The sequence below is a fragment of the Rhizobium sp. SAFR-030 genome (assembly GCF_059415005.1).
In genome coordinates this window covers 54,805-165,357 of the sequence record NZ_JBPFDO010000004.1, presented here as the reverse complement: position 1 = coordinate 165,357, position 110,553 = coordinate 54,805, and the positions used below count along the sequence as shown (strand labels likewise).

At 63.3% G+C, this 110,553-nt stretch carries 119 protein-coding genes and 1 tRNA gene (2 of these 120 cut by a window edge); 77 read left to right on the top strand and 43 right to left on the bottom strand.

Annotation, left to right across the window (positions count from 1 at the left end; genetic code table 11):
• Together ACR65N_RS13750 and ACR65N_RS13745 are read right to left on the bottom strand one after the other, a co-directional pair.
• Positions 1-853 carry the 5' portion of an FAD/NAD(P)-binding protein gene (locus tag ACR65N_RS13750; protein ID WP_440457479.1) on the bottom strand. Its footprint begins 518 nt before the window's first position, so 853 of the gene's 1,371 nt are visible here — the first part of the coding sequence; it begins with the start codon at positions 851-853; its stop codon lies off the left edge, out of view.
• Positions 854-986: 133 nt separating this feature from the next.
• On the bottom strand, positions 987-1,148 hold the full coding sequence (locus ACR65N_RS13745; RefSeq protein WP_440457478.1) for a hypothetical protein: 162 nt from the start codon (positions 1,146-1,148) through the stop codon (positions 987-989).
• A gap of 245 nt (positions 1,149-1,393) precedes the next feature.
• On the opposite strand from ACR65N_RS13745, the gene ACR65N_RS13740 reads away from it, so the two are divergent.
• Both ACR65N_RS13740 and ACR65N_RS13735 read left to right on the top strand, forming a co-directional pair.
• Positions 1,394-2,644 (top strand): MFS transporter, encoded by a 1,251-nt coding sequence (locus tag ACR65N_RS13740; protein WP_430304482.1) that lies wholly within the window; start codon positions 1,394-1,396, stop codon positions 2,642-2,644.
• A gap of 127 nt (positions 2,645-2,771) precedes the next feature.
• Positions 2,772-3,596, top strand: coding sequence for an MBL fold metallo-hydrolase (locus tag ACR65N_RS13735; RefSeq protein ID WP_440457477.1), 825 nt, complete (start codon positions 2,772-2,774; stop codon positions 3,594-3,596).
• Positions 3,597-3,622: 26 nt separating this feature from the next.
• Here ACR65N_RS13735 and ACR65N_RS13730 read toward each other — a convergent pair whose 3' ends face one another.
• Positions 3,623-4,126 (bottom strand): pyridoxamine 5'-phosphate oxidase family protein, encoded by a 504-nt coding sequence (locus ACR65N_RS13730; protein WP_430304479.1) that lies wholly within the window; start codon positions 4,124-4,126, stop codon positions 3,623-3,625.
• Positions 4,127-4,332: 206 nt separating this feature from the next.
• Here ACR65N_RS13730 and ACR65N_RS13725 point away from each other — a divergent pair, with 206 nt between their 5' ends.
• The 3 genes from ACR65N_RS13725 to ACR65N_RS13715 all read left to right on the top strand — a co-directional run bounded on the left by ACR65N_RS13725 (position 4,333) and on the right by ACR65N_RS13715 (position 6,754).
• Positions 4,333-5,079, top strand: a complete 747-nt coding sequence (locus ACR65N_RS13725; protein ID WP_440457476.1) for a YebC/PmpR family DNA-binding transcriptional regulator — start codon at positions 4,333-4,335, stop codon at positions 5,077-5,079.
• 169 nt (positions 5,080-5,248) lie between these two features.
• Positions 5,249-5,995, top strand: a complete 747-nt coding sequence (locus ACR65N_RS13720) for a sulfite exporter TauE/SafE family protein (protein ID WP_440457475.1) — start codon at positions 5,249-5,251, stop codon at positions 5,993-5,995.
• 117 nt (positions 5,996-6,112) lie between these two features.
• The gene (locus ACR65N_RS13715; RefSeq protein WP_440457474.1) at positions 6,113-6,754 is read left to right on the top strand and encodes a hypothetical protein; all 642 of its coding nucleotides are present in this window, start codon (positions 6,113-6,115) and stop codon (positions 6,752-6,754) included.
• Between the two features lie 33 nt (positions 6,755-6,787).
• On the opposite strand, the gene ACR65N_RS13710 is transcribed toward ACR65N_RS13715, so the two are convergent.
• Both ACR65N_RS13710 and ACR65N_RS13705 read right to left on the bottom strand, forming a co-directional pair.
• Positions 6,788-7,786: an LLM class flavin-dependent oxidoreductase gene (locus tag ACR65N_RS13710; RefSeq protein WP_440457473.1), complete on the bottom strand. Its 999-nt coding sequence runs from the start codon at positions 7,784-7,786 to the stop codon at positions 6,788-6,790.
• Between the two features lie 112 nt (positions 7,787-7,898).
• A complete protein-coding gene (locus ACR65N_RS13705) occupies positions 7,899-9,200 on the bottom strand; it encodes a hypothetical protein (protein WP_440457472.1) in 1,302 nt (433 codons plus the stop codon).
• 189 nt (positions 9,201-9,389) lie between these two features.
• Between ACR65N_RS13705 and ruvC the strand changes: the two genes are divergently transcribed.
• From ruvC to ACR65N_RS13590, 23 genes are all read left to right on the top strand, one after another.
• Positions 9,390-9,899, top strand: a complete 510-nt coding sequence (gene ruvC / locus ACR65N_RS13700; protein ID WP_440457471.1) for a crossover junction endodeoxyribonuclease RuvC — start codon at positions 9,390-9,392, stop codon at positions 9,897-9,899.
• A 69-nt stretch (positions 9,900-9,968) separates the two neighbouring features.
• Complete coding sequence (locus ACR65N_RS13695; protein ID WP_440457470.1) at positions 9,969-10,229, top strand: AbrB/MazE/SpoVT family DNA-binding domain-containing protein; 261 nt, start codon at positions 9,969-9,971, stop codon at positions 10,227-10,229.
• The gene (locus ACR65N_RS13690) at positions 10,210-10,644 is read left to right on the top strand and encodes a type II toxin-antitoxin system VapC family toxin (protein WP_440457469.1); all 435 of its coding nucleotides are present in this window, start codon (positions 10,210-10,212) and stop codon (positions 10,642-10,644) included. The genes ACR65N_RS13695 and ACR65N_RS13690 overlap by 20 nt, the downstream gene beginning before the upstream one ends.
• Entirely contained in the window at positions 10,641-11,258 is a 618-nt protein-coding gene (gene ruvA, locus ACR65N_RS13685) for a Holliday junction branch migration protein RuvA (RefSeq protein ID WP_430304470.1), read from the top strand. The genes ACR65N_RS13690 and ruvA overlap by 4 nt, the downstream gene beginning before the upstream one ends.
• A 58-nt stretch (positions 11,259-11,316) precedes the next feature.
• Complete coding sequence (locus tag ACR65N_RS13680) at positions 11,317-11,601, top strand: AbrB/MazE/SpoVT family DNA-binding domain-containing protein (RefSeq protein ID WP_440457468.1); 285 nt, start codon at positions 11,317-11,319, stop codon at positions 11,599-11,601.
• Positions 11,598-12,005, top strand: a complete 408-nt coding sequence (locus ACR65N_RS13675) for a type II toxin-antitoxin system VapC family toxin (RefSeq protein ID WP_440457467.1) — start codon at positions 11,598-11,600, stop codon at positions 12,003-12,005. Before ACR65N_RS13680 ends, ACR65N_RS13675 begins: the two co-directional genes overlap by 4 nt.
• Positions 12,002-13,042, top strand: a complete 1,041-nt coding sequence (gene ruvB / locus ACR65N_RS13670) for a Holliday junction branch migration DNA helicase RuvB (RefSeq protein WP_440457466.1) — start codon at positions 12,002-12,004, stop codon at positions 13,040-13,042. Before ACR65N_RS13675 ends, ruvB begins: the two co-directional genes overlap by 4 nt.
• A 75-nt stretch (positions 13,043-13,117) precedes the next feature.
• On the top strand, positions 13,118-13,633 hold the full coding sequence (locus ACR65N_RS13665) for an NUDIX hydrolase (RefSeq protein WP_440457465.1): 516 nt from the start codon (positions 13,118-13,120) through the stop codon (positions 13,631-13,633).
• A gap of 51 nt (positions 13,634-13,684) precedes the next feature.
• Positions 13,685-13,903 (top strand): hypervirulence associated TUDOR domain-containing protein, encoded by a 219-nt coding sequence (locus ACR65N_RS13660; protein WP_440457464.1) that lies wholly within the window; start codon positions 13,685-13,687, stop codon positions 13,901-13,903.
• A gap of 155 nt (positions 13,904-14,058) precedes the next feature.
• The gene (gene ybgC, locus ACR65N_RS13655; protein ID WP_440457463.1) at positions 14,059-14,505 is read left to right on the top strand and encodes a tol-pal system-associated acyl-CoA thioesterase; all 447 of its coding nucleotides are present in this window, start codon (positions 14,059-14,061) and stop codon (positions 14,503-14,505) included.
• A 232-nt stretch (positions 14,506-14,737) separates the two neighbouring features.
• Positions 14,738-15,457 (top strand): protein TolQ, encoded by a 720-nt coding sequence (tolQ, locus tag ACR65N_RS13650; protein ID WP_440457462.1) that lies wholly within the window; start codon positions 14,738-14,740, stop codon positions 15,455-15,457.
• A gap of 27 nt (positions 15,458-15,484) precedes the next feature.
• Complete coding sequence (gene tolR, locus ACR65N_RS13645; RefSeq protein WP_430304460.1) at positions 15,485-15,943, top strand: protein TolR; 459 nt, start codon at positions 15,485-15,487, stop codon at positions 15,941-15,943.
• A gap of 9 nt (positions 15,944-15,952) precedes the next feature.
• Positions 15,953-17,083, top strand: coding sequence for a cell envelope integrity protein TolA (gene tolA, locus ACR65N_RS13640; RefSeq protein ID WP_440457461.1), 1,131 nt, complete (start codon positions 15,953-15,955; stop codon positions 17,081-17,083).
• Positions 17,084-17,165: 82 nt separating this feature from the next.
• Positions 17,166-18,485 (top strand): Tol-Pal system beta propeller repeat protein TolB, encoded by a 1,320-nt coding sequence (gene tolB / locus ACR65N_RS13635; RefSeq protein WP_440457460.1) that lies wholly within the window; start codon positions 17,166-17,168, stop codon positions 18,483-18,485.
• A 161-nt stretch (positions 18,486-18,646) separates the two neighbouring features.
• Positions 18,647-19,183, top strand: a complete 537-nt coding sequence (gene pal, locus ACR65N_RS13630) for a peptidoglycan-associated lipoprotein Pal (RefSeq protein ID WP_430304457.1) — start codon at positions 18,647-18,649, stop codon at positions 19,181-19,183.
• 172 nt (positions 19,184-19,355) lie between these two features.
• Complete coding sequence (gene ybgF / locus ACR65N_RS13625) at positions 19,356-20,351, top strand: tol-pal system protein YbgF (RefSeq protein WP_440457459.1); 996 nt, start codon at positions 19,356-19,358, stop codon at positions 20,349-20,351.
• Between the two features lie 2 nt (positions 20,352-20,353).
• Entirely contained in the window at positions 20,354-21,853 is a 1,500-nt protein-coding gene (tilS, locus tag ACR65N_RS13620; RefSeq protein WP_440457458.1) for a tRNA lysidine(34) synthetase TilS, read from the top strand.
• Between the two features lie 41 nt (positions 21,854-21,894).
• Entirely contained in the window at positions 21,895-23,829 is a 1,935-nt protein-coding gene (gene ftsH, locus ACR65N_RS13615) for an ATP-dependent zinc metalloprotease FtsH (protein ID WP_430304454.1), read from the top strand.
• 239 nt (positions 23,830-24,068) lie between these two features.
• Positions 24,069-25,421, top strand: coding sequence for a phosphoglucosamine mutase (gene glmM, locus ACR65N_RS13610; RefSeq protein ID WP_430304453.1), 1,353 nt, complete (start codon positions 24,069-24,071; stop codon positions 25,419-25,421).
• Between the two features lie 236 nt (positions 25,422-25,657).
• Positions 25,658-26,509 (top strand): outer membrane protein, encoded by an 852-nt coding sequence (locus ACR65N_RS13605; RefSeq protein ID WP_430304452.1) that lies wholly within the window; start codon positions 25,658-25,660, stop codon positions 26,507-26,509.
• 211 nt (positions 26,510-26,720) lie between these two features.
• A complete protein-coding gene (locus ACR65N_RS13600; protein WP_430304451.1) occupies positions 26,721-27,893 on the top strand; it encodes a phosphoserine transaminase in 1,173 nt (390 codons plus the stop codon).
• 96 nt (positions 27,894-27,989) lie between these two features.
• Positions 27,990-29,585: a phosphoglycerate dehydrogenase gene (gene serA / locus ACR65N_RS13595; RefSeq protein ID WP_440457457.1), complete on the top strand. Its 1,596-nt coding sequence runs from the start codon at positions 27,990-27,992 to the stop codon at positions 29,583-29,585.
• Positions 29,586-29,788: 203 nt separating this feature from the next.
• Positions 29,789-30,817, top strand: coding sequence for a Tim44 domain-containing protein (locus ACR65N_RS13590; protein ID WP_440457456.1), 1,029 nt, complete (start codon positions 29,789-29,791; stop codon positions 30,815-30,817).
• Positions 30,818-30,819: 2 nt separating this feature from the next.
• Here ACR65N_RS13590 and ACR65N_RS13585 read toward each other — a convergent pair whose 3' ends face one another.
• Entirely contained in the window at positions 30,820-31,260 is a 441-nt protein-coding gene (locus ACR65N_RS13585) for a DUF1810 domain-containing protein (RefSeq protein ID WP_440457455.1), read from the bottom strand.
• Between the two features lie 157 nt (positions 31,261-31,417).
• Between ACR65N_RS13585 and ACR65N_RS13580 the strand changes: the two genes are divergently transcribed.
• The 3 genes from ACR65N_RS13580 to ACR65N_RS13570 all read left to right on the top strand — a co-directional run bounded on the left by ACR65N_RS13580 (position 31,418) and on the right by ACR65N_RS13570 (position 34,140).
• Entirely contained in the window at positions 31,418-32,545 is a 1,128-nt protein-coding gene (locus ACR65N_RS13580; protein ID WP_430304446.1) for a mechanosensitive ion channel family protein, read from the top strand.
• Between the two features lie 184 nt (positions 32,546-32,729).
• Complete coding sequence (gene mnmA / locus ACR65N_RS13575; RefSeq protein WP_440457454.1) at positions 32,730-33,926, top strand: tRNA 2-thiouridine(34) synthase MnmA; 1,197 nt, start codon at positions 32,730-32,732, stop codon at positions 33,924-33,926.
• Positions 33,927-34,063: 137 nt separating this feature from the next.
• Positions 34,064-34,140, top strand: a tRNA-Met gene (locus ACR65N_RS13570).
• 101 nt (positions 34,141-34,241) lie between these two features.
• Here ACR65N_RS13570 and ACR65N_RS13565 read toward each other — a convergent pair.
• On the bottom strand, positions 34,242-34,433 hold the full coding sequence (locus ACR65N_RS13565; protein ID WP_440457453.1) for a hypothetical protein: 192 nt from the start codon (positions 34,431-34,433) through the stop codon (positions 34,242-34,244).
• Positions 34,434-34,744: 311 nt separating this feature from the next.
• On the opposite strand from ACR65N_RS13565, the gene ACR65N_RS13560 reads away from it, so the two are divergent.
• Positions 34,745-35,029, top strand: a complete 285-nt coding sequence (locus ACR65N_RS13560; RefSeq protein ID WP_440457452.1) for a hypothetical protein — start codon at positions 34,745-34,747, stop codon at positions 35,027-35,029.
• 214 nt (positions 35,030-35,243) lie between these two features.
• Here ACR65N_RS13560 and ACR65N_RS13555 read toward each other — a convergent pair whose 3' ends face one another.
• On the bottom strand, positions 35,244-35,465 hold the full coding sequence (locus ACR65N_RS13555) for a helix-turn-helix domain-containing protein (protein WP_430304441.1): 222 nt from the start codon (positions 35,463-35,465) through the stop codon (positions 35,244-35,246).
• A 383-nt stretch (positions 35,466-35,848) separates the two neighbouring features.
• Between ACR65N_RS13555 and ACR65N_RS13550 the strand changes: the two genes are divergently transcribed.
• Together ACR65N_RS13550 and ACR65N_RS13545 are read left to right on the top strand one after the other, a co-directional pair.
• Complete coding sequence (locus tag ACR65N_RS13550) at positions 35,849-36,037, top strand: hypothetical protein (RefSeq protein ID WP_440457451.1); 189 nt, start codon at positions 35,849-35,851, stop codon at positions 36,035-36,037.
• A 117-nt stretch (positions 36,038-36,154) separates the two neighbouring features.
• Positions 36,155-36,985, top strand: coding sequence for a universal stress protein (locus ACR65N_RS13545; RefSeq protein WP_440457450.1), 831 nt, complete (start codon positions 36,155-36,157; stop codon positions 36,983-36,985).
• An 11-nt stretch (positions 36,986-36,996) separates the two neighbouring features.
• On the opposite strand, the gene ACR65N_RS13540 is transcribed toward ACR65N_RS13545, so the two are convergent.
• From ACR65N_RS13540 to ACR65N_RS13515, 6 genes are all read right to left on the bottom strand, one after another.
• Entirely contained in the window at positions 36,997-37,836 is an 840-nt protein-coding gene (locus ACR65N_RS13540; RefSeq protein ID WP_440457449.1) for a GNAT family N-acetyltransferase, read from the bottom strand.
• Positions 37,833-38,576: an aspartate/glutamate racemase family protein gene (locus ACR65N_RS13535; RefSeq protein WP_440457448.1), complete on the bottom strand. Its 744-nt coding sequence runs from the start codon at positions 38,574-38,576 to the stop codon at positions 37,833-37,835. Before ACR65N_RS13535 ends, ACR65N_RS13540 begins: the two co-directional genes overlap by 4 nt.
• Entirely contained in the window at positions 38,576-39,394 is an 819-nt protein-coding gene (locus ACR65N_RS13530; RefSeq protein ID WP_440457447.1) for an ABC transporter permease, read from the bottom strand. Before ACR65N_RS13530 ends, ACR65N_RS13535 begins: the two co-directional genes overlap by 1 nt.
• A gap of 4 nt (positions 39,395-39,398) precedes the next feature.
• The gene (locus ACR65N_RS13525) at positions 39,399-40,304 is read right to left on the bottom strand and encodes an ABC transporter permease (RefSeq protein WP_430304435.1); all 906 of its coding nucleotides are present in this window, start codon (positions 40,302-40,304) and stop codon (positions 39,399-39,401) included.
• 246 nt (positions 40,305-40,550) lie between these two features.
• Entirely contained in the window at positions 40,551-41,840 is a 1,290-nt protein-coding gene (locus tag ACR65N_RS13520) for an ABC transporter substrate-binding protein (RefSeq protein WP_440457446.1), read from the bottom strand.
• 40 nt (positions 41,841-41,880) lie between these two features.
• Positions 41,881-42,966, bottom strand: coding sequence for an ABC transporter ATP-binding protein (locus ACR65N_RS13515; protein WP_440457445.1), 1,086 nt, complete (start codon positions 42,964-42,966; stop codon positions 41,881-41,883).
• Between the two features lie 244 nt (positions 42,967-43,210).
• Here ACR65N_RS13515 and ACR65N_RS13510 point away from each other — a divergent pair, with 244 nt between their 5' ends.
• From ACR65N_RS13510 to ACR65N_RS13495, 4 genes are all read left to right on the top strand, one after another.
• Complete coding sequence (locus ACR65N_RS13510) at positions 43,211-43,921, top strand: GntR family transcriptional regulator (RefSeq protein ID WP_440457444.1); 711 nt, start codon at positions 43,211-43,213, stop codon at positions 43,919-43,921.
• Positions 43,922-44,157: 236 nt separating this feature from the next.
• Complete coding sequence (locus ACR65N_RS13505; RefSeq protein WP_430304430.1) at positions 44,158-44,478, top strand: hypothetical protein; 321 nt, start codon at positions 44,158-44,160, stop codon at positions 44,476-44,478.
• A gap of 170 nt (positions 44,479-44,648) precedes the next feature.
• Positions 44,649-45,002 (top strand): DMT family protein, encoded by a 354-nt coding sequence (locus ACR65N_RS13500; protein WP_440457443.1) that lies wholly within the window; start codon positions 44,649-44,651, stop codon positions 45,000-45,002.
• 199 nt (positions 45,003-45,201) lie between these two features.
• The gene (locus ACR65N_RS13495) at positions 45,202-46,014 is read left to right on the top strand and encodes an SDR family oxidoreductase (RefSeq protein ID WP_430305000.1); all 813 of its coding nucleotides are present in this window, start codon (positions 45,202-45,204) and stop codon (positions 46,012-46,014) included.
• A 142-nt stretch (positions 46,015-46,156) separates the two neighbouring features.
• Here ACR65N_RS13495 and ACR65N_RS13490 read toward each other — a convergent pair whose 3' ends face one another.
• From ACR65N_RS13490 to ACR65N_RS13465, 6 genes are all read right to left on the bottom strand, one after another.
• Positions 46,157-46,441, bottom strand: a complete 285-nt coding sequence (locus ACR65N_RS13490; protein WP_440457442.1) for a hypothetical protein — start codon at positions 46,439-46,441, stop codon at positions 46,157-46,159.
• Entirely contained in the window at positions 46,438-47,799 is a 1,362-nt protein-coding gene (locus ACR65N_RS13485) for an NAD(P)/FAD-dependent oxidoreductase (RefSeq protein WP_440457441.1), read from the bottom strand. The genes ACR65N_RS13490 and ACR65N_RS13485 overlap by 4 nt, the downstream gene beginning before the upstream one ends.
• Before the next feature lie 462 nt (positions 47,800-48,261).
• Entirely contained in the window at positions 48,262-50,928 is a 2,667-nt protein-coding gene (gene treY, locus ACR65N_RS13480; RefSeq protein WP_440457440.1) for a malto-oligosyltrehalose synthase, read from the bottom strand.
• A gap of 95 nt (positions 50,929-51,023) precedes the next feature.
• Positions 51,024-51,734 (bottom strand): metallophosphoesterase family protein, encoded by a 711-nt coding sequence (locus ACR65N_RS13475; RefSeq protein ID WP_430304999.1) that lies wholly within the window; start codon positions 51,732-51,734, stop codon positions 51,024-51,026.
• 53 nt (positions 51,735-51,787) lie between these two features.
• A complete protein-coding gene (locus tag ACR65N_RS13470; RefSeq protein WP_430304998.1) occupies positions 51,788-52,567 on the bottom strand; it encodes a nucleotidyltransferase family protein in 780 nt (259 codons plus the stop codon).
• Between the two features lie 165 nt (positions 52,568-52,732).
• Positions 52,733-53,008, bottom strand: a complete 276-nt coding sequence (locus ACR65N_RS13465) for a hypothetical protein (RefSeq protein WP_430304423.1) — start codon at positions 53,006-53,008, stop codon at positions 52,733-52,735.
• Between the two features lie 171 nt (positions 53,009-53,179).
• On the opposite strand from ACR65N_RS13465, the gene ACR65N_RS13460 reads away from it, so the two are divergent.
• Together ACR65N_RS13460 and ACR65N_RS13455 are read left to right on the top strand one after the other, a co-directional pair.
• The gene (locus ACR65N_RS13460; protein WP_430304422.1) at positions 53,180-53,368 is read left to right on the top strand and encodes a DUF3008 family protein; all 189 of its coding nucleotides are present in this window, start codon (positions 53,180-53,182) and stop codon (positions 53,366-53,368) included.
• A gap of 183 nt (positions 53,369-53,551) precedes the next feature.
• Positions 53,552-53,863: a hypothetical protein gene (locus tag ACR65N_RS13455; protein WP_440457439.1), complete on the top strand. Its 312-nt coding sequence runs from the start codon at positions 53,552-53,554 to the stop codon at positions 53,861-53,863.
• Positions 53,864-53,907: 44 nt separating this feature from the next.
• On the opposite strand, the gene hmuQ is transcribed toward ACR65N_RS13455, so the two are convergent.
• A complete protein-coding gene (gene hmuQ / locus ACR65N_RS13450; RefSeq protein ID WP_440457438.1) occupies positions 53,908-54,249 on the bottom strand; it encodes a heme-degrading protein HmuQ in 342 nt (113 codons plus the stop codon).
• A 35-nt stretch (positions 54,250-54,284) separates the two neighbouring features.
• Positions 54,285-54,644 carry a YbaN family protein gene (locus ACR65N_RS13445; RefSeq protein ID WP_430304419.1) on the bottom strand — a complete coding sequence of 120 codons (360 nt, stop codon included), beginning with the start codon at positions 54,642-54,644 and terminating at the stop codon, positions 54,285-54,287.
• Positions 54,645-54,825: 181 nt separating this feature from the next.
• On the opposite strand from ACR65N_RS13445, the gene galE reads away from it, so the two are divergent.
• The 6 genes from galE (at position 54,826) to ACR65N_RS13415 (ending at position 59,237) form a co-directional block, all read left to right on the top strand.
• Complete coding sequence (gene galE, locus ACR65N_RS13440; protein WP_440457437.1) at positions 54,826-55,815, top strand: UDP-glucose 4-epimerase GalE; 990 nt, start codon at positions 54,826-54,828, stop codon at positions 55,813-55,815.
• A gap of 25 nt (positions 55,816-55,840) precedes the next feature.
• Positions 55,841-56,545 (top strand): uracil-DNA glycosylase, encoded by a 705-nt coding sequence (ung, locus tag ACR65N_RS13435; RefSeq protein ID WP_440457436.1) that lies wholly within the window; start codon positions 55,841-55,843, stop codon positions 56,543-56,545.
• A gap of 133 nt (positions 56,546-56,678) precedes the next feature.
• Positions 56,679-57,611: a VOC family protein gene (locus ACR65N_RS13430; protein ID WP_440457435.1), complete on the top strand. Its 933-nt coding sequence runs from the start codon at positions 56,679-56,681 to the stop codon at positions 57,609-57,611.
• Between the two features lie 11 nt (positions 57,612-57,622).
• Positions 57,623-58,231 (top strand): alpha/beta hydrolase, encoded by a 609-nt coding sequence (locus tag ACR65N_RS13425; protein ID WP_440457434.1) that lies wholly within the window; start codon positions 57,623-57,625, stop codon positions 58,229-58,231.
• 162 nt (positions 58,232-58,393) lie between these two features.
• A complete protein-coding gene (locus ACR65N_RS13420) occupies positions 58,394-58,708 on the top strand; it encodes a hypothetical protein (protein ID WP_440457433.1) in 315 nt (104 codons plus the stop codon).
• A 124-nt stretch (positions 58,709-58,832) separates the two neighbouring features.
• A complete protein-coding gene (locus ACR65N_RS13415; RefSeq protein WP_440457432.1) occupies positions 58,833-59,237 on the top strand; it encodes a RidA family protein in 405 nt (134 codons plus the stop codon).
• A 4-nt stretch (positions 59,238-59,241) separates the two neighbouring features.
• Here ACR65N_RS13415 and ACR65N_RS13410 read toward each other — a convergent pair whose 3' ends face one another.
• The 7 genes from ACR65N_RS13410 to ACR65N_RS13380 all read right to left on the bottom strand — a co-directional run bounded on the left by ACR65N_RS13410 (position 59,242) and on the right by ACR65N_RS13380 (position 66,482).
• Complete coding sequence (locus ACR65N_RS13410; protein ID WP_440457431.1) at positions 59,242-59,811, bottom strand: transglycosylase SLT domain-containing protein; 570 nt, start codon at positions 59,809-59,811, stop codon at positions 59,242-59,244.
• A 158-nt stretch (positions 59,812-59,969) separates the two neighbouring features.
• On the bottom strand, positions 59,970-60,551 hold the full coding sequence (locus tag ACR65N_RS13405) for an NAD(P)H-dependent oxidoreductase (protein ID WP_440457430.1): 582 nt from the start codon (positions 60,549-60,551) through the stop codon (positions 59,970-59,972).
• A gap of 321 nt (positions 60,552-60,872) precedes the next feature.
• On the bottom strand, positions 60,873-62,288 hold the full coding sequence (locus tag ACR65N_RS13400; protein ID WP_440457429.1) for an FAD-binding oxidoreductase: 1,416 nt from the start codon (positions 62,286-62,288) through the stop codon (positions 60,873-60,875).
• Between the two features lies 1 nt (position 62,289).
• Positions 62,290-63,597, bottom strand: coding sequence for a cytosine deaminase (locus ACR65N_RS13395; RefSeq protein ID WP_440457428.1), 1,308 nt, complete (start codon positions 63,595-63,597; stop codon positions 62,290-62,292).
• Positions 63,597-64,427: an ABC transporter permease gene (locus tag ACR65N_RS13390; protein WP_440457427.1), complete on the bottom strand. Its 831-nt coding sequence runs from the start codon at positions 64,425-64,427 to the stop codon at positions 63,597-63,599. The genes ACR65N_RS13395 and ACR65N_RS13390 overlap by 1 nt, the downstream gene beginning before the upstream one ends.
• Positions 64,427-65,269 carry an ABC transporter ATP-binding protein gene (locus tag ACR65N_RS13385; RefSeq protein ID WP_440457426.1) on the bottom strand — a complete coding sequence of 281 codons (843 nt, stop codon included), beginning with the start codon at positions 65,267-65,269 and terminating at the stop codon, positions 64,427-64,429. Before ACR65N_RS13385 ends, ACR65N_RS13390 begins: the two co-directional genes overlap by 1 nt.
• Positions 65,270-65,507: 238 nt before the next feature.
• A complete protein-coding gene (locus ACR65N_RS13380; RefSeq protein ID WP_440457762.1) occupies positions 65,508-66,482 on the bottom strand; it encodes an ABC transporter substrate-binding protein in 975 nt (324 codons plus the stop codon).
• 222 nt (positions 66,483-66,704) lie between these two features.
• Between ACR65N_RS13380 and ACR65N_RS13375 the strand changes: the two genes are divergently transcribed.
• A complete protein-coding gene (locus ACR65N_RS13375) occupies positions 66,705-67,667 on the top strand; it encodes a LysR family transcriptional regulator (RefSeq protein WP_440457425.1) in 963 nt (320 codons plus the stop codon).
• A 23-nt stretch (positions 67,668-67,690) separates the two neighbouring features.
• A complete protein-coding gene (locus tag ACR65N_RS13370) occupies positions 67,691-67,951 on the top strand; it encodes a hypothetical protein (protein ID WP_440457424.1) in 261 nt (86 codons plus the stop codon).
• 6 nt (positions 67,952-67,957) lie between these two features.
• Here ACR65N_RS13370 and ACR65N_RS13365 read toward each other — a convergent pair whose 3' ends face one another.
• Entirely contained in the window at positions 67,958-68,746 is a 789-nt protein-coding gene (locus ACR65N_RS13365; RefSeq protein ID WP_440457423.1) for a creatininase family protein, read from the bottom strand.
• Positions 68,747-68,841: 95 nt separating this feature from the next.
• Positions 68,842-69,726: a DMT family transporter gene (locus ACR65N_RS13360; RefSeq protein ID WP_430304401.1), complete on the bottom strand. Its 885-nt coding sequence runs from the start codon at positions 69,724-69,726 to the stop codon at positions 68,842-68,844.
• A 196-nt stretch (positions 69,727-69,922) separates the two neighbouring features.
• Here ACR65N_RS13360 and ACR65N_RS13355 point away from each other — a divergent pair, with 196 nt between their 5' ends.
• Together ACR65N_RS13355 and ACR65N_RS13350 are read left to right on the top strand one after the other, a co-directional pair.
• On the top strand, positions 69,923-71,221 hold the full coding sequence (locus ACR65N_RS13355) for an adenylosuccinate synthase (RefSeq protein WP_430304400.1): 1,299 nt from the start codon (positions 69,923-69,925) through the stop codon (positions 71,219-71,221).
• Positions 71,222-71,281: 60 nt separating this feature from the next.
• Positions 71,282-73,870, top strand: coding sequence for a hypothetical protein (locus ACR65N_RS13350; protein WP_440457422.1), 2,589 nt, complete (start codon positions 71,282-71,284; stop codon positions 73,868-73,870).
• A 194-nt stretch (positions 73,871-74,064) separates the two neighbouring features.
• Here ACR65N_RS13350 and rpoH read toward each other — a convergent pair whose 3' ends face one another.
• Both rpoH and ACR65N_RS13340 read right to left on the bottom strand, forming a co-directional pair.
• Entirely contained in the window at positions 74,065-74,973 is a 909-nt protein-coding gene (rpoH, locus tag ACR65N_RS13345) for an RNA polymerase sigma factor RpoH (RefSeq protein ID WP_440457421.1), read from the bottom strand.
• A gap of 299 nt (positions 74,974-75,272) precedes the next feature.
• On the bottom strand, positions 75,273-76,313 hold the full coding sequence (locus tag ACR65N_RS13340) for an RluA family pseudouridine synthase (protein WP_430304397.1): 1,041 nt from the start codon (positions 76,311-76,313) through the stop codon (positions 75,273-75,275).
• 40 nt (positions 76,314-76,353) lie between these two features.
• Here ACR65N_RS13340 and ACR65N_RS13335 point away from each other — a divergent pair, with 40 nt between their 5' ends.
• Together ACR65N_RS13335 and ACR65N_RS13330 are read left to right on the top strand one after the other, a co-directional pair.
• Complete coding sequence (locus tag ACR65N_RS13335) at positions 76,354-76,749, top strand: hypothetical protein (protein WP_440457420.1); 396 nt, start codon at positions 76,354-76,356, stop codon at positions 76,747-76,749.
• 2 nt (positions 76,750-76,751) lie between these two features.
• Positions 76,752-77,588, top strand: coding sequence for a TrmH family RNA methyltransferase (locus ACR65N_RS13330; RefSeq protein ID WP_440457419.1), 837 nt, complete (start codon positions 76,752-76,754; stop codon positions 77,586-77,588).
• A gap of 3 nt (positions 77,589-77,591) precedes the next feature.
• On the opposite strand, the gene ACR65N_RS13325 is transcribed toward ACR65N_RS13330, so the two are convergent.
• Positions 77,592-78,734 (bottom strand): coiled-coil domain-containing protein, encoded by a 1,143-nt coding sequence (locus ACR65N_RS13325; protein WP_440457418.1) that lies wholly within the window; start codon positions 78,732-78,734, stop codon positions 77,592-77,594.
• Between the two features lie 100 nt (positions 78,735-78,834).
• The gene (locus ACR65N_RS13320; RefSeq protein WP_440457417.1) at positions 78,835-79,425 is read right to left on the bottom strand and encodes a DUF1134 domain-containing protein; all 591 of its coding nucleotides are present in this window, start codon (positions 79,423-79,425) and stop codon (positions 78,835-78,837) included.
• 196 nt (positions 79,426-79,621) lie between these two features.
• On the opposite strand from ACR65N_RS13320, the gene chpT reads away from it, so the two are divergent.
• Together chpT and ACR65N_RS13310 are read left to right on the top strand one after the other, a co-directional pair.
• Entirely contained in the window at positions 79,622-80,269 is a 648-nt protein-coding gene (gene chpT / locus ACR65N_RS13315; protein ID WP_440457416.1) for a histidine phosphotransferase ChpT, read from the top strand.
• A gap of 96 nt (positions 80,270-80,365) precedes the next feature.
• Positions 80,366-80,728 carry a response regulator gene (locus ACR65N_RS13310; protein WP_430304391.1) on the top strand — a complete coding sequence of 121 codons (363 nt, stop codon included), beginning with the start codon at positions 80,366-80,368 and terminating at the stop codon, positions 80,726-80,728.
• A 181-nt stretch (positions 80,729-80,909) separates the two neighbouring features.
• Here ACR65N_RS13310 and ctrA read toward each other — a convergent pair whose 3' ends face one another.
• Complete coding sequence (gene ctrA, locus ACR65N_RS13305) at positions 80,910-81,611, bottom strand: response regulator transcription factor CtrA (RefSeq protein WP_430304389.1); 702 nt, start codon at positions 81,609-81,611, stop codon at positions 80,910-80,912.
• A gap of 437 nt (positions 81,612-82,048) precedes the next feature.
• Here ctrA and ACR65N_RS13300 point away from each other — a divergent pair, with 437 nt between their 5' ends.
• Positions 82,049-82,399, top strand: coding sequence for a flagellar export protein FliJ (locus tag ACR65N_RS13300; RefSeq protein WP_430304388.1), 351 nt, complete (start codon positions 82,049-82,051; stop codon positions 82,397-82,399).
• A 198-nt stretch (positions 82,400-82,597) separates the two neighbouring features.
• Here the strand turns inward: ACR65N_RS13300 and ACR65N_RS13295 are convergent, their stop codons facing one another.
• On the bottom strand, positions 82,598-82,906 hold the full coding sequence (locus tag ACR65N_RS13295) for a winged helix-turn-helix transcriptional regulator (protein ID WP_440457415.1): 309 nt from the start codon (positions 82,904-82,906) through the stop codon (positions 82,598-82,600).
• A gap of 169 nt (positions 82,907-83,075) precedes the next feature.
• Between ACR65N_RS13295 and ACR65N_RS13290 the strand changes: the two genes are divergently transcribed.
• Together ACR65N_RS13290 and ACR65N_RS13285 are read left to right on the top strand one after the other, a co-directional pair.
• On the top strand, positions 83,076-83,243 hold the full coding sequence (locus tag ACR65N_RS13290) for a hypothetical protein (RefSeq protein WP_440457414.1): 168 nt from the start codon (positions 83,076-83,078) through the stop codon (positions 83,241-83,243).
• Positions 83,213-83,491 carry a hypothetical protein gene (locus tag ACR65N_RS13285; protein WP_440457413.1) on the top strand — a complete coding sequence of 93 codons (279 nt, stop codon included), beginning with the start codon at positions 83,213-83,215 and terminating at the stop codon, positions 83,489-83,491. Before ACR65N_RS13290 ends, ACR65N_RS13285 begins: the two co-directional genes overlap by 31 nt.
• A 23-nt stretch (positions 83,492-83,514) precedes the next feature.
• Here ACR65N_RS13285 and ACR65N_RS13280 read toward each other — a convergent pair whose 3' ends face one another.
• Positions 83,515-83,796 carry a GNAT family N-acetyltransferase gene (locus ACR65N_RS13280; RefSeq protein ID WP_440457412.1) on the bottom strand — a complete coding sequence of 94 codons (282 nt, stop codon included), beginning with the start codon at positions 83,794-83,796 and terminating at the stop codon, positions 83,515-83,517.
• An 81-nt stretch (positions 83,797-83,877) separates the two neighbouring features.
• On the opposite strand from ACR65N_RS13280, the gene ACR65N_RS13275 reads away from it, so the two are divergent.
• Entirely contained in the window at positions 83,878-84,342 is a 465-nt protein-coding gene (locus ACR65N_RS13275; RefSeq protein ID WP_440457411.1) for a paraquat-inducible protein A, read from the top strand.
• Positions 84,343-84,411: 69 nt separating this feature from the next.
• On the opposite strand, the gene sciP is transcribed toward ACR65N_RS13275, so the two are convergent.
• Both sciP and ACR65N_RS13265 read right to left on the bottom strand, forming a co-directional pair.
• Entirely contained in the window at positions 84,412-84,687 is a 276-nt protein-coding gene (sciP, locus tag ACR65N_RS13270; RefSeq protein WP_018327815.1) for a CtrA inhibitor SciP, read from the bottom strand.
• 225 nt (positions 84,688-84,912) lie between these two features.
• Positions 84,913-85,944, bottom strand: coding sequence for a DUF2793 domain-containing protein (locus tag ACR65N_RS13265; RefSeq protein WP_440457410.1), 1,032 nt, complete (start codon positions 85,942-85,944; stop codon positions 84,913-84,915).
• Between the two features lie 471 nt (positions 85,945-86,415).
• Here ACR65N_RS13265 and ACR65N_RS13260 point away from each other — a divergent pair, with 471 nt between their 5' ends.
• From ACR65N_RS13260 to ACR65N_RS13235, 6 genes are all read left to right on the top strand, one after another.
• Positions 86,416-87,318, top strand: a complete 903-nt coding sequence (locus ACR65N_RS13260) for a branched-chain amino acid ABC transporter permease (protein ID WP_430304380.1) — start codon at positions 86,416-86,418, stop codon at positions 87,316-87,318.
• A 4-nt stretch (positions 87,319-87,322) separates the two neighbouring features.
• Entirely contained in the window at positions 87,323-88,720 is a 1,398-nt protein-coding gene (gene livM, locus ACR65N_RS13255; RefSeq protein ID WP_430304379.1) for a high-affinity branched-chain amino acid ABC transporter permease LivM, read from the top strand.
• Positions 88,720-89,586, top strand: coding sequence for an ABC transporter ATP-binding protein (locus tag ACR65N_RS13250; RefSeq protein WP_430304378.1), 867 nt, complete (start codon positions 88,720-88,722; stop codon positions 89,584-89,586). Before livM ends, ACR65N_RS13250 begins: the two co-directional genes overlap by 1 nt.
• Positions 89,586-90,329, top strand: coding sequence for an ABC transporter ATP-binding protein (locus tag ACR65N_RS13245; RefSeq protein WP_440457409.1), 744 nt, complete (start codon positions 89,586-89,588; stop codon positions 90,327-90,329). Before ACR65N_RS13250 ends, ACR65N_RS13245 begins: the two co-directional genes overlap by 1 nt.
• Positions 90,330-90,368: 39 nt before the next feature.
• Positions 90,369-90,722: a DUF6867 family protein gene (locus ACR65N_RS13240; RefSeq protein WP_430304376.1), complete on the top strand. Its 354-nt coding sequence runs from the start codon at positions 90,369-90,371 to the stop codon at positions 90,720-90,722.
• A gap of 141 nt (positions 90,723-90,863) precedes the next feature.
• Positions 90,864-91,991: a branched-chain amino acid ABC transporter substrate-binding protein gene (locus tag ACR65N_RS13235; RefSeq protein WP_430304375.1), complete on the top strand. Its 1,128-nt coding sequence runs from the start codon at positions 90,864-90,866 to the stop codon at positions 91,989-91,991.
• A gap of 96 nt (positions 91,992-92,087) precedes the next feature.
• Here ACR65N_RS13235 and ACR65N_RS13230 read toward each other — a convergent pair whose 3' ends face one another.
• Both ACR65N_RS13230 and ACR65N_RS13225 read right to left on the bottom strand, forming a co-directional pair.
• A complete protein-coding gene (locus ACR65N_RS13230; protein ID WP_440457408.1) occupies positions 92,088-93,044 on the bottom strand; it encodes a response regulator in 957 nt (318 codons plus the stop codon).
• Positions 93,037-96,417 carry a hybrid sensor histidine kinase/response regulator gene (locus ACR65N_RS13225; RefSeq protein ID WP_440457407.1) on the bottom strand — a complete coding sequence of 1,127 codons (3,381 nt, stop codon included), beginning with the start codon at positions 96,415-96,417 and terminating at the stop codon, positions 93,037-93,039. Before ACR65N_RS13225 ends, ACR65N_RS13230 begins: the two co-directional genes overlap by 8 nt.
• Before the next feature lie 218 nt (positions 96,418-96,635).
• Here ACR65N_RS13225 and olsC point away from each other — a divergent pair, with 218 nt between their 5' ends.
• Positions 96,636-97,460 (top strand): ornithine lipid ester-linked acyl 2-hydroxylase OlsC, encoded by an 825-nt coding sequence (gene olsC / locus ACR65N_RS13220; RefSeq protein WP_440457406.1) that lies wholly within the window; start codon positions 96,636-96,638, stop codon positions 97,458-97,460.
• An 86-nt stretch (positions 97,461-97,546) separates the two neighbouring features.
• Here olsC and ACR65N_RS13215 read toward each other — a convergent pair whose 3' ends face one another.
• Positions 97,547-99,208: an alpha-amylase family protein gene (locus ACR65N_RS13215; RefSeq protein WP_440457405.1), complete on the bottom strand. Its 1,662-nt coding sequence runs from the start codon at positions 99,206-99,208 to the stop codon at positions 97,547-97,549.
• A 266-nt stretch (positions 99,209-99,474) separates the two neighbouring features.
• Between ACR65N_RS13215 and urtA the strand changes: the two genes are divergently transcribed.
• The 12 genes from urtA to ureC form a co-directional block, all read left to right on the top strand.
• The gene (gene urtA / locus ACR65N_RS13210; RefSeq protein WP_440457404.1) at positions 99,475-100,764 is read left to right on the top strand and encodes an urea ABC transporter substrate-binding protein; all 1,290 of its coding nucleotides are present in this window, start codon (positions 99,475-99,477) and stop codon (positions 100,762-100,764) included.
• A gap of 257 nt (positions 100,765-101,021) precedes the next feature.
• Positions 101,022-102,626 (top strand): urea ABC transporter permease subunit UrtB, encoded by a 1,605-nt coding sequence (gene urtB / locus ACR65N_RS13205; RefSeq protein WP_440457403.1) that lies wholly within the window; start codon positions 101,022-101,024, stop codon positions 102,624-102,626.
• On the top strand, positions 102,623-103,798 hold the full coding sequence (gene urtC, locus ACR65N_RS13200) for an urea ABC transporter permease subunit UrtC (RefSeq protein WP_440457402.1): 1,176 nt from the start codon (positions 102,623-102,625) through the stop codon (positions 103,796-103,798). Before urtB ends, urtC begins: the two co-directional genes overlap by 4 nt.
• Positions 103,799-103,802: 4 nt before the next feature.
• Complete coding sequence (gene urtD / locus ACR65N_RS13195) at positions 103,803-104,564, top strand: urea ABC transporter ATP-binding protein UrtD (protein WP_430304365.1); 762 nt, start codon at positions 103,803-103,805, stop codon at positions 104,562-104,564.
• A 176-nt stretch (positions 104,565-104,740) separates the two neighbouring features.
• Positions 104,741-105,436 carry an urea ABC transporter ATP-binding subunit UrtE gene (gene urtE, locus ACR65N_RS13190; protein WP_440457401.1) on the top strand — a complete coding sequence of 232 codons (696 nt, stop codon included), beginning with the start codon at positions 104,741-104,743 and terminating at the stop codon, positions 105,434-105,436.
• Positions 105,437-105,560: 124 nt separating this feature from the next.
• A complete protein-coding gene (locus ACR65N_RS13185) occupies positions 105,561-106,754 on the top strand; it encodes a CE1 family esterase (RefSeq protein ID WP_440457400.1) in 1,194 nt (397 codons plus the stop codon).
• Positions 106,685-107,515, top strand: a complete 831-nt coding sequence (locus ACR65N_RS13180) for an urease accessory protein UreD (protein ID WP_440457399.1) — start codon at positions 106,685-106,687, stop codon at positions 107,513-107,515. Before ACR65N_RS13185 ends, ACR65N_RS13180 begins: the two co-directional genes overlap by 70 nt.
• Before the next feature lie 21 nt (positions 107,516-107,536).
• Positions 107,537-107,839, top strand: a complete 303-nt coding sequence (locus ACR65N_RS13175; protein WP_440457398.1) for an urease subunit gamma — start codon at positions 107,537-107,539, stop codon at positions 107,837-107,839.
• Between the two features lie 10 nt (positions 107,840-107,849).
• Entirely contained in the window at positions 107,850-108,101 is a 252-nt protein-coding gene (locus ACR65N_RS13170) for a DUF1272 domain-containing protein (protein WP_440457397.1), read from the top strand.
• Positions 108,102-108,120: 19 nt separating this feature from the next.
• Positions 108,121-108,426, top strand: coding sequence for an urease subunit beta (locus tag ACR65N_RS13165; RefSeq protein WP_440457396.1), 306 nt, complete (start codon positions 108,121-108,123; stop codon positions 108,424-108,426).
• 25 nt (positions 108,427-108,451) lie between these two features.
• The gene (locus tag ACR65N_RS13160; RefSeq protein ID WP_440457395.1) at positions 108,452-108,874 is read left to right on the top strand and encodes a lysozyme inhibitor LprI family protein; all 423 of its coding nucleotides are present in this window, start codon (positions 108,452-108,454) and stop codon (positions 108,872-108,874) included.
• Between the two features lie 126 nt (positions 108,875-109,000).
• Positions 109,001-110,553, top strand: partial view of an urease subunit alpha gene (gene ureC / locus ACR65N_RS13155; RefSeq protein ID WP_440457394.1) — the 5' portion only. 160 nt of this gene lie beyond the right edge of the window; the window shows 1,553 of its 1,713 coding nt (coding positions 1-1,553); the start codon lies at positions 109,001-109,003; its stop codon lies off the right edge, out of view.

The window sequence follows — 110,553 nt, the reverse complement described above, 5'->3', positions numbered from 1 at the left end:
AAAGCTGCTGCCAGAGCCTCTGCGTCTGCGGTCGGAGGCCATCAAGGACGCTGCGCCACGGTGCACCCTGCCGCACCTCATGGCGGATCGCCTGCAGGAGTGCGCTGAGTTGCGTGGTGTCCGGCAGTTGCGGGGCAACCGGCGGCGTCGGCTGGTCGAGATGCGGATGCGGCACCAGGCCGCGGCGGGAGAGGACGTCGACCGTCCCGCGATGGCCGCGCGCGCGCAGTGCCAGCACCTGGTCGACCATGGTGAGGCCCGAGCCCAGCATGCAGATCCGGTCGTCGCGGCCAACCTGGGTCAGCCAGCCCAGCCGCCACGGATTGTCGACGATCTTCGTGCGGATGGACGCAGCAATGGCATCGGCCGGAACCGGCAGCGGCGCCGTGCCGACCCCAAGGCAGAGGATGGTATGGCAGGCGGCGAGTTCATCGTTGTCGACCAGCCGGATCAGCGTTGTCGACGGCGATATGTCGATACAGCCGATCGCCCGCGACTTGATGAAATCCACCCGCGGCCGGTTGGCCCGGTCGCGCAGGAGGGCGGCAAGCCGGTCGCGCAGGTAAAGCCCGAAATCGCTGCGGCTGGCGAAGTCACCGCCGCCGACCTCGCGGCCGGCTTCCGCCAGCCAGTCGAGGAAATCCTCAGGCTGATCCGGATAGATCGACATGCGGGCGGCCGGCACGTTCAGCCGGTGCTGGTAGAATTCGCTGCGATAGGCTGTGCCGCGGCCGAAACCCGGATCGTCGCCGACGACGGCGATACGTGAAGAGGCGGGCAGTAGGCGCAGCAGGTTGATGGTGGCAGCGATGGCCGAAAACCCTGCGCCGACGACGGCGACGTCGTACTTCATGGACGCTCCTCGTTTTCCGCGGGCTGCGATCTGCGCAGCGGCGGCTCCGGTTGACCGTCGGTGTAATCTCTATCAACTCCGTCGAGATTTCAATGGCTGGCCTGACGACAGGTTCCGGAACGGCTGCGAGAGGTCAGGTGAAGTCGCGCAGCAGCAGGGTCAGCGCCCACAGGGCAAATGCCACCACCGCGAGTTTCCAGAAATCGGCGCGACGCTTGAGACCAGGCAGGCCGAGCGGCTTGATGATCTGCGCGATCATCGCCAGGATGAGGAGGAGGCCGATCAGTTTCGTCATGTTTTTCCTGCAGCGGGCGGCCATCAGCCACAGGCTGGACATTTTTCGCCTGCACCACAGATAGGCCGTGGGGGCGAGATTCGGAACCATTGTTTTGTTCGGGCGTGCCGGGCCTTGCTTCCCCGCGCCGTCGATCCCGTGCAACCACACGTTTACCGCAGCGGCCGGATCGACAGAGCAGCTTAACACTTGCCGTGCTAGTCGTGCGGCAGAACCTGAACCGGACTTACCAACGGTCGATGTAAATGCCTCGCAACATACTGCCCGTCCTCAGCCTCCTCCTCGGCACTCTGTTTCTCTTCCTCGGCAACGGCTTGCAGGGTCTTCTCCTGCCGGTGCGCGGCACGATGGAGGGCTATTCCAACGAGGTGCTCGGCCTTCTCGGCACGACCTGGGCAGGCGGGTTCGTGCTCGGATGTTTCGTCGCGCCGCAGCTCGTCCGGCGGATAGGCCATGTACGGGCGTTTTCGGGCTTCGGGGCGATCATCTGCCTCAATGTGCTGGTGACCGGCATCGTCGTCGACGACGTCGCCTGGCTCACGCTGCGGGCCGTCACCGGATTTTGCACCGCCGGCACCTCGATGATCATCGAAAGCTGGCTGAACGAGCGGGCGACCAACGAAAGCCGCGGGGCGATCTTCTCGTTCTACATCGCCATCACCCTGATGGGCGTGGTCGGCGGTCAGCTGCTCGTGGGGCTTGCGGACGTCTCGACGCCGCTGCTGTTCATGATCTGCGGCATTCTCTACTGCATCGCCATCCTGCCGACGACACTGTCGACCGCCGCTTCGCCGCAGCCCTTGAAGCGGGTAAGCCTCGACCTGCCGGCGCTTTATCGCAATTCGCCCGTGTCGTTCATCGGCATCCTGATGATCGGCACCGCCAATGGCGCCTATGGTACGCTGGTGGCAGTCTTTGCAGCACAAGCGGGTTTGCACCAGGGAACGATCGCGGTGATGGTGTCGATCACCATCTTTGCCGGCGCCATCATGCAGTTCCCGGCCGGCCGGCTGTCGGACCGGATGGACCGACGCTACGTGCTGGCGACGCTTTCCGGCGTCTCGGCGGTGGCCGGCCTGCTGCTGCTGACGCTCCAGCCGCTCAACGTCTACCTTATCATCGCGCTGGTGGCCGTCTACGGCGCGACCGCCAACGCGCTCTACCCGATCGCCGTGGCGCATGCCAACGACTTCGCCAGCCCCGAGGATTTCGTCAAGGTGTCCGGCGGCCTGCTGCTGCTGTTCGGCATCGGCACGATCATCGGGCCGACACTTGGCGGACCGGTGATGACGCATTTCGGCCCGCATGCCTTGTTCGGGGTGACTGCGCTGGCGCATCTGGTGGTGTTCGGTCACTCGATCTTCCGCACGCGTCGCCGCGCCGGGCTGTCGAGTGCCGAGAAGGACAACTACACCACGGCCGCGACGGCCTCTCTCGCCACTCCGGAAAGCCTGATGCTGGATCCCCGGGCACCGGCCGACGGCGAGTCTCGCTGAACCGCCCGACGAATTGCCGCCGCTCTTCCCGCGGATGACGCATTTGTGAGCCCGGCCCACGCTTAAGTGGTGGACGCTTTCGCGCGCCTGTCGCATCCTCCCTCACCGGACCGGACGAGGGGGTGGCATGATGCTGCGGACTGTCGCATTCGCTCTGATACTGCTGTTCATGACGTTTGACGGTGCCGCCGCACAAGGCGCGCAGATGCCCGTCAGCCAGTGCCAGGCGATTGCCGCGGCCATTCCCAAAGTCACCTTCGCCAGCTTTGAGCCATTCGAGACCGCGCAGCTATCGAGCGCCCGCGAGGAGGTGAAGATCACCTTCGTCGGCCACTCAACCTACCAGATCGAGAGCCCGCAAGGCGTCGTCATCGCCACCGACTACAACGGCGCCTATCGTCCGCCGGTGATGCCTGACGTCGTCACCATGAACAAGGCGCATTCCACCCACTTCACGCTTGCGCCGGATCCGGGGATCGAGCATGTGCTGCATGGCTGGAACGAGGTTCCCGGCGACAAAATCGAGCATCGGGTGATGGTCGGCGACAGCTACGTCCGCAACGTGACGACCGACATCCGCAGCTATGGCGGCTTCGAAGAAAACGGCAACTCGATCTTCATCTTCGAGATCGCCGGGCTGTGCATCGGCCATCTCGGCCACCTGCATCACGAGTTGACGGAGAGCCACTATACGGAGATCGGCCGGCTGGACATTCTGATGGTCCCCACGGATGGCGGCCTGACGATGGGTGCCGACAGCATGAGCCGCGTCGTCCAGCGCCTGAGATCGTCGCTCATCCTGCCGATGCACCGGGGCGGATCGTCTCTCGACCGGTTCCTGTCGATGTTCGACGGCCGCTACGACATCGCGACCGCGAAGGACCGGGTGCTGACGGTGTCGATGCGCAGCCTGCCACGCAAGCCAACAATCCTCGTCCCACAGGGGCTGTAGCCACTACGGGACGAGCCTGCCGAGGTTCAGGCGAAGGACAGGTGCTGCTTGACGCCGACCTCGGGCATCTTCTCGTCGTTCATGTTGGCCTTGGCGATCTCCCAGCCGAACTTCAGGCTGCTGTCGGTGGACGCCCAGATTTCGGCATCGTCGACATGCAAAGCAAGAAGCGTCAGCTGCGGGTCGTCCTTGCCATGCTCGTACCAGGCGGCGGTGACGGCGCTCCAGTACTCGTCGATCTTGGCGGCCTCCTTGCGCACTTCGATCACACCGGCGAGGCAGGCGTGGTAGTCGTGGTTCTTGCCGACGACGCAGAAGTGCGCGCGTGTGCCGGGGCGGATGGCATGGACCAGGTCGGTGTCGGTCTTGGTGAAGAACCAGATCGTGTTCGTCTTGGGATCGGCATGCGGCGCCATCGGCTGGAAATGCATCTGCGAGCCTTCAATGCCCAGCATGCCGGCATGCAGTCCATTGATCTCGTCCCACAGCTGGCGGGCCGGCGCGTCGCGTGCTTCCGAAAGACTTACCATTGAAGATCCTTTCACGATCAGGGGTCGGTTCAGAAAACGTCTTCCGTGTTGCTTTGTTCCCCGCCGGACACGCGGCTGGAAACCGCCTTCAAAGGCGCTCGGAAAGGCCTGCCGGATAGGGTCGCGGCCCGCTTTTCTGTTGATCCAGACGGCGTTCCTGCCTATAAGCCGGCCATTCCAGACATATTACGCGATGAAGGGGTGCCATGGCTGGCCATTCACAGTTCAAGAACATCATGCACCGCAAGGGCAAGCAGGACGGCATCCGTTCGAAGATGTTCTCCAAGCTCGCACGCGAAATCACCGTTGCCGCCAAGACCGGTCTGCCGGACCCGTCGATGAACGCCGCGCTGCGTCTGGCGATCCAGAATGCCAAGGCACAGTCGATGCCGAAGGACAACATCGACCGCGCCATCAAGAAGGCCTCGGGCGCCGACAGCGAGAACTACGATGCCGTTCGCTACGAGGGCTACGGTCCGGGTGGCGTCGCCGTCATCGTCGAGGCGCTGACCGACAACCGCAACCGCACCGCGTCCAACGTCCGCTCGACCTTCACCAAGGCTGGCGGCGCGCTGGGTGAAACCGGCTCGGTTTCGTTCTCGTTCGATCATGTCGGCGAGATCGTCTACAAGGCGTCGGCCGGCGACGCGGACACGATCATGGAAGCCGCCATCGAGGCCGGCGCCGACGACGTGGTCTCCGACGATGAAAGCCACACGATCATCTGCGCCTTCGAAAGCCTCGGCGAGGTTTCCAAGGCGCTGGAAGCGACGCTCGGCGAAGCCGATACCGTGAAGACGATCTGGAAGCCGCAGAACACCGTGCCGGTCGACGAGGAAAAGGCCCAGTCGCTGATGAAGCTGATCGACAGCCTGGACGACGACGACGACGTGCAGAGCGTCTATTCGAACTTCGAGGTTTCCGACGAAGTGATGGCGAAGCTTTCCGCCTGATGGGGTCTTGCGGGAGGTGTTTTGCCTCTTAGTCGACAGATCGCGCCGTCCGAAAGGGCGGCGTTTTCGTTTCTGCTTGCAGCATGCCGCTGCGGAAAATTGGCGAGACCGGTCTTTTCCTTCACCCGGGCGGGCCTAGCTCCTCCTCTGGTTCAACGGAGACGCTGATGTGCTCGCGGAATTTATCGACGCTGATTTCCTGATTTTCGTCCTCATCGGCTTTCTCGCCCAGCTCGTCGACGGCGCGCTCGGCATGGCGTTTGGCGTCCTCTGCACGACGGCGCTCCTTTCTGTCGGCGTGCCGCCGGCCGTCGCGAGCGCGATGACCCATGTCACCGAATGTTTTACGACCGCAGCATCGGGCGTCTCCCACGCCTATCAGCGCAATGTCGACTGGCGGCTTGTGGCCCGCCTTGCGCCGGCCGGCATGATCGGCGGCGCGATCGGCGCCTACCTGCTCTCCAGCATCGACGGCGAGGCGATCGCGCCCTTCATTTCCGCCTATCTCATCGCCGTCGGGTTGTTCATCCTCTACAAGGCCTTCCGCCCGCGCTGGCCGCGCGACGTGCATGACTGGCTGGTTCCTTACGTCGGCGCCGCCGGCGGCCTGCTCGATGCGATGGGCGGTGGAGGCTGGGGGCCAATCGTCACGAGTTCGCTTCTCGGTCGCGGCCACGAGCCGAAGAAGGTCATCGGCTCTACCAACCTCACCGAATTCGGCGTGACGCTGGTGATCTCGCTGACGTTCATTGTGACCCTCGGCTGGTCGGAACTGAGCTCCGCCGCGGGTCTGGTGGTCGGCGGCGTGCTGGCGGCTCCCATCGGAGCGCTGGTGGTCAAGCGGCTGCCCGTAAAGCCGCTGATGCTGGCGGTTGCCGTCATCATCATCGCCACGGCGGCCGTGCGGTTCTTCTGAGCCGTCAGCGGCGGCGGGCGCAAGCCCCGCATAGGCCAGGGGTGAAATCGTGCCCGGCAGACGGGATCGCGGCCCCGCGAGTCTTCCTGCCGCAACGCTCTTCTTCAGGAGAACAGCATGGTTTCCTCTCTCGACAGCGTGCGTCTCTGGTCGACGCAGACCGCCATCCGCATCTTCAAGGAGAACGATGCACAGGCAGCCTCGAACGACGGCGGCAGCCGCAGCATGGCGTCAAGCCTGCTCTCCGACTATGGCATCGACAGCTCAGACGACGACCTTCCCGGCTCTACCTATTCGCTCGCCGATCTCCTGGCGGACAGCGGCGCTTCGCAGACGCCGTCGCAGCCCGAGACGCCGTCTGTATCCGACGACGTGGAGAGCGTGTCGTTCATGGCGGGGCTGAAGGCCAAGCTGGAGGAATTGGCCGCATCGCCCTCCACCAAAGCCCAGGCGGATGCGATGCTGGAGGCGCTGGCCGCCGGTACGCTGACGGTGACCGACGCGGTCAAGGGCGAGAAGATCCTCGCCTGGGACACCGGCGACGCGGATGCAGCGCCGACCAAGGCGGCTTCGACCGGCGTTGCGGAGTGGAGCAGTTTCCTGCGCGACAGCCTGGTTCGGGAAGGCGGGGCAAAATATCAGCTGAAGAGCGATGGCAGCTACACCGACAAGGCGACCGGTAACAGCGCCTATTTCGGCATGATCGGCGACGCCTATTACTATCTCACCTGGTCGGCGGCTCCGGCACCGGCGAAGTAATCGCCGGAACCGGATGCCGTTATCGCAAAGAACTCAGGCGGCCTTCTGCATCAGCGGCAGGCCGGCGAACAGTTCGGCGGAACGCAGCCGTGCGCCGATGTCGTGCACCGGCATCGAGATGATCAGTTCGTCGGCACCGGTTTCGGCGAGGAAGCCGGCGAGCTTGGCGTTGACCGTCTCCGGCGAGCCGACCGCCGCATAGCGCAGGGTGTGCTCGACGTTGATCCGCTCCATCTCGGACCACAGCGGTTCCATCGTGTCGACGGGACGCGGGAACTGCGAACGGATGTTGCGACGCAGGTTGACGAACTGCTGCTGCGCCGAGGTGAACAGGTGCTGCGCCTGCGCGTCGCTATCGGCGACCACGCCCATGACGCCGACCATCGCATAGGGCTCGTCGAGCGTCGCGGACGGCTGGAACCGTTCGCGGTAGATCTCCAGCGCGTCCATCAGCATGTCCGGGGCGAAATGCGAGGCGAAGGCATAGGGCAGGCCAAGGGCCGCCGCCAGATGGGCGCTGTAGAGGCTGGAGCCGAGCAACCAGATCGGGATGGGCGACTGTATGCCCGGCACGGCCAGGATCGGCTGCTCGTCGGTCGGGGTGCCGAGGTAATGCTGCAGCTCGACGATGTCGTGCGGGAAGTTTTCAGCGCCGGCATCAAGGTTGCGGCGCAGGGCCCGGGCCGTGCGCATGTCGGTGCCCGGGGCACGCCCAAGGCCGAGATCGACGCGCCCGGGAAACAGCGCTTCCAGCGTTCCGAACTGCTCGGCGATCACCAGCGGCGAATGGTTCGGCAGCATGACGCCGCCAGAGCCGATGCGGATCCGCTTGGTCGCAGCGCCGATATGACCGATCACCACCGAGGTTGCGGCGCTCGCGATGCCCGGCATCCCGTGATGTTCGGCAAGCCAGACACGGTTATAACCGAGTTCCTCGGCCGCCTGCGCCAGCTGTCTGGATTCGTCGAGGGCCTGCCCGACGGAATTGCCTTCGGCGACGGGAGAAAGGTCAAGAATGGAAAAGGGGATCATGGAACGCGCTTTTCATAAAGAGATCTGTTGAGGTCTCTATGTAGTTGCTCCAGATCCGATTCTAAGACCCTCCATCATTTTCTCGCCGTGCCCGACGCCCGCCCCGGTGCGCTCAGGTGACGGAGCGCAGATGGGACTTTTCGCCCGGCAGGCGGTCGTGCTCCGGCCGCCCCGGCGCCACGAAACTGAACAGCGACAAGCGGGTATCGATGGCGCTCGCTTCGCTCATGATGCGCACCATGGCGTTCTCGCTCGCCTGAACGATCTCATGGGTTCGGGAGAGCACGATTTCCGTTTCCCTGGCCGACATGTGTGCAAGCGAAAGCCGCTGGACTTCCAGCTCAACATTCCGCGCCAGTCGCTCGACGGGCGCCGCCACCGTCTCGATTGTTCCGGCGAGCATCATGGCGTCGCGCGTCAGGCTACGCACGTGCCGGAGGCTGTCGCTCAGTTGCTGTTCCATCTCGTGGGTGTGGATCAACAGATCCTGGGTTGTTGCCATGCCCGCATCCGCAAGCTGCCGGGCAAGCACTGCCGCCTGAGGATTTGGCGGCAAGCCGTCTCGCCCATCCTTGTCTGCGAGGACAGCTGCCAGTTCCTCCGCCTTGATCGTCAGGCTTCCGACCGAATGGACCAACTGGGTGACGCTATCGAGAGACCGGCCGGCCGCCTCGCTGGTGTTGAGCGCTTCGGTCGATGTGTTTGCGATCCCGGTGCCGTGCTCTGCGATCCCCGCTAGGCGACGTGCGATGGTGTCGGCATCCCGATGACGCGTATGCGCTGCGCGGTTCAGGACGTCGAGCGCGCCGTTTGCTTTTTGAGCGGCCGGCAAAGCACCGGCAATCCGTTCGCCGATCACCGCAAGGTCGCCTTGGCTGGCACGTCCATGCTCACGAAGCGCCGTGGTGCTGCGATGGGCGGCAGAGAGATTGACGTTCATCATCGAGGCAAGCCGGTTGAAGCGCACGCGCAGACCATCGAGCTTTTCCGGGAAGCTGACATAGAGCAGGCACGAGAGGTCACCATTCGACAGCCGCCGGAGCGCATCCTCCAGCCGCGAAAGCGCCTCTTCCTGATCCGCCTGGCGGGTAGCCGGTTCGCGGCGCAGGCGGCTGATCTCGCGAGCCAGGGCACCGATCTCATCCGCACGTGCCGTATCTGCCACCATCTGCTGGCGGGAGAGTTGGCTGTCATCGTCGTCCTTGGCGAGCCGCCGCAGCGGCGCATCGACCTGGATCGCGATCATCGCGATCGCTGCGCAGCCGGCCAATGCCGCCGCGACGCTGAAGCCCAGGATCTCCGGTGAAAGCCGCGCCGCCTTGATGGCAACGAGGATGACAGCCACGAGGTTGAACGTGACGAAAAACATGATCGTCTCGATCGGCCGGTTCTTCAAGCGGGTGAACATCATCATGATGGACCTCCTGTTTTTCCTGGGTTCAGCTTTAAGCTGATTCGAGGTGTCCGGTTGCCATCCGACTGGCATCGAAGGCCGCTTCGACCGAGTAGCTTTAATCCTTGGTTAACGGTTTCAAGCCGATGTTTCGTTTTTGTTCACATTGCCGCTGGCACGCAGCCGCGGCTCGGGAGTAGACTTGCGGACATGAGCAACACGATTCGCATCATCGGCATCGATCCCGGCCTCAGGCGCACAGGCTGGGGCGTCATCGAGACACTCGGCAACAGCCTGAAGTTCGTCGGATCGGGCACCGTCACTTCCGACGGCGACATGGATCTCGCCTCCAGGCTCTGCCAGCTGCATGACGGGCTGGTGGAAGTCGTGCACGCCTACCAGCCGGACGAGGCGGCGGTCGAGCAGACCTTCGTCAACAAGGACGCCGTGGCGACCCTGAAGCTTGGCCAGGCGCGCGGCGTGGTGATGCTGGTGCCCGCCCGGGCAGGACTGCCGGTTTCCGAATATGCGCCGAATGCGGTGAAGAAGGCCGTGATCGGCGTCGGCCATGGCGAGAAGCAGCAGATCCACATGATGCTGAAGATCCTCATGCCGAAGGCCGAGTTCAAGGGCAATGACGCAGCGGATGCCTTGGCAATTGCCATCTGCCATGCCCACAATCGCGGCGGCCATCGGATGCGCCAGGCGCTTGCCGGGTAGCAGCCTGCAGCTGGTTTGTTCTTGACTTGTTCCGCCAGATCTTCTAGGTAATACCACAGAGGTATTACCATGCGCGTCACCGAAAAAGGTCAGGTCACGATCCCCAAGCACATTCGCGACCGGCTGAAGATCGGGCCGGGATCGGAGGTCGATTTTGTCGCGACGGGCGATGGTGTGCGGCTCATCAAAGGCAATGCTGATAGCGGAGAGATCAAGGACTTCGACGCCTGGGCGGCAAGCGTCGAGGGTAGGATAGACCTCGGCGGCATGTCGACGGACGAATTCATGGATTGGATCCGGGGCGTGCGCGATGACCTCCACGATCGTTGATACGAATGTCCTGATCGATATGCTCGGTCCGTCATCTGTCGTGCGGGATTGGTCGCGGGACGCGTTGAAGGCTTGTGCTGCACAAGGGGAGCTCATCTTGAATCCGGTGATCTGGTCTGAGCTTGGCGCATCGCCGCTGACCGAAGCGGAAGCCACCGCAGCGTTCTCCTGGTTGGGGATGAAGCGGGAGACCATCACCTTCGAAGCCGCGTTCCTCGCCGGGAAAGCTCACGTCCGCTATCGCAGATCCGGAGGTTTGCGCGAACGTACCTTACCGGATTTCCTGATCGGCGCTCACGCGGCAGTGCGTCGACATCGCCTGCTGACCAGAGACCCGCAGCGATATCGCGCCTACTTTCCGACAATCGAGCTGATCAGCCCCGACACCCACTCCATTGCAGGACCCGCTTCATGATCGGCAAGCTCAAAGGCACCATCGACGAGATCGGCGACGATTACGTCCTCGTCGACGTGCATGGCGTTTGTTACGTCGCCCACTGTTCGGCCCGGACGCTGGGGCGGATCGGATCGGCGGGCGAGGCGATCGTGCTGTTCATCGAGACTTATGTCCGCGAGGATCAGCTGAAGCTGTTCGGCTTCCTCAGCGCGCTGGAGCGGGAATGGTTCAACCTGCTGCAGAGCGTGCAGGGCGTCGGCGCCAAGGTGGCGCTCGCGGTTCTCGCGACCCTTACACCGTCGGAACTTGCCAATGCCATCGCGCTGCAGGACAAGGCTGCGGTGTCGCGGGCTCCGGGCGTCGGGCCGAAGGTCGCGGTGCGCATCGTCACGGAACTGAAGAATCGCGCGCCGGCATTTGCCGGAGACGGGGGAGCCAATATCGGCCTCAAGCAGGAGTTGGGGGAGGGCGTCGCTGCCGCTCCTGTCGCCGATGCCGTCTCGGCGCTCACCAATCTCGGCTATTCGCGTGACCAAGCAGCAAATGCCGTGGCCGCTGCCTTGAAGAACGGCGGCGAGGGCGGCGACAGCGCCAAGCTTATCCGTCTCGGGTTGAAGGAACTGTCACGGTGATAGCTTGTCCCCGGCATTATTCCTTACTATCCTGAGAAAGTAAGGAGATTGGACTGCGATGAACGCCAATATGACACTTACCGCCAAGGGACAGATGACTGTGCCCAAGCACCTGCGTGACCAGCTTCAGATGAAGCCAGGCGACAAATGTTATGCCTGGATCAGAGATGGTGAATTGATCATCGTTCCCCGTAACAAGCCACTTGCGGATCTTCCCGGCATCCTTGGCAGGCCGCCCAGGGAAAGTGACGGCGCCTTACCCGATGTGAAGACCGTCGTCATGGATGCGGCCGTCGAGCGGTTCAAGCACGCTGATACTGATCCCGACGGCGAAAGCCGATGAGCCCGCGCCTGGGCATAGACACCAATATCTTGTTGCGCATCTCCGTTATCGATGATGCACAACAGTCCGAGCGCATTCGTTCGTTCATCGCGCATCTCAAGGAGGACGACGTGCTTTTCGTCAACGTCTCGGTCATTGTCGAGGCGTTCTGGGTGTTGAAGCGCTTCTACCAATATCCGCGCACGGCCATTCTCGATTTCCTGCAGGCGATCCTCGAACGCCGTGAATTCGAGGTGGCCGAATTCGAGGCCGTCGGCAATGCCATTCATGCCTGCCGTCATGGTAGCGTGGACTTCGCCGACGCCCTGCTGAGCGAAATGAACCGGTCCGCCGGCTGTCGGACGACATTCACCTTCGACCGAAAAGCCGCGGCACGCGTGCCCGGCATGGAACTGCTTGCATGACGCTTCCCAATCCCATCCTCTCGCCGGTCAAGAAGGGCGAGGATCTCGACGCGGCGCTGCGCCCGCAGACGCTCGACGAGTTCACCGGCCAGGCGGAAGCGCGCGCCAACTTGAAGATCTTCATCGAAGCCGCCAAGAACCGCGGCGAGGCGCTGGACCACGTGCTGTTCGTCGGGCCGCCGGGTCTCGGCAAGACGACGCTGGCGCAGATCATGGCGAAGGAACTGGGGGTGAATTTCCGCTCGACATCCGGCCCGGTTATTGCCAAGGCCGGCGACCTTGCAGCACTTCTGACCAATCTCGAAGAGCGGGACGTGCTGTTCATCGATGAGATCCACCGTCTCAACCCCGCCGTCGAGGAAATTCTCTATCCGGCGATGGAGGATTTTCAGCTCGACCTGATCATCGGTGAGGGTCCGGCGGCGCGTTCGGTGAAGATCGATCTGTCGAAGTTCACGCTGGTCGCCGCAACCACCCGTCTCGGGCTGCTGACGACGCCCTTGCGCGACCGGTTCGGCATCCCGGTGCGCCTCAATTTCTATACGGTCGAGGAGCTGGAACTCATCGTCCGGCGTGGGGCGCGGCTGATGAACCTCGGAATCACCGAGGACGGTGCACGGGAGATCGCAAGGCGGGCGCGCGGAACGCCGCGCATCGCCGGTCGGCTGCTGCGGCGCGTTCGCGATTTCGCCGAGGTCGCCCGGGCCGAAGCTGTAACGCGGGAGATCGCCGACGAGGCGCTGACCCGCCTTAACGTCGACAACATGGGCCTCGACCAGTTGGACAAGCGCTACCTCAACATGATCGCCGTCAATTTCGGCGGCGGGCCGGTCGGGATCGAGACCATCGCCGCCGGGCTTTCGGAGCCGCGTGATGCAATCGAGGATATCATCGAGCCCTACATGATCCAGCAGGGCTTTATTCAGCGCACGCCGCGCGGCCGGGTACTGACGGGCACCGCCTGGAAGCATCTCGGTCTCCAGCCGCCGAAGGATCTGGAAGCCGCGCAGTTCCGCCTGACCCTCGACGATGAATGAGTTCCAGCTACCGATGCGCATCAGACTGCATCCGGGAATTCTGTCGATCGAACTGAGCTGAGGACCAGGCATATCATGGGACATCGCATCCGGATCAAGACCAGGCCGAAGCTGACCTTCCAGATGCGGGTGGCCGGCCTCGGTTTTCGCGATGGCCACGTGCTCGTCCACCGGGCGGTGCACGAGCCGTTCTGGACATTCCCCGGTGGCGGTGCGGAAATCGGCGAGACATCCGAGCAGACCCTGGCGCGCGAAATGGTCGAGGAACTCGGGGTGCAGGTGCGCGTCGGCCGACTGTTGTGGATGGTCGAGAACTTCTTCCGCTACGAAGGGCGCGACTGGCACGAGCTTGGGCTGTACTACCTGATGGAGATCCCGCCGAGCTTCCCTTTCGCGTCGGGACCGATCATCCATCGGGTGGTCGATGGCGACAGTGAACTCGAGTTCAAATGGGTGCCGGCAACCACCGAGTCCCTGAAATCGCTGGATATTCCGCCGTACTTCATCGCCGACGAGATCGAGACCCTTCCCGAGGTGCCCCGCCATCTGGTGTGGGACGATCGGGACCTGGATGCCCTGCACCGCCTTTGATCCGGGAACCGCTGTCCGCGACGATCGTTCGGAGCGGACAGGAGGTGCAGCATGAAACAACCGCACAAGGGCGACGACGTCTCGTGGAAATGGGGCAAGGGGACGGCGAACGGCGAAGTCACCCAGACATTTACCGACGACGTGACCCGCACGATCAAGGGCAAGAAGATCACCCGCAAGGCGGATGACAAGGAGCCGGCCGTGCTGATCCGCCAGGAGAACGGCAATCGGGTGCTGAAGAGCGCTTCGGAAGTTCACAAGAAGAGCTAGCGCCGGGGCTGCGGTCGTGCCCTCCATGCTCCGCAAAGGGCTCGTCCGGTCGCACGTCATTGCCAGAGCCGTAAAATGCCTGCCGACGGTTTGCGTCGGCCGGCGAAGCCGGTAAGGGAGAGGCTTGATCATCTAACCTGGTTTGGCCTCTGCCCATGTCGGATACCCTCTCCTTTCCCTTATCCGGTGAACTCGTTGACGGCGGTCATCGCCTCGTCCAACGGGTCTATTACGAAGACACGGATTTCTCCGGCCTGGTCTATCACGCTCGCTACCTGCATTTCCTGGAGCGCGGGCGGACCGACTATCTTCGGTGCCTCGGATGCGAGCAGAGCGCGCTTGTTTCGATCGACGAGGAGGGGCTGGTGTTCGTCGTTCACCGCATGGAGATCGATTTCAAGGCGCCGGCGCGGATGGATGACATCCTGACCGTTACGACCCGAACCGAAAAGGCCGGCGGCGCCAAGATGGTGCTCGTTCAGGAGATTCGCCGGAGCGAAACGCTGTTGATCGCAGCCAAGGTGATCATCGCCGTGATCAACCGCAGCGGCCGGCCCCGTCGGTTGCCCGACAGCATCGCCAGCAGCTTCAACGGCAGCTGAGGGTGCGGGGTGCCGCCCTGCGGTAACACATTCTTAACGATAATATTGTCTTACTTGCATCCATGGAATTTGTGCGATGCACGCCTTCCTTTGACCAAATTTGAAGGCGAGAAGGCCAGCTGAAACCTCAGGTAAACGGGCATTTCAGCGCATTTGCGTCTTCATGGGAAACGCTTGCGAACCGGCCCGTATTGGTTACGTGCCGGGCGATTGGATTCGGGGTAGTGGGTAGATGGAACAAGCGGGTTTGGCTGCAGCGGCTAGCGAAGTAAGCCTCTGGTCGCTCTTCATGCAGGCTGGCATCGTCGTCAAGATCGTCATGATCGGTCTGATCGGCGCCTCGGTCTGGACCTGGGCGATCGTCATCGACAAATACGTGAACTTCACGCGCGCCAAGCGCCATTTCGACCAGTTCGAACAGGTCTTCTGGTCGGGGCAGTCGCTGGAAGAACTGTACCGGACGCTCGCCGAGCGCCAGAACACCGGGCTTGCCGCGATCTTCGTCTCGGCGATGCGCGAGTGGAAGAAGAGTTTCGAACGCGGCGCGCGTTCGCCGATCGGGCTGCAGATGCGCATCGACCGGGCGATGGACGTGACGATCGCGCGTGAGAGCGAGGTTTACGAATCCCGCCTCGGCTCGCTTGCCACCATCGGCTCGGCCGGCCCGTTCATCGGCCTGTTCGGCACCGTCGTCGGCATCATGACCTCTTTCCAAGCAATTGCCGGCTCGAAGTCGACCAACCTTGCGGTCGTCGCACCGGGTATCGCCGAAGCGCTGCTGGCAACGGCTATCGGCCTCGTCGCCGCTATTCCCGCGGTCATGGCCTACAACAAGTTCATGTCGGATGCCGGCAAGCTGTCGAGCCGCATGGAAGGATTTGCCGACGAGTTCTCGGCCATCCTGTCGCGCCAGATCGACGAAAAACTTCAGCCGCGCCAGGCGGCCCAGTAAGGCTAACGGCGCCGAGGAGGATACGTCATGGGTATGTCGGCAGGTGGTTCCAAGGCTTCGGGCGGACGGCGTGGTGGTCGACGTGGCCGCGGCCGTGGCGGAGCGATCAGCGAAATCAACGTTACGCCGCTCGTCGACGTCATGCTGGTGCTGCTCATCATCTTCATGGTGGCCGCCCCGATGATGACCGTCGGCGTGCCGATCGACCTGCCAGAAACGCAGGCGAAGGCGATGAATTCCGACACGCAGCCGATCACCATCTCGGTCAATCCGACGGGCGAGATCTACCTGCAGGAAACGCCGATCGCGATTGACGAAGTGGTGCCGAAGCTCGAGGCAATCGCCACCACCGGCTACAACGAACGTATCTATGTGCGCGGCGACACGGCTGCAGCCTATGGCGTGGTCATGAAGGTCATGGCGCGCATTTCTTCTGCAGGTTTCAAGAACATCGGTCTTGTGACGCTGCAGGAACAGGAGAAGTGATCCTCGCGCATGAAGGGTAGTCTCGGCACATCGCTGGTTCTGCATTCCATGCTGGCGGCATGGGCGCTGTTTTCCTACAGCGCTCCGGCGGCCTTCGAGGTCTCGGCTGTCGATGCCATTCCGGTGGACATGGTCCCGGTCGAATCGATCACCCAGACGCAGAAGGGTGACGAGAAGGCACCGAAGAACGAAAAGCCGGCACCGACCCCGACGACGAAGCCCAACATCGTCGAGAACGCCGAAAATGTCGGCGATCGGGATGTCGACCTGAAGACGCCCCCGACGCCGGTAAAGCGCCCGGTGCCGACTGAGACCGCGGCTGCGCCGCCGAAGGTCGAAAAGCCGCTGCCGAACCCGACCAACGAAAACAATCAGGTCAAAGAAATCGCTCCGGAAGAGACGGCGCCGAAGCCGGTAGACACGGCGGCCTTGCCGACGCCGAAGCCCGAGGTGACGCCGCCGACGCCGAAGCCCGACCCGCAGCCGGAGCCCAAACCCGCCGAACAGCAGGCCGAGGAAGTGCCCCTGCCGACCAGCGTGCCGGTGCCCGCCTCGCGTCCGCGTCCGGAGCCGCCCAAGCCGCAGGAAGCAAAGCCGGCCGAGAAGCCCACCGAGCAGACGGCGGAAAAGCCGACGGAGAAGACGCCGGACAAGAAGATTGCCGACAAGAAGCAGGAAACCGCAAAGGCTGCCGCCTCGCAGCAGAGCGACTTCAACGCCGACCAGATCGCGGCGATGCTGAACAAGCAGGAATCCGCCGGGGGTGGCGCCAAGCGCTCGACGGAAGTCGCCTCGCGCGGCGACAAGAAGACCATCGGCACCGGCCTGAGCTCCAGCGAGGTCGACAACGTCAAGGGCCAGATCCAGGGCAACTGGTCGCTGGTTGCCGGCCTGACCTCGGTGGATCAGGTGCGTGTCACCATTCGGGTGCAGCTCGATCCCTCGGGCAACATCGTCGGTCGCCCGGAGATCTCCGCGACCGGTGGGCCTGAGGGCACGCGCCGCGCCGTGGAAAGCAGCACCTATCGCGCGCTGATGCGTTCGGCGCCTCTGAAGAACATGCCGGCCGAGAAATACGACGGCGAAAAAGGATGGAATACCCTGGTGCTGAATTTCGATCCTTCCGAATTCGCACTCTGAACGGCCGGAACTGGAACCCATGTCGGATCAAAACGCCAACTCCGTGCCAAACCCTTCGTGTAAAGCTGAAAGGCTTGTCTCTATGACCAAGTTCTCTCTTTTCCGCGCCCTGATGGTGGCTGCGGGCATGTTGACCGCCGCGGTGGCGGTCACGCCTGCCTATGCCGTCGTCGAGATCAACATCAACAAGGGCAATGTCCAGCCGCTGCCGATCGCCGTGACCGACTTTCAGTCGGGCAACGAGCTCGGTGCGCAGATTTCCGCGGTGATCGCTGCCGACCTGCAGCGCTCCGGCCTGTTTGCGCCGGTCAACAAGGCTGCCTTCATCGAGAAGATCAGTGACCCCAACCAGATGCCGCGTTTCGAGGACTGGAAGGCGATCAACGCGCAGGCACTGGTGACCGGCCGCGTGACGCGCGAGGGCGACGGCCGCCTGCGCGCCGAATTCCGGCTGTGGGATACGTTCGGCGGCCAGCAGATGACCGGCCAGCAGTTCTTCACCCAGCCGGAAAACTGGCGCCGCGTCGCCCATATCATCGCAGACGCCATCTACAAGCAGGTGACCGGCGAAAACGGCTACTTCGACAGCCGCGTCGTGTTCGTCTCGGAAAGCGGCCCGAAGAACGCCCGCCAGCGCCAGCTTGCGATCATGGATCAGGACGGCTTCAACGTCCGCACGCTGACGGCCGGCGGCAAGGACAACATCGTCCTCACGCCGCGCTTCTCGCCGAACCGCCAGGAAGTGACGTACATGTCCTTCGAGGGCCAGCAGCCGCGGGTCTATCTCCTGCAGCTCGAGACGGGCCAGCGCGAAGTGGTCGGCAACTTCCCGGGCATGACGTTTGCGCCGCGCTTTTCGCCGGATGGCCAGAAGGTCATCATGAGCCTGCAGCAGGACGCCAACTCCAATATCTACACCATGGACCTGCGGTCGCGCACCACGACGCGGCTGACCAACACGGCTGCCATCGACACTTCGCCGTCCTATTCTCCGGATGGCGGACGGATCGTCTTCGAAAGCGACCGTGGCGGACGCCAGCAGCTCTACGTGATGAACGCCGATGGTTCCGGCCAGACGCGCATCTCCTTCGGCGACGGCTCCTATTCGACACCGGTCTGGTCTCCGCGTGGCGACCTGATCGCCTTCACCAAGCAGTCGGCCGGCAAGTTCTCGATCGGAGTGATGAAGCCGGACGGCTCGGGCGAGCGCATCCTGACGACCGGCTTCCACAACGAAGGCCCGACCTGGGCACCGAACGGCCGGGTGCTGATGTTCTTCCGTCAGCCGGCTGGTTCGGGCGGACCGCAGCTCTACTCGATCGACCTTACCGGCTACAACGAGCAGGCCATCAAGACGCCGGCTTACGGTTCCGACCCGGCATGGTCGCCGCTTCTCGAATAGTGGCGCCTGACGCCACCCCGTCACTACTCTGCCGCAATGACCTGAAATTGCGGCAGAAGCGGTCAGGTTACCAATCATTAACCATGACTGTTGGCTTCGGATTAACCAGGATCGGTTAGAGTCTGGCAACGTTGAATTTTCTGATCAAGGAGAGACCGGCCATGAGCCGCACGAATATCCCGGCGATGAGCCGCATGCAGACCCTGGCACGCAACCCTGCCGTCATCGCACTGACGCTGGCGCTGGCGCTGGCCGGCTGCGCGAACAAGAAGAACATGCCCAACAGCGCCGGCGATCTGGGCCTGGGTTCGGGTGCAGGCGCCGCGACGCCGGGCTCCAGCCAGGACTTCACGGTCAATGTTGGCGACCGCATCTTCTTCGACACCGACTCGACCTCGATCCGCGCCGATGCCCAGCAGACGCTTGACCGTCAGGCTCAGTGGCTGCAGCGTTACCCGAACTACGCGATCACGGTCGAAGGCCATGCCGACGAACGCGGCACCCGCGAATACAACCTGGCGCTCGGCGCTCGCCGCGCAGCCTCGACGCGCGAATACCTCGCATCGCGTGGCGTACCGGCAAACCGCATGAAGACGATCTCCTACGGCAAGGAACGTCCGGTCGCAGTTTGCGACGACATTTCCTGCTGGTCGCAGAACCGTCGCGCAGTCACCGTTCTGGGTGGCGCCGGCCGTTGATCCTTCGGGGATGAGGGACGGGAAGGCGACCGCGTGGTCGCCTTTTTCCGTTCTCCTTAGTTCTGCCGAACTTGCCCCGTCATTTCGCTTTCAATGCGGTTGTTATCGACTGTAACAGGAACCACCCGCGCCCGGCCGACGGGCCGGCGTCACGAAAAGCAGGACGAACGATATGAGCAAATTTGTCTTGGCAGCGATGCTGGGGCTTGCCGCTAGCACCGCTCCGGCATCCGCGTTCACGCTGTCGAATGTCTTCCCCTCGGCCCAACGGTCGGCGCCGACGGCGCAGCCGTCGCAGGCACCTGTCATCCAGGTGCAGAGCGCCAACGAATCCGTCCGGATCCAGCAGCTGCAGGATGAACTGCGTCAGTTGAATGGGCGTGTCGAGGAAATGAGCTTCCAGCTGCTGCAGATGCAGGAGACGATCCGCAAGGCGCAGGAAGACAACGAATTCCGCTTCCAGGAGCTCGAAAAGAGCCAATCGGGTGGCGGGTCCGCGCCTTCGGTTGCTGCCGCTCCGGCAGCTGGCTCAAAAAAAAACGCTAACGATGAGGTAGCCCGGATCATCGGCAGCCCGGCGCCTTCCGCGCCGGCTGCTGCCGGGACTCCACCGGTTGCTCCCAACGCGGCACCCGGCCCGGCAACCCTCGGCTCCATCGAGATGGACAGCAAGGGAAGCCCGGTCGGCGGCTCCGTCAACCAGGCCGCCCGCAATTCGGCATCGCTTCCCGGCGTCGACAGCGGCGCCGCACCGACCCGTGATCCGCAGCAGACCGCGTCGCTCGGCAATGAAGGCGATGCGTATCGGGCCGCCTACAACCACGTGCTGTCCGGTGATTACAAGCTGGCCGAGACCGAGTTCTCCTCCTACCTGCAGTCGTTCCCGAAGAGCGCGCGGGCGGCCGATGCCAATTTCTGGCTGGGAGAGGCGCAGTATTCGCAAGGCAAGTACAGCGATTCCGCCAAAACCTTCCTCAATGCCCACCAGGCTTTCGGCACGTCGCCCAAGGCGCCTGAAATGCTGCTGAAGCTCGGCATGTCGCTTGCCGCACTCGACAACCGCGAGACCGCCTGCGCGACGCTGCGCGAGGTGCCGAAGCGTTACCCCAATGCGGCGCGTCCGGTGCTTTCCAAGGTGACGAGCGAGCAGAAGCGCCTGAGCTGCTGACCGTGCCGGGCGCAGGGCAGCGTGACGCGCCACTGTCTCCCGTAGAGGCTATCGACCACCTGCTGGCTTACCTGCCGCGGCCGTCACGTCTGCTTGTCGCCGTCTCGGGCGGCAGCGACTCGATCGGTCTGCTTGTCGCTCTGAAACAGGCCATCGACCAATCACCCCCATATACCTTTGAGATCGTTGCCGCCACCATCGATCACGGTCTGCGGCCCGAATCCGCCGCCGAAGCCAGCAGCGTCGGCGACTTTTGTCAGCGCCTCGACATTCCGCACGTGATCCGACGCTGGGCCGGCGTAAAGCCCGCAACGGGTGTCGCCGCTGCCGCCCGGACGGCCCGTTACGACCTGCTTTGCCAAGTGGCCGCCGAGCGGCACGCTTGCGTCATCGTGACCGGCCACACCTTCGACGATCAGATCGAGACGATCGCCATGCGAGGTGCGAGAAGCGGAGGTGCCGGCGGCGCGGGCTCTACCGGCATGGCCTCGTCGACCATCCTCGATCGGCGATTTCCCTTGCTTCGGCCGTTCCTCGCGACCCGCCGCGATGCGATCCGTGACCTGCTGCGCGATGAGGCCATTTCATGGGTGGAGGATCCGAGCAATATCGACCGCCGCTCGGAGCGGGCGCGTTTGCGCCAGGACCTGCCGACCGTACCCGTCGGAGACGAAGCAGAGGTTCTGCGACAATGGCGCGAGGCGGCAGAGGGCCGCCGCCAGCTGAGCGCTGCTGCTGCAGATCTGGCGGGCGACTACCTCAGCCTCCATCACCGGGTAGCGGCAAGGCTGGACCTTGATGTGCTGACCGGCGATCAGGGGGCGCTCAGACTGTTGATCGGCGCCTTGACGGCCGTCATCGGTGGCCGCGTACATCTACCGCCACGCGAGGTGCTGACACGCATCGGCCAGTTTCTCGACATTGCTTCGCCGGGTCGCATGACAGCGGGACGGGTGCTTTTCGAACGTCGCAGAGAAGCGCTCCACATGGTGCGCGAAGACAGGGACCTGCCGATCCTGCGGGTCGAGATCGGCGAGACGGTTGTCTGGGACGGACGGTTCAGGATCTCCAACCACAGCGACCAGGCACTGGATGTCCGTCCGACACTGATGACGTCGGTCCAGGGCGGCGAACGCGGGGAGGGCGGTGCGGATGCTGCCCACCAGCAGCCGATCACCGGCGGCCTGCCGCCGCGAATTGCAAGGCTTGCCCGCCGTTCTTCGCCGATGGTGACAGAATGCCACGGCGAGACCGCCGTCGGTCAGGCCGCTTGGCCGCTGCCTGAGGCAATTGCCGCAGGCGTGACGATCGAGCGGGTTCTCCTGCCGTTTGACCGTTTCCTACCGGAATTTGATTGGCAGCTTGCGAATTCGCTTGCCGCTGTCGCCGAATTGCCGTCATTTCCGCCGTCGCCATTTGACGTTTTCAGCCGGAAAACAGGATCGGCGCCCGCCGTTGCCTTGGCAAGGGGACGGCGCAATCCTATGTTAAGCGACAAGTAAGGCGGATGCCATGAGCGGGCCGTCATTGTCCGGGGAGTTCGATGAACCCAAACTTTCGTAATTTCGCCCTTTGGGCGATAATCGCCCTGCTGCTGATCGCTTTGTTCAGCATGTTCCAGACGGCGCCGACGCAGACGAGTTCGCGGGAAATCCCGTACTCGCAGTTCCTGCGCGACGTCGATTCCGGACGTGTCCGCGATGTTGTGGTGACGGGCAACCGTGTTCTCGGTACCTTCACGGAGAACGGCACCGGCTTCCAGACCTATTCTCCGGTCATCGACGACAGCCTGATCGAACGGCTGCAGTCGAAGAACGTGACGATCGTGGCGCGTCCTGAAACCGATGGTTCGTCGGGCTTCCTGAGCTATATCGGAACGCTGTTGCCGATGCTGCTGATCCTTGGCGTCTGGCTGTTCTTCATGCGCCAGATGCAGGGTGGCTCGCGCGGTGCGATGGGCTTTGGCAAGTCAAAGGCGAAGCTTCTGACCGAAGCGCATGGCCGCGTCACCTTCGATGATGTTGCCGGTGTCGACGAAGCCAAGGCCGACCTCGAGGAAATCGTCGAATTCCTGCGTGATCCGCAGAAGTTCCAGCGTCTCGGCGGTCGCATTCCGCGCGGCGTGCTGCTGGTCGGCCCTCCGGGTACGGGTAAGACGCTGCTGGCGCGATCGGTTGCCGGTGAAGCCAACGTACCGTTCTTCACCATCTCCGGTTCGGACTTCGTCGAAATGTTCGTCGGCGTTGGCGCAAGCCGTGTCCGTGACATGTTCGAGCAGGCCAAGAAGAACGCGCCCTGCATCATCTTCATCGACGAAATCGATGCCGTCGGTCGCCATCGTGGCGCCGGTCTCGGCGGCGGTAACGATGAACGCGAGCAGACGCTGAACCAGCTGCTGGTCGAGATGGACGGCTTCGAGGCGAACGAAGGCATCATCCTGATCGCCGCCACCAATCGTCCCGACGTTCTGGACCCGGCGCTCTTGCGTCCCGGCCGTTTCGACCGTCAGGTCGTCGTGCCGAACCCGGACATCGTCGGCCGCGAGCGGATCCTCAAGGTGCATGCCCGCAACGTGCCGCTGGCACCGAATGTCGACCTCAAGGTTCTGGCACGCGGTACGCCCGGCTTCTCCGGTGCGGATCTGATGAACCTCGTCAACGAGGCAGCCCTCATGGCCGCACGTCGCAACAAGCGGCTGGTGACGATGGCCGAATTCGAAGACGCCAAGGACAAGATCATGATGGGTGCGGAGCGCCGCTCCTCCGCCATGACCGAAGCCGAGAAGAAGCTGACCGCCTACCACGAAGCCGGCCACGCTATCACGGCACTCTACGTTCCGGTTGCCGATCCGCTTCACAAGGCGACCATCATTCCGCGCGGCCGTGCACTCGGCATGGTCATGCAGCTTCCCGAGGGCGATCGCTACTCGATGAGCTACAAGTGGATGGTGTCGCGTCTGGTCATCATGATGGGCGGCCGGGTTGCCGAGGAACTGACGTTCGGCAAGGAAAACATCACCTCGGGTGCTTCCTCCGATATCGAGCAGGCCACCAAGCTTGCCCGCGCCATGGTCACGCAGTGGGGCTTCTCCGACATCCTCGGTCAGGTTGCCTATGGCGAGAACCAGCAGGAAGTCTTCCTCGGTCACTCCGTGTCGCAGTCGAAGAACGTGTCGGAATCGACGGCCCAGAAGATCGACATGGAGGTCCGCCGGCTGATCGACGAAGCCTATGTCGAAGCGCGCCGCATCCTCACCGACCAGCACGACGAGTTCGTTACTCTGGCGGAAGGGCTCCTTGAATACGAAACCCTGTCGGGTGCCGAAATCAAGGCGCTGATCAAGGGCCAGAAGCCGTCGCGCGACCTGGGTGACGATACGCCGGCCCGTGGGTCTGCCGTTCCGAAGGCCGGTCCGAAGAAGGACGAGCCGAAGGGCGACGGCGAACCGGAAAGCGGGCTTGAGCCGCAGCCGCACTAACTTCGGCGCACCAACTTGGGCAAAGGCCGTCGGAGCAATCCGGCGGCCTTTTGTCGTCTCGTTAAGACCCTCTTCAGGTTTCGGTAACGGGATATGATGGATTTTGACGCTAATTTATGTGCCCGGACCACCATTCTATGGCATGAGCAAGCAACACAGCCATGCGCGGCACCGTTCTGCCGGCTGAAGCTTACAACAAGACGCGCCGTTCCCAGGCGCGCAGGCACCAAGGAGCATTCATGACACGCCGTTATTTTGGCACCGATGGCATTCGAGGTCAGTCGAACGTTTTCCCGATGACGCCGGACCTGGCGATGCGGGTCGGCATCGCGGTCGGCACGCTGTTTCGCCGCGGCAGCCATCGGCATCGTGTGGTGATCGGCAAGGACACGCGCCTGTCGGGCTACATGCTGGAAAACGCGCTGGTGGCGGGCTTCACCGCAGCCGGGCTCGACGTCTTCCTGCTCGGCCCCATTCCGACGCCGGCCGTCGCCATGCTGACCCGCTCGCTGCGCGCCGACATCGGCGTGATGATCTCGGCCTCGCACAATCCGTTCGCCGACAACGGCATCAAGCTGTTCGGCCCTGACGGCTACAAGCTGTCCGACGAGCTCGAGCAGGAGATCGAGGATCTGCTCGACAAGGACCTCTACTCGCAACTCGCCAAGCCCGCCGAGATCGGCCGGGCCAAGCGCGTCGACGGGGACATCTATCGCTACATCGAATTCGTCAAGCGCACCCTTCCGCGCGACGTGACCCTGCACGGCCTGAGGATCGCCATCGATTGCGCCAACGGCGCCGCCTACAAGGTCGCACCGGCCGCGCTCTGGGAGCTCGGCGCCGACGTGGTGACGATCGGCAACGAGCCGAACGGCACGAACATCAACCTCGATTGCGGCTCCACCAGCCCGGATGCTCTGCGCAAGAAGGTCCACGAGGTGCGTGCCGATATCGGGATAGCGCTCGATGGCGACGCCGACCGGGTGATCATCGTCGACGAGAACGGCGAGATCATCGATGGCGACCAGTTGATGGCGGTGATCGGCGAGAGCTGGGCGGAGGACGAGAAGCTGCGTGGCGGCGGCATCGTCGCGACGATCATGTCCAATCTCGGCCTCGAACGCTTCCTCAACGACAAGGGGCTGTCGCTCGCCCGCACCAAGGTCGGCGACCGCTATGTCGTCGAGCATATGCGCCACAACGATTTCAACGTCGGCGGCGAGCAGTCCGGCCATATCGTGCTGTCGGACTTCGGCACCACCGGCGACGGCCTTGTTGCCGCGCTGCAGATCCTGGCACGGGTGAAGCGCCTCGGCATGCCGGTCAGCGAAGTCTGCCGGCGCTTCGAGCCTGTGCCGCAGCTGTTGCGCAACGTCCGGTTCAGCGGCGGAAAGCCGTTGGAGGATATCATCGTGCGCCAGGCGATCGAGAGTGCCGAAGCGGAACTCGGCGGCCGCGGTCGTCTGGTGATCCGGCCGTCCGGCACGGAACCCCTGATCCGGGTCATGGCGGAAGGCGACGACCGGGCGCAGATCGAGCGCATCGTCAGCGACCTGGTGGGCGTGATCGGAAATGTCCGCACGGCGGCCTGATCCGTCTAGACCCATCGCTGGTCATTCGAACCCGCATCCTCGGAGATGCGGGTTTTTCTTTGTCGCAAGGCAGGTTTGCTTGCGACATCTTCCCGGCGTTCCGAAATGGTTGCGGCTCAACCTTTACGGGTCGTTATGCTTAATTGCTCCTTAACCTTTATCGTTAATGATCCTCGTCAGATTTGGACGATCTGGTCGCGTTGCGCGCCAAGACAATCGAACCTGGAGTGGGATCCATGAAGACTACCCTGACTGGCGCGCTTCTGGTCGCCTTGCTGGCGGCGACCTCGGCACTTTCCGCTGATCTTTACCAGCCGCAGCCGGAGCCGCAGTATACCGATGTCCCAGAAGTCACGGTGCAGTCGTCGACCGGCTGGTACCTGCGCGGCGATGTCGGCTACGGCTTCAACGACCTCAAGGGCGCCAACTTCAACCAGGGCGGCTTCAGCGGCGAGAGGGTCGACTTCGACCGGTCGGAACTGCGCGACGCCTTCACGCTCGGCGGCGGTGTCGGCTACCAGGTCAACAATTACCTGCGCACCGACCTGACCTTCGACTACCTGTTCAAGAGCAAGTTCGAGGGATCGACTTCCGGTGGCGGAGCCGCGTTCGGCGCCTGCGTCGGACCCTGCACCTCGACGGACCGCTCCAGCCTGCGCGCCTACAGCCTGCTCGCAAACGCCTATGTCGATCTCGGCACCTACGGCTACATCACGCCTTACGTCGGCGCCGGTATCGGCGGCACCTACGTGAAGTGGGACCGGCTGCGCAACACGTCCTGCGCCGATGACGGCAGCGGCTGCGACGGCACCTTCGAGCACGGCGGCAAGGGCAGCTGGCGCTTCACCTACGCCCTCATGGCAGGTGCGACGATCGACGTGACCTGCAACGTTAAGGCCGACATCGGCTACCGCTACCGCCACGTCAACGGCGGCGACATGTTCGGCTATGCCGAAAACGGCGGCCCGGGCTTCGACAAGGGCTTCGACGTCCACGAAGCACGCATCGGTGCCCGCTACAACTTCGGCGGTTGCGCCGAGGCCTATGTGCCGGAAGAAGCTCCCCCGCAGCCCATCGTCTACAAGTAACCATCGCCGTCAACCGGCACCATTCGATCCAAGGGCCGCTCCGCAAGGGGCGGTCCTTAGCGTTTCAGGCGGATGGACGGTGGCGGGCAGGGTACGTAAAAACGCCATTTGCTTCCTCGCAAGCGACTTGACCCGACCCGAGGCTTCGCGTACCAACGCCAGTGGGACACCCTTCCCCAACGAAGGGCTTTCTATCTGGAAGGATAGCCACATGGCGAACATCGCACAGCCGGACGTACGTCCGAACAATACCCATTTCTCTTCTGGCCCCTGCTCGAAGCGCCCCGGTTGGTCGCTCGACGCGCTCTCCGATGCCCCGCTCGGTCGTTCGCACCGCGCCAAGGTCGGCAAGGCGAAGCTGAAGCAGGCCATCGATCTCACCCGCGAAATTCTGGAAGTCCCGGCGGATTACCGCATCGGCATCGTGCCGGCTTCCGACACCGGCGCCGTGGAAATGGCGCTCTGGTCGCTGCTCGGCGAGCGCGGCGTCGACATGCTGTCCTGGGAAAGCTTTGGTGCCGGCTGGGTTACCGATGTCGTCAAGCAGCTGAAGCTCAAGGACGTGCGCAAGCTGGAGGCCGACTACGGCCTGCTGCCGGATCTCGGCCAAGTCGATTTCGACCGCGACGTCGTCTTCACGTGGAATGGCACCACCTCCGGCGTGCGCGTGCCGAACGCCGACTTCATTCCGGCCGACCGCAAGGGTCTGACGATCTGCGATGCCACTTCGGCAGCCTTCGCGCAGGGCATGGACTTCTCCAAGCTCGACGTCGTCACCTTCTCCTGGCAGAAGGTTCTGGGCGGCGAGGGCGGTCACGGCGTGATCATCCTGTCGCCGCGTGCTGTCGAGCGCCTGACCACCTACGTTCCGGCCTGGCCGCTGCCGAAAATCTTCCGCATGACCTCCGGCGGCAAGCTGATCGAGGGCATCTTCACCGGCGAGACCATCAACACGCCGTCGATGCTGTGCGTCGAGGACTATCTCGATGCGCTCAACTGGGCAAAATCGCTGGGCGGCCTGAAGGGCCTGCGTGCCCGCGCCGATGCCAACGCCCAGGTGATCTTCGATTTCGTCGAGAAGAACGACTGGATCGCCAACCTGGCGGTCGATCCGGCGACCCGTTCCAACACCTCGGTCTGCCTGAAGATCGTCGATCCCGAAGTCGTGGCGCTCGACGCCGACCAGCAGGCGGCATTCGCCAAGGGTGTCGTTGCTCTCCTCGAAAAGGAGAACGTCGCGCTTGATATCGGTGCCTACCGCGATGCCCCGTCGGGCCTGCGCATCTGGGCCGGTGCGACGATCGATACCGCCGACATGCAGGCCGTGATGCCATGGCTGTCCTGGGCCTATGAGACCCAGAAGGCGGCATTGGCCAAGGCCTGACAGGCCGCAGCTTCCGGTCTCGCCGCAAGGGCGGGGCCGCGCATTCCCGAACAGACTGAACCCTTTTTGCTTGAACTCTTTTGAAGGAGGCCTCTCGTGGCACCTCGCGTTCTCGTATCCGACGAACTGTCGGAAACCGCCGTCCAGATCTTCCGCGACCGTGGCGTCGAAGTCGATTTCCAGCCGAAGCTCGGCAAGGACAAGGACAAGCTCGCCGAAATCATCGGCAACTATGATGGCCTCGCGATCCGTTCCGCCACCAAGGCGACGGAAAAGCTGATTGCTGCTGCGACCAACCTCAAGGTCATCGGCCGCGCCGGCATCGGCGTCGACAATGTCGATATTCCGGCGGCGTCCAAGCGCGGCATCATCGTCATGAACACGCCGTTCGGCAACTCGATCACAACGGCCGAGCACGCGATTGCGCTGATGTTCGCGGTTGCCCGCCAATTGCCGCAGGCCGATGCCTCGACGCAGGCCGGCAAGTGGGAAAAGTCGAAGTTCATGGGCGTCGAGATCACCGGCAAGACGCTGGGTGTCATCGGCGCCGGCAATATCGGCGGCATCGTCTGCAAGAAGGCGATCGGCCTTGGCATGCATGTCATTGCCTATGACCCCTTCCTGTCCGTCGAGCGGGCGCGGGAAATGGGCGTCGAAAAGGTCGAGTTGGACGAGCTCCTGTCACGCGCCGATTTCATCACCCTGCACGTGCCGATGACCGACAAGACGCGCGGCATTCTCGGCCGCGAAAACCTCGGCAAGACCAAGAAGGGCGTGCGCATCATCAACTGCGCCCGCGGCGGTCTGGTGGATGAGGCAGCGCTTGCCGAAGCCATCAAGTCCGGCCATGTCGCCGGCGCTGGTTTCGACGTCTTCGAAGTGGAGCCGGCAACCGAAAGCCCGCTGTTCGGCCTCGACAATGTCGTCTGCACGCCGCATCTGGGTGCCTCGACCACGGAAGCCCAGGAGAATGTCGCTCTGCAGGTGGCCGAGCAGATGTCGGATTACCTGGTGAAGGGTGCCGTCTCGAACGCCATCAACATGCCGTCGATCACCGCCGAGGAAGCGCCGATCCTGAAGCCGTTCATCCGGCTGGCCGATGTTCTCGGCGCGTTTGTCGGTCAGGTGACCGAAGACCCGATCAAGCAGATCGAGATCCTGTTCGATGGCGCCACCGCCAACATGAACACCCGGGCGCTGACATCGGCCCTGCTAGCTGGCCTGATCCGCAACCAGGTGTCCGACGTCAACATGGTTTCGGCGCCGATCATGATCAAGGAAAAGGGCATCGTGCTCTCCGAGGTCAAGCGCGACAAGACGGGCGTCTATGACGGCTACATCAAGCTGACGGTGACCACCGACAAGCAGTCGCGCTCGGTCGCCGGCACCGTCTTCTCCGACGGCAAGCCGCGCTTCATCCAGATCAAGGGCATCAACATGGACGCCGATGTCGGCGCCAACATGGTCTACATCTCTAATACCGACGTTCCCGGCATGATCGGCTTCATGGGCACGACGCTCGGCAATGCCGGGGTCAATATCGCCAACTTCCAGCTCGGTCGCGAGAAGGAAAACGGCGATGCGATCGCGTTGCTCTACGTCGATGGTCCGGTGGATCAGGCGGTGCTCGACCAGCTGATTGCCAACCCGGCCATCAAGCAGGCCAAGCCGCTGTCCTTCAACGTCGACTGAGACGGGCCGACGAAACCTGAAACAGAATAGCCCGGCCGGATCTCTTCCAGCCGGGCTTTTTTGCGATTTGCTGCATTGTGGGGTGGAAAACCGATCAACAATTCTCACGATGTCAAAAAATCGGCGGCGCCGGCTAACAGGCTGGCGGATGGCTCTCTATATAGAGTGCACGCTCGCAACAGCGGATCTATGAGGAGAGAGACATGTTTTCAACGCTTCGACGCTTCAGGCACGTTTTGTCGGTGCTGGCGCTCGGAATGGTGGTATCGCTGGCGGCGGTTGATTTCGCCGAGGCTCGTCGCGCCGGTGGTGGCGGTTTCGGCAGCCGTGGCACGCGCACGTATTCGGCACCCCCGTCGACCAATACCGCGCCTACGACGGCCGCGCCTATTCAACGCTCGATGACGCCGAACCAGGCGACCAACCAGGCAGCTCCTGGCGTTGCCGGTGCGCAGGCTGCAGCTCAGCCGCGTCGCGGTATGTTCGGCGGCTTCGGCGGCGGTATCCTGGGTGGTCTGTTCCTCGGCGGCCTGTTCGGCATGATGATGGGCAACGGCTTCGGCGGTCTCGGCGGCATGTTCGGCATGCTCTTCCAGATGCTGCTGATCGGCGGCCTGATCTTCCTGGCCATGCGCATGTTCGCCCGCCGCTCGCAGCCTTCGCCGAGTGCTGCTGGCCCGAACGCCTCCAACCGCTCCAGCTATGAGCCGCCGCAGGGCAATCAGGGCGGCTTCAAGATCCCGCAGATGGGTTCGCTCGGCGGCGGGTCGGCTGCTGGTGCGGCTCAGGCTGCCAAGCCGCGCGCCGCGTCGGCCGCAACGGACGAAATCGGCATCACCAGCCGCGACCTCAGCCAGTTTGAAAGGCTGCTGACGGATGTGCAGACGGCCTATGGCGCGGAAGACTACGCCAAGATCCGGGCGCTCTCGACGCCGGAGGCGATGTCCTATCTTGCCGAGGAACTGGGCGAGAATGCCACCAACGGCCAGCGCAACGATGTCAAGGACGTGCAGCTGATCCAGGGCGACCTGTCTGAAGCCTGGCGCGAAAACGGCCAGGAATTTGCAACGGTCGCAATGCGCTACCAGAGCATTGACGTGATGCGTGACCGCGACACCGGCAATGTCGTGTCCGGCGATCCGAACACGCCGACGGAGGCAACCGAGATCTGGACCTTCGTGCGCAAGCCCGGCCAGGAGTGGAAGCTCTCGGCAATCCAGGGCGTCAACTGAGGTCAGAGCCGGGCGAGCGTTTCGCCGTCCGGCCTGCCATCGCAGAACTGATCAAGGGCTCGCTCGAAAGGCGAGCCCTTTTCGCTGATCGCCGCAAACAGCGTCATCGACGAGCGGAATTTCAGGTCGTCCGGCGAACCGAAGATCTCCTGCGCGGTGCGGCCCGCATGCGTGAGCATCGCCTGCGTGCATTCCAGCAGCCGCGGACCGAGCAGCGGATGTGCCGCGTAGGCCTGCGCTTCAGCGCGACCTGAAATTGCATAGTGCCGCGCGGTAGCGGACCGACCCAGCCCCTCGATCTGCGGAAAGATGAACCACATCCAGTGCGAATGCTTGCGACCGGCAATCAACTCGCGCAGTGCCTGCGAGTAGATGCTCTCCTGGGCACTGACGAAGCGCGCTAGATCGTGGGTGTCGTCCGCCCGTGCCGTTCGCTCTGTCATGTGCCGTGTCCTCCTGGCGCCATTGCGCTCCCTGATCGATGTCTTCCAACATCGAAAGCTTGCATTCCGTTTCAACAAGGCCAGAAAAACCAGCCGCTCACACCTTTGTTAGCCGGCCGGGGTTTTCTCTGCTGCATTGCACTCTAACTGCGGTGCCATGGAACAGCGCCTTGAACAGTATCTCTATCCCGTGGTCCGCTGGTTGCCCGACTGGTTCATCAGCATGGTCGTTCTGGTGGTCGCCGTCTTCGTCGGCTGGCTCATCCACCGGATCGTCTTCCGCCTGCTGACCCGCATCGTTTCCAAGCGCGACCTCTTCTGGAGGTCGCTGATATCGCGCAACCGGCGGCCCCTGCGCATCGCCATCGTCGTCTGGATCCTGAACCCGGCCGTCGCCATCGCGCCGCTCACCGACCGGCAGGCGGATCTGATCCGCCACCTGCTGCTGCTGGCCTTCATCTCGCTCGTCGGCTGGATGGCCCGCACCGCCCTGCATATCTGGCTGACGGTGTATCTGCGGCGCTTCAAGCTGGATGCCGAAGACAATCTGCTGGCCCGCAAGCACGTGACGCAATCGCGCATCCTGGAGCGGGTGGCCGCAACGCTGATCGTCGCCTTCACGCTGTCTGCGGCGTTGATGAGCTTTCCAGCAGTGCGCCAGTACGGCGTTTCGCTGATGGCCTCGGCGGGCGTTGCCGGTATCGTGCTCGGCCTTGCGCTGCAGCCGGTGCTGAAGAACCTGTTTGCCGGCATCCAGCTGGCGATCACCCAGCCGATCCGCATCGACGATGCGCTGATCGTCGAGGGCGAATGGGGTAAGGTCGAGGAGATCACCTCGACCTATGTGGTGGTCAAGCTGTGGGACTGGCGCCGGCTGATCCTGCCGCTCGGCTACTTCATCGAAAAGCCGTTCCAGAACTGGACCCGCGAGGGCGCGGCACTGATCGGCACGGTGATGATCTACCTCGACTACACGATCCCGGTCGAAGAGGTGCGCCGCAAGGTGGAGGAGATCGCTGCGAATTCGGACCTGTGGGATCGGCAGGTGGTCAACGTAGCGGTCACCGATTTCCGCGAGAACGTCATGGAAATCCGCATCCTCGTCTCGGCATCGGATGGCGGCAGGACATTCGATCTGCGCTGCGAGGTGCGCGAGAAGCTGATCGACTATATCCGGCGCGAGTATCCGCAATCGCTGCCGAAGGTGCGCGCGCAGGCGCCGGACGGGCAGGACGTGCAGGCGGGCGCCATCTCCGAAGGCGCTGCGCGGATGATGCAGTCGTAACAGGGACGTTCTCTCACATCCAAGCCGGAGACGCGCACGATGCGTAAAAAGCGCAAACCTTGCGTTTTTGCCGCATTCTTTCTATATCCGCAGCAGACTGGACACGGCCCCAGATGTCGCCGTGGATGAGCCGTGATGCCTGCGACCGATTGCGCAGACGGGCGAGACGACCGAGAGAGTTCCTGTGAACACACTGGATTTTGACAAGAGGCCGGAGGATACGCGCGTCGTCGTGGCGATGTCCGGCGGAGTGGATTCCTCTGTCGTGGCCGGGCTTCTGAAACGCCAGGGCTACGACGTGCTCGGCATCACCCTGCAGCTTTACGATCATGGCGCCGCCGTCCACCGCGCCGGGTCCTGCTGCGCCGGTCAGGATATCGACGATGCGCGCCGCGTTTCCGAAACGCTCGGCATCCCACATTACGTGCTGGATTATGAAAAGCGGTTTCGCGAGACGGTGATCAATCCGTTTGCCGAAGCCTACGCCATGGGCGAAACGCCGGTGCCCTGCGTGGCCTGCAACCAGACGGTCAAGTTCGCCGATCTGCTGGCAACCGCAAAGGAACTCGGTGCCGACGCCCTGGCGACCGGCCACTACATCCGCTCGAGCGCCAATCCGACGCCCGGCAATCCCAATCGGCGGGCACTGTTCAGGCCGGTTGATGCCGACCGCGACCAGAGCTGGTTCCTGTTCGCCACGACGCAGGAGCAGATCGATTACCTGCGCTTTCCGCTTGGCGGCATGTCGAAGGCGGATGTGCGGGCGCTTGCCGAAGACATGGGGCTGGTCGTCGCCAAGAAGGCCGACAGCCAGGACATCTGCTTCGTTCCCGCCGGCAAGTATGCCGACATCATTGCCAAGGTTAAGCCGAATGCGGCGCTGGCCGGCGATATCGTGCACATTGACGGGCGGCGCCTCGGCCGCCACGAAGGTATCGTCCATTACACGATCGGCCAGCGGAAGGGCCTCGGTGTCGCAACCGGCGAGCCGCTCTACGTGGTCTATCTCGATGCACGCAGCCGACGGGTGATCGTCGGGCCGAAAGAGGCGCTGGAGACGCGCCGCGTCTACCTGCGTGACATGAACTGGATCGGCGATCGTCCACTCGACGTGGACGCGCGTGAGGGCTTCGAGTGCTTCGCCAAGGTGCGCTCGACGCGTCCGCCGACGCCGGCGACGTTCTTTGCGGACGAGCGCGGCATTTACGTCGACCTGGCGATCGGCGAGGCGGGCGTCGCGCCCGGGCAGGCCTGCGTTCTCTATTCGGCGGAAGGTGCGGATGCGCGCGTCTGGGGCGGCGGTTTCATCGATCGCTCGGAGCGCGCCGCGGATGCCGAAGCCTCGCTGAAGGCGCTTCTTGCGGCACCTGCCGCGGCCTGACGCTGCGCTGCCGCAAACGCTGGAAAAACCGGCCGGGATTTGAAACAAGCGCGCTTGACTTTGGTCGGAGCAACACACTATAAGCCCCCCATCGCGCCGGACGCCACGGGCTTTCAATGCTCACGGCGGCGCGATTTGGCGGGGTAGCTCAGGTGGTTAGAGCGTGGGATTCATAACCCCAAGGTCGGCGGTTCAAGTCCGCCCCCCGCTACCAACTTCATCACATATCTGAGTTGTCTGGAGCCGCTGCGAAGCCTGTGTAGCCGGACAGGCGCTGTCCGTCTCTAACGCTGCGCCGTGCGCAGACAGCAGCGCCTACCGAAGTCCTCGGTATTCCAGCAGCCTTTTCAGGAGCGGATAACAGGTCATCGCCAGGATGACCCCGCCGACGGACCAGCCAAGCGCGCCTCCACCGATCACCTCTTCGAATACGTAGGCTGTCGCGATGTAGCCTGCGAGCGCAAGCATTGCTTGCCAGATCAAGTCCTTCGTCATGAGGCTCTGCATGGTGTTCTCCTGAGCCAGAGAGCGCAGGATGCCCGTGATCGGTGCCGTTAACAATGGCTGCCGCTATGACAGAACGGCCCGGCGCTGACGTCAGTCCAGCCCAGTCGATCTTTGGATGGTGGAGTTCCTGCGAGCCACCCTGCAAACAGCGCCCGCCGACGAAGCAAGGCTCGCCATATTGCGGTTCCGGGACAGTAAAGATACGCCATCGGACCGAAGCTGTGCGCGTCTAACCTGATTGTTTGCAATCCATTCACCGTTGAATATTACACGCGATCGGGATATGCATGTCGTGCCACAGGAGTACTGCAATGCAGAAAGACGAAGTCATGCACGCGTTGTATGAATTGGCCGGAGTAAAGCGCGGTGCGCTGCGCCTGATGCGCGGCGCAGCCTATTTCATAGTATCCGCGCTCCTGCTGACCGTGAATACTTATGAGATAGAGCCGATCTGGACGATCGCTCTTGCGATCGGCATCCTCGGCATTTTCGATACCAGCGCCACTATTGGCCGCGTCAGTATCGCCATTCTGGCAGTCATGGCAGTCATTCCGCTGAAGGCGATCGTTGCGGTCGTAGGCGTCTTTGCGTCCTGATTGAGAGGCGTCAAGCCTCTGCCGCCACCTCAGGTTGACGGGATTAGGTTCTGGTGTCGAGGGGCATTGAGCAGTCGCGCGAATTTGAACAGCTGGCGCTCGTATAGAGACATTGGCGCGTGGCGCCGATAGCCGTCGGCCGTAACCGACATGTCGCCGACGTTGTGGAGGCGACGGCAGAGCGGGCAGAGCCCGCTCCCGTGTGTCACTCAGGTCAGATCGGCAAGGCGGGAAGGCGCAGCGCCGATGCCACCCGCTGGATGCGCAATGGATCCAGATCGCGACCGTCCTCGATGGTTTCCAGTTCCGCTATCGTCAGTCCGCAGGCGATTGCCAGGTCCTCGAAGCTGTAGCCGCTCGCTTTGCGGGCTTCGGTGATCTTCGAAGCGATGGAGACCGAATTCGCGGGATCGAATTTTGTTTGCATGATCGTCATAAAGAACTCCGTTGAGAGTGCCGACCGGAGCCGGGAATAGGGAGGTGCCGACAATGAAGAATGTCGCCAGTCTCGGAGTTTGCCGCAGCGCAGCATAGATAGACCTTAAGACGCCGAAGTCCAAGCCCCTGCGCCGCGGTTTGTCGGAGGCGACTTCAAGCGGAGCAGTAACGATGCCGAGCCAAACTGGTTGCCGGTGACCAAAGCTTTTCACAAGAACAGGATGCAGCGCCAGTGGGCAGACGCCGAGGCAGGCGGGAAGGAGCAAGGTTTTTTAACATTGACGGCTGGATTGGCGAAGTATTCTTCGACACTCCTTGTGACCTGCGGCACGGTTTGCTCATCTTGTGGAGCATCAGGCTCATTTCATCTGGAGGGTCGACATGATTGGTGGCTTTAGCCTGTTCGGTTTCGATCTGTTCGGACTGACGCAAAGGAGGCCGGCGTCCGATGAACGGGCCGACAAGGATGGCGTGGCCGAGGACGAGGCGGACGAGCAGCCCAATCGGGACAGGGACTTGCGGCTGGAGCCGGCCGACATCTTCTTCTGGGGGATGTATCCCGTCTACTGAGGCAACTGCCACGGCACTGCGTCCCGCTTTTGATCAGGATCAAGTCTGCCGTCGCCAGCCACGCTAATCTCCACTGCATCGGAGGCGCTTTAGCCTCCAGCGTTCAGGGAGAGCGGCATGTTGTTCAAGACCTTACTTGCAGTCGTCGGAAGCGATGGTGCCGAGGCCGATATTGCGCGAGCCATCGACCTCGCCGGCAGGCTCGATGCACACCTTTCGGTGCTTGTCGTGGATCTCGCCGTGCCGCCCGGTATCGGCGACTATCCGGTCGGCGTGGTCTGGCTCGATGAGCGGGTCGCCGACATGCAGGCCCTGAACACGGCCGCCGACAGGGTGCAGATCCTGTGCGAAGCTTCGGGCCTGCCGTTCGACCTCAGCCGCTATTATACCGAGCGCGCCTTCCTGGCGGACAACGTCTTCCAGCGGGCGCTCTACAGCGACCTTGTGATCGTTGGCGACAAGACCGGTGCTGACGCGCGGTTGCTGACCGAAATCGTCGATGGCGCGGTGTTCGAAGCGCAACGGCCGCTGCTGTTGCTGCCGAAGAACCATACGGCGGCCCTGCCTGTGAAGACCGTACTCGTTGCCTGGAATTCAAGGGCTGAAGCCGGGCGTGCGGTGCGCGAGGCGATCGACATCCTGACGAATGCCGAGACCGTGCATGTGGTGCTTGTCGATCCGGATGCCTCCTACCACCACAACGGCGGCGAGCCCGGTGCCGAGGTGGCGGCGTTTCTGGATCGCCACGGCGTGAAGGTGACGATCGACCAGTTGCCGAGCGGCGGCCGACCCGTCGAGGATGTGCTTCGCGCGCATGCGGTGGAGATCGGCGCCGACCTCATCGTCATGGGCGCCTACGGGCATTCCCGCCTGCGCGAGCGGATTTTCGGCGGTGTCACACACGCGCTGCTGGAGACGACGCCGGTGCCGGTGCTGCTCGCCCGCTGAGGGCTTCGGGATCAGCCGAGTTCGAGCGTCGTCACACCATAGACGAGGTGCCGATCGTGGAGCGGAGGCGTGCCTTTGTACATGCGGGCGGTGACGAAGCCCGCGGTAAAGGCAAGCCGTTGCAGACGGGCAGAAAACACCGTCTGGTCCTCGGGCACGTCGATGTGCACCTCGTCTGCTCCCGCCTGCATGGCCAACGCCTCAAATAGCGTTTCGGCATGCTCTTCGTCATCGGCGAAGAGCGGGCCGATCTTGAACCCGTCATGACAGCGTCGCAGCGCGCCATACCCTCTGACGGCGCCATCCATGCAAATGGCGAGTGCCGTGCGCGGCGGCGAAAGCCAGGCGTCGAGGAAACCGCGACGCTGCGACGGGAAGGCTCGCGCATCGAGTGCGGCGATCTGCGGCAGGAGGTCGGGCGTCACGCTCACAAGGCCCGATGACGGCGATGTCAGCGCCGGAACGCGACCGCTCCAGCGGATCGTCCGGTAGGCCGGCGCGAATCCCATGCGCGCATAATTTGCCTGCTGGGCCGGCACGCCGTCGAGGCCGATGGTTCGCGTCCCGAGGGATGTCAGCGCGTGATCCCAGAGCGCCCGACCGTGCCCCTGTCCGCGAAAATCGGGATGGCAGATGTAGAGGCCGATGAAGGCAAAACGGTCATTGTACCGGATCGCGGAAATGCCGGCTGCCATCCGCCCATCGACAAAGCAGCCGAGAAAGCCTTTCGGGTCCGCCGCGATGAACGGCGCGGCATCGTCGAGGCCCGGGTTCCAGCCTTCCGCTTTCGCCCAGCCGATCAGGTCGCCGACCTGCGAGAGGTTCAGGGTCAGGATGTCGCGGCCCGTCACGCCGACAGCGCCGTCGGTTCGAAAGGCGCAAGCAGGCCGGTATAGGTCTTGGAGATCGGCGTCGCGTAGGCGCCGCGCTTGGCGGTGGTCAGCCCCAGCGAAACCAGCGCCTCGGCCTGCTTGACGGCGGCGGCGACGCCATCGACGACCGGCACGCCGAACTCACGCTGCAGTTCCGCGGTCAGATCCGCCATGCCGGCACAGCCGAGGACGATGGCCTCGGCTCTGTCGTCGCGCAGTGCCAGCGCGATCTCGGCGCAGAGCCGTTCGCCGGCATTGGAGGCGGGGTCTTCGAGCGACAACACCGGAATGTCGGCAGCCCGCACCTTCACGCGTCCGGCCATGCCGTAGCGCTGGACGAGATGCTCGATCGGCAGGCGCGAGCGCTCCATGGTGGTGACGATAGTGATGCGCTGGGCGATGAACGAGACGCTGGCAAGGGCTGCCTCGCAGATGCCGATGATAGGAATGCCGCACAGCGCCCGGGCGGCATCGAGGCCGGTATCGTCGAAGCAGGCGATGATCGCCGCATCGGCGCCCTGTTGCTCGCCTCTGGCGATCTCCATGAGCAGGCCCGGCACGGCCAATGCTTCATCGTAATAGCCTTCGATCGAGGCCGGCCCCATGGTCGAGGTGGCGGCGACGATTTCGGTGCCGACGGCGGCGACTCGCCAGGCGGCATCGGCGGCGGTCGCCGTCATGCTGGCCGTGGTGTTCGGATTGACGAGCAGGATCTTCATCAGAGCCTTGCCTGTCGGCGGTTGATCATGACGATCAGTGCCAGTGTTCCGGCAATCACCAGGAAGGAGAACAGCGTGGTCACCGTTCCCAGCGCATAGAGCACCGGCGTCGTGACATTGGTGGTCATGCCGTAGATCTCCAGCGGCAGGGTGTTGTAGGTGCCTGATGTCATCAGCGTGCGGGCGAATTCGTCGTAGGAGAGGGTGAAGCCAAACAGACCGACGCCGATCAGCGACGGAGCGATCATCGGCAGCACGACGTGGCGGAATGTTTGCCAGGAGGTGGCGCCGAGGTCGCGGGCAGCTTCCTCGTAGGCCGGCGAGAACCGGTTGAAGACGGCGAACATGATCAGCACGCCGAACGGCAGCGTCCAGGTGAGGTGGGCGCCGAAGGCGGAGGAGTACCAGGCCGGCTGCAGGCCGAGCTGGGAGAACAGCACGCCGATGCCGAGCGAGATGATGATCGACGGCACCACGAGGCTGGCGACGGACAGGTAGAAGAGCGCGGTCGCGCCGGCAAACCGGCGGCGGAAGGCAAGGCCGGCCAGCAGTGACACCGCGACCGTCACCACCATCACCATCACGCCAAGCGCTGCCGAGCGGCGGAAGGCGCCGCCGAAATCGCCCACCGCCTGGGTCTCGAACAGGTTGGCGAACCAGCGCAGCGACACGCCGTTGAGCGGGAAGGTGAGGCCGCCGTTCGGTCCCTGGAACGAGAGGATGAGGATCGCCGAAAGCGGCCCGTAGAGGAACAGCACGAAGAGGCAGAAGACGATGGCGAGAATGTAGAATTCGCGGGAGCGCTTGTCGGAATACATAGTGTCAGAGCTCCTTGCGGATATCGACGATGCGCAGGATGCCGGCGACCATCAGGAGAACGAGGACCAGCAGCACGACGGCGTTGGCGGCGGCTGCCGGATATTGCAGCAGCGACATCTGGTTCTTCATCATCAGCGCGACGGACGCGCTCTGGCCGCCGGACATCACCTGCACGGTGGAGAAATCGGCCATCACCAGGGTGACGACGAAGATCGTGCCGATCGCCATGCCGGGCTTTGCCAGCGGAATGATGACATTGGTCAGCACCTGCCAGCCGGACGCGCCGGCATCGCGGGCCGCCTCGACGAGGCTCTTGTCGATGCGCATCAAGGTGTTGAAGATCGGCGTCACCATGAACAGCGTGTAGAGATGCACCATGGCCAGCACCACGGCGAAATCCGAATAGAGCAGCCATTCCACCGGCTCGGCGATCAGGCCGGCATCCACCAGTGCCGAATTGATCAGCCCGTTACGGCCGAGCACCGGGATCCACGAGATCATGCGGATGATATTGGATGTCAGGAACGGCACGGTGCAGACGAGGAACAGCACCATCTGCATGGTGGCGGTGCGGATGTGAAAGGCGAGGAAGTAGGCGACCCAGAAGCCGAGGAAGAGGGTGATTGCCCAGACCATCGCCGCGAACTTCAAGGTGTTGAGATAGGTCTTCCAGGTAACCCAGGACCCCAGCGTCTCGACGTAGTTCATCGTCAGGAGGTCGGGATACATCTGGGCGAAATCATAGTCCCAGAAGCTGACGACGAAGATCATCACCAGCGGCAGCAGCAGGAAACAGCCGAGGATGACAGCGAGCGGCGTCGCCTGCAGGTAGGACACCAGCCAGAGCGGCAGCCTGCGACTGGACTTTACCTTCGGCTCGCCGACGCCGAGAAATCGTACGGTGGTCATTCCTGGTCGTCTCCTTCGGGAAATTCCCCCTCTGGCCTGCCGGCCATCTCCCCCACAAGGGAGGAGACGACGAGCGGCCAAGTCCTACCCTCCGTTGGGAGGCCCACTCCGCAGCGTCCTGCGAAATGTCGTCGGCGGAGTCCCGATCCCGCTGCGGAACCGCGTAGAGGCACAGCGGCTCGGCAGGTATCCCTCCCCCTTGTGGGGAGGGTGGCCGGCAGGGGGGGTGGGGACTTCTTCACGTCATCAAGCGGCGATGAACTCGTTCCAGCGGCGAACCATGTAGCGGTCCTCGTCCATCACGGAGTTCCAGCACGCGACCTTGCCCATGCGGTCCTCGAACGAGCCGCCATCGCGCACGGCGCCGGCCTTCTCCATGACCTTGCCTTCCGGCGAGAGCACGTCGTTTGCAGCGGCCTTGCCCTCGATCCAGTAACCCCATTCGTCGGGCGTCATGAAGCCCTTGGCGGTCTCCATGCAGGCCGAATAGTAGCCCTGGCGGTTGAGGTAGCCGCCGACCCAGCCGGACGTGTACCAGTTGATGTATTCGTAGGCGGCATCCAGCTGCGCGCCCTTGAGGTGCGAGGCGAGGCCGAGGCCGCCGCCCCACGAGCGGTAGCCTTCCTTGAGCGGCTGATACTTGCAGGCGATGCCCTTGGAACGGACGGCGGCAACGGCCGGCGACCACATGGACTGGATGACCACTTCGCCCGAAGCCATCAGGTTGACGCTCTCGTCGAAGCTCTTCCAGAAGGCGCGGAACTGGCCGTCCTGCTTGGCCTTGATCAGGAAGTCGATCGTCTTGTCGATCTCGGCCTTGGTCATGTTGCCCTTGTCGGCATACTTGATGTTGCCCATGGCTTCCATGATCATCGCGGCATCCATGATGCCGATCGACGGGATGTTGAGGATCGATGCCTTGCCCTTGAACTTCGGGTCCATGATGTCGGCCCAGCTGGTAATCTCGCGGCCGACGAGATCCGGGCGAATGCCCAGCGTGTCGGCATTGTAGATCGTCGGCATCATGGTGAAGTATTCGGTCTCGCCCTTGGCGAACTTCTTGTCGCCGACCTTTTCCACGTAGCCGACGGTATGCGGTGCGGTGCCCTGGGCAATGACGCTGTCCGGCTTCAGCTTGCCGTTCTTGAACAGCGGCACGACCTTGTCGTAGTACTTCAGCTTCTTGACTTCCATCGGCTGGATGACGCCTGTCGGGTAGACCTTCTTCAGGATCCAGTACTCGATATCGGCGATGTCGTAGGAGTTCGGCTGAGTGACGGCGCGCTGGGCGGCGGCGTCACTGTCGGTCGCCGTCATCTCCAGCGTGATGCCGAGGTCGGCCTTGCACTTTTCGGCAATCGCATTGATGTTCGAGACGCCGGTGCCGAACTGGCGCAGGGTGATCTTCGACTGCGCCCAGATGGTCGGGAAGCCGGTGATGGCGCCGGAGCCGGCGGCGAGGCCGGCGGCGGCGGATGCGGTCTTCAGCAGGTTGCGGCGGGTCAGGCCGGCTGCTGTCTTCTTGGAATTCGTCATGCCCTGATCTCCTCTGGAGGTTGTTGTTATTGCTTTTCGGTTATTGGGAGCGGCCGAGGACGATGACGTCCTCGGGGCTCCAGGACAGCTGGATGGCTTCGCCGACCCGGACCGGTTCGTCGAAGAACATCTTGTCGCTGAGGATGGCGGTGAACTCCTCTATGCCCGCGCCGGTGGCGGAGAGCTTCACGGAGGCACCGCGATATTCGATGTTGGACACGCTGCCGATGAAACCGAGGCCGGGCTGCGATGCGGTGCCGATCTTCACCCGGTCGGTGCGGATGGCGATATCCACCGGCTCGCCGATCTCGCGGCCGTCCGAAGGTGCTGTGAACTCGCCGCCTGCCGGAACCGCAAGCGTCAGCATCTCTCCGTGAATAGCGCCGACGCGCCCGGAGATGACGTTGTGATCACCCATGAAGCGCGCCACGAAGGCGGTCGCCGGGCGTTCGAAGACGGTGCGCGGCGGCGCCGCCTGCTCGATGCGCCCGTCGTTCATCACCACCACCAGATCGGCAAGCGCCATCGCTTCTTCCTGGCTGTGGGTGACGTGCACGAAGGTGATGCCGAGCGAGGTCTGCAGCTTCTTCAGTTCGGCGCGCATGCGGATCTTCAGGAACGGATCGAGCGCCGACAGCGGTTCGTCGAGAAGCAGCGCTTCCGGATCGGTGATCAGCGCCCGGGCAAGCGCCACGCGTTGCTGCTGGCCGCCCGACAGCTGTGCCGGCCGGCGCGTCGCATACGGCTCCAGCTGCATCAGCGTCAGCATCTCCATCGCCTTGGCGCGACGGACCTCCTTGTCGACGCCCTTCATCTTCAGCGAGAAGGCGACGTTGTCGACGAGGTCGAGATGCGGAAACAGCGCATAGGACTGGAACATCATCGCCGTACCGCGGCTTGCCGGCGCAAGATCGGTGACGTTCTTGTTGCCGAGCAGGACATCGCCGCTGGTGATACCCTCGTGACCGGCGATCATCCGCAGCGTCGTCGTCTTGCCACAGCCGGATGGGCCAAGGAGGCAGCAGTAGCTGCCGGCCGGTATCTGCAGGCTGATCGGGTGCACGGCGGTGGTGCTGCCGTAGACCTTCGATACCGATGCGAGCTCGATCTTTGCCGCTTTGGTCATGCATGTCTCCTGATGAGGCAAGCTTACCCATGCATCCGCCGTGCCAGTTCGAGAACGGATGCCTGACGGGCCTCGTCGGCGGACCAATGCGCGCGGGGCGCACTGCATGCACAAGGCAGGTGCAGCGGTTGCGCAAAATTGAAGCGATTGGATACGATCAACGGTGCGTTGCGTATGCAATCCTTATCGAGGGTTTGCAGAGGAGCGAGTTCGCGCTAAGCTTGGTCGTCACATGGAAGTGCCAATGACCATCAGCGACATGCTCTCCCCCTTCGACATCCCTCCCGACGATCGAGCTCTGGCCATCCGCGAAACGCTGCGGAACGCGATCGTCGATCGCCGTCTGGCGCCGGGCACGAAGCTGTCGGAAAGCGAGGTCGGCTCGCTGTTCGAGGCCAGTCGCACCGTGGTGCGCGCCGCCTTGCAGATGCTTGCCTTTGAGGGGCTGGTAAAGTCGGAGCGCAATCGCGGGGCGTTCGTCGCCAATCCGACGCCGGAGGAAGCCCGGCAGGTGTTCGCCTCGCGGCGTCTCATCGAGCCGGGCATCGTTGCCGGCGCCGTCGAACGGGTGACGGATGCGGATATTGAGGCCTTCCGCCATCAGTTGCAGGAAGAGGTCCGGTTCATGAACGAGCGGGGGCCGGCGGCGCGTCGGGCGGAGATCAAGGCGTCGGGCGATTTCCATCTGATGCTGGCGCAGCTCTCCGGCAACATCATCCTGCAGCGGTTCATGGACGAGCTCATTGCCCGCTCGTCCCTGGTCATCGCCCTCTATGGCAGCACCGGCGTCTCGCGCTGCGGCCACAACGAACATGGCGACATCCTAGAGGCGCTGGAGAAGCGCGACGTGAAGCAGGCAAGCGCCCTGATGCTCCACCATATCGACCACATCGAAGCCGATCTCGATATCCGGGTGCGCGAGGGACTTGCACTGCGCGATGCGCTCGATATCTGAGCGTTGACGCGGCCGCCAGCAAGACTTCTGAGCCGCCCGTTGCCGATCCAGGTTGCGCATGTAAAGCCGGGATGCAGCCAAGACCTCCGGCTGCGAACAACTTGCGGAATTTCTCACTGACATCAGGAAAAAGAATCACTTTCGGCACAAGATATGACCGGAACAAGATGCTATGCTTTGCGTTTAGGCGAGGCAAAGTATTAGCGTGCCGGATGATCAACGGCCAAGGAGGAAATATGAAAAGATTTATCGGAGCGGTCGGTGTAGCTTTCGCGCTCACCGCTGCCGGCCTCGCCTCGACTGTGCCGGCACATGCACAAGGCGTCGAACTGCAGATCGGTCCCGATGGCGTGCGTCCGGTTGTTCGCGATCGTGATCGCGACCGCCGCCCGATGGGCTGCAGCGAGCGCGAAGCCCGCGCCGCCGCCCGCGAGTCCGGCCTGCGCGACCCGGAAGTTGTCCGCGTGACGCCCAGCCGCGTCGTCGTCGAAGGCAGGACGCGTCGCGGTCCCGACCGCATCACCTTCGCCAACGAACGCGGTTGCCCGGAACTGTAAGATCCGGTTCTTCCGACACATAGAAGCTCGCCTCCCGGCGGGCTTTTTTGTTTTTTCAGGTTCTCCTGTTCTGGCGGGCACGGTGTCCAAAAGTGATGAAGACAGCGTTTTCATCCGTCCTATAAGCGGCTAGGGGATCTTCCACTTCATCCCAACAAGGCGCCGAGCCCATGCCCATTTCGTTTTCGCCCGCGGCCATCTGGCCGATCATCATGCTGTTTGCTTCCAACATCTTCATGACATTTGCCTGGTACGGCCACCTGAAGCACAAGGGAACGGCGATCTGGATCGCCATCGTCGTCAGCTGGGCGATCGCCTTCTTCGAATATTGCCTTGCGGTGCCGGCCAACCGGATGGGCTCGGAGGTCTATTCGACGGCGCAGCTGAAGACCATGCAGGAAGTCATCACGCTCCTGGTGTTTTCCGGCTTCTCGGTTTTCTGGCTGGGCGAGAACCTGACCTGGAATCACGCAATCGGCTTTGCCCTGATCGCTATCGGCGCGTCCTTCATCTTCCGCGGCTGAAAACCCTCCGGGTTCGAGATCCAGCCCCGCAGGTCCTCGTCCTGCGGCGATTTTGCGCGCCGGCAACCGGCGCCCCTCGGTGTCAGGGGCGGGGGAACATCCGCACCGGCTATTGGTTTAACAGGCTCCCCAACAGCCAACGAGGTAGACCATGTCCGAGCAATATCCGACGCCGCCCTTCGATCAGAAGCAGATCCCGATGCCGGGCATGACGCGCGACATGACCCCGACGCCGGACCATGGCGAGACCTCCTATCGCGGCTCCGGACGGCTTGAAGGCAAAAAGGCCGTCATCACCGGCGGCGACAGCGGCATTGGACGGGCAGTCGCGATCGCCTATGCGCGCGAGGGCGCCGACGTCCTGATTTCCTATCTGGATGAATTCGAGGATGCCACGGAAACCAAGCGTCTCGTCGAAGAAGCCGGCCGCAAGGCGGTGCTCGTCGCCGGCGACCTGCAGAATTCCGAGCATTGCCGCAAGGTGATCGACACCGCCGTCAACGAACTTGGCGGGATCGATATCCTCGTCAACAATGCAGCGCACCAGGCGACCTTCTCGTCGATCGAGGAGATCCCGGACGAGGAGTGGGAACTGACCTTCAAGGTCAACATCCATGCGATGTTCTATCTGACCAAGGCGGCGGTCAAACACATGAAACCCGGCAGCGCGATCATCAACACGGCGTCGATCAATTCCGACAGCCCGAGCCCGCAGCTGCTTGCCTATGCGACCACCAAGGGCGCCATCCAGAACTTTACGGCAGGCCTGGCCCAGCTGCTGGCGGAGCAGGGTATCCGCGCCAACGCGGTCGCGCCGGGTCCGATCTGGACGCCGCTCATCCCGTCGACGATGCCGGAGGAGAAGGTCAAGAATTTCGGTATGCAGGTGCCGATGAAGCGCCCGGGCCAGCCGGCGGAACTCGCCACCGCCTATGTGATGCTCGCCGATCCGCTGTCGAGCTATGTGTCCGGCGCGACGATCGCCGTGACCGGCGGCAAGCCGATCATCTGAGCGGTCATCTTCGGCGACTGACGAGGCGGTCGGCTAGGTCGGCCGCCTTTTGCATGTCGGCTGCCGGTACGGCCTGCTGGGAAGCTTATCCCACAGCAAAATTTAGACGATTGCTACCCCTGCAGTATCTGCGCGGACCGCTCTAGCTGGTTCGACCGACCTGCCTGGCCAGATCCTCGAAGGTCGGCTCGCCGCCCCGTTCGGCTGCCTCGTTGGCAGTCATCAGCAGACGGATGGGGAAGGCGACCGCCTTGCGGTGCGAGTCCGACTGGCCGTCGAGCGCCGAGTTCTTCATTACCGCCGCTTCCGTCTCGGCGAGCGTCTCGTGGATTTCCTCATGGGTCAGAAGCTGCTTCTCCACCATCAGTCGGTTCATGGCGGCAAGCGCCAGGTAAAGACCTTCGAGCTGCGGATTGGCAGTATTCATGTTTCACTCCTCTGCGTGGTCGACGGGACGAAGGCCGACGCGTTTTCGTCGATCAGCCGGGCGCCCCGCTGGCGGGTCAGGTAGCGCCAGATCCACTGGACGGTGACGAGCAGCCGCTTCTCGAAATTGACGAGCAGGTAGACGTGGATGAGCGCCCAAAGCAGCCAGGCGATGCGTCCCTTCATCTGCCAGGTGCCGAAATCGAAGATCGCCGCGTGGCGGCCGATGACGGCTGTGTTGCCGCGATTGTGGAAATGGAAGGGCTGCGGCTTGGTACCGTCCAGCAATTCTGCCCGCACCGCGCGACCGAGATACTGGCCCTGCTGCTTGGCGACCTGTGCCAGCGCCGGCAGCGGCTTGCCGTCCTCGCCGATGCCGAGCGCCGTGTCGCCGATCGCGAAGATGGCCGGCGACCCCTCGACCCTGAGGTCCGGCCCGACCGGCACCCTTCCACCCGCCTTGCCCTCGACACCGAGCCAGCTGGCCGCCGGCGACGCCTTGACGCCGGCGCCCCAGATGACGTTGCCGGTGCGGATCGTCTCGCCGCCGGCAACCACAGCCTCTCTGGAGACCTCTTCGACCATGCGGCCGGTCATCACCTCGACGCCCATCTTCTCAAGTTCGCGGGTGGCGTAGGCGGTGAGCTTTTCCGGGAAGGCCGCGAGGATGCGCGGACCTGCCTCGAGCAGAATGACCCGGAAATGCTCCGGCGCCAGCATGCGGAAATCGCGGGTGATCATGAAACGGCCGAGTTCGGCAATGGCGCCGGCCATCTCGACGCCGGTTGGCCCGCCGCCGATGATGACGCTGGTGAGCAGCGCCTTCTTTTCTTCCGGATCGGTCGACAGTTCGGCGCGCTCGAAGGCGAGCAGCAGCCGGTGCCGGATGAGCCGCGCCTCGTGGATTGTCTTCAGGCCTGGCGCTGCGGCGCGCCAGTCGTCATGGCCGAAATAGTTGTACTCGGATCCGGATGCGATAATCAGCCGATCGAAACTGACCGGTGCCCCGTGATCGAGCAGCACCCGGTTTTCGAGCTTGTCGATGCCGACCACCTCCGCCAGCATAACCTTGATGTTGGCGTAGCGCCCGAGCGTCCGGCGGATCGGCTCGGATATGTCGGCCGGCGAAAGGGCTGCCGTCGCGACCTGATAGAGCAGCGGCTGGAAGAGGTTGTGGTTGCGCCGGTCGATGACCGTCACCTCCAGATCGGTGCCGCCGAGTTCGCGCGCGACCGCAAGACCGCCGAACCCCGCACCGATGATGACCACGCGCTGTTTTCTGGTGGTCTCCGGCTTCAGCGTCGCCCGAGCCGGCTTCGGCGTCTGCTGCAGCGAGGCGGTGTCGGGGTGAAACGACATTCGAAGTCCTTTGATCTCGCGTTAAGGCCATGCGTGGACAACTAAGACGAACCCCTTGATGCATCAAAGGTTCCAGCTACGTCGCCGGGAACCTTTTGCGGACGACCACGTTGATGGGTCGGAACAACACGGAGCTAGGGAACTATGAACAGCATCGTTTGGCTCGTTGGAGCGGTCGTCATCATCATCGCGATCCTCAATCTGGTCGGGTTCGCCTGATCCGCGCTGCAGACCTATTGATCGTAAAAGGAGAGTAACATGAACAGCATCGTCTGGCTCGTCGGAGCCGTTGTCATCGTCATTGCAGTTCTTTCGTTCGTCGGCATCGCCTGACACTCGACAGAACGCCGATATCAAAAGCGCTGGTCACACTGTGACCGGCGCTTTTTTCATTTCGGGCGCTGAGTAGACGTTGGTCGGCGCCCCCGGATCGGAGGGCGCCGGTGCATTATCACTGGAGTTCTACTGCGAGAGCAGGACGGCGAACGGGTACTGCGCGAAAAGCTTCGATAGCTGCAGGTTGGCGCTCTCCACCGTCTGCCCGGTCAACACGTCCTTGTAGGTGCCGCCGGAAAACTGGGCAGGAAGGTCGATGCCGGTTGCCTGCCAGAAATTCGGCGAGGGCATCCGGTTTCCGTCAAGCATTGCATCGAGCATCAGCCGCGGCGCCACAACCATCAGCTTGCGCTCATCGTGGTGGCGACCGAAAGCGACGATGTGCTCCGCCTTTTCGCCGGTCGCCTGCATCGGAATGTAGTCCCCGTGCAGGAAGAGGTCGGCATACTGCTGGCGCAGCGGGAGGATCCTGGAAATCAGTTGCTGCTTCAGTCGGCCGTCGGCGATCCCTTCGACAGACGCTCGATCGGCGCTCACCTCGACGCCGGAGGTCAGCGTGTCGAACGCGGGCATGCGGCGGTTGTCGGGGTCGACGAGCGACAGGTCGAGCCCCTCGCTGCCCTGGTAGATGTCTGGAATGCCGGGCGCCGTCAGCTTGATCAGCGTCTGGGTGAGGCTGTTCAGTGCCCCGGCATCGAAGACCGGCTGCATGCGCTTGACGAAATCACGTCGGAACGCTGCGCCGCCAGCCCCAAGCAGGTGGCTCGCATAGCCCATGACGGCCTTCTCGTAGCCGGCGTTCTGGTCGCTCCAGTTGGTGCGCAACTTGGCTTCCCGCAGAGCCTTTTCAAGATAGCCGAGGAACCGCTCCTCAAGCGCCTTCAGAGCCTCGGCATCTTGCGTGTCGATCTCCTGTGGCCAGACCCCGACCATCGACTGGTAGATCAGCCACTCGACGGCGGGTTCCGGGGCCGGACCATCGTTAAGAGAAACGACGGCGGCGCGGTTCATCTGCCGCCAGGCGTCGAAGGATTCGCGCCAGAGGTCCCGCGCTTCGCCGAGTGCGTAGAGCCGGGCGCGCGCATCTTCGCCGCGCTTGGTATCGTGGGTCGAGCTGCCCGAGAGACCGGCCGGCTGTTCCGTCAGGCGCGCCTGCATGTCGGCATGAAAGACGTCGAGGCCGAACCGGCGCGGATGCGGCTCGCTGCCGACTTCGTTCAGTGCGATCAGCGGGTTTACGCGAAAGAACAGCGTGTCCTCGACGGATTTCGCCATCAGCGGACCGGTCAGTTGCTGGAAGCGCATACGGAACTCGCTCGCCAGCCCGTCGGCGGACTGCTCGACATCGGCTGCGAGGATGCGGCCGATAAACATCAGCGCCGTCTCTTCCGGCGGGTTTGGACCCTTGCGGACGGCGTCCATCACGTCGGTCAGCCGCTGGCGATCGGCCGGCTCGAGGCCCATCCGGTTGCCATAGGTGCGATAGACCGGGAAGGCGATCAAAAGCGCCCGGATCGCCGAGCGGAGCGCCTCGTCGTTCGGTGCCGAGCGATCGTTGTGCTTCTCGCCGATCGCCTTGGCGATGCCGACCAGCCGTGCCACTTCCCCGGCAAAATTGACGTCGGCCATCATGGCCTTGGCGTCGCGCGCCTCGGCATCGACGTCGAGCGGCGCATCCAGAAGGTCGGAATACTGGGCGGAGAAACGCTCGAGCGCCTGCGGGTGCATCATGACGTCCGACAGCGAGGCGATGAACTCGTAGCCGGTCGTTCCGGAGATCGGCCAGTCGGAGGGCAGTTTTTCGCCATGCGCCAGGATCTTCTCGACGATCAGGTAGCAGTCGGGTCCGACAGCCTGGCGTAGGCGGGTGAGATAGGCGCGCGGATCCGCCAGGCCATCAACGTGGTCGATGCGAAGCCCGTCCACCTTGCCCGATAGCACCAGTTCGAGGATCAGCGCGTGGCTCGCCTCGAACACCTCCTCGTCCTCGACCCGCAGGCCGCCGAGGCCGGTGATCTCGAAGAAGCGCCGGTAGCTGAGATCCTTCGGCGCGTCGCGCCAGGACATCAGCCGCCAGGACTGCGCATCGTGCAGGGCTGCAAGCCGTTGCCGGTTGCCGGAGATTTCCTTCAGCGCCGCGTCCAGACGATCAGCGCCCTCATCGCTCGCAAGGCTGCGCATGCTGGCGTGGAAGTCGTCTTCCGCCTGCGGCGATGCCCGCGAGGCCAGCTGGCGGATCTGGTCGGCGAGCGGCAGGTCGATGCCGTCCAGGGCAGCCCTGTAGGTGCCCGGGTTCAGTGGGTAGTGGCTCTCGAAATAGGCAAGTGCCAGGGTGCCGGCGTCGCGGTCGAAGATCAGCGACACATCGCCCGAAGCGAGCACCGCGTCGAAATCGTCGCCGAGGAACGGCAAGGTCAGCCGGCGGGTCCAGTCGACGTCGAAGAAATGTCCGAAGCGGCTGTCGCTGCCCCATTCGACGATGCTCCGCCACCAGCGGTTTTCCAGGCCGGCGGCCATGTGGTTCGGCACGATGTCGAGGATCAGGCCGAGGCCGGCCTGCTTCAGCGCCGTCGACAGACGTTCGAAGCCTTCGCGGCCACCAAGTTCAGGCTCGAAGGCGTTGGCGTCGGCTACGTCGTACCCGTGCGTTGATCCCGGGGCGGCGGTGAACACCGGCGAGGCATAGAGATGGCTGATGCCCATCCGCTTGATGTAGGGCACGAGTTCAACGGCCCGGTCGAAGGTCATGCCGTTGCGAAACTGAATCCGGTAGGTGGATGTGGGTATGGTCAACGTTGTGCGCCTCCGACGCAGACAGGGAAGATCGTGGCTCGAAACTCGGCTGTGCCTTGGCGGTTCCGCAGCCTGTTGGGCTGCGGCGAAAATTGTCAGAGTTCAAGCAGTGCGTAGGGCCGTCCGGTCGGCTTTTCGATATGCGCCGCGACATTGTAGACCGGCGCACCACCAGGCGTCCGGCCCTGATACTGGCCGCGATGGGCATGGCCATGGACGACGGCGCTGACCGGGAAGCGATCGATGGTTTCCGCCAGCCGCGAGGAGCCGAGGAAGGGGTAGATTTCTTTCGGCTCGCCATCGACGGTCTCGGCGATCGGTGCATAGTGGAGTACGACCATCGCCCGCTCGGAGCGCACCTGGCGCAGCGCATTTTCAAGCCGCATGGTTTCCTCGACGCTCTCCGCCACCATCGCCTTGATCGCCGGTTCGCCGAAGCTGCCCAGCATGTGGCGCCCGAAGCCGCCGGCAAATCCCTTGACGCCGGCAAAGCCGATGCCGTTGATCTCCACCGCCTGGCCTTCCAGAAGGTTGACGCCGGCATCCTTCAGCACCGACCGCACTTCGTCGACATCGCCGCATTCGTAATCGTGGTTGCCGAGCACCGCGACCACCGGGATCGAACAGGCGCGCAGGTCAGCGGCCAGCAGTTCGGCCTCCTTGCGCTTTCCGAGGTCGGTGAGGTCGCCGGCCATGACCAGGATATCGGCAACTGAGGAGATCTCGGCGAACAGTTCCTTGTAGGAGGCGGAACCCGTCTCCTTGACGTGCAGGTCGGCAACCGCTGCGATGCGAACCGGCTTCACGGTCGGTTCGCCCGCCGTCGACTGGCTAGCGGTCTCAGGTGTCACTGGATCGTTCACAGCAGCGCTCCTTCCTGGTCCTGTCGCATTTCGCCTTCGCCGCCGACATCGGCAAACCCCCACTCCTTCACGTCGATGTCGAAATCGATGCGCGAGAACATTCGGCCACGGCAGATCTTCATCTGCGGCAAAGGCAGCTGTCGCTGCGCGGCCAGCCGGTCGAGAAGCTCGTCCATCAGCCAGTCGGGGATCTTGTCGCGCTCGGTCGGGTAGATCCAGCGGAAGTTCAGGAGGTGGATCAGCAGCACTTCCCAGTGCACTTCCATGTGTCCGAGCAATCGCTTCCAGTCGATCTGGTCGTGCGCCTTGAGGATCACGTGGACGACGTCGGCGCCATCATAGCGGTGACGGAGCTGCACGAAGCATTTTGACCAGATGAGCTCGGTCGGCGCGGTGATGCGCACCTTGTGGCCGTTCATCTCGACCTGCCTGGCATTCTCGAACCACTGGTCGCCGATCGGCATCGTACCGTTGGAGCCGGCAAAGATGACGTCGAAGAACAGGTTGCCTTTAATGACCTTGCCGAGCCAGCGGTCGTCTTCCACCTCGATCTGGTAACCCTTCGACTTGAAGTGCGCGAGAATGCGGTTGAAGTCGCCTGCCTTGCAGAAGATGTCGAGATCCTTGGTCGGACGCGAGATCCCGGTATAGGCGCTGACTGCAAATGTGCCGGCCAGCAGATACGGGATGCGCGAGGCGACTAATTCTTCCAGCGCTTCCAGCACGAAGGCTTCGGCTTCGGCGCTGGCGAGCGTCGGCGCGGCCTTCGCCTCGATATCCGGGATGGCCGGGGCGAGCTGAGGCGTCAGAAGCTCCGGTGTGTCGCCGGTCTTGGGCGTCGCATCGGCTGGGTCGTGGATCGTCATGCAGTCGTCTCCGGTTGAGGCGCAGAGGAACTGCGGAGCGGCGGAAACGGTTCCGCCGGTCGGCAGCCTGACCGGTCAGCGTTCCGGATTGTCGGCGTTCGCCATCGGGCTCGGCCGGCCATCGGGCATGTCGCCGTCGAGCCGTTCGTCGAGGTCCTCGAGATCGCTCTTCACCAGATAGGTGTCGCCGCCGCCCAGACGCGAGGCTTCCTGCACGGCCTTGATGTTGGTCTCGTCCATCTGCGCGTGCAGTGCGTCTTCCGAACGTTCGCGGCCATCCTCGGCAAAGCGGCGCGAACCTTCGTCGTCGGTCATCTTGTCACGGCTGTCCATGTTGTCTTTGGTGGCCATTGCTGGATCCTTTCGATTGGCGGGGCCTCTTAGGCTCCTGGTCTGGAAACCCGAAGCATGGCCCAGGTGTTCCCTTGCAAATGCAGGATCCTTGCGGGAACGAAGGCAAAGGCAGGTCCGTTTTACGGTTTCCGGCACTGAATGATGCCGGATCGAACGGAGGACCGAGACATGCCTGCGAAATCCAAAGCACAACAGAAGGCCGCCGGCGCGGCGCTGTCTGCCAAGCGCGGCGACACCAAGAAGAGCGATCTGAAGGGCGCCTCGAAGGGCATGGAGAAGTCCATGTCGGAGAAGGAGCTTCACGACATGGCGTCGACCAGCCGCAAGGGAAAGCCGCAGCACGCTTCCAAGGATTGAACACAGGCCCTGCCACCGACTGACGATCAACGGACTGTCGTGAACCGCCCTGTCTTGAACGGCGCCGTCGCGATCCCCACATCCGTGTCGACCCGGTGGTCCGGGCCCCTCTGGTGAAAGATCGACGCTTTCACGATGTCGGACCTCTCTTTACGACATCGACGTCGACCTGAAGGCCAGATCATGCTCTCCGACATCGCCGCTTGGTTCATCACCATCTTCCTCCTCAATCCCGTTCAGGCGGAAGTTCAGACTCATCTCGAACGCGTCAACGCGACGAGTGAAACCGTCCAGCAGGCTCGGGAATGCATCTCCACCCACGCTCCGAAGCTGATCCAGAGGGCGGGTTCAGAGCCGGTCTGGGCCGTCGTGACCGCGGTTGGTGTGACCTTCGGCTGGACATCTCCGGCGAGCCTTCTGGACCGCAACGATCCCAACTGCGCTCCCATCGCCGGTCTTCTGGAAGACGGCGAGCGTCAGGAACAGGGTTCCTGACGGGATCGGGACGTTCCGGCCGGACGCGATGATCTGCGGATCATTCAGCCCGGCGACGGCTTGCCGTCATGCCCCTCGTGGATAATCACCTCGAAGCCCTCGAATTGCGGCCCCGACAGATACTCGATCTTGCCGCGGCTTTCACCGGCGCGCGCATGCGCCGCACGGAACTGCTCGGACTTCGTCCAGGCGGTGAAGGCTTCCTGGTTTTGCCAGATCGTGTGTGACGCGTAGAGCGAATGATCGTCGTGCTTCGGCCCCTTCAGCATGCGGAATTCGAGATAGCCCGGCACTGTCGAGAGATGGCGCTCTCGGTTGCGCCACATCTCCTCGAAGGCTTCTTCGAAACCCGGCACCACCCGGAAGCGGTTCATGGCGATATACATCGGCAAATCTCCTTGCACTGGAACAGCAGCTCTTTTCAGCTCGCCTCCGGACGCGTGACGATAAAGAGAGACGAGCCGCCCATTACCGCCAGCACCAGCACGGCCCGCCAGAGCGGTGGCGATGTGCCGGCGAGAAAGATCAGGTAGCTGAGGCTCATCAGCGAGACGGCGGCAATCTTTGCCCGGCGTGAGATCGCGCCATGGCGCCGCCAGTTCCGGAGCGGCGGGCCAAAGCGCGGATGCTCCATCAGCCACGCTTCAAGGCGCGGGGATGAGCGGGTGAAGCAGGCGAGCGCCAGCAGCAGGAACGGCGTCGTCGGCAGCAGCGGCAGGAAGGCGCCGATCACGCCAAGCGCCACGAACAGCCAGCCAAGCGCCAGAAACAGCAACCGCATCGAAACCTCTCATCGTCGTTCGCCCTATCCTTAGCGGATGTTCATGCAAGGGGAAATCGCTCTGCCGTCATGCGGTTCCGGAACGTCGATGGCGTGCCGGCTGCACCCATCGCCTGCGGGGTGGTGTTCTCGCTTTTGCCGACTATAGTGCCGCCGACGTTCAACGGAGTTGCTGCTGTCCATGTCCCAGAAGAAGGTTCTCGTCGTCGGCGGTGCCGGCTATATCGGCTCGCACAACTGCCTGCTTCTCGCCGAACGCGGCTACCAGCCCATCGTCTTCGACAACCTCACCAATGGTCATGCGGAATTCGTCAAATGGGGGCCTCTGGAACAGGGCGACATCCGCGATCGCGCCCGCCTGGACGAGGTGTTCGCCAAGCACAAGCCGGATGCCGTCCTGCATTTCGCAGCGCTGATCGAGGTCGGCGAATCGGTGAAGAACCCGGTCGCCTTCTACGACAACAACGTCATCGGCGCGCTGACGCTTCTGTCTGCGGCGATGGATGCGGGCGTCGGCGCCTTCGTCTTCTCGTCGACCTGCGCCACCTATGGCCTGCCGCAGCAGGTGCCGATGGACGAGACCCATCCTCAGGCGCCGATCAACCCCTACGGTCGCACCAAGTTCATCATTGAGCAGGCGCTGAAGGATTACGGCACCTACAAGGGGCTTCGCTCGGTCATGCTGCGCTACTTCAACGCCGCCGGCGCCGATTTCGAAGGTCGCATCGGCGAATGGCATACGCCGGAAACGCACGCCATTCCGCTCGCCATCGAGGCGGCGCTGGGTCGCCGCCAAGGGTTCAAGGTTTTCGGCGACGACTACGACACCCGCGACGGCACCTGCGTGCGCGATTACATCCATGTGCTGGATCTTGCCGACGCCCATGTGCGGGCCGTCGACTACCTGCTGGCGGGCGGCGAAACGGTGGAACTCAACCTCGGCACTGGCACGGGCACCACGGTGAAGGAACTGCTGGGGGCTATCTCCGACGTGTCCGGCCGGCCGTTCCCGGTCGAGTATGTCGGGCGACGGGACGGCGATTCGACCACCCTGGTCGCCAATAACGACAAGGCTAAGGCCATCCTCGGCTGGGAGCCGCAATACTCGCTGCACGACATCATCCGCTCTGCCTGGGACTGGCATTCGAAGGCAAACTTCCACCTGCAGTGAGATCAGGACGCGAGAGGAGAGCGGCATGCCGGATGGCGCAATCAAGATCGAGGAAAGCTGGAAGCAGGCGCTCGGCGCCGAGTTCGGCAGCCCCTACATGGGCACGCTGCGCAGTTTCCTGGTAGCCGAGAGGGAGGCCGGAAAACGGATCTTTCCGCGGGGACCGGAGTATTTCCGCGCGCTTGATCTCACGCCGCTGCCGAACGTCAAGGTGGTCATCCTCGGCCAGGATCCCTACCACGGCGAGGGCCAGGCGCATGGCCTGTGCTTCAGCGTCCGCCCAGGCGTCCGCACGCCACCGTCGCTCGTCAACATCTACAAGGAGATGCAGACGGATCTGGGCATTCCGCCGGCAAAGCACGGCTTTCTCGAACACTGGGCGAGACAGGGCGTGCTGCTTCTCAACAGCGTGCTGACGGTGGAGCAGGCGCAGGCTGCCTCACACCAGGGCAAGGGCTGGGAAAAATTCACCGATGCCGTTATCCGCGCGGTGAACGAGCAGTGCAGTCATGTCGTGTTCATGCTCTGGGGCGCCTACGCGCAGAAGAAGGCGGCCTTTGTCGACCAGCGCCGCCATCTGGTGCTGAAGGCACCGCATCCGTCGCCTCTGTCGGCGCATAACGGCTTCTTCGGCAGCCGGCATTTCTCGCAGGCGAATGCCTATCTGATCTCCAACGGCCGAGAGCCGGTGGATTGGCAACTGCCTGAGGTGCCGAGCGAGGGACCGTAATGCGAACCGAAGTGTTATTTTGTGAACGATGCGTTCGGATTGTTCACTCTATGCACGAGGCATGCTTGCCGCCATCTTAGCCCCAGACAAGCAAACGGCTGATCCGATTGCTTCAGAGACAAGGGGTTTCATCATGCTCGACCAGATCAAGGGCTTGCACCATGTCACATCGATGGCTGGCAACGCCCGTACCAACAACAGCTTCTTCACCGATACGCTCGGCCTTCGCCGCGTCAAGAAGACGGTGAACTTCGACGCCCCGGACGTCTACCATCTCTACTACGGTGACGAGATCGGCACGCCCGGCTCGGTGATGACCTATTTCCCGTTCCCGCATATGTCGAAGGGCCGTCCCGGCACCGGCGAAGTCGGCACCACGGTGTTTTCCGTTCCGGAAGGATCGCTCGGCTTCTGGGGCGAACGCCTGGCCGCCAAGGGCAGCCTTGAACTGAAGACCGATGAGGCCTTTGGTGAAAAGCGGCTGCAGTTCTTCGGCCCGGACGGCGATGGTTTCGCGCTGTCTGAAGTGCGGGACGATACGCGTCCGTCGTGGACCGGCAATGGCGTCTCCGAAGATCATGCGATCCGCGGTTTCCATTCGGCGTCGCTGCGCCTGCGGGACGAAGGGGCGACGGCTGAACTCCTGAAGTTCATGGGCTACCAGGAAGTCGATCGCCGCGATGGCGTCGTGCGGCTTGCCGTTCCCGGCGGCAACGGCGCTGATGTCATCGATATAGAGACGATGCCCAACATCGCCAGCGCCCATCTCGGCGCCGGCTCCGTTCATCACATCGCCTTTGCCGTGGAGAACCGCGAAAAGCAGCTCGAAGTCCGCAAGGCGCTGATGGATACCGGCTACCAGGTTACCCCGGTCATCGACCGCGATTACTTCTGGGCCATCTATTTCCGCACGCCGGGCGGCGTCCTCTTTGAAGTTGCCACCAACGAGCCCGGCTTCGACCGCGACGAGGACACGGCACACCTGGGCGAAGCCCTGAAACTGCCGACCCAGCACGCCCATCTGCGCTCCTATCTGGAAGAGCATCTGGAAAAGCTGGAAGGCTGAAGGACAGGATCATGAGCAAGGACAGCTATGTTCACAAGGTGCGACCCGGCAAACCGGGCGCACCCATCCTGGTCGTCCTGCACGGGACGGGCGGCGACGAGAACCAGTTCTTCGATTTCGGCAGCCGCCTGCTGCCGGACGCGACGGTGATCTCGCCGCGCGGCGACGTCTCCGAGCACGGCGCCGCCCGCTTCTTCCGCCGCAAGGCCGAAGGCCTGTACGATCTCGACGACCTGGCCCGGGCAACCGAGCGGATGGCGGATTTCGTCGAGGCCAACCGGGCGCACTATCAGGCGGGGCCGTTGATTGGCCTCGGCTTCTCCAACGGTGCCAACATTCTCGCCAACGTGCTGGTGGAAAAGCCGGGCCTGTTCGATGCCTCGGTGCTGATGCATCCGCTGATCCCGTTCCAGCCTGAGCCACGACCAGGGTCGTCGCGGGTGCTGATCACCGCTGGTGAACACGACCCGATCTGCCCGGTGCCGCTCACCCGGGCGCTTGCCGATTACTTTATCGCCAACGGCGACGAGGTGACGACTGAATGGCATTCCGGCGGTCACGAGATCCGCCCGAACGAAATCGATGCGATCAAGACGTTCCTGGCGCCCCACGGCGCGTGAGGGGAACACCCCATTACTGTCGGTTCAGACAGTAGAGGGGTGCAGCCTTGCCCCAGACTATGATATTCTGTGGCGACATGCCTGAGCAGGTGTGCCAGCACCATCGGAGACGTGGGGATGGCAAAATGAGCGAATAGCGATTTGACGTGGAGCACGTACAGCATGACCACGGAAAATATCAGCCTCGAATTCTTGGCAAAGCAGTCAAAGCTTCAGATTGATGAAGTGCGCCTAGTTCGACAAGATTTGGCCGACATGATGAGGCTTTTGACCGCTACCTATGACCTGACCAGACGGATCGAGCGGCGCGAAACAGAGCTGCGTGATGACATCGAACTGATGGTCAAGATGGAGCTTGGCGGCTCGCTTGCCAACATGCAGAGGATCATTGAGAACTCGCTTTCTCGCATTGAACACAGCGTCGGAGATGTGGCGCAACGCGTGGAAGCGCTCGAGAGGCAAGGTCTGACGCCTTAACTCAAGCACACCGAAAAGTGTGCCCTCGAACATGCTCCGCTAGACTGCGGCTGCGCATTTTCCTCCGAACCCAGCCGGCTCGGCTATACTTCTCTCGATAGTCACAGAATCACGCAGGGACAGCATGGCACCAACGGCAAAGCAGGTCTTCAACCCGCCATCCGTAAGAAAGCCGTTCGGCGGCTATAATCACGGCCTGCTGGTGCCGCCCGGCGCATCACTGCTGGTAACCTCCGGGCAGCTTGGTATCGCTCCGGACGAGATGATCCCGGATGACGTGACCGGCCAGGCGAAGCTCTGCTTCGAAGCGATCGGCGCCATTCTTCGGGAGGCCGGCATGAGCTTTGCTGATGTCATCCGCATCTCCGGCTTCGTTACCCGGCGCGAGAATTTCGCACCCTACATGGCTGTCCGCGACCGCTACACGCTCGATCCGAAACCGGTCTCGACGCTGCTGATCGTCAGCGGCTTCACCCGACCGGAATTTCTGGTCGAGGTGGAGGTGACAGCCGCCAAGCTTTCCGATTGAAAATCTAGTACCCGCAGGCCCGCAATTGGCGCTCGTACTGGCTGGCCATGCGTGCCGATCTCTGGGCGGCGCCTCGTATGCCAGAGGTGAACTGGCCGCGCTCATAGCCCGCGTGGCCGGCATAATAGGCGAGGTAGAGCCGGTAGCCATCGCCGAGCGAGATGCCGTTCCGCCGGTTGCTCTTGTTGTGGTACCAGGCGACGAAGTGGATGGCGTCGCCGAAATCGCTGCGGCTGGCGTTCCACCGCCCGGTTTCCCGCTTGTAGCTCGCCCATGTTCCGTCGAGCGCTTGAGCGTAGCCGTAGGCGGAAGAGGCACGTTTCCAGGGAATGAAGCCAAGAATGTAGGTGCGCTTGGGTCGTGCATGGGCGCGGAAGCTGGATTCGGTGTAGATCGTTGCCATCAGCACCGGTACCGGCACGCCGTATTCGCGCGATGCATGTCTAGCGTCGCGTGCCCAGTTGTTGAAGAGCCCATCACGCTGCGCAAAGATGGCGCAGGCATTGTCGATCCTGCTCGGCGCGGTTCCGCAGCCGGCAAGAACCAGAAGGGCGATGAAGAACGCAATACGCATCGCTTAACCTCTTGTTCGAAGAGATTAATAGCCGGTAAGATTTAACTAAAGGTTTAGGCGGTTTGAGTAGCCATTCCGATCTGTTCGAGAGCTGACCGCAGGCCGGCGTTCGCCTCGTCCACCTCGTGCAGGCAAGTCAACACTATCGTCGGACCCGCTCAAAACCGCTCCATCTCGACACGAACCCTGGCGAGGAAGGCGGCGCGCGTCTCTTCGGTGCAGTTGTTCATGTCGTAATGGGCGAGGAAGCGCACCGGCGCGCCCACCTTGATCTGCGCCCGGATGACCCGCTTGATGATCTTCTTCGGCGGGTTGCCGACCAGAAAGGCACGCATTGGCGTGCCGCCATAGGTGAGGACCGCCGCGAGCTTGCGGATATGGCGGAGCGTCGGCGTCAGCCTGCCGTCCTCCAGAGCGAAGGAGACGCCTGGCAGCCAGACACGGTCGAAATAACCCTTCAGCATGGCCGGAAAGCCGAAGTTCCAGACCGGCGTGCAGATGACCAGCCCTTCCGCTCTCTTCAGTCGCTCGACATGGGTTTCGACGCCGCCGATGTTGTCGGGATAGTCATGATAGATGCGGCGGCCATGCGCGGAGAGAACCGGATCAAAACCTTCAGCGTAGAGATCGCAGGCGTCGACCTCGTGACCGGCTTCAGCAAGGCTCGCGCAGGTCTGCCGGAACAGCGCCTTACCGTAGCTCTCTTCGACCGGGTGGGAATGCAGAACAAGCACGCGCATGCGTTAGGCTCCAGGTCTTTGCCGGCCTGCTGGCGAGGTCGGGGTCGAGGTCAAGATGTTCGCGCCGTTTGTCCCAGCAGCCTCATCCTGCGCGGCCAAGGCGGGACGTAATGCTGCCATGCCGTGTCGGGCATGAGCCGGTTTCAAGCGCCCGGCCGAGACTACCTTCGGCATAAATGTGCTGGCGGTGGTCGGTTCTCCAGGTCCTGTTATTGCCCCCCTCCGTCATCCTCGGGCTTGTTCCGAGGATCTGCTGCCGTCGCATCCGCGGCAGTGTTGGCGGGTGGTCGGGACTGGCCCGACCATGACGAACGCTCAAAGCTACTCCCCCGCCTCGGCAAACGCCTGAAGGCCGGGGAAGAGGTAGTTCTGGCCCGCCTTGAAATCAAAGCTCGGGTCGTCCCAGGCGATCATCTTGCCGGGGTTCAGCAACCCTTGCGGATCCGTCTCGCGCTTGAACGCCAGTTGCACCTCGTCGGTCTGCTTCATGCCGCCTTCCTCCAGAGTGTAGCGGTGCGGGTTGAACACGGGGCAGCCGTTGTCCTCGTGGATGCGGATGATCTCCTCCAGCCGTTCGCGCGTGGTGTAGCGCACCAGCGGCAGGCCGGAGCACTGCATGCGGCCATCGAACTTGATGAATTCCAGATGGCCCGGCACCTCGTCGCCAAAGATCTCCACCATCCTGGCGACCTTCGCCACGTGGTCCGGGCTCGGATACTGCACCTGCAGATAGGTGAACGAGGGATCTACCTTCAGGGCGCGCAGTGTCGTGTGATTCCACCCGAGCTCATAGGCGTGCGGGATGCCCTTCATGCTTTCGACCGTGTCGGAGCGGAAGAGGATCTCGCCCTTCATCCGCTGGGTCAGCGCGAGGAAGGGTTCCAGCGAATGCGGCGCCACCATCACCACGACGATCGACTGGTCGCGGTGGCGGATAAACGGCTTGTGGCGCGGGAAGAAATCATACGGGATGGGAGCCGCGATCGGCGCGACTTCCTTCAGGAGGATGCCGTTCTTGTGGGCGAGCGCATCGCCAAGGCGCACGGCATCCATGAAGTCGTCATAGCCGACCAGCACGTCCACCCAGTCGTAGGCGGGCGCCAGCGGCATTTCCACCTCGGTGATGATGCCGTTGGTGCCATAGGCATGCGTGACTTTCTGCAGGTCCCAGGCGGTGAGGTCGAGCACGCGCGGCTCGGCTTCCATAGTGACGACGCGCAGGCGCAGGATGTTGCCGAGGTCGCGCAAGCCGCCCCAATGCACCGAGCCGACGCCGCCCGAGCCGCCGGCGATGAAGCCGCCGATGGTGGCGGTCTGGGCGGTCGACGGATGAAAGCGCAGTTCCTGGCCGGAATGTGCCTTCGTCTGGCGGTCGAGTTCGGCGATCACGATGCCCGGCTCGCAGATCACCCGGCCGGGATGGATGGATTTCACCTGGTTCATGTTGATGAGGTTGAGGACGATGCCGCCGGACAGCGGCATGGCCTGGCCGTAATTGCCAGTGCCGGCGCCGCGCGGGGTGACCGGAACGCCGTGGGCAAAGGCCACCTTCAGGGTACGGACGACCTCTTCCTCGGTTTTCGGCGAGACCACCAGATCGGCCGTCACGTGGTCGAGTTCAGCCTTCAGGATCGGCGAATACCAGTAGAAGTCGCGGCTCTTCTGGCGCACCAGCGCTGGATTGTCTTCGACCGCGATGCCTTCGAGGTCTCTCTTGATCTGTGCGTAATCGGCCATCTTATCTGTCCAGAACCGGGTCAAGGTCACGATAATCCGGCAGGCGACGGTCGATGCCCATGCCATTCCGCACCACGATGCGGTCAGCCTGCGGACGGGAAAGAAATTCGCTCCAGCGCCGTGCCGAAAACAGCACGAGGTCGGCGGGAAGGCCGGGCTTGATGCGGCCAATATCGGGACGCCCGAGAATATCGGCGGGGGTCGCCGTCACCACGCGGGCGGCCTCGTCCAGTGGGTGGTCGAGGTGCAGGATGCGCACCGCCTCGCGAAACACTTCCACCGGATCGAGATCGCCATAGGCGTAGAACGGGTCGCGGGTGTTGTCGGAGGAGACGGCGGTCGGAACGCCGGCGGCGGCCAATTCGTGGAACAGCGTCACGCCGCGCCAGCGCGGGGTACGCCCCGCGTGGCGGTCCTGCAGGTACATGTTGCACATCGGCAGCGAGACGACCGAGATCCCGGCTTCCGCCACCAGATCGATGGTGCGCCTGGCGAGTTCCTCGTCCTGGCGCGCGAGCGAACAGCAATGGCCGACGGTGACGGCGCCCTGAAAGCCGAGCCGCAGCTTTGTCTCGGCGATCGTCTTCAGCGTCAGGACCTCTCTGTCCTCCGTTTCGTCGACATGCAGGTCGACATCGAGGCCGTTGTCGCTAGCGGCGCGAAACAGCGTCTCGAGGATCTTTTCGAAGTCCGGTAGGATCCGCGTCGCGCCGCCCAGCAATCCGCCATGCTTCCTGGTGACGGCAACGATATCGCCAAACACGTTCGCGTCGAGAACCTGCTCCAGCGGCAGGAGAGCCACCGCCTGCAGGTCAATCCTGTCCTTCCACGCTTCACGGAGTTCGGCGAACACCTCAAACGAGATGCGGTGTTGCGGCGGAATGCTGTCGAGATGGGTGCGGATCAGCTTCGTGCCGTGCGCGTAGGCGGTCTTCAGCGAGAACTCCATGCGGGCACGTACATCGTCGGCAGACCAGTTTGCAGCGCGGTCGGCGCTGACGTTTTCAAGCGCTCCCATGAACGAGCCGTCCGGATTGCGGCGGCGCTCCCAGATGTGCCCCTTGTCGAGATGCGTGTGCATGTCGACAAAGCAGGGCCAGACCATGCCTTCGCGCAGGTCGGCGCGGGGCAGGGCGGCAGGTGCGGTGCCCGGCGGCAGAATACTCTCGATCTTGCCGTCGGCGATGACGAGGTCGGTGCACAGCAGCCCTTCGCTGGCCGCAGCCGAATAGCCTTCGACGGTGATTGCCGGCAGCGTTGCATTGGCCAGCACATAATGCGGTGCGTTCGGAAGCTCGACGAAGCTCATCAGTTCTCTCTCCGGATGCTGCTTTCGTGCCAGCGGTGCAGGCCGAGCCAGGCGATGAAGGAGGTGATCGCGAAGATCACCACGCCGAGCAGCGACAGCAGGATGAGCGCCGCAAACAGGCGGGGAATGTTGAGCCGGTACTGGGCCTCGAGCAGGCGGAAGGCGAGGCCGGAACCGGCACCGGCGGAGCCGGCGGCGAATTCGGCGACGACCGCTGCAATCAGCGACAGGCCGCCGCCGATCCTCAGGCCGGTCATGAAATAGGGGAGCGAAGCGGGCAGCTTCAGGTAGAGCAGCGTCTGCCAGCGCGAGGCGCCGTAGAGATCAAAGAGGTTGAGCAGATTGTGATCGACGCTCTTCAGCCCCTGCACCATGTTCGAGAGGATGGGAAAGAAGGCAACGAGGAAGGCACAGATCAGCAGCGCTACCTGCGTCGTCGGCGCGTAGATGAGGATCAGCGGCGCGATGGCTACGATCGGCGTCACCTGCAGGATAACGGCGATCGGGTAGAAGGCCGTCTCGATCCACTTCGACTGAACGAGAAAGACGGCGATGCCGACGCCGCCGACAAGTGCCAGGCCGAGTGCGGCGAGGGTGATCTTGGTGGTCACCCACAGCGCCGGCGCCAGCGTTCCCCAGTCCTTGACCAGCGCGACGGCGACGGCCGGCGGACCCGGCAGAATGTACTGCGGCACGCCGGTCAGCGTCACCAACACCTGCCACAGCAGCACCAGCGCCAGCACCACCAGCAACGGGATGGCAATGCGCAGCGCCGTATCGCGGTGGCGGACAAGGAAAGCCTTGGTGGGCGGCGTTTCGGCAAAGCTCATCAGTGCACCTCCATACCATCGGCGAGGGGAGAACCGATGGCCTCCATCAGGCTCTGCGAGACTTTTTCGCAGGTGGCGCGGTATTCCTCCGAGGTCCGGTAGTGGGGGCCACGCTTAAGGCTGGTCTCGATCGGGAAATCGGCATGCACCCGGCCCGGCCGGGCCTTCATCACCACGATTCGGTTGGAGAGATAGGCGCTCTCGAACACCGAATGTGTGACGAAGATCACGGTGATGCCGGTGTCGCGCCACAGCCGCAGCACGTCGTCGTTCAGCTTCTGGCGGGTGATCTCGTCGAGGGCGGCGAAAGGTTCATCCATCAGCAGCAGTTTCGGCTTCGTCACCAGCGCACGGGCAATCGACACACGCATCTTCATGCCGCCCGACAGCTCACGTGGATAGGCATCGGCAAAGTCCTTGAGGCCGACCATGTCGAGACAGGCAAGGATTTCATCCTTCGCCGCGGCCTTCGACATCCCGCGCAGGCGAAGCGGCAGGTAGACATTGCCGAACACCGTCTGCCACGGCATCAGCGTCGGTTCCTGGAAGACGAACGAGATGTCGCCCTCCGGAAGGCCCTTCGAGTTGATCCGCGAGCTTGGCCAGTCAATGGTGCCGGCGGTGACGTCGCCGAGGCCCGCAATGATCCGCAGTGCCGTCGACTTGCCGCAGCCGGAAGGTCCGAGCAGGCTGACAAACTCGCCGCTCTCGACCGTCAGCGACATGTCCGACAGCGCCAGCGTGCCGCTGGAAAACTGCTTGGTGACCGACTGCATGACCACCAGCGGGCGCTTTCGGGAGGTGCTGGGCGGTGTGGTGGTGATGGTGTCGGTGACGATCATTGCGGGCCTTGTCAGTCTGGCATGTCGTGGTTCAGTCGGCTGAAGGACGGCGGGGAGGGAGAAGTCCCCCTCTGGCCTGCCGGCCATCTCCCCCACAAGGGGGGAGAAAACCTGCGGCTGACGTCACATAAATTCACGCTGCGATCGTCCGGGTCTAGCCCTCCCCCTTGTGGGGAGGGTTGGGAGGGGTTCTCTCGCCCCAGGTTCAGGAGCCTTGTGGCGACGGTCTCCGTTCTGGCTACTTCTTCAGGTTCATCCCGACGCCCTTGCAGACGAACTTGGTCGAATACGCCTTCTTGTAGTCGAGGTCGGCTGGCTCGACGCCGATCTTCACCATCTCGTCGAAGAAGGTCTTGTAGCGGGCGTCGGTGATGCAGCCGATGCCCTTGTCCATCGCATCGCCGGATTCGATGATGCCGTATTCCTTCATCTTGGCGATCGAGAAGGCGATCTGACCATCCGTCATTTCCGGATTGTCCTTCTTGATCAGGTCGTTGGCTGCCTTGTTGTCGCCGTAGAGATAGCTGTACCAGCCCTCGATCGTCGCATCGACAAAGCGCTGAACCACGTCCGGCTTGCTGTCGAGCATGGTCTGCGTCGTGGTGATCATCGTCGAGTAGGGATTATAGCCGGCATCGGCCAGCAGGAAGACCTTGGGCGCCCAGCCGGCCTGCTTCTCGATTTCGTAGGGTTCGGAGGTCAGGTAGCCCTGCTGCGCCGACTTCTTGTCGGCGATGAACGGTGCCGGGTTGAAGGTGTAGGGCTTGTACTGCTCTTCCTTGAAATCCGGGAAATTCTTCTTCATCCACTCGAAGTAGGTGACGTAGCCTTCCTTGCCCATGAAGATGGTGTCGAGCTTGGCGAGGTCCGCGAATTTGTCGACGCCGGCATCCGGATGGGCGAGCAGCACCTGCGGGTCCTTCTGGAAGATCGATGCGACCGAGACCAGCGGGATGCCCTGCTTCACCGCATCCATGTCGCCGAGCGGCCCGCCCATGTAGAAGTCCACCTTGCCAGCGATCAGCAGCGACCGGTTGGCGGCATTCGGGCCACCCTGGATGATCGTCACCTTCAGGCCGTGCTTTTCATAGGTGCCGTCGGCTACGGCCTGGTAGAAGCCGCCATGTTCGGCCTGCGCCAGCCAGTTGGTGCCGTAGGACACCTCGTCGAGCGCCCAAGCCGTGCCCGTGCCGGCGCTGAGCCCGAGCGCCATGAGCGCTCCGCAGGCGATAGAATTCCTCAGTGCATTCATCCGTCCGTTCCCTTCGTCGCTGTCCCCGGACACCTCTCTCGGATGTCTTTCGATCATTTCAGCCATTGCAATCGGGCTTTGAAAAGCATCAAAATTCGCACGTAACGATGCCTTTCCGGCATCACCTGACGTCAGGATGCACAAAGTGTGCGTCATGATCAAAACTTAAGCAATGGGTGGCCGATGCTGCATTCCCGCAAACTGCAATACATCGACGAGATCGCCCGCTCGGGGTCGATCCGCAAGGCGGCCGCCAAGCTCAACGTCGCCTCGTCGGCGATCAACCGGCAGATCCTGGCGCTGGAGGAAGAGCTCGGCGTGCCTATCTTCGAACGCTTGCCGCGCGGGCTGCGGCTGACCGCCGCCGGCGAGCTGTGCATCGAGCATGTGCGTGACGTCCTGAAGTCCTATGACAGGCTGGAGACGCGGGTGCGCAGCCTAAAGACGCCGCAGGCGGGGCGGGTGTCGATGGTCTCGACCGTTGGGCTCGCGGCAGGGCCGCTACCGGAAATCGTCGCCCGCTTCGTCGAGCGGCATCCGCGCATCTGCATCCAGCTGGGGATCGACGGCGCGACGACGACCATCAATCCGGTGATGTCCGGCGAGGCGGATCTCGGCGTCGGCTTCAACATTCCCGCGACGCCCGGGCTTCGGACGCTCGCCACCTTCGATATCCCGATCGGCGTCGTGCTGCCGCCGGATCATCCGCTGGCAGCCGAGCTCGGGCCGATCGACCTCAAGAAGGTGGTGCAGGAGCCGCTCGTGCTGGCGCAATCCGGGATGAGCCTCAGGACGATGATCGACCTCATCCTTGCGCCGCTTGCCGTGTCCGTCGAACCGGTGGTCGAGACCGGCGCGCCGGAGACGCTGCGGCATCTGGTAAAGCGCGGCACCGGGCTGACATTCCTCAATCCGCTCGACGTGGTTGCCGACTGCCGCCGTGGTGAGCTGGTGTTCCGGCCGCTGGCCGATCCCTACCGCCGTCATCAGCCGATGAAGCTGTTTGCCCGGGCGCGGGCGACGCTCGATACGGCGACCAGCCTGTTCGTCGAGTTCCTGCTGACGGAACTCGAGGAACTGGTCGCCGAACTGGAGGAGAAGGGTCATGTGCCGCCGCAGCGGATGACCAGCGATGTCAGATCATGAGGTGGGCCTCGACGCTCGCCCTGATGGTCGTTGCCGGTGCAGGGCCTGCTCTGTCGGCAGATGTTCCCCGCGACATCGCGGCTTTCGTCGCTGACCGGCAGCAGTGCGATCATTTTCGAAGCGAGGAGCCGTATGACGCGGCGCGGCGCCAGGAGATCGCCGCTGCTCTGGACCGCTTCTGCAGGGGTACCGATGCCCGACTTGCGGACCTCAGAAAGACGTATCGCAAGGCTCCGGCGGCGATCCGCAGGATGCTGAGCGGTTTCGAATACCCGATCGAATGAACCGGTCTATCCCGCGTAGAGCTCGGACAGCGGGAACGCTGCAAGGTCGCGCAGCATCTGGATGAAATTGCCCACCTGATGGGTGCAGATGGCCGCACCCTTTTCCGCGGTGCCGGCCGATGCATCGCCGACCACGCCGTTCGGGTTGAGGTCGTGGGCAAGCCATGCCAGCACATGCGGCGGTGTCGGCTGCAGATAGCGGGAACGGCTTTCAGCCTTGGAGACGAAGTTCTGCGCATTCTCCATACGCACAAGGTCCGGTCGGAAATGCAGCATCAGCGAGGTTTCGACCTCGCCGCCATGAATACCGTAGGCTTGCTCGCGGGCGCTGATCATGCCTTCGGGATGGCCGAACCGTCCCCACTGAGTGGCGACCACCGCCATCTGGAAACGGACGCGCATCTCGCGAGCGACGATGTTCATGATGTCGAGATTGCCGCCATGCGAGTTGACGATGACCAGCTTGCGCAGGCCGGCTTCCGCGACCTTGCCGCCGATCGCCGTCCAGGCGGGAATGAGGATTTCCGGTCCGAAAGACAGAGTGCCCGGGCCATGGACATGCTCGTTCGCCTTGCCGATCTCCTGCGTCGGCAGCACGAGGATGTCGAGATCGTCCGGCCGCTGGCGCTTCAGTTCCGTGAGCATGCCGTTGGCGATTGCGACGTCGGTCGCGATCGGCAGGTGCGGACCGTGCTGCTCGGTGGAAGCGATCGGCAGGATGGCGATCGTCGTATCGGGCGACAGGCCGGCGAAATCGAGCGTGTTGAGTTCGTTCCAGTAAAACGGCTTGGCCATTGTTCGTCCCTCTGCAGTCTTCCTTTGGTTAGGAGATCGGCGAGGGACCGAAAAGCGCCAAATTCCGCGCGGCTCGCTGCTTTTTTGGCAACAGTCTATGCCGCCGGCTTCCACCGTTCGGCAATCGCGATGCCGCCGAGCGCCAGGACCAGTGCTATGATGTTGAAGGCGTATAGCTGCTCGCCGATGATCAGCACCGACAGCAGTGTCCCGAACACCGGGATAAGGTTGATGAACAGGCCGGCGCGATTGGCGCCGATGTGGACGATGCCCTGGATGTAAAGCACCTGGGCGATCAGCGAGGCGAAGATCGCAGTGTAGAGCGCCGCTCCCCAGCCGGCCGCATCGGGCCAGACGGCGGCGCCGCTCTGCATTTCCCAGACCACCAGCGGCAGCGTGCAGAGAAGCGCCACCAGCGACGGGATTGCCATCAGCGTGCGCCAGTCAATCGGTGGACGCCAGCGCAGCGCGATCGTATAGGCGGCATAGGCGAGGACTGCGATCAGCATCAGCCCGTCGCCGAAATTGACCGACAGGGAGAGCAGCGTCCGCAGGTCGCCATGCGATGCGGTAAGAGCGACGCCGACCAGCGTCAGCGAGAACCCGAGCACCTGGGCTGCCGAGATGCGGATGCGGAAGAGCAGCAGGTTGGCGAGGAAGATCAGGAACGGGATGCCGGCCTGCTCGATCGTCACGTTGATCGCCGTCGTATAGTGGACGGCCGAATACAGCAGCACGTTGAACAGCGTATAGCCGACGGCGCCGAGGAAGATCAGCACCGGCAGGTGCTTCTTCGCCACCGGCCAGTCGCGCCTGACCTGCGGCAGCGAGACCGCGAAGATGATGGCGCAGGCGAAGATCCACCGCCACATGGTCAGCATCATCGGGCTGACATGGCCGACAGCGAGCTTGCCGACGACGGCATTGCCGCCCCAGCACAATGTCGCGATGATCAGGAAGAAATAGGCTCGAAGATGCAAGAGGTTCCTCCCGGCGGCGATCGGCGGGGCGGGCCTGCCGGTGTCGTTGCGCGGCAATAGCCGCTTGCACTGCATCCTGTCACGCAAAAACCGGCAAAAAGCTCATAGACGGGTCGCTTTCCCGTAAATGACACAGTATAGATGCGCCGGTTTGAGCGGGTGTTGAGGCCCCGCAGTACAGCAGGAAAGCTTCGAAATGACCAATGTCGTGGTAATCGGTTCGCAATGGGGTGACGAGGGCAAGGGCAAGATTGTCGACTGGCTCTCGGAACGCGCCGACATCGTCGTGCGCTTCCAGGGCGGCCATAATGCCGGCCATACCCTGGTCATCGACGGCGTGAGCTACAAGCTCTCGCTGCTGCCGTCGGGCGTCGTGCGACAGGGCAAGATGGGCGTCATCGGCAACGGCGTGGTCGTCGACCCGCATGCGCTGATCGCCGAGATCGGTCGGCTCGCGGACCAGGGCGTCACCGTCACGCCGGAGAACCTGCGGATTGCCGAGAACGCCACGCTGATCCTGTCGCTGCACCGCGAACTGGACGGCATGCGCGAAGACGCTGCCTCCAACAGCGGCACCAAGATCGGCACCACCCGCCGCGGCATCGGCCCGGCCTATGAGGACAAGGTCGGCCGTCGGGCGATCCGCGTCATGGATCTGGCCGATCTCGATGCCCTGGAGGGCAAGGTCGAGCGGATCCTCACGCATCATAACGCCCTGCGCCGCGGTTTCGGCGCGGTCGAAGTCGAGCACAAGACGATCATGGAGGAACTCACCTCCGTGGCCGATCGCGTGCTGCCGTTCATGGAATCGGTCTGGCGGATGCTCGACAAGGAGCGCCGCAAGGGTTCGCGCATCCTGTTCGAAGGTGCGCAGGGTTCGCTGCTCGACATCGACCACGGCACCTATCCGTTCGTCACCTCGTCGAACACGGTGGCCGGTCAGGCTGCTGCCGGCTCCGGCATGGGCCCGGGATCGCTCGGCTACATCCTCGGAATCACCAAGGCCTACACGACCCGCGTCGGCGAAGGCCCGTTCCCAACCGAACTGACGGACGAGATCGGCCAGTTCCTCGGCGAGCGCGGCCATGAATTCGGCACAGTTACCGGGCGTAAGCGCCGTTGCGGCTGGTTCGACGCGGCACTGGTGCGCCAGTCGGTCGCCACCAACGGCATTACCGGCATCGCGCTCACCAAGCTCGACGTGCTGGACGGTCTGGAGGAACTGAAGATCTGCGTCGGCTACAAACTGGACGGCCAGGAAATCGATTATCTGCCGGCCGCCCAGGCGGCGCAGGCTCGCGTCGAGCCGATCTACGTGACTTTGGAAGGCTGGAAGGAATCGACGGTCGGTGCCCGCAAGTGGGCGGATCTGCCGGCTCAGGCCATCAAATACGTCCGTCAGGTCGAAGAACTGATCGGTGCGCCGGTGGCGTTGCTTTCGACCAGTCCCGAGCGCGACGACACGATACTTGTGACGGACCCGTTTGAAGACTAAAGTCTAACGCTATCTACCTTTTCACTCGGCGAGATGGCCGGTGATCAAGAGAAAGTATCAATGGCTGATTTTGTAGCGGTTATTCGCCGGGCTGTGGACGGGCTGGCGAGCAATACTCCCGAGATGCGTGTCCGGGTTTACGAGAAGGCTCGCGGCGCCGTGCAACGGCAGCTGGAGAACATGAAGCCGCGTCCATCCGACGACATGCTGCGCCGCCAGCTCGAAAAGCTGGACGCTGCAATCGCCGAAGTCGAAGCAGAACATGCCGAAGCCCTGCCGCCGCTCGATGAAGCGGCTGCAGTTCCCGTGGCGGATGTCTATGCCGCCCCGCAAGAACCGCCAGCCGCGGCGCCGCCGGAATATCGCGCCGCGGAAGAGCCGGTCGAAGAACAGCCGCTGGACGAGCCTGTCCAGCCGGCCGCAGCCGAGCCCCTTCTGGAACGCTACGATGCTGCCGCGGAGGCAGGCGAGGTTGAACCTCAGGCCGACCCCCAGTCCGATTTCTACGAGACCGCCCCGGCGCCAGCCGAGGACTATCCTGCCTACGAGGCTGCACCGGAACCCGTCGCTGCCGAAGAGCCCGTTTATCATGAGCCGGCCGAGGAGCCGGAGACGATGCGCGGCGAAGAGCCTCTGCCGATCGGCGAGGATCCGTGGCAGCCACAGGCGCCCGAGCCGGCCTTCGCCGACGCACCGCACACCGATGGGTCGCCGGCGGAAGACGTCTCCGTGTTTGCAGAGCCGGGCGGTTACGAACCTGCCAGCGACGCATCGCAGTCGGATCTGACGGCCGATATCGACACACGTCGTTCGACATCCACCTACGGTGCACCCGCCTGGCCGGATGCGCCGTCGACCACGCCGGTGATGGCCGGCGATCCCTTCGCCGAAGATGACGGACGTCTCGATGACGAACCGGTCGCCGCGAATGGGCAGGGCGCCGACGACTGGTACATGCCGTCGGCCGATGTCGATCACCGCGGTCTTGATCAGCCGCACAACGATTCCGTTCCGGCCGCGGACGCTACCGCCGACGACTGGACGCTGACGAATGACCAGTACGGCGCGCCGGAAACCCGCTCGTCGAGCGACGAAGCATTTTTCGACGACCGCCTCGGCGGCCAGGACCGGGCGTCCCTCGACAGTGGTTCGAGCGCAGAACTGGTGTCCGCACATTTCGACGAAGAGCAGCATGCGGCTGCCAACGCCAAGATGCCGCCGGTATCCGATCTCCCCGATTTCGGCGTCGAGCCGTCGGTGGCGCCGGTTGCGGCGGCCGTCGGTGCGGGCGCCTACGCGCGTTCAGCGTCGCCCGAAGACGACCTGCTCGCCGATTACCTGCAGGCACCGCAGCCGACCGCAAAGATCGCGCCAACTCCTGCCGCGGCCGACGATCCGTGGAACGACCTTGAAGAACTGATCGGCTACGACCGCAATGCGGCGGCTGCCGGCGTTGTCGGTGCAAACGGCGGACACGGGGCGCCGGCTTCGGCCGTCGACGCACAGGCCGACAAGGAAGAGCTCGATGCGCTGATGGCGGCGCCGACCGCTGCCCGCGCCTACCGCGTGACGCCGAAACCGAAGCGCAACTATGCCGCTATCCTGCTGGCGATCGTCGGCCTGCTGCTGCTGGCCGGCGGCGGCTACGCGATCTGGATGAACCGCGACGCGCTGGACCAGGTGGTCGGCGAAGTCACCGGACCGTCCGGCACCGAAACCGCGACGGCACCGGCATCGAATACCGCAGCGCCGGCAACCACGACGACCACCCCGAACACGACCCAGCCGGCAGCACAGCCGCCGGCGACCACACCGGCGCAGACGGCCCCGGCTGCAGGCGCTGCCCCGGCCGCTGCTGCGGCGACGACGAAGTTCACCCAGCGGCTGCTGTCGAACGGCACGGAAGTCGACGACGGCGCAGGTGGTCCTTCCGCCGGTGCGCCCGGCCAGTCGGTTGCCCAGCTGAACGCACCTCCGGCCGATGGTGCTGCTGCACCTGCCGCAGGTCCGGTCACGGCTCCGGCCGCGGCTGCGACGGATGCGGCTCCACAGCAGGTTCCGTCCGCCAACCCCGCCGATGCGGCGGCTGTCACCGGCGAAAAGATCTTCCTCTACGAAGAGCGCATCGGCCAGTCTTCGCCGACCGCCGTCGAGGGTAGCGTCTCTTGGTCGCTGCAGAAGGAGAATGGCGAGAACGGCCGCCCCGAATCGTCCGTACAGGGCCGGATCAGCATTCCCGGTCGCGGCATGACGGCGCTGGTTACCTTCAAGCGCAACACCGACGGTTCGCTGCCGGCGAGCCATCTGGTAGAGTTCGTCTTCTCGCTGCCGAAGGATTTCGAAGGCGGCGCGATCGACAGTGTCCAGCGGATCTCGATGAAGCAGACCGAGCAGGATCGCGGCGACGCATTGATCGCGGTGCCCGCCAAGATCACGCCGGACTTCCACATGATCGCGCTCAACGACTTCCCAGATGCGCGGGCGCGCAACCTGGAACTGCTGAGGACGCGCAACTGGATCGACGTGCCGCTGATCTACAACACCGGCCGCCGGGCGCTGCTGACGCTGCAGAAGGGGCCGGAAGGCACGACCGCCTTCGAAGAGGCGACCCGCGAATGGCAGGCGCTGTCGCCGCCGCAGGGCCAATAAGCCAGGCCCGCTTGCAGATCGACCAACACCAAAAATCCGCCGGAGTGTCTCCGGCGGATTTTTTTCGTTTAGGCTCTGAGCAGCGACACTGCGCAGTCAGCTGGGGGACAGGTGGCGGGCCACGAAAAAGCCCGGCTGCGGGCCGGGCTCGATCTTCCTGTCGGTGAGCGATGAAGCTCGGTCGCAGTTGCGCGTCAGGCGTCGACGTCGACGACGCGCAGTGCTTTCGCCTGCGCCAGGGCTTCCTTCTGGACGGCCTCCTGGACCTTTTCGAAGGCGCGCACCTCGATCTGGCGGACGCGCTCGCGGCTGATGTCGAATTCCGACGACAGCTCTTCCAATGTCACCGGGTCTTCCGACAGGCGACGGGCCTGAAAGATGCGGCGTTCGCGCTCGTTCAGCACGCCCAGCGCCTTGTCCAGCATCCGGCGACGGGTATCCATCTCGTCCTGCTGGATCAGCACGGCTTCCTGGCTTTCGTTCTCGTCGACGAGCCAATCCTGCCACTGGCCGGCTTCGCCTTCGGCAGCCCGGATCGGCGCGTTCAGCGATGCGTCGCCGGAGAGGCGACGGTTCATCGATACGACCTCCTCCTCGGACACCTTCAGGGTGGTCGCGATCTCGGTCACCTGGTCGGGCTTCAGGTCGCCTTCCTCGATTGCCTGGATGCGGCCCTTCAGCCGGCGCAGGTTGAAGAACAGGCGCTTCTGGTTGGCGGTGGTGCCCATCTTGACGAGCGACCACGAGCGCAGGATGTACTCCTGTATGGAGGCCTTGATCCACCACATGGCGTAGGTCGCCAGACGGAAGCCGCGTTCCGGATCGAACTTCTTGACTGCCTGCATCAGGCCGACATTGCCTTCGGACACCACTTCGCCGATCGGCAGGCCGTAGCCGCGATAGCCCATGGCAATCTTCGCCACGAGGCGCAAATGGCTGGTGACCAGTTGATGCGCGGCGGCGCGATCCCCATGTTCGGAATAACGCTTGGCCAGCATGTATTCCTGCTGCGGCTCCAGCATCGGAAACTTGCGGATCTCGTCGAGATAACGGTTGAGGCCGGCCTCGCCGGCGGTGATGGATGGAAGCGTATTGCGGGCCATGAAGCACCCCCTTCTGATCGTGTTCCGGCTCCCGAAGGTTACCCCTTGAGGCGAGCCGGGCGGCGCGGTTCTTCCCTCGACCCCGCACCAAGCCAAATGACAGATAAGATCGGCACGCGGGCGATTCAAGCGACAGAGCCGCTCACGTCCTCGTTATGTCATTACGTTGTCGCAACGTCTTGGATCATCCGACTGATCCCGGTTTGCGACGTTCATGATGGTCAAACTCGCAAACCTGGCAGTGGTTTCCGACAAAACGCGAGGGGAAGGCGCGACGGACTGCGGATCGTCCGTTCCGATCAGTCAGTGGCCGGGCTGGCGCGCATGGCGTCCAGGAGCTTCTGGAAGTCGTCGGGCACGGGTGCCTCGAACGACATCACTTCGCCGGTGCGCGGATGTTCGAAGGCCAGCAGGTAGGCGTGCAGCGCCTGCCTGCGAAAGCGGTCGACGACCTTCTTCGCCGCGTCCGGCAGACGGTTGGCCTTGGTCTTGAAGGCAGCCCCATATTCCGGGTCGCCGATCAGCGGGTGGCCGATATGCGCCATGTGCACACGGATCTGGTGCGTCCGGCCGGTTTCCAGCCGGCATTCCACCAGGCAGGCGAGGGCGGTCGAGTCAGGCTGTTCCTGGAAGCGCTCGACGACCTCGTAATGGGTGACCGCCTCGCGTGCATCGTCGCTTTCCTCGCGCTTCACCGCGCGCTTCGTGCGGTCCGAGCCGGAGCGGCCGAGCGGCGCATCGATCGTGCCGCGCAACTGGCGCGGCCGGCCCCAGACCATCGCCACATACGCGCGTTCCAGTTCGCCGGTGCGGCCATGGTCGGCAAACTGGGCAGCGAGATGCCGGTGGGCGATATCGTTCTTGGCGACGACCATGACGCCGCTGGTTTCCTTGTCGAGGCGATGGACGATGCCCGGCCGCTTGACCCCGCCGATGCCCGACAGGCTGTCGCCGCAATGGTGGATGAGGGCGTTGACCAGTGTCCCGGTCCAGTTGCCGGCAGCCGGATGGACGACCAGTCCGGCGGGCTTGCTGACGACGATCAGGTCATCATCCTCGTAAAGCACGACGAGCGGGATATCCTCGCCCTTGGGTTCGGGATCCTCCGGCTCGGGCAGGTTGAGCTCGACCATGTCGCCGACGGTGATCTTCTTCTTCGGCTCGGTGCAGATCGTGCCGTTCAGGGTAACGGCACCCTGTTCGATCAGCGCCTTCATCCGGCTGCGGGAGAACTCGCCGCCCATCTGCGCGGTGATCCAGGCATCCAGCCGGCCTTCTGCGTCGTCGCCGGCGGTCAGGACTTTCCTTGACAGCACTCCTTCGTTAAAGGGGTCGTTCATTCCGTTTTCCAGTCACAATGAGAGCAAGGACGCCTGCCCGATGGCCAACCTCGAACCCGAGCTTAAGGACGACGAGCCGCTCGATCCGGTGATGGAGAACGTCCGTCGCAAGATGGTGCGCCTGCAACTCGTGTCCGGCGGCATCATGTTCGTCAGCCTTATGGCGGTGTTGATCGCCGTTGTCTACAAGGCAAAGAACTCCGGCGAGGCCGCCAACGCAGGCATTGTCGCGCCGCTAACGGCGGGTTTTGCGGTTCCCGCCGACCAGCCTTTGCGGACCACCGCGCAGCTGCCGACGGGCTTCGAAATCCTCTCTGTGTCGCAGTCCGGGGGCCAGCTTCTCTTCTACGGAACGCTGAACGGCGAGCGCAAGGCGCTGATCTTCGACCTCGGCGTCGGCCGCGTCATCGCCGACGTCAGCATCGCCGGCCGCTGAACATGGCGCCTGCCGCCCGCCAGACGATCCGCATCGACGATGCCGAGGATCCGCGCATCGCGGAATTCCGCAGCATCCGCGAGCGGGATCTCGTCGGCCGGCAGGCGAGCTTCATTGCCGAGGGCACGGTGGTGCTGCGGATGCTGGCCGCCGCGCATGCCGCGGGCCAGGCATTCCGGGCGGAAAAGATCCTGCTCTTGGAAAACCGGGTGGCGGGGCTGAGCGAACTGCTCGACACCTTCCCAGTCGATGTGCCGGTCTATGTCGCGGATGCCGCCGTCATCGATGCGATTGCCGGCTTTCACCTGCATCGCGGCGTGCTGGCGCTCGGCCGGCGTCTGGCCGACCCGATCGTGCCCGACCTGCTCGCATCCATGCCGAAGCCGTCCGTCGTCGCGGTCGCCTGCGGCATCTCCAACCACGACAATATCGGCGCGATCTTCCGCAATGCCGCAGCGTTCGGCGTTTCGGCCGTGCTCCTTGACGAGACCTGCTGCGATCCGCTTTACCGCAAGGCGTTGCGCGTCTCCGTTGGCTCGGTGCTCTCGGTCCCCTATGCGCGGGGCGGTACGGCGCTGCAACTGCTGACGGCCGTGGATGCGGCCGGCTTCTCGATCTGGGGCCTGTCGCCCCGCGGTGCGGTGGATATCCGCGAGGTTCCGCCGGCGCCGGGTATTGCGCTGGTCACCGGCACGGAAGGCGACGGCTTGCCGCAGGCGGTGCTGTCGCGCTTCGGCTCGGCGCGCATTCCACAGCGGCCGGGGCTCGACAGCCTCAATGCGGCGACGGCGACAGGCATCGCGCTCTACGAGATCGCCCGGCTGCAAGGCCTGATCTGAGGGTCAGGTTTCCCGATCGGCGGGCGACAGCGCGAGCATTGAACGGTGCGACCGGGCTGCAAGGCTTTCCCGCGCATTGTCGGTGCGCTCGGCATCATCGGCGGCAATCAGGGCGGGGATGGGCGATGCCTCGCCTTCGCGCGCGGCCGTCAGCGCCAACATGTCGGCGGCGATGGCGGCAAGCTCGCGTCGCATGGCATCCTGGGCCTTCTTCGATTTCGACTTCGGCAGCTGCGCCACGAGGGCAGCGCTACGGTTGCGAATGTCGTCGGCGAAACGGTCGAGATCGACCACCGTCGCATCCGCATCTGCTGAACCGGCCAGCGCGATGGGGCTGAGATCGGCGGACGGAAGCGATGCAGCTGCGTCAGCGGTGGTCTTCCCCGCCTTGCCCTGGCGCAAGCGCTCTATCTCCTGCACGCGACGCTCGACGGTCGTCTGCAGGTCGGCCTTCTCTGCAATCTCCCGCGAAATCTTGTCTTCGAGCCGCAGCGTGCGGCGTTCCTCTTCCTGCAGCCGGGTCTCGGCATCCTTGGCACGAGCCGTCAGAAGCTTCACGTCGGTGCGCAGGGTGTCGCGCTCCTCGCGAAGGTTGGCGGCGCGGAAGCGCAGGTTCTCCAGTTCGGTGTCGCGGGTCGACAGGTCGATCTGCGCATTGTCGAGGTCACCCGCCGAGCGCGCGATCCGCCGCTTCAGAGCGTCGATCTCCTCGTCCTTGGCAAGCAGGGTGTTCTCGACCAGCTGCAGCGATTCCTTCAGTTGCTGGATGAAGCCTTCCTCGCGGCGCAGGCGCGCGCGCAGATCGGCGGCCTCGATGCTCATGTCGCTCACCTGCATCTGCAGTTCGTGCTGGCTTGCGTGCAGCGCCGCCGTTTCCTCCGACAGCTTGTCGTGGCGCAGCTGCAGGTCGATTGCCCGGTCGCGCTCCTGGAGCAGCTCCTGCTTGGTGCGGGCGTTTTCGGCCGCATAGACGGCGCGTGCCATGTCGCGCTGGGCCCGAACTTCGGCGGGGCTGATCGGCATCGTCGCCTTCAGCCGGTTCTCCGTGTAGCGAACCACGCGGCGATGGATCGCCGGCGCGAGGATCATTGCCAGGAGCGTTGCGCTGAGGAAGCCCAGGCCGAACAGAAGCGCGAATTGGATCACGGGAAAGCCATCGATGAGTGTCTGTTGCTGTTGGAGCTAGCTGTCGAAGGCTCTAGAGCATCGCGTGCCGGGCGGCAACAAGAACACCGCCCGCGCCGTGTCAGAAGGGGTTCCAGGTCGGCTGCTGGGTGAACTTCAGATAGCCGACATTGACGCCGAGGCGGGCGCCGAGACCGGTGCGGATCGGTGCGATGACGACCTGCTGGTTGGTGAGCGCGGTCATGCCGACGCCGGCGACCACGAAGGCCGACCCGCTGACGCCGCCGTAGCGGGCATAGAGGCTCGGAACTGCCGGCAGGTTGTAGACGAGCATCATGGTGCGCGCGCCCTGGCCGCCATAGTCGAGGCCGAGCGACGGACCCTGCCAGAAGACCGGATGCTGTCCGGCGTTCTTGGTGTAGAGCTCGCCCTCGCCATAGGTCAGGCCGGCAATGAAGGCTCCGGATCCTTCCTGGCCGAGAATGTAGCCGTTCGGCAGGCCGTACTGCTGGAAAGCCTTCTCGACGACCTTGGCAAGACCGCCGGTGGTCGAACCGAAGAATCCATGGCCGGCATCGATGATTTCCTGGAACGTGTACTGTTCGCTGGACGCCTGCTGCGCCATCGCCGGAGCTGCAAGGGGAGCAGCCAACGCGGCGAACAAGGATAGGGCGACAAGCCTGGCCGCGGCGGAAAGTCTATCGAAGCGCATTGGCCTCTCCGTTTTTTCTAAATAGCATGTCATTAGTCACGGGCTGTGCCATCTTGCGTTTATCCTGTTAACAACCGGTTTACCAACAATGGTGTCATTATGGCGGCATCCGTCGAGTTGATCGACTGCCGTCAAGTCCACGCCCGCCTGGCCATCCGTTGGTCTGAGTGCCGGGCGCCACATTCAGGAAGAACCCATGTCGAAGAACCCGAACCTTACCCTCAGCGGTCCCGATCTTGCGGCACTTCTCTGCAGCCGAGTCTGCCATGACGTCATTTCTCCGGTCGGCGCGATCAACAACGGCCTCGAACTGCTCGACGAGGGCGGCACGGATGCCGACGCACTGGACCTGATCCGCACGTCTGCGCAGAATGCCTCGGTGCGCCTCAAGTTCGCCCGGCTGGCCTTCGGCGCCTCGGGCTCGGTTGGCGCGTCCATCGATACCGGCGAGGCGGAGAAGGCTGCCAAGGATTTCGCCATTGCCGAGAAGAAGACCGAGGTCAACTGGAGCGGACCGCGGGCGATCATCCCGAAGAACCGCGTCAAGCTGCTGCTCAACCTGTTCACCGTCGCCTACAGCTCGATCCCGCGCGGCGGCTCCGTCGACGTGCTGCTGGAAAATCCGGAGACCGAGGCGAAATTCACACTGACGACGCGTGGTCGCATGCTGCGCGTGCCGCCGAAGTTCGCCGAGATCTGCGCCGGAACGCTGGAAGAGGCGATCGATGCCCATTCGATCCAGCCTTACTACACGGTGCTGCTGGCCGCCGAGTGCGGCATGGAGCTGAAGCACGTCGTGTCCGACGACCGCATCGCCTTCATCGCCGAAGTGCCGGCCGCCTGACCAGAATCGCGGCGGTAACGCTTCCTTAGCGGGCCTTCTCTACCCTGCAGCGTGCTCCACCAGACGGAGCACGCCACCAGAGGCATTGGAGATCGCATGCGCCGCTTGATGATAGCCGACAGCTCCGACATCGTCCGGACGGTGGCAAAGCGCATTCTGACCGAACTGGGCTTCATGGTCGCGGAAGCTGCCGGGGCGGACGAGGCGCATGCCGGCTGCCAGGCGCAGATGCCCGACATCCTGATCGTCGACGCCAATCTCGACGGGGCGCTGGATCTCATCTCAGCCGTGCGGCAGATGCAGGAGGGCAGGGGCGTTCGGATCTACTACTGCGTCATCGAGTCCGATCTCAAGAAGATGATGCTCGGCAAGCGGGCCGGGGCCGATGATTTCCTGCTAAAGCCGTTCGACCGGAAAATCCTCTCGGCTGCCTTTGCGGGTATGACCGCGGCTGCCTGAACCGCCTCACGACACCATAGCATTCCATAACGACCTTAGCTGCAGTCCCGGCGTCGGGACGCTCTTGCGCTGGTGGCCGAGGTCAAAGGTGGGACGCAGCGTCTGACCGGTATCCAACAACGAAGAAAGCCCGGACGACAGCGCCCGGGCTTTGAAGGATGTTTGCGACGGAAGGGGAGGATCAGGCGGTCTCGGCGTATTCCTGATTGTCAGGTTCACGCAGCACGTAGCCGCGGCCCCACACCGTCTCGATGTAGTTTGCGCCGCCGGCGGCATTGGCCAGCTTCTTGCGCAGCTTACAGATGAAGACGTCGATGATCTTCAGTTCCGGTTCGTCCATCCCGCCGTAGAGGTGGTTGAGGAACATTTCCTTGGTGAGCGTCGTGCCCTTGCGCAGCGAGAGCAGCTCGAGCATCTGGTATTCCTTGCCCGTCAGGTGGACGCGCTGGCCGCCGACTTCGACGGTCTTGGCGTCGAGATTGACGATCAGTTCGCCGGTCGAGATGATCGACTGGGCATGGCCCTTCGAACGACGGACGATGGCATGGATACGTGCGACCAGTTCGTCCTTGTGGAACGGCTTGGTCATGTAGTCGTCGGCTCCGAAGCCGAGACCGCGAACCTTGTCCTCGATGCCGGCCATGCCGGAGAGGATGAGGATTGGCGTCTTGACCTTCGACAGCCGCAGCGTGCGCAGAACCTCGTAGCCGGACATGTCCGGCAGATTGAGATCCAGAAGGATGATGTCGTAGTCGTACAGCTTCCCGAGGTCGACGCCCTCTTCCCCGAGATCCGTGGTGTAGACGTTGAAGCTCTCGGACTTGAGCATCAGCTCGATGCTCTGGGCAGTCGCGCTGTCATCTTCGATGAGTAGAACCCGCATAATTTTCCCCTTTACCGCCGCGAAGGTATGGATTGCCCCCTACGCGAAACGGATCCAGACGTTGCCTGATTTGGAAGCTGACACCAATTGGTTAACAAACTCTGACTTGATTTGGCAAGCCGCAGGATTTCGTTAAACAAGCTTGGTAGTCACCTGATATTTCTTGGGAATCTGCCAGAGCCAATCTGAATCTTTTTGCGAAGGCTTTTCGCTAAGTGATTCATACGACAAGTCATTGTCGTCGGCCGAAATCGGCCATGGCATTTACGGACCCTTAAATGATCGTCCCTATCCTTAACGATGCCCGTAAATGAAAGGTTACCGCAGCGCCCAAATAATTAACGATGCGGCAATTTTTATGTCCGACCTGTTGCAGCTCGGACTCAGGGTAGAGTGTCTAAGGAGCCGGGGTCTCGCTATCCACGGGAGTATTGCGTATGAAGACGCGTGACAGCCTTGTGCGCCTGAAAGAATTTCAGGTGAACGAAAAACGCCGCCAGCTGCAGCAGTTGCAGCTCATGATGGCGGAGTTTGAACGTATGGCGAAAGAGCTGGAACACCAGATCTCGCTGGAAGAAAAGAAGTCGGGCATCTCCGATCCGAATCACTTCGCCTACCCGACCTTTGCCAAGGCTGCGCGCCAGCGCGCAGACAATCTGCAGGTGTCCATCCGCGAATTGCGGGTACAACAGGACAGCGCCGAACTGGCACTGGAAGAAGCCCAGGCAGAACATGCCAAGGCCACGGCCCTCGAGGAACGTAACGGAGATCTGCGCGCCCGCGCGTAACATCGTCCACCGTCCGACAGATCATCATACGCGGCCGCAACTTGACTTGCGTCCGCGTTTTTTTGCGCGGGGCTTCGAACGAATATCATGCGGTGTGATCGCCATTTCGCGATGCCCGACTGCATGTGCTTGCGCAGGTTCTCGTCCTTCAGCGACGATGAACGTCCGGTTGCCGCAACGGCGGGAAATTCGCCTCAGCTAGACCGCTTTGATCAATCGTCTCACCGGTGTCTGGCAGGCATCGTAATTTTTTCGCGCCTCACGGATCGCGAACCGATTTCGCACAGACCACAGCGCCAGATCTCTCACGACTACGAGGAGGTCGCGACCCAAAGGCGTCAGGTCGTAGCTGACCCGTGACGGAACCGCCGAAATCTCATGCCTTGTGATGAACCCGTCGCGCACGAGGGCCTTCAATGTTGAAGATAGGACCTTGGCAGAGACCGCCTCGACAAGACGTCTCAACTCGTTGAATTGCATTGGCCTGTCTGCCAGAGCGACAATCACGAGAACCGATCACTTGTCGCCGACCCGCGAGAGGATGCCCCCGACTTCGGCACAGTCACCTTCGACCATCAACTCGACGTAACTCGGTTTCAAAAAGGTAACTCCTTGCCAATCCGCGATGCTTCGTACTCACTGGTAACTCAAGGTAACCATGGAACGAGTAGAAGTCATGCCCATCGCCAGCAGCCTGATGTTTTCATTTGTCGCGATCATCACCGCAATCGGCGCACATCTGGCCGATTACAGCTCGACCCATCTGTTCACCCTGCGTGGCCAGGCCACGCCAAATATCATGCAGGCCATACGATGGCACTTTCAGCGCTTCTCGGAGTGCTGACGCTTTTCTTTGCATGGCGTCCGGGTGGCGATGTCCTCAGCAATCTCATTGCTGCCGCAGGCTTTGCTTCGATCTACTGGATCAGCCAAAGCCTGGCGATAGTGTATCCGAATACTCTTTTCTTCGACCCGGAATTCGATCTGCCGAAAAACTACATCCTCGGGCTGCCAGCCCAGGCGATGTTCCAGATCGTTTTCCTGTCCATAACTCTGGTCGCCTTCCTGTGGGGCTTGCGATCCGTTTTGTGAACAGGATGACTGGAGGTAGTGGCTCAGCTCTTGATCACGTCCTGCCATTCCGGATGGCGCTCCACCTGCGCCTTGAAGAACGGGCAGAGCGGAATGATCTTCCAGCCGCCGGTTCTTGCGGCACCGACCGCATGTTCGGCGAGAGCCTGGCCGACGCCCTTGCCGCGCAGCGCGTCGTCGACCTGCGTGTGATCGATGATGATCAGCTGCGGCGATGCCCGCGAGTAGGTCATCTCGCCGAAGTGACCGGCGAGTTCCGCCCGATACTTGCCGCCGCTCTTGCCGTCCTGCTCGTCAATCTGCATGGGATGATCCAATCTTCTGTGAGGTCATGCGATGATGTAGGACGATGGAATGTCGAAACCAGCCGGACGAAAGACGAAGTGATGGCGATACGGCGATGGCTGCTGATCGTTGCGGCGGCAATATCGCTGACACTCGGTCTGGCGCTGCCGATCATGCGGCTCGACCGTTTGTACTTCTTCAGCGAGACGCCGTCGATCTTCGGATTGCTTGGCGGACTGTGGTCGGCGGGTGAGTGGCCGCTTGCCATGCTGATCGGGCTGTTCTCGGTGATCTTCCCAATCACCAAGCTCGGGCTGATCGCCTGGCGCGAGACCGGGCGCCAAATGCCCGGCGGTCGGCTTGGCCGCGCCCTTCCGCATCTGTCGAAGTGGTCAATGATTGACGTGATGCTGGTTGCGATCGCGATCTTCGCGGCCAAGAGCAGTGGCCTGGCCTCCGCAATGGTACAGCCGGGCCTCTGGTTTTATGCAGCCTCCGCACTCATCGTGGGATGGCTTCTGCCGGCACCAAGTGCAGCCGGCAAGGATCCGGACAGCGGCGCGTAGGCCGAAAATCCCTTAGCCATCAATGACGAAGGGATGCTCCGCATACGGTTGCCGACCGGCCGACGTTCCTCAGTGGCGATACTGCTGGATACGCGTCGTCCGCAGACCAGCCAGGCCGTGATCGTTGATCGACGACTGCCAGGAGAGGAATTCTTCGACGGTAAGGGTATAACGCTCACAGGCTTCCTCGAGGCTCAGCAGGCCACCGCGCACCGCTGCAACCACTTCCGCCTTGCGGCGGATGACCCAACGGCGCGTATTGGCCGGCGGAAGATCCGCAATGGTCAAGGGGCTGCCATCGGGGCCGATGACATATTTTACTCGAGGACGTATCATTTCGGTCATTGGACTCTCTACACTACTCACGACCACGAGCTGACCGTAGCGCCGCAGCTTTAACAATTGACTAAATGGGAACACCGTTTTTTCCGAATCATCTCCGTGGTCAAACTTGCCGGCTTGGCATGTATTGGGAGACAGGCGCGCTTTGCTGCGGCTCATCAGTGATTGCTTGGCAAGCATAGGCTACCGGTCTTGCTTTCCGGCGCGACCGTAGTGACCGCCGATGCTTCAGAGACGGGCGATCGCAAGCTCGGTTCGGCCGGCACCTTCGTCGATCGTGGCGGTGCCGGTGTGCAGGAGGCTGAGGCTGTCGCCGCCGTTCAGCTGGTAGAGCCCGCATCCCGAAACTGTCAGCGGTGCCGCGGCAGGGGCCGAGAGGGTCATCAGCGTCGTGCTGCCGTTGCGGCGCAGATCCGTCGCGTGACCGGAAGAGGCGGTGGCGCTCACCATCAGCGAGACGAAGTAGAACCCATCCACGGGGATAGAGAGCGCCTGGCCGGTGCCGGCAAGCGTCGCGCCGAGCGATACGCCGCCCTGTTCGAAGGCGAGCGTCGCAAAGCCGGTCTCGCTGCCGGACGCCGGCGTCCAGCTGCCGCTTGCGCGGTGGGCGCGGGCGGCCGGCCGGTTCGGGAAGCTCGGCCGGCCGGCGCCATCCAGCGAAAGCCCCGTTGACCAGCTGCCGCCATCGCCGCTCACCTTGACGGAGAACAGGTCGTTGCCGGCGAGCCCCATTTCGGCACGCCCGGACCAGCCGGACTGGAAGAGCACCGAGGCCGTGTCGCCGGATGCCGCCTTGTTGATCTTCAACTGGTGGCCGGCGCCGGCATTGTTGAGAAGCGTAGCGGGCGAGGAGAGGGCGAGACGGTTCGTGTCGTCGGGTGTCGCGCCGATGCCGAGGCGCTGCGGCGTCAGGATGTCGGGAAGCGCCGGCCTCTGCCATGTTCCGCCCGCGAAGACCTTGATTGCGGCGGCATCCTTGAACCAGGCAAGATACCCGGTATGCGGCACGGCAAACAGCCAGGACGCGTCCTGCCAGATGGCGATCGATCCGGCGCGGCCGGCCCAGGCGCCCGACGGGCTGCCGGCAACCGAAAAACGCTGGCCTTCCTGCGGCAGCGACGGCGGTGCTGCACCTTCATATTCGACGACGAGCTGCACCAGCCGGTCGAGCAGCAGCAGCGCCTCGTTGTGCGTGACGTGCTTCTGTGCTTGCGAGGGAAGGATGTAGGGCAGGGCAAGGTTCGGCGTGGTGTCGGCCATCTGTCGCGGTCTCCAGTCGGTTTCCGTCATGGTAGCGACGACGTCGGCTGCGGGGATGCCAGGCCGGCGAAGTGGTTGATTGTGCTTTGCCGCCGGAGCCGATCATCCCCGTAAACAGCCTAATTCGGCTCGCGGCCTTCCAGAACCTGGAGCTTTTCTTCAGGCAAGGAGGTTGCTTGCCGCGGCTGCTGCCGTGCGTTCAAGTTGCAACGCCTGGAAATCAGGCGGTGGAGGCGCCTGTCACAGCGCCCAACAGCGACAGTTTTCGGCAGCCACTGCTGCTTTTTTCGCTTTTCTGGTACGCTTTTATACAAAGCCGGCCGAAGTTGGGGGTTGTCTCGGACGCTTCGTCTTTTTGACTTCACATTTCGATTGAAAGCGGTATGAATTTGCCAAAACCAAAGAACCCGTAAGGGCTACACATACAAGAGGCGCGGCGGTTCTCGACAGACCGCGTCCGGGGGAAAGTTTATGGAGTACTTCGTCCAGCAGCTCCTTAACGGGCTGACTCTTGGGTCGATCTATGGCCTCGTGGCGATCGGTTATACGATGGTCTACGGCATCATCGGCATGATCAACTTCGCTCACGGCGATATCTTCATGCTCGGCGGCTTTGCCGCTCTCATCGTCTTCCTCATCCTCACCACCTTCTTTGCCGGTCTGCCAATCGCCGTCCTGCTGATCGTGATGCTGCTCGTCGGCATGCTGATGACGGGACTGTGGAACTGGACGATCGAGCGCATCGCCTACCGGCCACTGCGCGGTTCGTTCCGGCTGGCGCCGCTGATCACCGCGATCGGCATGTCGATCGTCCTGTCGAACTTCATCCAGGTGACGCAGGGACCGCGCAACAAGCCGATCCCGCCGCTGGTGACCGACGTCTATCACTTCGGTGCCGTGACGGTATCGCTGAAGCAGATCATCATCGTGCTCGTCACGGCCGTGCTGCTCACCGCCTTCTGGTACATCGTCAACAAGACGCCGCTCGGCCGCGCCCAGCGTGCGACGGAGCAGGACCGCAAGATGGCGGCACTGCTTGGCGTCGACGTCGACCGGACGATCTCGATCACCTTCATCATGGGGGCGGCGCTGGCAGCCGTCGCCGGCACGATGTACCTTGTCTACTACGGCGTCGCCTCGTTCAACGACGGCTTCATCCCCGGCGTCAAGGCGTTCACCGCAGCTGTTCTCGGCGGCATCGGCTCGCTGCCCGGCGCCGTTCTCGGCGGCCTGCTGATCGGTCTCATCGAGTCGCTGTGGTCGGCTTACTTCTCCATCGCCTACAAGGATGTCGCGACCTTCGCGATCCTCGCCTTCGTGCTGATCTTCAAGCCGACGGGCATTCTGGGACGTCCGGAAGTGGAGAAGGTGTGAGATCATGGCAATTCAAATCTCTGAACCGACCGAAGCCGCTCCTGGCCTGATGGCCACGGCGCTGAAGGAAGCGCTGTTTGCCGGCGCTGTCGCCTTCGGCATGTTCCTTCTCTATGTCGGCATCGAAACCTACCAGGACATCAACAATGCCCTGGTGTGGCGGACGCGCTGGACGCTGCTGCTGATCTTCGTGGCGATCACCGCCGTCAGCCGCTTCGTCACGGTGGCCTTCATCAAGCCGCAGATCGACCGGCGCAAGCTTGCCAAGTCGAAGGCCGGGGTTCTCGACATCTCCGAGAAGAAGGGCTTCTTCCACGCGCATTTCCTGAAGATCGCGCTGATCTTCATGCTGCTCTACCCGTTCCTGTCGATGATGATCGTCGGCAAGCAGGGCTCGCTGAAATACGTCGACAACTTCGGCATCCAGATCCTCATCTACGTGATGCTCGCCTGGGGCCTCAACATCGTCGTCGGTCTGGCCGGCCTCCTCGATCTCGGCTATGTCGCCTTCTACGCGGTCGGCGCCTATTCCTACGCGCTGCTGTCCAACTATTTCGGCCTGTCCTTCTGGGTGCTGCTGCCGCTGTCGGGCATCTTTGCCGCACTCTGGGGCATCATGCTGGGCTTTCCGGTGCTGAGGCTGCGCGGCGACTATCTTGCGATCGTCACGCTGGCGTTCGGCGAGATCATCCGGCTCGTGCTGATCAACTGGACGGACGTGACGAAGGGGACGTTCGGTATCTCGGGCATTCCGAAGGCATCGTTCTTCGGCATCTGGTCCTTCGATACCGGCGCTGCCAACAATTTCGTCAAGGCCTGGGGCCTGTCGGCCTCGTCGGTCTACTACAAGATCTTCCTGTTCTACATCATCCTGGCGCTGTGCATGCTGACCGCCTACGTGACGATCCAGCTGCGGCGCATGCCGATCGGCCGCGCCTGGGAGGCGCTGCGCGAGGACGAGATCGCCTGCCGTTCGCTCGGCATCGATACCGTGAAGACCAAGCTGACGGCATTTGCCACCGGCGCGATGTTCGGCGGTTTCGCCGGCTCGTTCTTCGCCACCCGCCAGGGCTTCGTCTCGCCGGAAAGCTTCGTGTTCCTGGAATCGGCCGTCATCCTGGCCATCGTCGTCCTGGGTGGCATGGGCTCGCTGACCGGCATTGCCATCGCTGCGGTGGTGATGGTTGGCGGCACCGAGATCCTGCGCGAGATGTCGTTCCTGAAGGTCGTCTTCGGCCCCGATTTCACCCCTGAACTCTATCGCATGCTGCTCTTCGGTCTGGCGATGATCATCGTCATGCTGTTCAAGCCGCGCGGCTTCGTCGGCAGCCGGTCCCCGACCGCCTTCCTGAAGGAAAGACGAGCGGTTTCCGGCAGCTTCACCAAGGAGGGGCACGGCTGATGTCTCCCGTGACCCCCATGCAAACCTCGGATGTCATCCTCAAGGTCGAACATCTGTCGATGAAGTTCGGCGGCCTGATGGCCATCAACGACTTCTCCTTCGATGTCCGACGCGGCGAGATCACCGCGCTGATCGGCCCGAACGGCGCCGGCAAGACGACCGTGTTCAACTGCATCACCGGCTTCTACAAGCCGACGATGGGCATGCTGACGCTCAACCGCAGCGACGGCAAGCACTACCTGCTCGAGCGGCTGCGCGACTTCGAGATCAACAAGGTGGGCGGCGTTGCGCGGACGTTCCAGAACATCCGGCTGTTTTCCGGCCTGACGGTTCTCGAAAACCTGCTGGTCGCCCAGCACAATGCGCTGATGAAGGCGTCCGGCTATACGATCCTCGGTCTGCTCGGCCTGCCGGCCTATCGCAAGGCGGTCGATCTTTCGATCGAGCGGGCAAAGCACTGGCTGGACATGGCCGATCTCACCGATCGCGCCGACGATCCGGCAGGCGACCTTCCCTACGGCGCTCAGCGTCGGCTGGAAATTGCCCGGGCGATGTGCACCGGCCCCGAGCTGCTGTGCCTCGACGAGCCGGCCGCCGGCCTTAATCCGCGCGAGTCTGCGGCACTCAACACGCTGCTGCATGCGATCCGCGACGAGGGCGTTTCGATCCTGCTGATCGAGCACGACATGTCGGTGGTGATGGAAATCTCCGACCACGTCGTGGTGCTCGAATACGGGCAGAAGATCTCCGATGGCACACCGGACCACGTCAAGAACGATCCGAAGGTCATCGCGGCCTATCTCGGTGTCGAGGACGACGAGGTCGAAGAAGTCATCCATGAAGAACTCGATGGGGGCGCGCTTTAATGGCCGATCCGAACCCAACCGTTGAACCTCTGCTGAAGGTCAGCGGCGTGGAAACCTTCTACGGCAACATCCGCGCACTGGCCGGTGTCGATATCCATGTCAACCGAGGCGAGATCGTCAGCCTGATCGGTGCCAACGGCGCCGGCAAGTCGACGCTGATGATGACCATCTGCGGCAGCCCGCAGGCCCGCACCGGCGAGATCGTGTTCGACGGCGAGGATATCACCCGCCTGCCGACGCACCTGATCGCCCGCCGCCGGATCGCCCAGTCGCCGGAAGGCCGGCGGATCTTCCCGCGCATGACGGTCTATGAGAACCTGCAGATGGGCGCCGGTCTCGACAACCTCAAATATTTCAACGAGGACGTCGAAAAGATCTTTACGCTCTTTCCGCGCCTCAAGGAGCGTCAGAGCCAGCGCGGCGGCACCCTGTCGGGCGGCGAGCAGCAGATGCTGTCGATCGGCCGGGCGCTGATGGCGCGGCCGAAACTGCTGCTGCTCGACGAGCCGTCGCTCGGTCTTGCGCCGCTGATCGTCAAGGGGATCTTCGAGGCGATCAAGACGCTCAACAAGGAAGAGGGGCTTACCGTCTTCCTCGTCGAGCAGAACGCATTCGCTGCGCTGAAGCTGTCGGACCGCGCCTATGTGATGGTCAATGGCAAGGTCACGATGAGCGGCGCCGGCCGGGAACTGTTGAGGAACCCGGAAGTGCGTGCGGCGTATCTGGAAGGTGGACGGCATTGAGCGGCGCCCAGTCGAGCGCGCGGGCCGGAGGGATTTGACATGCAGGGACTGTTTATCGAGGACGATACGGGCGTGCGCTACATGCTGCGCTTCCTGGTTCTGCTGGTCGGATTCTGGACCGCGTGGCGGTCCGGGCGGGCGGCGGCCGAGGGCTGGAACGGCATGGTGACGGTTGTCATCTACGCGCTGCTGCTCGGCGTGGTGATGCGTTTCCTCCACTACGCCCTGTTCCAGGGGCCGTTCATCAGCGCCGCTTACTACGTCCTCGACGTAGCGCTGCTGCTGGTGTTTGCGGTCGCCGGTTTCCGGCTTCGGCGCACCCGGCAGATGGTCCAGAACTACTATTGGCTCTACGAGCCGACCTCCGCATTCTCGTGGAAGAAGAAAGATTGACAGCTGCGGTTTTCTGACCTCAGATTGACAGAAGGGCCACTATAAAGGTCCCCCGAGTGGAACAGCTTTCCGACGCAATAAAGGTGGGTATTGCGCTTGGTTTCCTTGACGAATCCTCACCTCTTAACTGGGAGTAAATCTATGAAGAAGCTTCTTCTTTCCGCTGTTGCACTGACGGCCATCTTGGCCGGCGGCAGCAGCGCGTGGGCAGATATCGTCATCGGCGTCGGCGGCCCGCTGACCGGTCCGAACGCTGCCTTCGGTGCGCAGCTGCAGAAGGGTGCCGAACAGGCTGCTGCCGACATCAATGCTGCCGGCGGCATCAACGGCGAGATGATCAAGATCACTCTCGGCGACGACGTTTCGGACCCGAAGCAGGGCATCTCGGTCGCCAACAAGTTCGCTTCCGACGGCGTGAAGTACGTGGTCGGCCACTTCAACTCGGGCGTTTCCATCCCGGCTTCGCAGGAAGTCTATGCCGAGAACGGCATGCTGGAGATCACCCCGGCTGCAACCAACCCGGTATTCACCGAGCGCGGCCTGTGGAACACCTTCCGCACCTGCGGTCGTGACGACCAGCAGGGCGGCGTTGCCGGCAAGTATCTTGCCGAAAAGTTCGCTGACGCCAAGATCGCCATCATCGACGACAAGACGCCTTACGGTCAGGGTCTCGCCGAAGAAACGATGAAGGCCTACAATGCGGCCGGCAAGAAGCAGGTCATCCGCGAAGGCGTCAACGTCGGCGACAAGGACTTCTCGGCCCTCATCTCCAAGATGAAGGAAGCCGGCGTCACGATCATCTACTGGGGCGGCCTGCACACCGAAGCCGGCCTGATCATCCGCCAGGCGAAAGACCAGGGCCTCAAGGCAACGCTCGTATCGGGTGACGGCATCGTCTCCAACGAACTGGCCTCGATCGCCGGCGACGCCGTCGAAGGCACGCTCAACACCTTCGGTCCCGACCCGACGCTGCGTCCGGAAAACAAGGACCTGGTTGCCAAGTTCAAGGCCGCCGGCTTCAACCCGGAAGCCTACACGCTCTATTCCTACGCTGCCGTTCAGGTCATCGCCGAAGGCATCAAGGCTACCGGCAAGTCGGACGACGCAGAAGCCGTTGCCGCGACGCTGAAGGCAAAGGGCCCGTTCAAGACCGTTCTCGGCGACATCGCCTTCGACGAAAAGGGCGATCCGAAGCTGCCGGGCTACGTCATGTACGAATGGAAGAAGGGCCCGGACGGCAAGTTCAGCTACTTCCAGCAGGGCATGTAATCCGCTCAGTCTCTAATCAATCTGGAAAGGCCCGGCATCGTCCGGGCCTTTTTCGTGCTCAGGGTTTTGTGCGGTGCAGGTGCGATTGGTCCGGGATCAGACTTCGTGCAGCACGCGGGCGGCCTTGACCGCCGCCGAGGCGCGGTTCTCGACGCCCAGCTTCACGTAGATCTGCTCCAGGTGCTTGTTCACGGTGCGCGACGAAAGTCCGAGGATATCGCCGATGTCCTTGTTCGACTTGCCCTTGGCGATCCACATCAGCACTTCGGACTCGCGCATCGTCAGCGGAAAGTTCTCACGCAGCACGAGATCGTCGGCCCTGCCTCCGACGACGGTGACGCGGAACAGATACTCGTCCGGCCCGATGGCGCCGAGATAGGCGCATTGCAGGCTGCCGGGCAGACCGGGCTTTCGCCCGTCGGTCAGGCCGTCACCCTCATGCCGGAATAAGAAAGCCGCATCGCGGGAAAAGCCGGGCCTGTCGCGGCCGTTCATCCAGCTTTCGATCTGCCGCACCAGAAGGTCGAGGCCGTCGTCCCGTCCGGTTGCCGAATTGATCAGCCGCGTCGCCTGCGGCGTCGACCAGTGCAGGCTGCCATTGCCCTTCACTGCCAGAAGATGCCGACCCGCGGCATCCAGCGCCACGCGGGCGCTCTGGGCGGACCGGGCGTTGGTGAGATGTACGCGGATGCGGGCGCGCAGCTCGTCGATGTTGATCGGTTTGGTCAGGTAGTCGACGCCACCGGAGCCGAGCGCATGCACGACATGCTCCGTCTCGGTAAGACCGGTCATGAAGATCACCGGAACCTGCGCCATCCCCGGGTTCGCCTTCAGCCGCTGGCAGGTGTCAAAGCCGTCCATGCCTGGCATCACGGCGTCCATCAGGATCATGTCCGGGGTAATCCGGTCGACGATGCTGAGGGCCGACTGGCCGGACGTGGCGATCAGCACCGAAAAGCCGGAACTCTCCAGTGCCTCGGTGAGGAAGCCCAGCGCTTCCGGGCTGTCATCGACCAGAAGCACGATATCGCGGGGCATGGCCGTGTCAGACATCGTCAGCGACTCTTTCTTCGATGAACCGATCGAGGAAGGTCATGTAGCCTGCCAGATCGAAAGCTTGAACATAGACACCTGCCTTTTGGACGAAGGGCTGATTGCCGGGCAGCCGACCGAGGTCCGCAAGCTTTGCCTCGATGCCGCGGATATAGCCGATTTCGCCGAACTGACGGAGATCTTCCAGATGGGCGCGTCCGGGACTGACGATTGGCGCCTCGGCGACCGGCTGCGGTTCGTCGCCTTCGTGGATCCAGCTGAGGCCGAGATGGACGGCGAGCTTGTCCGCCAGCTGGCGGATGTCGACCGGTTTCGCCAGCGCGTCGTTGTGGCCGTCGCCGGGGAGGAGCGCCGAGGTGCCGTCGCCGATATTGGCCGACAGCATCAGGATCGGTGCGGTCTGCCCGTCCTCGCGAAGCCGCTCGACAAGCTGGCTGCCGCTCATCCCCGGCATCAGGATGTCGACGAGGAAAAGGTCCGGCGTGACGCCTTCGATCAGCGTCAGGCATTCCGGCCCGCCGCTTGCCGTCAGTACGACGAAATCGAGCGGCGTCAGTACCTCCCGCATCAGGTCGCGGTGATCCTCGTTGTCGTCGACGACGACGATGGTGCGACGGGCGCCGGTGTAGGAGACGATCTTCTTTTCGGCCGGCGCCATGGTGATGGGGCGATCGACGGCCGAGAGCATCAGCCGCACGCGAAACTGCGAGCCTTCACCCTTGGTGCTGGTCACCGAGATCTCGCCGCCCAGCGTGTTGGTCAGCAGCCTTGTGATGGTGAGGCCAAGCCCGAGCCCCGGCATCGGACGGACATTCTCGGCCTCGCCGCGCTGGAACGGCTCGTAGATGCGGCCGAGATCGCTTTCGGCGATGCCGCGGCCGGTATCGGCAACGGTGAAGGTTGCCACCTGGCTGCGGTAGGCGACCTCGAAGCGCACGGCGCCTTCGTCGGTGAACTTGATGGCGTTGGACAAGAGGTTGACGAGGATCTGCCGCAGCCGCTTTTCGTCGCTGCGCACGTAATGGGGCAGGCTGCGGGCGCGCTCATGGACGAACTCGAGCCCCTTGGCCTGCGCCTGCGGCCGGAACATCTCCACCACCTGGTCGAGGAAGTCCTGGATGTTGATCTCGTTCGAATAGACCTGCAGGCGGCCGGCCTCGATCTTCGATATGTCGAGCAGCCCGTCGATCAGTCCCGACAGGTGATCGGCGGACCGCTTAATCACCCGGATCGCCGGCTGACGCGGCACCGGGATCGTCTCGTCGCGTTCCAGCAGCTGGGCATAGCCCATCACCGCATTGAGCGGCGTGCGCAGCTCATGGCTCAGTCCGACGACATAGCGGCTCTTGGCGCGATTGGCGGCCTCGGCCGTTTCCTTCGCCTTCTGCAGCGCCGCGTCGGTCTTCTTGTGGGCGGCGATCTCCTTCAGCAGCAGGGTGTTCTGCCGCGAGGATTCCTCCTCGGCCACCACCCGGCTGTCATGCGCCAACACGTAGAACCAGGAAACGATGCCGGCGGTGATGGCAAAGACGAAGAAGACGATCAGTACCGTGCCGTAGATCACATCGGCATTGGCAGGCGTCGCCTGGCCGACCTGGTAGGAGATCATCGCCAGGATGGCGCCGATCAGCGAGACCGAGATGACCGAGGTCAGCGCGTACCGGCCGAGCCGCGTCGTCAGGCGATCGACCACGGCGGCGGAGAGGAAGGACCGGGCGACGCTGCCGATCTGCGCCTTCATCTGGGCGTTCGGCTTGCACATGTCGTGGCAGCGACTGTCGAGCGAGCAGCAGAGCGAACAGATCGGCGCCGCATAGGCGGGGCACCAGGCCATGTCCTCCGGTTCGAACGGGTGCTCGCAGATGGAGCAGGTGATCGCCGTCAGGTTTTTCCAGGCGTGACGCGGCTTGCGGGCGAGGTAGAAGCGTCCCCTGGTGCCCCAGGCGATCAGCGGCGAGAGGATGAAGGCGGACAGCGTCAGATAAGTCGCCAGCGAGGCGGCGAGCGGCCCGAAGGCGCCGAAATGAGCGGTCAGCGCAATGGCTGCGGCGCCGAACATCGATCCGAGCCCGACGGGATTGAGATCGTAGAGATGGGCGCGCTTGAACTCGATGCCCGGCGGCGAGAGGCCAAGCGGCTTGTTGACGAAGAGATCGGCGGAGATCGTGCACAGCCAGGCCATGGCAATGATCGAAAAGACGCCGAGCGTCGCCTCCAGGAGGCGATAGATGCCGAGCTGCATCAGCAGGAGCGCGATCGCCACGTTGAACACCAGCCAGACGACGCGGCCCGGATGGCTGTGGGTGAGGCGGGAAAAGAAGTTCGACCAGGCGAGCGAGCCCGCATAGGCGTTCATGACGTTGATCTTCAGCTGCGACACGACGACGAAGGCCGCCATCAGCAGCAGTGCCGCCGTCTCGTTAGGGATCATATAGCCGAAGGCGGCGAGGTACATGTGCGCCGGATCGCCGGCTTCACGGGCCGGCACCGCCGTCGACAGCGTCAGCACCGCGAGAAACGAGCCGGCCAGCAGCTTCGGCACGCCGACCACCACCCAGCCGGGGCCGGCGAGGAAGACCGCCAGCCGGTGGCGCCACTTCTGCTGGCCTTCGGCCGGCAGGAAGCGCAGGAAGTCGACCTGCTCGCCGATCTGCGGCATCAGCGCCAGGATCACCGCAGAGGCGGCGCCAAATTCGAGGAGATCGAAGGGTGCGGCATTGCCGACCTCGGAATTCGAGTGGCCGATGCCGGCGAAGGAGCGCCAGAGGTCGAACTTCTCCCAGTCCATGAAGGCGATGAAGATGAAAGGCAGGATGTTGAGGATGATCCAGAAAGGCTGGGTGATTAGCTGGAAGCGCGAGATCAGCTGTACCCCGTAGATGACCAGCGGAATGACGACGGCGGCACTGATGACATAGCCGATCCAGGGCGGAATGCCGAAGGCAAGGTCGAGTGCGCCGGTCATGATCGACGCCTCGATGGCAAACAGCATGAAGGTGAAGCTCGCATAGATGAGCGAGGTGATCGTCGAGCCGATATAGCCGAAGCTCGCGCCCCGCGTCAGGAGGTCGATGTCGACGCCGTGACGGATCGCATAGCGGCTGATCGGCAGGCCGACGACGAGCATCACCGAGGCGGCGACGAGGATGGCGAAGAAGGCGTTGGTGGTGCCATAGGAGAGGGTGATCGCCCCGCCGATCGCTTCCAGCGCCAGGAAGGAGATCGCGCCGATCGCCGTCTGCGAGATACGGCTGGAGGAGAACCGCCGGGCGCTCTTGGCGGTGAACCGCAGCGCATAATCTTCCAGCGTCTGGTTTGCCACCCAGCGATTGTATTCGCGGCGGACGGGGATAATGCGTTGCCGCGCTGCCATAAGCTGCTGGCGTCCTTTTGTGCATGATGATTGATTGTGCACTGTCAGGCGTTCAACAGTGATTTGCAAGCCGGATTTGCCTATGTCACAAATGCGCCGCATATCGCGCCTGTCCTTCAGCGCCCGTCATCAAAGGTGCACCGCATTCTGCCGCTAGGAAAGCCTATCGTGCTTCCCTCCGGTTCCCCTCAACAATTCCTGCAGTGTGGTTATCTCCCGTGGACTCTCAAACATCGTCAGGCGTTCCCGTCGCCGAACAGACCTTCGGAACCGAGGGCATCGCGCCCATGCACCGGCCAAGCCGCGTCACCCGCTTCTTCATGGGGATCGTCGCTTGGGCGGAAGGACTGAACTTCAGACATGCCAAGCTCGGCAACCCGCCGGTCTACGACAACGCCGTGTTTCCCTGGGCCGCCGAGATCGAGAAGGCGGCGCCGGCGATCCGTGCCGAACTGGACCGCATCCTGGTGCGCAAGGACGAGCTTCCGACGTTCCAGGATATCTCGACGGACGTGAAGACGATCTCCAGCGACAACGGCTGGAAGACATTCTTCCTGCTCGGCTTCGGCGTGAAGTCGGAGCAGAACATCGCCGCCTGCCCGGACACGTGGACGGCGATGCAGAAGATACCTGGCCTGACGACGGTGATGTTCTCGATCTTCGAGCCCGGCAAGCACCTGCCTGCGCATCGCGGACCCTATAACGGCGTGCTGCGCCTGCATCTCGGCCTCATCGTGCCGGAGGCCGCCGGCGACAATCTCGCCATTCGCGTCAAGGACCAGATCTGCCATTGGCAGGAAGGCAAGGTGCTGATCTTCGACGACGCCTTCGAACACGAGGCCTGGAACCACACCGACCAGACCCGCGTCGTGCTGTTCGTCGATTTCGTCAAGCCGCTGAACTTCCCCGCCCGCCTGGTCAACTGGATGCTGATGCACCTGGCGATCTTCACGCCGTTCATCCGCGAAGGACTGGACAACCACAAGGAGTGGGAGAAGAAGTTCTACGCCGAGGCGGAAAAGCTCCGCAACCGGCCGAATTGAACGCGTAGGTCACCCTCTGCCGAACATTCATCCGGCAAAGGCCTTTGAGCGCAGCGAGCGCCTGGCTCACCCGAGAGTAGGGGCGGTCAGACCTCCGTGCGGCGCAGCAGATAGTCCAGCCCGCCGACGCGGAACCAGCGATAGCCGTAGGGGCCGAGAAGGATGCGGTGGCGGCCGTCTTCCTCCGCCTGACTGCTGTCGCCGTCGAGGATGTCGATGAGGCTGTGGCCGAGTTCGCCGACGCCGACGTCGAGCAGGATCTCCTGCGGCTGGTCGCAGAGGTTGTGCAGCGTCATCACGGCGTTGTTGCGCCAGTCGAAGCGCATCGCCATGACGCCCTTGTTGCCGGTGTCGAGCATGGTGAAATCGCCCCAGCCGACCTCCGGCGCTTCCTTGCGCATACGGATCATCCGCTCCGTCCAGTTGAGGAACGAGTTCGGATCGCGCCGCTGGCTGGCGACATTCACGTGTTCGAAACGGTACGGGCCCTCGCTGATTACCGGCAGCACCGTCTTGTCGGCGCTGCTGAAGCCGGCCTGCGGCTCGTCGGACCACTGCATCGGGGTGCGGGCGCAGTTGCGCTCGGGCAGCGACAGGTCATCGCCCATGCCGATCTCGTCGCCATAGCGAAGCACCGGCGTTCCCGGCATCGAGAACATCAGGCTGTAGGCCAGCTCCAGCCGCCGGCGGTCGCCGCCCAGCATCGGCGCCAGCCGCCGGCGGATGCCGCGGTCATAGAGCTGCATGCCCTTTTCCGGGCCGAACTCCTGGAACACCCGCGCCCGCTGCTTTTCCGTCAGCCGTCCGAGGTCAAGCTCATCGTGATTGCGCAGGAAACTGCCCCACTGGCCGGTCTCCGGGCGCATGCGGGTGTCGTTCAGCGCCTTGACCAGCGGAGCGCCGTCGCCGCTCGCCATCGCGTAGAACAGCGACTGGTTGACGTGGAAGTTGAACATCATGTGCATGCGGTCGCCGTCCTCGCCGAAATATTCGAGGTTCTGCTTCGGCGGCACGTTGGCTTCGGCAAGAATGATGGCGTCGCCCTTGCGCCACTGGAGGAACGCCCGGAACCAGCGCAGGAGATCGAACTGCTGGCCGGGCTTCTTGATGTCCGCGCCCTTCTCGGCAATCACGAAGGGCACCGCATCCATGCGGAAACCCGAGACGCCAAGCTGGATCCAGAAGCCCATGATCTTCAGGATCTCGGCCTGCACCATCGGGTTTTCCGTGTTGAGGTCGGGCTGGAACTTGTAGAAGCGGTGGAAGAAGTACTGCTTGGCCACCTCGTCATAGGTCCAGGTGGTCTTCTGCACGCCGGGAAAGACGATGCCCTTCTCGGCATCGGCAGGCTTGGTCTGCGACCACACGTACCAGTCGCGGTAGGGTGAGTTGGGGTCGTTGCGCGCCTCCTGGAACCACGGATGCTGGTCAGAGGTGTGGTTGACCACGAGGTCGATGATCACCCGGATGCCGCGCTGCTTGGCGGCGTGGGTGAATTCGACGAAATCGCCAAGCGTGCCGTAGCGCGGGTCGATGTCGTAGTAGTTCGACACGTCGTAGCCGTCGTCGAGGCCGGGCGACGCCTGGAAGGGCATCAGCCAGATGGCATCGACGCCCATGCCCTTCAGGTAGTCGAGCCGGCGCATCAGACCGGGAAAGTCGCCGACGCCGTCGCCGTTGGAATCCATGAAGCTCTCGACCGAGAGGCAGTAGACGACGGAATTCTTGTACCAGAGATCGTTGATCATGCGGGGGCTCCTCGGGCGGATGGCGCGTCCGGGAAGGGCAAGTGCGCGTCGGGTGGAAAGGTTCCCGCACCGCAACCGAACGGTTCGCCGGGGCACCCACCGGAGGGTGGTTCCTGGCCCGACAAACAGCCTCTTCGCGTTTCGCCCCGGCGCCTACGTCAATCGACGTATGTGGTTTTGCGGTGCAGCGTCCGATAGTCCTTCTGCAACGTTTGAAGCCCGCTTGAGAGGCCCGTTGCAGGCGAACAAGAAGAGGGGACGGATCGATGAATTTCAAGGCCAAGCTTGGCGGCGCCATGCTCGCTGCCATTATGTCGACGACGGCATTCCATGGCGCGATTGCCGCCGACGACACCATCAAGATCGGCGTTCTGCATTCGCTTTCGGGAACGATGGCGATTTCCGAGACGACGCTGAAGGACGTCATGCTGATGCTCGTCGAGGAGCAGAACAAGAAGGGCGGCGTGCTCGGCAAGAAGCTCGAAGCCGTCGTCGTCGATCCGGCCTCCGACTGGCCGCTGTTTGCCGAAAAGGCGCGCCAGCTGATTTCCCAGGACAAGGTCGCCGCCGTCTTCGGTTGCTGGACCTCGTCGTCGCGCAAGTCGGTCCTGCCGGTCTTCGAAGAGCTGAACTCGATCCTCTTCTACCCGGTCCAGTACGAGGGTGAGGAATCCTCGCGCAACATCTTCTACACCGGTGCCGCTCCGAACCAGCAGGCGATCCCGGCGGTCGATTACCTCGCCGACAATGAAGGCGTGGAGCGCTGGGTTCTGGCCGGCACCGACTACGTCTATCCGCAGACGACCAACAAGATCCTCAAGGCCTACCTGATGTCGAAGGGCGTCAAGGAAGAGGACATCATGGTCAACTACACGCCGTTCGGTCACTCCGACTGGCAGACCATCGTCACCGACATCAAGAAGTTCGGCTCGGCCGGCAAGAAGACCGCCGTCGTCTCGACCATCAACGGCGATGCCAACGTGCCGTTCTACAAGGAACTCGGCAACCAGGGCATCAAGGCCGAAGACATCCCGGTCGTCGCCTTCTCGGTCGGTGAAGAAGAACTCGCCGGCCTCGACACGAAGCCGCTGGTCGGCCATCTCGCCGCCTGGAACTACTTCCAGTCCGTCGATGCCCCGGTCAACGCCTCGTTCATCAAGGAATGGAAGACGTTCACCAAGAACGACAAGCGCGTCACCAACGACCCGATGGAAGCCGCCTATATCGGCTTCAACGCCTGGGTGAAGGCGGTCGAAGCGGCCGGTACCGTGGACACCGATAAGGTGCTGGATTCGATCATCGGCGTCTCGGTGCCGAACCTGTCGGGCGGCACGTCCACCGTCATGCCGAACCACCACATCACCAAGCCGGTGCTGATCGGTGAGATCCAGGCCGACGGCCAGTTCGAGATCGTGCAGCAGACGCCGGCCGTCGTCGGCGACGAATGGTCCGACTACCTGCCGGACTCGAAGGACCTCATCTCCGATTGGCGCAAGCCGATGTCGTGCGGCAACTTCAACGTCGCCACCGGCAAGTGCGGCGGCAAGGGCAGCTGATCACGTCAGCCGGGGCGAATACCCCTCCCAACCCTCCCCACAAGGGGGAGGGCTCTAACCCAGTCGATCCGTGGAAGCCGTTGGCAGGCCAGGCGGGTGCCGCAAAGTGTCTCCCCGCTTGTGGGGGAGATGGCCGGCAGGCCAGAGGGGGTAGTGCCTTTCCTGCCTCATCGTAACGCCGGTTCCGTCAGGAAAAGGCGCTGGCAGGCGGGTGGTACTCCTCAGGCACTGCCGCCCGCCATCCGGGGGACAAGAGAATGCTTATCCGTTTCATCACACTCGTTTTTCTCCTTCTATCCATTGCCGCGCCGGCGTCTGCGCAGTCCGATCCCAAGGCGTTGATCGACGGCCTCGGCAAGGCAGACTTCAAACAGGCCGAAGATCTCATCGGGCAGCTGGCCGCGTCCGGCGACGCACGTGTCGTGCCGGCGCTGGAAGCGTTCGGCGAAGGCGATCTCTATACCCGCAAATCAGACGGCGCCGTGTTCATCACCCGGCCCGCCGGCGCCAATCTCGCACTCGTCGATCCGTTGAGCGGTGAGACGGTGGGCGAGGCGCCGAAGGGCGCGGTCACCAAGATCCGCGTCAACAATTCGCTGCGCCGCGTCGTGCGCTCGGCGCTGGGCGGCCTGACGCTGCTCAGCCCCGACCGGGCCGTGCGGCTGCAGGCGGCCGATGCGGTGCTGCGCTCGCCAAGCGCCGAAAACCTCGAGCTTGTCGAGGCAGCACTCGCCAAGGAAACCGACCGCGAGGTCAAGGCGCGCATGGAAGAGGCGCGGGCCGCCTCGGTGCTGTCTTCCGATCGCTCCGTCGAAGACAAGCGGGCGGCAATCAAGACCATCGGCACGATCGGCGGTCGCGGCGCGATCAGCATCCTGATGACCGTCTCTTCGACGCTCGATCCGACGCTAAAGCCCGATGTCGATGCCGCCATCGCCAAGATTGAGGGCACGCTCGCCTTCTGGGACATGGCGCAGAACGTCTGGTACGGCGTGTCGCTCGGGTCGGTGCTGCTGCTGGCCGCCATCGGTCTTGCCATCACCTTCGGCGTCATGGGCATCATCAACATGGCGCATGGCGAGATGGTGATGATCGGCGCCTACTCGACCTTCATGGTGCAGGAGGTCATCCGCACCTCTGCGCCGCAGCTGTTCGACTGGTCGCTGGCGATCGCCCTGCCGGTCGCCTTCCTCGTTACCGGTGCCGTCGGTCTCGTCATCGAGCGCGGCATCATCCGCTTCCTCTACGGCCGGCCGCTGGAAACGCTGCTCGCCACCTGGGGCATCTCGCTGATCCTGCAGCAGACCATCCGCTCGATCTTCGGACCGACCAATCGTGAGGTCGGCAATCCGTCGTGGATGTCCGGCTCGTTCCCGCTCGGCGGCATGCAGGTCACCTGGAACCGGCTGTGGATCGTCGTCTTCTCACTGTCGATCTTCTTCGGCCTGCTGGTGCTGATGAAGCGCTCGGCTTTCGGCCTGCAGATGCGCGCCGTCACGCAGAACCGCCGGATGGCCTCGTCGATGGGCATCCGCACCCCCTGGATTGATGCCTTCACCTTCGCGCTGGGCTCGGGGATCGCCGGAATTGCCGGCGTGGCGCTGTCGCAGATCGACAACGTCTCTCCCAATCTTGGCCAGAGCTACATCATCGACAGCTTCATGGTCGTGGTGTTCGGCGGCGTCGGCAATCTCTGGGGCACGCTGGTCGGGGCGCTTTCGCTCGGCGTCCTCAACAAGTTCCTCGAGCCCTCGGTCGGCGCCGTTCTCGGCAAGATCCTGGTGCTCGTCCTCATCATCCTCTTCATCCAGAAGCGACCGCGCGGCCTGTTCGCGCTCAAGGGAAGGGCCGTCGAGGCATGATCACGAGCTTCCTCCTGAGGGCACTCGAGGGCTGCGTCATCGCAGCCGTTGCGATCCTGCTCGCCGTCGCCGTCATCGTTCCGGCCTGCAACCTGCTGCTGCCGCAAGACAGTGCTCTGCACATTCCGACCTATGCCATGGCGCTGATGGGCAAGTATCTCTGCTACGCGCTGCTGGCGCTGGCGCTCGATCTCGTCTGGGGCTATTGCGGCATCCTGTCGCTCGGCCACGGCGCCTTCTTCGCCCTCGGCGGCTATGCGATGGGCATGTACCTGATGCGCCAGATCGGCTCGCGCGGCACCTACGGCAATCCGCTGCTGCCGGATTTCATGGTCTTCCTCAACTGGAAGGAACTGCCGTGGTTCTGGCACGGCATGGACATGTTCTGGTTTGCCATGCTGATGGTGCTGGTGGTGCCGGGCCTGCTTGCCTTCGTCTTCGGCTGGTTTGCCTTCCGGTCGAGAGTGAACGGCGTCTACCTGTCGATCATCACCCAGGCGATGACCTATGCGCTGATGCTCGCCTTCTTCCGCAACGACATGGGCTTCGGCGGCAATAACGGCCTCACGGACTACAAGGACATTCTCGGCTTCTCGGTGCAGGCCGACGGCACCCGCGCCGTGCTTTTTGCGCTGTCGGCGGTCATGCTGTCGCTCTGCCTGGTGGTCGCATCGGCGATCGTCCGCTCGAAGTTCGGCAAGGTGCTGGTGGGCGTGCGCGATGCGGAAAGCCGGGTGCGCTTCCTCGGCTTCCGGGTCGAAAACATCAAGCTCTTCACCTTCGTCGTCTCGGCGATGTTTGCCGGCATCGCCGGGGCACTGTTCGTGCCGCAGGTGGGCATCATCAATCCGGGCGAGTTCGCGCCGGCCAATTCCATCGAGGTCGTCGTGTGGACGGCGGTCGGCGGTCGCGGCACGCTGGTCGGGCCGATCATCGGCGCGGTGCTGGTCAACGGCGGCAAGAGCTTCTTCACCGGCGCCTTCCCGGAATTCTGGCTCTATGCGCTCGGCGCGCTGTTCATCGGCGTCACGCTGTTCCTGCCGAAGGGCATCGTCGGCACGATCGCGCACGGCTGGAACGCGCGAAAAGGCCTGCGCGCCGCCGCCGAGGCGGAGAAGGGCCGGGATGCCGGTCCGCCCCCTTCGGCACAGCAGGTTCAGGCAGCGGAGTAGAGCGATGAAAACGGTAGCGGAAACACGGTCGAAAAGCCTGCTCTACCTGCAGGACGTGTCGGTCTCCTTCGACGGCTTCAAGGCGCTCAACGCGCTGTCCTTCGTGGTCGAGCCCGGGGAGCTGCGGGCGATCATCGGTCCGAACGGCGCGGGCAAGACGACGATGATGGACATCATCACCGGCAAGACGCGGCCGGACAGCGGCATGGTGCTTTTCGAGGATGCCATCGACCTCACCCGCAAGGACGAAGCCGACATTGCCCAGCTCGGCATCGGCCGCAAGTTCCAGAAGCCGACGGTGTTTGAAAGCCATACGGTCTGGGACAATCTGGAACTGGCGCTGAACCGCAAGCGCGGCGTCTTCGCCACGCTGTTCTACCGGCTGAGCGAGGACGACCGGCTGCGCATCGAGGAGATCCTGGCAACCGTTCGCCTCGGCCATCGCCGGCACGAGCTTGCCGCCAATCTCAGTCACGGCCAGAAGCAGTGGCTGGAGATCGGCATGCTGCTCGCCCAGGAACCGAAGCTGCTGCTGGTCGACGAGCCGGTGGCCGGGATGACCGACGCGGAGACGGCCGAGACCGCCATCCTCCTGCGCGAGATCGCCAAGACCCGCTCGGTGGTCGTGGTCGAGCACGACATGGGCTTCATCCGCGACCTCGGCGTCAAGGTGACGTGCCTGGCGGAAGGCTCGGTGCTTGCCGAGGGATCGATCGACTTTGTGTCGAACGATCCGAAGGTCATCGAAAATTATCTGGGGCGGTAATGATTGATGTTTTGCCCGTGACACCCCCCCTCTGCCCTGCCGGGCATCTCCCCCTCAAGGGGAGAGATCGAAGGAGGCGCTGGCATCCCCACCCGATCTCCCCCCCTGAGGGGGAGATGTCACGAAGTGACAGAGGGGGGCGATCTGGCGCCGAGCTATCATTTCGGAGACCAACCATGCTGACAGTCGACAACGTCAATCTTCACTACGGAGCTGCGCAGGCGTTGCGCGGCGTCTCGATTGCCGCGCCAATGGGCAAGATCACCTGCGTGCTCGGCCGCAACGGCGTTGGCAAGAGTTCGCTGTTGCGCGCCATCACCGGCCAGCATGCGGTGAGCGGCGGCACGGTCTCGTTCAACGGCGAGAGCCTGAACGGGCTGGCGCCCTATCGGCGGGCAAAGCACGGGATCGGCTATGTGCCGCAGGGCCGCGAGATCTTTCCGCTGCTGACGGTCCGGGAAAATCTCGAAAGCGGTTTTGCGCCGCTCGCCCGCAAGGACCGGTTCATCCCCGACGACATCTTCTCCCTGTTTCCGGTGTTGAACTCCATGCTGTCGCGCCGTGGCGGGGACCTGTCGGGCGGTCAGCAACAGCAGCTCGCCATCGGCCGGGCAATGGTGACCCGACCCAAGATCCTCGTGCTCGACGAGCCCACCGAAGGCATCCAGCCATCGATCATCAAGGATATCGGCCGCGCCATACAGTATCTGCGTGATTCGACGGGCATGGCTATTCTTCTGGTCGAACAATATCTGGACTTCTGCCGCGAGCTTGCCGACCACGTCTACATCATGGATCGTGGCGAGATTGTGCACGAGGGGCCGGCGGAAACACTGGATACGGCAGAAGCAAGGCGGCATCTGACGGTGTGATGCAGTTTTATCGCATGGCTGCCATTGTTCAGAAGAGCGGTTACACAGCATCTGGCAATATGCTAATCAGATCTCGGTTTTTTCCATCGCACGGACATGATGTTCCTTTCCCGAGAGGCGATTGATGCGGCTTGGCATTTCCTTCTTCCACGCGCTTGTCCGTCTGACGGCGACTGGCGCGGCATTTCTTGGTGCGGCTGCGGTCGCCCAGGCGGCCGGTTGCGGCACGGCGCTCGATAGCGGTTATCACGATGTCAGTCTGACTGTCGGCGACCAGGTTCGCCACGGTGTTTCCTATATTCCGCCGTCCTATGACGGTGCGAAGAAGATGGCGGTCGTCTTCGACCTGCACGGCTCCAACAGCTTTCCGCGCGGCCAGATGCGCCGCAGTTCCTGGGACAAGGTGGCGGAGCGCGAAGGCTTTATCGTCTTTGCCCCACAGGGCAGCCTCGACGGCAGCATGCCCGGCACCTTTGCCTGGAACGTTCCGGGCGTGACGTCGCGCGAAGGCGGTCAGGATGAGGTCGCATTCCTTCGCGCCGCCGTCGAGAAGGTGAAGCAGGACTATTGCGTCGATCCGGCCCGGATCTTCGCTTCCGGCTATTCGGGCGGCGGACGCATGCTGTCGGCCTATCTCTGCTCCGGTGCGTCAGATTTCGCCGCGGCCGGCTTCGTCAACTCGCTGCGCGTCGGCGTTCCGGTCGAGAACCGCGACGGTAAGTGGGCTCCGGACCCGTCGACCTGCACGCCCGCCAAGCCGGTCTCGATCATGGCATTTGCCGGCATCAAGGACGAGGCCAACCCCTATGCCGGCGGCGGCAAGCCCTACTGGCAGTATGGCTTCAAGACGGCGCTGCAGCGCTGGACACAGCTCGACGGCTGCAAGGGCAACGGCACGGCCGAGACGGCCGACGGCGTGACCTTCGGCCTCTACGACACCTGCCACAGCGGCGTTCGCATCGCCACTTACGAATTTGCCAATGGCAGCCACGACTGGCCGAGGCCGAACTCGAAGGCAGCGGTCATCGCCGCGGCATCGGACGGCAAGGCTGCCGGCGTGATGAAGGTCTCGACGGCGAAGAAGCCGGGCTTCAACCCGAACGTTGATCCGGCGCCGCGGATGTGGGACTTCTTCCGCAAAGCCGATGCGACCGATCTCGTCGCCACGGCCGCTCCGCCGGCCACCAAGGTCAACGCCTCGGTCTGCGGCGAAGGCGCTTCGGTGACCGACACAGTCGAGGGGACCACGTGCAGCAGCACCATCAGCCAGCCGACCGACCAGCGCCGCAGCGGGCTCGGGGCAAAGGGCGCCTTGTAACCAAGCAGTCGGCGGGCCGTTCGCGGCTCGCCGAACTGTTTCAGGACGGCTGCGCCAAGATCCGCCTGCCTGAAACCTTCGACGCCTCGCTCGAAGCGATCCTCATCAACAGTTCCGGCGGGCTCACCGGCGGCGACCGCATCGATTGGGAGCTGCAGGCGGGCGCCGGCACCGATGTCACCGTCACCACCCAGGCCAACGAGAAGATCTACAAGGCGGCCGCCGATACGGCGCGGCTCACCAGTCGCATTTCGGCGGGCGAGGGATCGCGCGTCTGCTGGCTGCCGCAGGAAAGCATTCTCTTCGACCGTGCGTCGCTGACCCGCGAACTTTCAGTCGATCTGGCACACGATGCCGAGTTCCTGGCCGTCGAGGCGGTCATCCTCGGGCGAACCGCGATGGGCGAGGCAGCCAGGCAGGGCCTTTTCCGTGACCGCTGGCGGATCCGTCGAGCCGGGAAACTCATCCATGCGGAAGAGGTCCGGATGGAAGGGCCGATCGCCGAGATCGGAAGACGGCCGGCGGTGCTTTCCGGGCGCGTCGCCTTCGCCACCGTCTTCTATTCCGGTCCTCTTGCGGAGGCTGTGTTGCCGCGCCTGCCTGGATTGCTCGATGACGGCTACTGCGGCGCCAGCCACTGGCAGGACAAGCTCGTTGTGCGGATCGCCGCGACCGACGGCTTCGCGCTCAGGAAAATTCTTGTTTCGGTCATTTCGCTCTTGCGAAATGGCGCGCCAGTGCCGAAAGTCTGGAACATCTGAGCATCAGAATTCGGGGAACACATGAACCTCAGCCCACGCGAAAAAGACAAGCTCCTGATCTCGATGGCGGCGATGGTCGCCCGTCGCAGGCTGGAGCGCGGCGTCAAGCTGAACCATCCGGAAGCCATCGCGCTGATCACCGATTTCGTTGTCGAGGGCGCGCGCGATGGACGCGCCGTGGCGGACCTGATGGAAGCCGGCGCGCACGTCATCAGCCGCGAGCAGGTGATGGAGGGTATCGCCGAAATGATCCACGACATCCAGGTCGAGGCAACGTTCCCGGATGGCACCAAGCTCGTCACCGTCCACGAACCGATCCGCTGAGGAACGAGCCATGCTGGACTTACGCCCCAACTGCGAATGCTGCGACAAGGACCTTCCGCCGGAAAGCCGAGAGGCGATGATCTGCACCTTCGAGTGCACGTTCTGCGCCGATTGCGTAACGAACGTGTTCAGCGGCGCCTGCCCGAATTGCGGCGGCGAATTCGTGCGCCGCCCCGTCCGCCCGGCGGCCAAGCTGATCGCCAATCCAGCTTCCACGCGGCGGGTTCTGAGAGAAGGCTGTGCGCCGATCAAGGCCGCCTAGCAGCAACAGGGAGTTCGCCATGATACCCGGAGAAATCATTGCCGCCGACGGCGAGATCGAGCTGAACAGCGGGGCGCCGACGCTGACGGTGAAAGTCTCCAACACCGGCGACCGGCCGGTGCAGGTCGGCAGCCACTATCATTTCTTCGAGACCAATGCGGGACTGTCCTTCGATCGCGACATGGCGCGCGGCATGCGGCTGGACATCCCGGCCGGTACCGCGGTGCGCTTCGAGCCGGGCCAGACGCGCGAGGTGACGCTGATCCCGCTGTCGGGCAAGCGCGAGGTCTACGGCTTCCGCCAGAAGGTGATGGGCAGACTGTGAAGGGGATGTCGGGATGGGGACGCGGATGATGAAGACCGGACTTGGAATGCTGATCCTGTGCGGCTGCGTACTGCTCATCGACGGTCCGTCCTCCGCCGAGGACCGGCCCTCGGTCGACTGCGAGGATGCGGTGACGCAGGCCGACATCAACCAGTGCGCCGACCTCGAATACCAGGAGGCGGACAAGGCGCTGAACGAGCAGTGGGCGAGGACGAAGGAGGTTCTTGCCGGCTGGGATGCCGACATCGATGCGCCGAACAGGGGCGCGGTCGCCGACCTGACCAAGGCGCAGCGGGCCTGGATCACCTATCGCGACGCCCAGTGCGACGCGACGGGCTACAGCGTCTGGGGTGGCAGTCTCTACCAGGCGGTCATCCTCGGCTGTCTGGCGCGCGTCACCCGCAACCGGACGACCGAGCTGAAGGAACTTGCCGAAGGCGTCGAATAGCAGCCGACGTCCGCCATCGCCTTATGTAGCCGCGCTGTTCGACGGCCGCACCCATCCTACGCTCCGCGCCCTCGGGCGACCGCCGCCGCACATTGCATTCTCCGTCTCCCAAGGAGCCTGATCGCCATGCCCTACAAGATGTCCCGCGCCGCCTATGCCTCGATGTTCGGACCGACGGTCGGCGACAAGGTGCGGCTGGCCGACACCGAACTGTTCATCGAGGTGGAGAAGGATTTCACCACTTATGGCGAGGAGGTGAAGTTCGGGGGTGGCAAGGTCATTCGCGACGGCATGGGCCAGAGCCAGGTAACGCGGGCGAACGGTGCCGTCGATACCGTCATCACCAATGCGGTCATCGTCGACCACACCGGCATCATCAAGGCCGATATCGGCCTGAAAGACGGGCGGATCGTCGCGATCGGCAAGGCCGGCAATCCGGATACCCAGCCGGGCGTCAACATCATCGTCGGCCCGGGCACTGAGGCGATAGCCGCCGAAGGCAAGATCATCACCGCCGGCGGCATGGATGCGCATATCCACTTCATCTGCCCGCAGCAGATCGAGGAGGCGCTGATGTCGGGCCTCACCTGCATGCTGGGCGGCGGCACCGGCCCTGCCCACGGCACGCTCGCCACCACCTGCACGCCTGGCCCTTGGCATCTGGCGCGGATGATCGAGGCCGCCGATGCCTTCCCGATGAACCTTGCCTTCGCCGGCAAGGGCAACGCCTCGCTTCCCGGCGCGCTCGAGGAGATGGTGCTTGGCGGCGCGACGTCCCTCAAGTTGCACGAGGACTGGGGCACGACGCCCGGCGCCATCGACTGCTGCCTGACGGTGGCCGACGAATACGATGTGCAGGTGATGATCCACACCGATACGCTGAACGAAAGCGGTTTCGTCGAAGACACGATCGGCGCCATCAGGGGACGCACGATCCATGCCTTCCACACGGAAGGGGCCGGCGGCGGCCACGCGCCGGATATCATCAAGATCTGCGGCCAGATGAACGTCATTCCGTCGTCGACCAATCCGACGAGGCCCTACACGATCAATACGCTGGCCGAACATCTCGACATGCTGATGGTCTGCCACCACCTGTCGCCGTCGATCCCGGAAGACATCGCCTTTGCCGAAAGCCGCATCCGCAAGGAAACCATCGCGGCCGAGGACATTCTGCACGATATCGGCGCCTTCTCTATCATCTCCTCCGACAGCCAGGCCATGGGCCGCGTCGGCGAGGTGGCGATCCGCACTTGGCAGACGGCCGACAAGATGAAGCGCCAGCGCGGGCGTTTGCCACAGGAAACCGGCGAAAACGACAATTTCCGCGTCCGCCGCTATATCGCCAAATACACGATCAACCCGGCGATCGCGCATGGACTTTCCCACGAGATCGGCTCGGTCGAAGTCGGCAAACGCGCCGACCTCGTCATGTGGAACCCGGCCTTCTTCGGCGTCAAGCCGGACATGGTGCTGCTCGGCGGCATGATAGCAGCGGCCCCGATGGGCGATCCGAACGCCTCGATCCCGACGCCGCAACCGGTGCATTACCGGCCGATGTTCGGCGCCTTCGGCAAGGCCCGCACCAACTCGTCCGTCACCTTCGTCTCTCAGGCCTCGCTCGATGCCGGTCTGGCCGGACGCCTGGGCGTTGCCAAGCAGCTGGTGGCGGTGAAGAA

Excerpts from the sequence above, each read along its gene's own strand:
- ACR65N_RS13665 (WP_440457465.1), top strand. The coding sequence starts at position 13,118 with ATGGGACATCGCATCCGGATCAAGACCAGGCCGAAGCTGACCTTCCAG.
- urtD (WP_430304365.1), top strand. The coding sequence starts at position 103,803 with ATGAAAACGGTAGCGGAAACACGGTCGAAAAGCCTGCTCTACCTGCAG.
- ACR65N_RS13355 (WP_430304400.1), top strand. The coding sequence starts at position 69,923 with ATGACCAATGTCGTGGTAATCGGTTCGCAATGGGGTGACGAGGGCAAG.
- livM (WP_430304379.1), top strand. The coding sequence starts at position 87,323 with ATGGCAATTCAAATCTCTGAACCGACCGAAGCCGCTCCTGGCCTGATG.
- ACR65N_RS13175 (WP_440457398.1), top strand. The coding sequence starts at position 107,537 with ATGAACCTCAGCCCACGCGAAAAAGACAAGCTCCTGATCTCGATGGCG.
- ACR65N_RS13690 (WP_440457469.1), top strand. The coding sequence starts at position 10,210 with ATGACCTCCACGATCGTTGATACGAATGTCCTGATCGATATGCTCGGT.
- ACR65N_RS13510 (WP_440457444.1), top strand. The coding sequence starts at position 43,211 with ATGACCATCAGCGACATGCTCTCCCCCTTCGACATCCCTCCCGACGAT.
- ACR65N_RS13600 (WP_430304451.1), top strand. The coding sequence starts at position 26,721 with ATGGCGAACATCGCACAGCCGGACGTACGTCCGAACAATACCCATTTC.
- ACR65N_RS13215 (WP_440457405.1), bottom strand. The coding sequence starts at position 99,208 with ATGATCAACGATCTCTGGTACAAGAATTCCGTCGTCTACTGCCTCTCG.
- ACR65N_RS13405 (WP_440457430.1), bottom strand. The coding sequence starts at position 60,551 with ATGCGCGTGCTTGTTCTGCATTCCCACCCGGTCGAAGAGAGCTACGGT.
- ACR65N_RS13240 (WP_430304376.1), top strand. The coding sequence starts at position 90,369 with ATGCAGGGACTGTTTATCGAGGACGATACGGGCGTGCGCTACATGCTG.
- ACR65N_RS13725 (WP_440457476.1), top strand. The coding sequence starts at position 4,333 with ATGGCTGGCCATTCACAGTTCAAGAACATCATGCACCGCAAGGGCAAG.
- ACR65N_RS13490 (WP_440457442.1), bottom strand. The coding sequence starts at position 46,441 with ATGAATACTGCCAATCCGCAGCTCGAAGGTCTTTACCTGGCGCTTGCC.
- ACR65N_RS13550 (WP_440457451.1), top strand. The coding sequence starts at position 35,849 with ATGATTGGTGGCTTTAGCCTGTTCGGTTTCGATCTGTTCGGACTGACG.
- urtA (WP_440457404.1), top strand. The coding sequence starts at position 99,475 with ATGAATTTCAAGGCCAAGCTTGGCGGCGCCATGCTCGCTGCCATTATG.
- ACR65N_RS13415 (WP_440457432.1), top strand. The coding sequence starts at position 58,833 with ATGGCACCAACGGCAAAGCAGGTCTTCAACCCGCCATCCGTAAGAAAG.
- ACR65N_RS13160 (WP_440457395.1), top strand. The coding sequence starts at position 108,452 with ATGATGAAGACCGGACTTGGAATGCTGATCCTGTGCGGCTGCGTACTG.
- ACR65N_RS13460 (WP_430304422.1), top strand. The coding sequence starts at position 53,180 with ATGCCTGCGAAATCCAAAGCACAACAGAAGGCCGCCGGCGCGGCGCTG.
- ACR65N_RS13565 (WP_440457453.1), bottom strand. The coding sequence starts at position 34,433 with ATGCAGAGCCTCATGACGAAGGACTTGATCTGGCAAGCAATGCTTGCG.
- ACR65N_RS13730 (WP_430304479.1), bottom strand. The coding sequence starts at position 4,126 with ATGGTAAGTCTTTCGGAAGCACGCGACGCGCCGGCCCGCCAGCTGTGG.
- ACR65N_RS13280 (WP_440457412.1), bottom strand. The coding sequence starts at position 83,796 with ATGCAGATTGACGAGCAGGACGGCAAGAGCGGCGGCAAGTATCGGGCG.
- ACR65N_RS13285 (WP_440457413.1), top strand. The coding sequence starts at position 83,213 with ATGGCACTTTCAGCGCTTCTCGGAGTGCTGACGCTTTTCTTTGCATGG.
- ruvB (WP_440457466.1), top strand. The coding sequence starts at position 12,002 with ATGACGCTTCCCAATCCCATCCTCTCGCCGGTCAAGAAGGGCGAGGAT.
- ctrA (WP_430304389.1), bottom strand. The coding sequence starts at position 81,611 with ATGCGGGTTCTACTCATCGAAGATGACAGCGCGACTGCCCAGAGCATC.
- ACR65N_RS13740 (WP_430304482.1), top strand. The coding sequence starts at position 1,394 with ATGCCTCGCAACATACTGCCCGTCCTCAGCCTCCTCCTCGGCACTCTG.
- ACR65N_RS13455 (WP_440457439.1), top strand. The coding sequence starts at position 53,552 with ATGCTCTCCGACATCGCCGCTTGGTTCATCACCATCTTCCTCCTCAAT.
- ACR65N_RS13290 (WP_440457414.1), top strand. The coding sequence starts at position 83,076 with ATGCCCATCGCCAGCAGCCTGATGTTTTCATTTGTCGCGATCATCACC.
- ACR65N_RS13185 (WP_440457400.1), top strand. The coding sequence starts at position 105,561 with ATGCGGCTTGGCATTTCCTTCTTCCACGCGCTTGTCCGTCTGACGGCG.
- ACR65N_RS13465 (WP_430304423.1), bottom strand. The coding sequence starts at position 53,008 with ATGGCCACCAAAGACAACATGGACAGCCGTGACAAGATGACCGACGAC.
- urtC (WP_440457402.1), top strand. The coding sequence starts at position 102,623 with ATGATCACGAGCTTCCTCCTGAGGGCACTCGAGGGCTGCGTCATCGCA.
- ruvC (WP_440457471.1), top strand. The coding sequence starts at position 9,390 with ATGAGCAACACGATTCGCATCATCGGCATCGATCCCGGCCTCAGGCGC.
- ACR65N_RS13525 (WP_430304435.1), bottom strand. The coding sequence starts at position 40,304 with ATGACCACCGTACGATTTCTCGGCGTCGGCGAGCCGAAGGTAAAGTCC.
- ACR65N_RS13675 (WP_440457467.1), top strand. The coding sequence starts at position 11,598 with ATGAGCCCGCGCCTGGGCATAGACACCAATATCTTGTTGCGCATCTCC.
- ACR65N_RS13545 (WP_440457450.1), top strand. The coding sequence starts at position 36,155 with ATGTTGTTCAAGACCTTACTTGCAGTCGTCGGAAGCGATGGTGCCGAG.
- ACR65N_RS13170 (WP_440457397.1), top strand. The coding sequence starts at position 107,850 with ATGCTGGACTTACGCCCCAACTGCGAATGCTGCGACAAGGACCTTCCG.
- urtB (WP_440457403.1), top strand. The coding sequence starts at position 101,022 with ATGCTTATCCGTTTCATCACACTCGTTTTTCTCCTTCTATCCATTGCC.
- ACR65N_RS13430 (WP_440457435.1), top strand. The coding sequence starts at position 56,679 with ATGCTCGACCAGATCAAGGGCTTGCACCATGTCACATCGATGGCTGGC.
- pal (WP_430304457.1), top strand. The coding sequence starts at position 18,647 with ATGAGCCGCACGAATATCCCGGCGATGAGCCGCATGCAGACCCTGGCA.
- glmM (WP_430304453.1), top strand. The coding sequence starts at position 24,069 with ATGACACGCCGTTATTTTGGCACCGATGGCATTCGAGGTCAGTCGAAC.
- ACR65N_RS13420 (WP_440457433.1), top strand. The coding sequence starts at position 58,394 with ATGACCACGGAAAATATCAGCCTCGAATTCTTGGCAAAGCAGTCAAAG.
- ACR65N_RS13245 (WP_440457409.1), top strand. The coding sequence starts at position 89,586 with ATGGCCGATCCGAACCCAACCGTTGAACCTCTGCTGAAGGTCAGCGGC.
- urtE (WP_440457401.1), top strand. The coding sequence starts at position 104,741 with ATGCTGACAGTCGACAACGTCAATCTTCACTACGGAGCTGCGCAGGCG.
- ACR65N_RS13580 (WP_430304446.1), top strand. The coding sequence starts at position 31,418 with ATGGAACAGCGCCTTGAACAGTATCTCTATCCCGTGGTCCGCTGGTTG.
- ung (WP_440457436.1), top strand. The coding sequence starts at position 55,841 with ATGCCGGATGGCGCAATCAAGATCGAGGAAAGCTGGAAGCAGGCGCTC.
- ACR65N_RS13410 (WP_440457431.1), bottom strand. The coding sequence starts at position 59,811 with ATGCGTATTGCGTTCTTCATCGCCCTTCTGGTTCTTGCCGGCTGCGGA.
- ACR65N_RS13320 (WP_440457417.1), bottom strand. The coding sequence starts at position 79,425 with ATGCGCTTCGATAGACTTTCCGCCGCGGCCAGGCTTGTCGCCCTATCC.
- galE (WP_440457437.1), top strand. The coding sequence starts at position 54,826 with ATGTCCCAGAAGAAGGTTCTCGTCGTCGGCGGTGCCGGCTATATCGGC.
- ACR65N_RS13385 (WP_440457426.1), bottom strand. The coding sequence starts at position 65,269 with ATGATCGTCACCGACACCATCACCACCACACCGCCCAGCACCTCCCGA.
- ACR65N_RS13395 (WP_440457428.1), bottom strand. The coding sequence starts at position 63,597 with ATGAGCTTCGTCGAGCTTCCGAACGCACCGCATTATGTGCTGGCCAAT.
- ACR65N_RS13300 (WP_430304388.1), top strand. The coding sequence starts at position 82,049 with ATGAAGACGCGTGACAGCCTTGTGCGCCTGAAAGAATTTCAGGTGAAC.
- sciP (WP_018327815.1), bottom strand. The coding sequence starts at position 84,687 with ATGACCGAAATGATACGTCCTCGAGTAAAATATGTCATCGGCCCCGAT.
- ybgC (WP_440457463.1), top strand. The coding sequence starts at position 14,059 with ATGTCGGATACCCTCTCCTTTCCCTTATCCGGTGAACTCGTTGACGGC.
- ACR65N_RS13275 (WP_440457411.1), top strand. The coding sequence starts at position 83,878 with ATGGCGATACGGCGATGGCTGCTGATCGTTGCGGCGGCAATATCGCTG.
- ACR65N_RS13695 (WP_440457470.1), top strand. The coding sequence starts at position 9,969 with ATGCGCGTCACCGAAAAAGGTCAGGTCACGATCCCCAAGCACATTCGC.
- ACR65N_RS13340 (WP_430304397.1), bottom strand. The coding sequence starts at position 76,313 with ATGAACGACCCCTTTAACGAAGGAGTGCTGTCAAGGAAAGTCCTGACC.
- ACR65N_RS13380 (WP_440457762.1), bottom strand. The coding sequence starts at position 66,482 with ATGGCGCTCGGGCTCAGCGCCGGCACGGGCACGGCTTGGGCGCTCGAC.
- ACR65N_RS13735 (WP_440457477.1), top strand. The coding sequence starts at position 2,772 with ATGATGCTGCGGACTGTCGCATTCGCTCTGATACTGCTGTTCATGACG.
- rpoH (WP_440457421.1), bottom strand. The coding sequence starts at position 74,973 with ATGGCCCGCAATACGCTTCCATCCATCACCGCCGGCGAGGCCGGCCTC.
- ACR65N_RS13250 (WP_430304378.1), top strand. The coding sequence starts at position 88,720 with ATGTCTCCCGTGACCCCCATGCAAACCTCGGATGTCATCCTCAAGGTC.
- hmuQ (WP_440457438.1), bottom strand. The coding sequence starts at position 54,249 with ATGTATATCGCCATGAACCGCTTCCGGGTGGTGCCGGGTTTCGAAGAA.
- ACR65N_RS13485 (WP_440457441.1), bottom strand. The coding sequence starts at position 47,799 with ATGTCGTTTCACCCCGACACCGCCTCGCTGCAGCAGACGCCGAAGCCG.
- tolQ (WP_440457462.1), top strand. The coding sequence starts at position 14,738 with ATGGAACAAGCGGGTTTGGCTGCAGCGGCTAGCGAAGTAAGCCTCTGG.
- tolA (WP_440457461.1), top strand. The coding sequence starts at position 15,953 with ATGAAGGGTAGTCTCGGCACATCGCTGGTTCTGCATTCCATGCTGGCG.
- ACR65N_RS13265 (WP_440457410.1), bottom strand. The coding sequence starts at position 85,944 with ATGGCCGACACCACGCCGAACCTTGCCCTGCCCTACATCCTTCCCTCG.
- ACR65N_RS13710 (WP_440457473.1), bottom strand. The coding sequence starts at position 7,786 with ATGATCCCCTTTTCCATTCTTGACCTTTCTCCCGTCGCCGAAGGCAAT.
- ACR65N_RS13375 (WP_440457425.1), top strand. The coding sequence starts at position 66,705 with ATGCTGCATTCCCGCAAACTGCAATACATCGACGAGATCGCCCGCTCG.
- ACR65N_RS13350 (WP_440457422.1), top strand. The coding sequence starts at position 71,282 with ATGGCTGATTTTGTAGCGGTTATTCGCCGGGCTGTGGACGGGCTGGCG.
- ACR65N_RS13165 (WP_440457396.1), top strand. The coding sequence starts at position 108,121 with ATGATACCCGGAGAAATCATTGCCGCCGACGGCGAGATCGAGCTGAAC.
- ybgF (WP_440457459.1), top strand. The coding sequence starts at position 19,356 with ATGAGCAAATTTGTCTTGGCAGCGATGCTGGGGCTTGCCGCTAGCACC.
- ACR65N_RS13680 (WP_440457468.1), top strand. The coding sequence starts at position 11,317 with ATGAACGCCAATATGACACTTACCGCCAAGGGACAGATGACTGTGCCC.
- ACR65N_RS13605 (WP_430304452.1), top strand. The coding sequence starts at position 25,658 with ATGAAGACTACCCTGACTGGCGCGCTTCTGGTCGCCTTGCTGGCGGCG.
- ACR65N_RS13715 (WP_440457474.1), top strand. The coding sequence starts at position 6,113 with ATGGTTTCCTCTCTCGACAGCGTGCGTCTCTGGTCGACGCAGACCGCC.
- ACR65N_RS13535 (WP_440457448.1), bottom strand. The coding sequence starts at position 38,576 with ATGAAGATCCTGCTCGTCAATCCGAACACCACGGCCAGCATGACGGCG.
- ACR65N_RS13505 (WP_430304430.1), top strand. The coding sequence starts at position 44,158 with ATGAAAAGATTTATCGGAGCGGTCGGTGTAGCTTTCGCGCTCACCGCT.
- ACR65N_RS13310 (WP_430304391.1), top strand. The coding sequence starts at position 80,366 with ATGCGCCGCTTGATGATAGCCGACAGCTCCGACATCGTCCGGACGGTG.
- ACR65N_RS13260 (WP_430304380.1), top strand. The coding sequence starts at position 86,416 with ATGGAGTACTTCGTCCAGCAGCTCCTTAACGGGCTGACTCTTGGGTCG.
- ACR65N_RS13660 (WP_440457464.1), top strand. The coding sequence starts at position 13,685 with ATGAAACAACCGCACAAGGGCGACGACGTCTCGTGGAAATGGGGCAAG.
- ACR65N_RS13500 (WP_440457443.1), top strand. The coding sequence starts at position 44,649 with ATGCCCATTTCGTTTTCGCCCGCGGCCATCTGGCCGATCATCATGCTG.
- ruvA (WP_430304470.1), top strand. The coding sequence starts at position 10,641 with ATGATCGGCAAGCTCAAAGGCACCATCGACGAGATCGGCGACGATTAC.
- ACR65N_RS13705 (WP_440457472.1), bottom strand. The coding sequence starts at position 9,200 with ATGATGATGTTCACCCGCTTGAAGAACCGGCCGATCGAGACGATCATG.
- ACR65N_RS13335 (WP_440457420.1), top strand. The coding sequence starts at position 76,354 with ATGGCCAACCTCGAACCCGAGCTTAAGGACGACGAGCCGCTCGATCCG.
- ACR65N_RS13330 (WP_440457419.1), top strand. The coding sequence starts at position 76,752 with ATGGCGCCTGCCGCCCGCCAGACGATCCGCATCGACGATGCCGAGGAT.
- ACR65N_RS13235 (WP_430304375.1), top strand. The coding sequence starts at position 90,864 with ATGAAGAAGCTTCTTCTTTCCGCTGTTGCACTGACGGCCATCTTGGCC.
- chpT (WP_440457416.1), top strand. The coding sequence starts at position 79,622 with ATGTCGAAGAACCCGAACCTTACCCTCAGCGGTCCCGATCTTGCGGCA.
- ACR65N_RS13590 (WP_440457456.1), top strand. The coding sequence starts at position 29,789 with ATGTTTTCAACGCTTCGACGCTTCAGGCACGTTTTGTCGGTGCTGGCG.
- ACR65N_RS13560 (WP_440457452.1), top strand. The coding sequence starts at position 34,745 with ATGCAGAAAGACGAAGTCATGCACGCGTTGTATGAATTGGCCGGAGTA.
- ACR65N_RS13530 (WP_440457447.1), bottom strand. The coding sequence starts at position 39,394 with ATGTATTCCGACAAGCGCTCCCGCGAATTCTACATTCTCGCCATCGTC.
- tolR (WP_430304460.1), top strand. The coding sequence starts at position 15,485 with ATGGGTATGTCGGCAGGTGGTTCCAAGGCTTCGGGCGGACGGCGTGGT.
- ftsH (WP_430304454.1), top strand. The coding sequence starts at position 21,895 with ATGAACCCAAACTTTCGTAATTTCGCCCTTTGGGCGATAATCGCCCTG.
- ACR65N_RS13365 (WP_440457423.1), bottom strand. The coding sequence starts at position 68,746 with ATGGCCAAGCCGTTTTACTGGAACGAACTCAACACGCTCGATTTCGCC.
- ACR65N_RS13495 (WP_430305000.1), top strand. The coding sequence starts at position 45,202 with ATGCCGGGCATGACGCGCGACATGACCCCGACGCCGGACCATGGCGAG.
- ACR65N_RS13390 (WP_440457427.1), bottom strand. The coding sequence starts at position 64,427 with ATGAGCTTTGCCGAAACGCCGCCCACCAAGGCTTTCCTTGTCCGCCAC.
- ACR65N_RS13370 (WP_440457424.1), top strand. The coding sequence starts at position 67,691 with ATGGTCGTTGCCGGTGCAGGGCCTGCTCTGTCGGCAGATGTTCCCCGC.
- ACR65N_RS13400 (WP_440457429.1), bottom strand. The coding sequence starts at position 62,288 with ATGGCCGATTACGCACAGATCAAGAGAGACCTCGAAGGCATCGCGGTC.
- ACR65N_RS13555 (WP_430304441.1), bottom strand. The coding sequence starts at position 35,465 with ATGACGATCATGCAAACAAAATTCGATCCCGCGAATTCGGTCTCCATC.
- ACR65N_RS13425 (WP_440457434.1), top strand. The coding sequence starts at position 57,623 with ATGAGCAAGGACAGCTATGTTCACAAGGTGCGACCCGGCAAACCGGGC.
- ACR65N_RS13225 (WP_440457407.1), bottom strand. The coding sequence starts at position 96,417 with ATGGCAGCGCGGCAACGCATTATCCCCGTCCGCCGCGAATACAATCGC.
- ACR65N_RS13520 (WP_440457446.1), bottom strand. The coding sequence starts at position 41,840 with ATGACGAATTCCAAGAAGACAGCAGCCGGCCTGACCCGCCGCAACCTG.
- ACR65N_RS13515 (WP_440457445.1), bottom strand. The coding sequence starts at position 42,966 with ATGACCAAAGCGGCAAAGATCGAGCTCGCATCGGTATCGAAGGTCTAC.
- ACR65N_RS13445 (WP_430304419.1), bottom strand. The coding sequence starts at position 54,644 with ATGCGGTTGCTGTTTCTGGCGCTTGGCTGGCTGTTCGTGGCGCTTGGC.
- tolB (WP_440457460.1), top strand. The coding sequence starts at position 17,166 with ATGACCAAGTTCTCTCTTTTCCGCGCCCTGATGGTGGCTGCGGGCATG.
- ACR65N_RS13745 (WP_440457478.1), bottom strand. The coding sequence starts at position 1,148 with ATGACGAAACTGATCGGCCTCCTCCTCATCCTGGCGATGATCGCGCAG.
- ACR65N_RS13230 (WP_440457408.1), bottom strand. The coding sequence starts at position 93,044 with ATGTCTGACACGGCCATGCCCCGCGATATCGTGCTTCTGGTCGATGAC.
- ACR65N_RS13585 (WP_440457455.1), bottom strand. The coding sequence starts at position 31,260 with ATGACAGAGCGAACGGCACGGGCGGACGACACCCACGATCTAGCGCGC.